This window comes from Streptomyces sp. NPDC051555 (assembly GCF_044454405.1).
Classification (GTDB): Bacteria; Actinomycetota; Actinomycetes; order Streptomycetales; family Streptomycetaceae; genus Streptomyces.
This window is the reverse complement of record NZ_JBITDP010000002.1, coordinates 421522-533473: the sequence shown is the minus strand read 5'-3', so window position 1 is coordinate 533473 and position 111952 is coordinate 421522. Positions and strand designations below refer to the sequence as shown.

Below are 111952 nucleotides of genomic sequence, written 5' to 3'. Positions count from 1 at the left end.
TCGTAGAGGGAGATCCGGCGACAGCATTGATCAGGGCCTCGGCCGGGGCCGAGGCCCTGGTGGTGGGCAGCAGAGGCAGGGGTGGGCTCTTGAGCCTGCTATTGGGATCGGTCAGTCGGCATTGCGCCGTGCACGCCGGATGCCCGGTGGTCGTAGTCCGCCCTGGTGTGACCGAGGACGACGAAGTCGGTGCGCGCGTGGGCGAAGAGCCCGTAACTCCGGCAGCCTGAGGCGGGTGGAGGTCAGGGCCGCCGTGCTCTGCCGGTCGCGGTTGGTTCGCACGGTGGAGCTCAGCGCACGGCGCCCAGGAAGGCCTTGGTCCTCTCGTGTGCGGGGGTCTCGAAGAGCTGTTCCGGTGGGCCGGACTCCAGGACGCGGCCGTGGTCGAACATGAGGACCCGGTCCGATACGTCGCGGGCGAAGCCCATCTCGTGGGTGACGCAGAGCATGGTGATGTCGGTGGTGCGCGCGATGTCGCGCAGCACGTCGAGAACGCCGACCACCAGCTCCGGGTCCAGGGCGGAGGTCACCTCGTCGAGCAGCAGCACGTCCGGCCGCATGGCCAGGGCCCGGGCGATGGCGACCCGCTGCTGCTGTCCTCCGGAGAGCCGTGTCGGGTGCGCGTCCCGTTTGTCGTCGAGGCCGACGAGGTCCAGGAGTTCTCGTGCCCGCTCCGCGGCCTCCTCCTTACTCAGGCCCAGTACGTGGACGGGACCCTCCATCACGTTCTCCAGCACCTTCATGTGCGGGAAGAGGTTGAACTGCTGGAAGATCATTCCGATACGGCGGCGCGGCCCGGCGAGGTACTTCTCGTCCGCGGGCACCAGGCCGCCTCCATGACGGTCCGGCATGTGGGAGAAAGGGCTCCCGTCCACGTGGATGGTTCCCTCGTTGACCCGCTCCAGGGTCATCAGCAGCCGCAGGATGGTGGTCTTGCCGGAGCCGCTGGGCCCGATCAAGGTGACCTTCTCGCCTCGGGCGACCCCGAGGTCGAGTCCGTCGAGCACGGTCTGGTCGCCGAAGCGTTTGACGACGCCCTCGAAGCGGACCATCGCGGTCTCCGTGAGCCGTGTCTCACTGGGCAAGGCGATTCTCCAGTCGTCTCATGAGTGCGGAGGTGGGGTAACCGGCGAGGAGGAAGACGAAGGCAGCCAGCGTGAAGGCTTCGAGGTAGGCGAAGTGGACGCTGCCGTACTCGTTCGCCCGGTGGACCATCTCCTGGACGGCGATCACCGACAAGTACGGGGTTTCCTTGAACATGGAGATCACGTAATTGCCCAGGGCGGGCAGCACGTTGCGCACCGCCTGCGGGAGCACCACCGCCCGCCACACCCGTCGGCGCGGCAGGGAGAGCGCGGTGCAGGCTTCCCACTGGCCCTCGGGGACGGCGTCGATTCCCGCCCGGTACACCTCGCAGGTGTACGTCGCGTAGTGGACGCCGAGCACGACGATGCCGAGGGCCAGCGCGTCCAGGCCGGGAACGAGCACCCAGGCGGCGAACAACTGGATCATCACCGGGGTGGACCGCACGAAGTCCGCGGCCAGGCGCAGGGGGAGGGTGACCCAGCGTGTCGGCGTGCGCAACAGTACGGCCATCAACAGGCCCAGCACCAACGCGACGGCGGAGCCAAGCGCGGTCGCGAGCAGGGTGATGCCGAAGCCGTCCAGGACCACGGGCAGCCCCTCGCGGGCCGTCTCCCAGGACCACATCAGGAGCCCCCCGCGTCCTGACCCAGCCGGGTCTTCGCCGCGGACTCCGCCGCCTTCATGAAGGAGTTGATCCCTGCGGCGATGGCGTAGTAGATGACCAGGATGGCGAGGTAGGCCTGGGCCGTGCTGCCGGTGAGCGACCTCAGCTGATCCATCTCGAAGGTGAGGTCGGCGATCGTGATCAGGGACAGCAGGGGAGTTGCTTTCAGGAGCTGGACGAGGAGGTTGCCGAACGGCGGGATCATCTGCACCCAGGCCTGGGGCAGGACGACCCGGGTCATGCGCTTTCGCGGACTCATCCCGAGCGCGAGCGACGCCTCCCACTGAGCGCGGGGGACCGCGTCGATCGCCCCGCGTACGACCTCGGAGCCGTAGGCGCCGAAGTTCAGGCCGAAGGCTACGACGGCGCAGGCCATGGGCTCCAGCCGGAACCCGAGGACGGGAAGGGCGAAGAACAGCCAGAACAACTGCACGTACAGGGACGTGCCCCGGAAGAACTCCACGGTGAACCGGGCCGGTCCCCGCAGGAGCAGCCGGGGCGAGCGCGTCATGAGCCCGAAGCCGAAAGCCACGATCAGCGCCACGGCCGCACTGAGCGCGGTGGCCAGGAGCGTGACCGCGATCCCTTGGCCGACGCTGGGCAGCGAACGGGTGAGTTCGTCGAAGAAGTGGGTCATGTGAGGGCTCGTCACGCGGCGCAGAGGTCGGTGGTCCGCAGCGTGGTGGGCGGAACCTCCCGTTCGGTGAACCCGTACTTCCCGATCAGTGTGACGTAGTGGCCCGGATCGCCGGTGATCTTCGCCAGTTCCTGGTTGAACGCGTCGCGCAGGGCCGTGGCACCCGGCCGGAAGACCGCGCCCCCGGGGCTGTACTGCGGTTTCCCGTTCAGGAGCGGAACGAACGGATCCAGTACGTCCACCAGGGCGCCGGTGTTCGTCTTGGCCAGCCAGCGCAGCGAGATGCCGGTCAGCGCGAAGGCGTCTATCCGCCCGGCCACCAGGGCGTCGAGCCCGTCCTGCTGCTTGGCGAGCGACTTGACCGATGAATCGGCGACGCCGGCCCCCTTCGCGTAAGTCGCCTCGACGGCGGCGGTCAGCACGCCCACGGTGATGTCCGCGGCGGCCACCGACTTCAGGTCGCTCAGGCCCTTGGGGTTGCCCTTGGGGACCATGAGCGCCGTGGGGGAGACGAACTCGGGCTCGGAGAAGGCGACTTTGGCGCAGCGCTCGGGAGTGATCGCCATGCCTGCGCTGACGACGTCGAAGCGGTCGGCCAGCAGTCCGGGGATCAGCGCTCCGAAGTCCGTCAGGGTAGGGCGCATGTCGCCGACGCCGAGGGCCGAGAAGATCTCCCGGTGCAGGGTGGGCGCCTCGCCCGCAAGCTGGTTGCCGTCCTTGAACCCGTAGGGTGCCTCGCCCGCGAATCCGATACGGACGTATCCCTGTCGACGCAGTTTCGCCAGTAGTTCGCCGTCGTCGGCGGGAGCTCCGGTGCCGACCTGGGTGCGGCTGCAGGCGGTGACCAGACCCGGCGCCAGGACAGCGCCCCCGAGCATTGCCGTTCGGGTGAGGAACCCTCTTCGGGGGAGGGCCTTGTGCTGGGGCATCTCGTTCCTTTCGGTGGCCGGGCGGGGAGGGAGGGATCGGCCGGGTCCGGCGCGGCGGGACGGACCCGGCCGATCGGACGCGTCAACGCAGGGGCGTGAAGTCCTGCGAGGCGATGTAGGACGGGCGGCGCACTGGGGCGGCGAAGGGCTTCACGGGGCGGTTCTCCACGCTGTTGAACACGAGGAAGACGTTGCTGCGCGGGAAGGGCGTGATGTTGTCGCCCGAGCCGTGCATCGCGTTGCAGTCGAACCAGGTGGCGGATCCGGCCTTGCCTGTGAAGAGCTTGATGCCGCAGGCCGAGGCGAACCTGGTCAGGGCATCGTCGGAGGGCGTACCGGCGTCCTGCATCTGGAGGGACTTCTTGTAGTTGTCCCTCGGGGTCGCACCTGCGCAGCCGAGGAAGCTCCGGTGGGAGCCAGGCATGATCATCAGGCCGCCGTTCGTGGCGAAGTTCTCCGTGAGGGCGATGGACACCGAGACGGTTCGCATGTGCGGCAGGCCGTCCTCGGCGTGCCAGGTCTCGAAGTCGGAATGCCAGTAGAAGCCGCTGGCGCCGAAACCAGGCTTGACGTTGATCCGGGACTGGTGGACGTACACCTCGGAGCCCAAGATCTGCCGGGCCCGGCCGACGACACGCGGATCGGCTGCGAGAGCGGCGAAGACCTCGCTGATCCGGTGGACCTCGAATACGGAGCGGACTTCCCGGGACTTCGGTTCCACCACGGACCGATCGTCCGCCAGCGTGGAGGGATCGCAGAGCAGCCGGTTCATCTCGGCCCGGTAGACGTCCACTTCGTCGGGCGTGATGAGGTGGTCGACCGGGAGGAAGCCGTCGCGGTCGTAGCTCTCCAGCTCGTGGGCCCACATAGGTCCGGGAGTACCGGGCGGGGACCAGACGACCGGGTCCTTGCGGCCGATGAGCACCTCCTCGGAACCCCTGGTCGGATACAGGTCGTTCGCGGTGCGGGTGGATGTACGGGTCATGGTGGTCCCTGCCTCTCCTCTCTTTGCGTTCAGCTGTGCTCGGGCTCGGTGAGCAGCGGGTACACGCCGTTCTCGTCGTGGTCCTCCCGGCCGGTCACGGGCGGGTTGAAGACGCACAGACAGCGGAACTCCCTGAGCACGCGCAGGGTGTGCCGCTCGTGGCCGTCGAGGAGGTACATGGTTCCCGGCGTGATGGTGTAGGTCCGGCCCGTCTCCTCGTCGGTGAGTTCGGCTTCCCCCTCCGTGCAGACCACCGCTTCCACGTGGTTCGCGTACCACATGGATGTCTCGGTGCCGGCGTACAGAACGGTCTCGTGCAGGGAGAACCCGACGCGTTCCTTGGCCAGGACGATGCGTTTGCTCTCCCAGGTCCCCGTCGCCGCCTTCACATGGCGGTCGGTTCCCTCGATGTCCCGGAACGATCGGACGATCATGGTGCTGCCCTTCGTGGCGTGTCTGGCGTGCTGGCGTGCTGGTGTGGCGATCAGGCGGTTTCGCGAACGGAGCGGGCCAGGATGGCCAGGCCCTCGTCGAGTTCGTCCGGGGTGATGGTGAGCGACGGCAGCAGCTTCACGACCTCGCCCTCCGGACCGGAGGTCTCGACGAGGAGCCCGTGCTCGAACGCCTTGCGGCAGACCGCCTCGGCGCGCTCCTTGTGGGTGAACTCGATGCCCCACACCATCCCCCGGCCGCGGTACGTCGCCCCCAGCCGGCCGTGTTCGGCGCACAGGTCGCGCAGGGCGCTCTCGACGCGTCCGCCCTGGACCAGGGTCCGCTCACGCAGGGCGCCGTCGCTCCAGTACGTCTCCAGGGCCGCGGTCGCGGTGACGAAGGCCGGGTTGTTGCCGCGGAAGGTACCGTTGTGCTCGCCCGGCTCCCAGATGTCCAGTTCGCGCTTGAACAGGCACAGGGCCATGGGCAGTCCGTAGCCGCTGATGGACTTCGACAGCGTGACGATGTCGGGCGTGATGCCCGCCTCCTCGAAGGAGAAGAACTCGCCGGTCCGGCCGCAGCCCATCTGTACGTCGTCGACGATCAGCAGCATGTCGCGGCGACGGCACAGGTCCGCCAGGGCGCGCAGCCATTCCGCGCGAGCCACGTTGACGCCGCCCTCGCCCTGGACCGTCTCGACGATGACCGCGGCGGGGTGGTTGAGGCCGGAGCCCTGGTCTTCCAGCAGCCGCTCGAACCAGAGGAAGTCGGGAGTCCTGCCGCCGAGGTAGTTGTCGAAGGGCATGGGGGTGGTGTGGACCAGGGGGATGCCGGCCCCCGCCCGCTTGAAGGCGTTGCCCGTCACGGCGAGGGAGCCGAGCGACATGCCGTGGAAGGCGTTGGTGAAGGACACGACCGCCTCGCGGCCCTTGGCCTTGCGAGCGAGTTTGAGGGCCGCCTCGACGGCGTTGGTGCCGGTGGGCCCCGGGAACATGACCTTGTAGGGGAGTGCGCGCGGTGCGAGCACGGTGGACTGGAAGGTTTCCAGGAAGGCGCGCTTGGCGGTCGTGGACATGTCCAGCGCGTGGGTGATCCCATCCCGCTCCAGGTAGTCGAGCAGGGCGCGTTTGAAGACGGGGTTGTTGTGCCCGTAGTTCAGGGATCCGGCACCGGCGAAGAAGTCCAGGTAGCCGCGGCCGTTCTCGTCGTACAGCCGGCTTCCCTTGGCGCGTTCGAAGACGACGGGCCAGGCGCGGCAGTAACTGCGCACCTCTGATTCCACGGTCTCGAAGACGGACGGGACCGGTGCGGTGATGGTCAAGGCGTTCTCCAGTGGGTGTTCGGTGTGTGGTGTTCGAGGTACGGGTGCCGGGGGCGCGCCCGGCCGACCGGGGAGCGGGTCAGAAGATGAGCGGTCCGATCCGGTGGAGGACTTCCGGGTGGTGCCCGTCCTCGGGGAACTCGTCTGCGCGGAACAGCACTTCGCGGGCGACGGTGGCGCCGTGCCGTTCCGCGTACGAAGCGAACAGCCGCTCCGACGCGTGGTTCCCGGGGGAGATGGTGGTTTCCAGGGAACTCAGTCCGTGCTCTGCGGCCACGCGGGCACAGAGGCCGTCGAGCAGGGCCCCCGCGATCCCGAGTCCGCGGACCGATTCGTCGACTGCGATCTGCCAGACGAGCAGGGTGCCGGGTGCTTCGGGCCGGAGGTACCCGCTGACGAATCCGATGGCCCGCCCGGAGGAATCACGGGCTACCGCGGACGTGCCGGCGAAGTCACGGCACCAGAGGAGGTAGCTGTAGGACGAGTTGAGGTCGAGCGTCCTGGAGTCGCGCGCCAGGCGCCACAGCAGGGGGCCGTCCCCCGGGCTGGGCCGGTCGATGCGCACTGTCGAGGCGGTTGGAGCGGAAGGGAGGTGCTTTCGGTAATGGGCCAGTTCTGCATGGGCGGTCATGCGGGCCGAAGTTACCCAGCACCGGAGTAAATCGCATGGGGCTGGGGGGTTGTGGCAGGTGCGTCGGTTGCGGTATGGGAAGTGGTCCGCCTGAGGGAGGCAAGCATGGTCGATGCGAACCTTTTGCGCCGAAGAATCCGCATATTTTATCCACACCTCTCCATTTATAACGAGAAAGTAACATCTTTGCTCTGTGCCAAATTTGCGACTTGAACGTTATGGCTTCGCCGGGTGACCGGGGGTTTCGTCTGCGGCTGCGGGGTTATGGATGCCGCCGACTGTCCGGATGCTGAGCGGGCCGGCTGGCGCCTTGACATCATTTGCATAATGCAAAAATGATGGAACTGCGGATGTCGACGAAGCGCGGGGCAGATCACACTGACCGAGGGCCTACCTTCAGTGGGCCGGGCGGCCGGGCCAGGTGGCCCGGATTCGCCGCGGTGCGGGAGGCACAGTGGGGCCTGGCGGCGCTGGCCGTTCTCGTGGGCGTGGGGTCGGGTCTGGGCTCCATCGCGTTCCGCTGGCTGATCAAGTCGTTCACCTGGCTGTTCACGGGGCACGAGGACTACGCGGGTGCGGGACACGCCGCGAACCCGTACGTGCCGTGGCTCGGTCCCTTCTTCGTCCTGCTCACCCCGGTCGTCGGGGGTCTGCTGTACGGGCCGCTGGTCGACCGGTTCGCCAAGGAGGCCCGGGGGCACGGCGTGCCCGAGGTCATGCTCGCCGTTGCCCAGCGCGGAGGCCGGATCAATCCCAATGTCTCCGTGGTCAAGGGCCTCGCCTCGGCCCTTACGATCGGCTCGGGCGGGTCCGTCGGCCGTGAGGGGCCCATCGTCCAGATCGGATCCGCACTCGGCTCCACCCTCGGCCGCCTGGCCAAGGTGGGTGAGGGACGGATGAAGCTCCTCGTCGCCTGCGGAGCCGCCGGGGGCATCGCGGCCACCTTCAACGCTCCACTGGCCGGTGTCTTCTTCGCCATGGAGCTGATCCTGCGGGACTTCGCCATCGAGGCGTTCGGCGCCCTGGTCCTGTCCAGCGTCTCGGCGAGCATCGTCGGGCGCGCGGCCTTCGGGGACGTGGCCTTCCTCAGGCTGCCGGCCTTCCACGTCGAGCACCTCGCGCAGTACGCGCTCTTCGCCCTCCTCGGGATCGTGGCGGGAGCGGTCGGCGTAGGGTTCACCCGCATCCTGTACGCGATCGAGGACGCCTGCGACTGGGCCTGGCGCGGACCGGAGTGGCTGCGGCCGGCCGTCGGCGGAATCCTCCTCGGCGTGCTCCTGCTGGCGCTTCCGGAGATGTACGGCGTCGGCTACCCGGTGTTGGAGAACGCGGTGGCGGGCGGTTACACCGCGTCGTTCCTTCTGCTCCTGCTGGTGGGCAAGATCTTCGCCACCAGCCTGACCATCGGGATCGGCGGCTCGGGCGGGGTCTTCGCGCCCAGCCTGTTCATGGGGGCCATGCTGGGCTCGGCCTACGGCGCGGTCCTCCAGACACTGGCGCCCGGGACGGCCGGAAACACGGGCGCCTACGCGCTGGTCGGTATGGGGGCCGTGTTCGCCGGTGCGTCCCGCGCCCCCATCACGGCCGTGGTCATCCTCTTCGAGCTCACCGGCGAGTATTCGATCATCCTGCCGTTGATGCTCGCCATCGTCCTCGCGACCCTGACCGGCAAGCTGTTGTCGCACGACACGATCTACACCCTCAAGCTACGGCGGCGGGGGATCGACCTCGACGCCCCCGCACCGGACGCACCACTGGGCGGCCAGCCGCTCACCGAGGTGATGGAGAAGGCCCCGGAACCGCTTCTCTCGACGTGCGGCCTGGCCGCCGCGGCCGAGTTCCTGTCCCTGTCGTCCCACGGAGTCCTGCCCGTGACGGACGCCGAGGGTAGGTTCCGCGGGACCCTCACGGCCCGCGCCGTCGCCGAAGTGCTCGCCGAGTCCCCCGATACTTCGGCCGGAGTGCCGCGGACCGCTGCGGACCTGGTCGAAGAACCGCACCCGCTTACGTCGGACATGAGCCTCGGTGCAGCCCTGCACGTCCTTGCTCCGTCCCCCGGGACGGGGCTTCCAGTCCTCGACCCCCAGGACGGACTGCTGGTCGGGTGGCTGACCCACCAGAGCGCTTTGCGTGCCCTGCACCCCGATCCGCCGAGCGGAAGCGGGGCGGGTCAAGGTGAGGGTGGGCACAGGCGGTAGAAAGGGGTATGACCGATTCCCCGCGAGCCGAGAATTCCCCCTTCGGCGTGGACGACGCGAACGACGTGGACGACGTGACCCGGGCCCTCCTGACGGCCTCCCGGCTCCTCGTGGCGGTCTCCGCCCGCTCGCTGGCGGCTGCCGAAGACAAAGTCACGCTGGCTCAGTTCCGGATGCTGGTCGTGCTGGCCACCAGGGGCGCGGCGAAGCTGGTGGTGCTCGCCGAAGCCCTGGGGGTCAATCCGTCGACGGCGATGCGGATGGTCGACCGCCTGATCGCGGTCGGGCTGGCCGACCGGCGGCCCAACCCCGAGAATCGCCGAGAGACGATACTGACCGTGACACCGGGCGGCCTGCGGCTCGTGGAAGAGGTAACGGCCCGGCGCAGGACCGAGATCGCGGCCATCGCCGCGCGCATCGAACCCGGCCAGCGGGCCGCGCTTGTCGGAGCGCTCACCGCGTTCAACGCCGCCGGGGGAGAGCCCCTGGTGTCCGATGTGGAAGGACAGCTCTTCCCGTTGGGATGGAGCGACCCGTCACCGCGGCGAAACCAGGAAGAGGCGTAGCGAAGGCGGCCTCAGCGGCGCCCGAACGTAACCGCGGCAAGGCCGGCGGTCAGGGCGAAGCCGAGGAAGATGCCCGCAGGCCACAGCCCCGATCCCGAGAGGCGGCTGAGGAGAGCGAGCATGACGCCGGTGACCGCGACGGCCGTGGTCGCCAGCCGGCCTGCCTGCCGCCGTGGACGTGAGCGTCGGCGCTCACCGGCCCTGAGGTCGGTGACGGCGCCACGAAAGGCCAGTGCGGCCACCACGAGGGCGGCGCAGAGCAGTGCCACTCCCATTACAGTTCACCTACCCCGTCGTCGTCCCCGGGCGCTCCCGCCGTGTACCCAGAAGCAAGTGGGGCACCGACGTTAACAGGTGGTGGCAGGGCCTGATCGTGCCCCTCGTCGGGAAGGACATCGGGCTGGAGGTTTGGAATTGTCCGTCCCGGCAAGATGCTGACAGAGGGGGTTCTTTTCGAACCCGTGAGCCGAGGCGACGGACGATGACCACGACGGTGTTCGCCATGATGGGCGCCCACCCCGCAAGGGCAGATGGGTCTCGGACAGAAAAGCTGGCCCACTGCGTCGAAGCATGTCTGGTGTGCGCGCAGGCGTGTACGGCCTGCGCCGACTCCTGTCTCGCGGAGGGGGACGCGGAGGAACTGACCGCTTGCGTCACGGTTGCCCTGGACTGTGCCGACGTGTGCGCGGCCACGGCCAGGGTCCTTTCCCGGCGGACCGCGTCCGATGCGGCGCTCATGCGGAGCCTGCTCCAGGCCTGCACGACGGCCTGCTCGTGCTGCGCGGACCGTTGCGCCGCGCAGGCGAAGGAGCACCGGCACTGCCTCATCTGTGCCGAGAAGTGCCGCGACTCCCAGCATGCCTGCACGGAGATCTTCGCCGTGCTGGTGTGAGGCGTCCGTGTCCGCGATCAGGAACCGGGAGGTTAGCGTCTCGTGCAGTTGTGGTTCTGGATCTCGCTCGTGCTGATCGTCTTGGCGTTCGTCGCCGTGACGGCCCTGCTCGGACAGGCGCGCCGCAGACGCGCCGGGCCAAGGCGTTCAGACCGGGGGCGCTGACGCGTTCGCCAACCGCTCAGGGACGTCGTCGGCCGACTGTCGGCAGCGCAACAACAGCATGGCCGCGTCGTCGTGCAGAGGGCCGCCGACGTAGGCCACGACGTCCTCGCGCAACGCATCGAGTGCGTGCTGGGGATCGGGGTCCGCCAGAAGTCCGGTCCGCTCTCCCAGGGGGTAGAAGGCACCGTGCGCGTTCCGGGCTTCCGAGACGCCGTCCGTGTAGAGGAGCAGCTGGTCCCCAGGGCCGAAGTCGACGCTGTAGGGCTCGGGGCAGTCGGAGGCACCCCATACCAGGCCGAGGGGCGGAGTGTGCTGCGGAGGTTCCGGGAAGACCACGTGATGTGAGGGCCGTACGAGCATCGCGGGCGCATGACCGTAATTGAGGAAGACGACACCGCCCGCTTCGGTGATTTCGGCCAGCAACGCGGTCACGAACTTCTCTCCGTCGCCCTCACCCTCCAGGGTGCGTTGGACCGCACGCTCCACCCGTGCGCCAACGCCGGTGAGCCGCGGTTCGTCATGTGCGGCTTCCCGGAACGCGCCGAGGACGGTGGCCGCGGTCTCGACCGCCTCCAGTCCCTTGCCCTGGACGTCACCGATGATCACCCGGACACCGCCGGGTACGGGAACCACCTCGTACAGGTCTCCGCCGATCCGCGCCTCCGCCACCGCCGAGGTGTACGAGACCGCGGCGCGCAGGTGCCCGGCGCTGCGCGGCACCGGCCGCAGCAGGACCCGCTGGGCCACCTCGGCGATCGTACGGACGCTCGCCAGCTCACGTTCCTGACGTCCGCGCACCACCGCGGCGGCGACCCCCGCGACCGTCACCCCGGCGACAGCCGCCAGTGCGGTATAGCCGCGCCGATTCTCGAACAGGCCGTCGTAGAGGCCCAACGAGCAGCACAGTGCCATGGCCACAGCGCCTATGGCGGCTGTCCGGCGCCAGCTCCCCGCCAAGCCCGCGAAGGCAGGCCCGAGCGAGACCAAGGGCAGCAGGCCGACGCCCGGTCCCGCGGTGACGTCCGCCACCGCGACAACGGCCATCACCACGAAGGGGATCGCGAGCAGCGCTGGTTTGCCGGGGACGCCCCCGGAACTACGGAGATCCACGTCGTACTCCCGGGTCCTTGTCAGCGCGGCGGAAAGCGGCACTCGTCCATGTCGATCGACGCGTACGCGGCTGTTGATCCGCGCCCCGTCACGTGTCACGTTTAGACTATGCAAAAGTTTGCCAAGCGAATCACCTTGTCGTGTCACTGTTACGTACCCGCTGGGTTCGTCGTCATGACAGGGGAGTGGGGAGTCACGTGGTGAAGCGGCGCGGACGCTCGCGGCCCGAGCCGCCCACGGGCTGGCGCCGGACCGTGGCCCGGCTTCCGATCGGCCTCTACCGCATAGGGCTCGGGCCCGTCTTCGGCGCGAGGATGCTCCTTCTCCGGCACACCGGACGTCTGTCCGGGCGGACCCGCGCCGTATGTCTGGAAGTGGTGGCCCACGATCCGGTTCGTGGTAGCTGGACGGTGGCCTCGGGATTCGGGACCGGTGCCCAGTGGTACAGGAACCTGAGCCACATCCCGAAGGTCACGATCCAGGTGGGACGGACGTTCCACGCTGTCAACGCACACTTCCTCACCGCCGAGGAAGGCGGCGAGGTGATGGCCGCCAGCGCGGCCCGGCATCCGAGGGCCGCACGTGCCCTGTGCCGCTACCTCGGTCTGGACGTTCCCGCGCGCGGGGCGGAAGGCTTCCGGGAGGTGGGCCGGCGGATTCCCTTCGTCCGCCTCGACGAGGTGCCTCCCCGCCGTCGGGGCTGAGGGGTCAGCGCTCCACGGTGCCCGAGCCCAGCATGACCAGACCGGTGGTGAGGAGGGCCATGCCGATCGTCAGTTCCGGGAAACCGCGGGCGCCCAGGGCGTACATGACGCCGGCGACCACGGTGAAGGCGGTACCGACCCAGACGGCGGAGACGGCCATGCGGAACTCGGTGGCGTGCCGCTTGAGGCAGGCGAGGGTTTTGGTGTCCGGCATGGGATCAGCTCTCGGTCCGGGGAGGAGTGGCGCCCCGGGCGGCCCAGTGCGACCGGACGAGGCAGGCCACGGCCGCGAGGCTGAACAGCGGTCCCGCTCCGGTGCAGAGCGTCACGACGGTCGCCGACGCGTCCAGCATGCGGGGGAGCGCGTTGAGGAATACCAGTGCGTACAGGCAGAGGAACGCCCATGCGTACGGGAGAGCGGTCGCGCGGTCGGGGAGCCGCGGCGGCGTCCAGCCGACGAAGATCGCAATCGGCAGGGGTAGCAGGAACAGAGTCGCGGCGAGCATGGCGAGGGCGTGGAACGCCGGGTTTCCGTTCATTCGTGCCTTTCTGGGTGCCGCCCAGCGTAGACCGTGGCAGTCCATGTCGTGAATGCCGGAGTCCGGCAGGGATACGGAGATCAGGTTTCTGTCAGGGACCCGTTAAAAACTCGTAAGGAGCATATAAAGTAGCCCTTGGTGTGCCGGGAAGCCTGGTCGGCGAACAGGGGATGACTCTCTTCGTAGATCGGGGCTCGAAGCCATGGTGCTCGTCGTTGTTTTCGGTATCGCACTGCTCGTCGCCGTACTGCTGTCCGGGCTCGCAGCCCGTACGGTGCTGTCGACTTCGCTCCTCTTCCTCCTGGGCGGGGCGTTGGTCAGCGACGGTTTCCTCGGGCTCATCCACATCACATCCGACAGTGAGATCGTGGGTGTGACGGCGGACCTGGCATTGTTCGCGGTGCTGTTCACGGACGGCATGCACGTCGCGTTCCCGGTGCTGCGCCGGAACTGGAAGAACCCGGCGCGGGCGCTGGGCCTGGGGATGCCGCTGGCGATGGCCGGCATGGCACTGATCACGCACTACCTCGTCGGGCTGGACTGGACGACCTCCTTCTTGGTGGGGGCCGTGCTGGCTCCCACCGACCCCGTGTTCGCCTCGGCGATCGTCGGGCGCAAAGAGGTCCCCGCGAAGCTGCGTCAGCTGCTCAACGTGGAGAGCGGCATCAACGACGGCCTCGCACTGCCCGTCGTGCTGATCCTCATCGCCGCCGCCGGACCCACCTCCGGGCAGGTGCAGTCGTCGGTCGGAGAGATCGCGCTCGAACTCGCCCTGGGCCTGGTCCTCGGGACCTGCCTGCCGCTCGCGGTCGCGGGACTGGTGCGGCTGCGTCTCCTCGGCGCCGAACCGAAGCTCCAGCCCCTGTTGCCCCTGGCGACCGGGATCATCCTCTACGCCGCGTGCCACCTCACCCACGCCAACCCGTACCTGGCCGCGTTCTCCGCCGGCGCGGTGCTCGCCTCGGTCTCGCCCGAGGCGAAGAAGGCCTTCGAGCCCCTCGGTGAAGCGCTGGCGGAACTCGCGAAATTCGCGGCCCTCCTGGTCTTCGGCGCCCTGCTGACTCCGGCCCTGTTCGGGGACCTGCCGGTGGGCGGCTACGTGGCGGTCGTCCTTGCCATCGTGCTGATCAGGCCGGCCTCGCTCCTCGTCTCGCTGCTGGGGGCGCAGATCGAGCGGCGCGAGAAGCTGGTGGCCGCCTGGTTCGGCCCGAAGGGATTCGCTTCCGTGGTCTACGGGCTCCTCGTGCTCCAGGCCGGGATTCCGCAGGGCGAGGCGGCGTACACCCTGATCGCCGTCTGCATCGCCTTCTCGATCATCGCCCACAGCAGCACCGATGTGCCCATCGCCCGTCTGTTCCACGTCGACGACCTCGCGGGCATCCCGTCGGACGATGACGACCAGGACCAGCCCCGCACCCCTGCCCCGATTGACACACCCGATCAGGAGAAACACCGTGCCAGCCCGTGATCTCGCCGAGCCCTACCCGCATGTGACCACCGACGATCCCGCCGTCGACGCGGTACGGCTGCTGGCGGAGCAGAACCTGCCCGCCCTCCTGGTGCTCGACACCGATGGAGTGCCGTACGCCGTCGTCCCCGGATCCCAGCTGGTCAGGCAGCTGGTACCCGAGTACGTGATGGAGGACCCCCTGCTCGCCGCCGTGATCGACGAGCGGCACGCCGACACCGTGGCCGAGGAGCTGGAAGGCCGGACGGTCGCGGAGTGGCTGCCGCGCCGGACCTTCAAGCCCCCTTACGTCGGCCCGGACGCGGGAGTGCTCCAGATCGCCGCCGTCATGGCCCGTGCGCATGTCCCGCTCGTCGCGGTCATCGAGCGGGCCGGTGGTGCGGGCCGGGAGCGCCTCGTCGGCGTCGTGACGGTTGCGGCCCTGATGAGGCACTTCCTCGCGGCGGGGGGAACGGCGTGAGCGACTGGCACAGCTGGGCCGCGATCGCCGTGTTCGCCGGCGCCTACGCGCTGATCATCAGCGAGAAGGTGCACCGCGTCGCCGCGGCTCTGGGCGGGGCCGGGTTGATGCTGGCGATCGGCGCCACCGACGACGGGGCGGCGTTCCACTCCGATGAGACGGGCATCGACTGGAACGTCATCTTCCTCCTCATGGGCATGATGATGATCGTCGGAGTGCTCCGGCGGACCGGTCTCTTCGAGTACCTGGCGATCTGGTCGGTGAAGAAGGCGAAGGCCCGGCCGTTCCGGGTGATGGCGATGCTGATCGTCATCACGGCGGTGGCCTCGGCGCTGCTCGACAACGTCACCACCGTGCTCCTCGTGGCACCCGTGACGCTCCTGGTCTGCGACCGGCTTCGGTTGTCCCCCGTGCCCTTCTTGATCGCCGAGGTACTGGCCTCGAACATCGGGGGCACGGCCACGCTCGTCGGTGACCCGCCCAACATCATCATCGCCAGCCGGGCCGGGCTCAGCTTCAACGACTTCCTGGTCCATCTCGCTCCGCTGTGCGTGGTGCTGGTGGCTGTCCTTGTGCTGATGTGCCGGGTGATGTTCGCGAAGCACTTCGTCTACGACGAGAAGCGTGCCGCCGAGCTGATGGCACTGCGTGAGCGCGAGGCGATCACCGAGCCCAAGCTCCTCGCCCAGGGCCTCGGCGTCCTCGGGCTCGTCGTCGCCGGCTTCGTACTGCACCCGGTCCTGCACTACGAGCCGAGCGTCGTCGCACTCCTCGGCGCCGGACTGCTCATCGCGATCTCGAAGGTCGAGACCGGTGAGGTGCTCGGTGAGGTGGAGTGGCCCACGCTGGCCTTCTTCGCGGGCCTGTTCGTGATGGTCGGCGCGCTCATCGAGACCGGCGTCATCGGGGACCTGGCGGGCTCCCTCGCGGACGCGATCGGCGGCAATGAACTCGGCGGCTCCATGCTGTTGCTGGGCGGTTCCGCGGTCCTCTCGGGGATCGTCGACAACATCCCCTACGTGGCGACCATGGCGCCGATCACCAGCCAGCTCGTCGGCGACATGGGCGGCGATCCAGACCACGTGATGTGGTGGGCCCTCGCGCTGGGCGCCGACCTCGGTGGCAACGCCACCGCCATCGGAGCCTCCGCCAACGTCGTCGTCCTCGGCATCGCCGAGCGCAACCGCCATCCCATCAGCTTCTGGGAGTTCACCAAGTACGGTCTCGTCGTCACCGTGGTCACGGTGGCGGTTTCCGCCGTCTACCTGTGGCTGCGCTACTTCGCCCTCGCGTAGTTCAGTCCGAGATTCCCGGCCAGCCGAGCAGACGGGCACCGATCACCGCGGTCTGCAATGTGTAGCGGTTCACCGGATCCGCCGGGTCGGCCGCGGTGAGGGTGTGGATGCGTTCCAGGCGGTACGTGAGTGCCCGGACGCTCAGCGACAGCTTGCGGGCCGCCTCCGTGGCCACGCACCCACTGTCGAAGTAGGCGGTGAGCGTGTCGATGAGGGGCTGGGCGCCGCCGCGTGCCGTGGTGAGGGGACCCAGGGTGCTCTCCACCAGATCGGACATCGCCTGACGGTCGCGGGTGAGGACCGGGTAGACGAGCAGATCGACGGCGTGCAGTACGGGCCCGTCGAGCCCCATGCGCTCGGCGATGTCGAGGGCGCCGAGTGCTTCCTCGTAGGAGTGGACGACTCCGCCCGCTCCGGGGTGGGAACGCCCGATGGCGACCCGACCGCCGTCGGTGGCGGCGTACGCCTGCTTGGCGAAGAAGGCGAGGACGTCCGGCTGGTCCCCGGGGGCCACGCAGATCAGCCGGCCGTCCTTGGTGGTCAGCAGGATCTGCCGACCGGGAAAGCGGGTCAGGACCGCCGTCTCGATGCCCCGGGCCACCCGGTAGCCGTCGCCGTACGGCTCCGGCCCGGCGGCGACGGCCACGGCGTGGGCCTGGGACAAGCGGAGCCCGAAGCGCTCGGCCCGCTCCGCGAGGCGGCCCAGATCACTCCCGCCGTACAGCAGGTCGTCCACGAACTCGCGGCGGGCTGCCTCCTCTTGGCGGACCGCCTGCTGTTGAGCGCGTTCGTACCCCTCGACGAAGGCGTCCACGGCCTGTTCGAGCACCGACAGCAGGGGGCCGGGGGAGGAGGGTGTGGGCCGTACGGTCTGCGCCGCCGCCAGATGGTCCCGTATCAGGCCGTGCAACGGGAGCCCGGCTTCCGCGGCCCGCTCTCCCTCAGCCTGACGTGACTCGAGCTCGTCGCGGCTCAGTCTGCGGCCGGTGGCACAGGCCGCGGCGACGATGTCGGCGTAGCCCGCCAGATGATCCGCTGTTGCCGCTCGGTCGGTCACGCACTTCCCCCAGTCCTGATGCGCTCATGACGCCTTCTTGACGCGGCCACCAGGGTGCCACGGGCCGGAGACGGCTCCGTCATCGGCATCAGAGACGCGTAAAGATTGCCGGTCACCGGCAGTGCGCGCCGACGGGTGGGAGCGGGAAGATCAGTGCACGGGGGAACGCGGTACCGCCCGGATGCCGAGCCATGGAAATGGGGGGGGCGGCATCCGGGTGGTACCGGATCACACGGCCGTCAGGGCGGCCGCGCCGAAGGAGACGTCGAAGCGGTCGCACCAGATGGCGACGCTGGAGTAGTCCGTGAGGTTCACCGAGGGCGGGACGGCGTAGTTCTGGTCGCCCTGGTTACCCTTGAGCTTGCCGAGACTGACGTACTTGCCGTCGTCGAACACCCGCCAGCCGGAGACTCCGTCCTTCACCGGGGCGTCAGTGATCCACACGCGCAGGTCGGGCCCGTTGCTGGTGTCCAGGTCCTCCAGGCGGAGGGTGTGCGAGCCGTCGGGGAGCCGTATCAGCTTCGCTGTTCCCGTCGTGGTGTGCTCGTGGCTGATGAAGGTGCCCTCCGCGACGGTCTTCGGTTCCGCCGGTGCGGGGGAGGGGGCGCCGGGCGGAGTGCCGGGAGCGCCTGGCGGCACCGGGACCGTGGCGGGCAGGGCCTCGTGGACGCTGTCGTCCTGCCAGAGCTTCCAGGGCTGGAACCAGTACAGTCCGCCGCCCAAGAACAGAACGGCCGAGAGCAGGATCCCGGCGACGATCCTGCGGGGCCGCTTCGTCTCTTCCACTGCCACTCTCTCTCCACCCGGGTTCGTTTCCCGCAATTCAACGGGAATCGCGGGCCCGGGCGTGAGCCCAGCCCGGTGACGAAAGCCTTACGTCGGGCGCGCGCGGAGGTCAGTGCTGCCGGGAGAAGAGCCAGACCGTGACCGTCACTGCCAACGCGAGCGCACCGAGGGCGAACAGCGGAAGGGCGGGGCCTGGGTTCAGGTACAGGGCCGTGCCGGAGGCGGTCAGGATCGCGCCGAAGACGACGAGGGGTGACACCCGCCCGGTCGAAGGGGTTCGGCGCATGGAGCGTCTCCTGGCAGGGAGGAACGAGTGGTGGACCCAGGTTCCCATACGGTGGGGCGGGGGCGCACGACCCCCGCCCCCCGGTTCATGTCACAGGGTGCGAAGTTTGGTGCTGAACACCTGGCCGGCGATCTTGTCGCCGAGGGCGAGTCCGTCGGTGGCGTCCCACGGGAAGTGGACGCCGAGCCAGATGCGGCTGTCGGCGTCCTCCTTGGCGGCGGCGCTGAAGCTGGTGAAGTGGCGGGTCTTGATCGTGGCGCGGGGTTCGTCGGTGGTGAGGTCGAACGAGATGTTGTCGCTGCCGAAGTAGCGCTTCATGACGCCGGCCCAGGCGGCGCCGAAGGAGGCGTGACCAGAGACGTAGGCGGGGAAGCACGGGTTGACGTTCACGCCGTCGTTGTTCTTCAGGAGAGGCTTCCAGTGGGGGTCGAGGCCGCCCTCACGGATCGCGGAGACGGGCCGCCACAGGTCCATCGGGGTGGCGAACTTGGCGTCGCGGACGGCTATCCCGGTGTCGGCGAGGGCGAGCGAGACGAGAGCGAAGAGACGGGCGTTGGCGTAAACGCCCAGGCCGCGGGCCTTGGACACCTCACGGGTGGCCTGGAGCATCTGGCCCGGGGGCTTGTAGGTGCCGTCGTTGTCGTTGGCCCAGAACCAGGCGGCCGCCAGCTGGTCGGGGGTCCGGGTGACCGTGGGCGTGGCCGCGGTGGGCTGATCGGCTCCCGCGCGGCGGACGGCGTCGACCTGCCGCTTGTACTCGTCGCTGGCGAGGAGGTTCTCGTAGGTGCCGTACTGGGTGAGGGTGGTGGGGCGGAACTGGGAGCCCGAGGTCAGGGAGAAGGGCTTGACCTGGCCCCAGAACGGGTTGATGGCGTCGCTGTCCTCGTCGCACTTCGCGTCGACCATGTCGGGGTAGCTAGTCGCCCGCCAGGCACCGGGCTTGTCGTCGGGGGAGTAGACCTGCGGATTGACGGAGCCGTCGCCGCTGCGGGCGTCCGTCATCTGCTTGACCATGGTGCCCACGACCGAGACGTCGACCAGGTCGAAGTCTGTGGGCTTGGTGCCGAAGCGCTCGGTGAAGCGGGAGTCGAGGTAGGTGGTCTGGTCCTGGTAGGTGGTGCCGGTCTGCTGGTTGCCGTAGAGGTTGAGCAGGATGTTGTAGGCGGTGCGGCCGATGACCCGTTCCTCCTCGTCGGGTCCCTCCAGCCAGCCCGAGTAGTTCGCCGCGTGGATGTAGGCCTCCGAGGTCATCCTCCCCTTCCACTTGAGCTGGTAGGAGGACTCGGCGTCGTAGATCGCGGCGTTCATCATGGCCGCGGCCCGGGCCATGGGGACCGGCCCGCCGCCCACTCGCCTGAACACGTTCTGGAGGACGTCGTTCCAGTAGTGCACCGGGTCGGCGATCGACTGGGCCGGGATTGCGGCGTGCGCCGGCTGAGGTGCGGCGGCGAGTACGGATCCGGTCGCTGCCAGGACGACGGCGGCTGCGCGCTGCCGGATGGCGGTACGGACTCTTCTGCTGTGGGTGTTCGTGGGCATGGCTGACTCCCCCTGGTCACGGACATGTCGATCACCACGAGCGGTGGCCGCGTGATCATGACGGACCCCGACGCCGCGAGGATTGGACAAATGCGCCGTCGGCGCGGAATGGCCGGTCCCGCCCACCACGACGACGAGAACCGGACCGTCCGCGAATCGCCTATGTCAGCTCTTCGTGCGGCTTCGCAGGCGGCCTTGGGCGGCGCGACGGGACAGGCGTCGTTGCTCCCGCTGCGCCCACCGCCGGACGCGTTCCGGGTCGAGTGGGACGCCGTGGCCCACATGGAGCGTCCTGGGGTTGAGAGCGAGCATCCGGCGCAGGCTGGTGAGGTTGCCGAGGGGGTCGTCGTGGAAGGGCGGGTTCGCGGGTTTGCCGGGGATGAGGCCGATGAAGGAGTTGGCCACGAGATCACCCGCCACGAGGTCTCCGTCGTCGGTCAGGACCGAGACGGAGCCCGCGGTGTGGCCGGGGGTGGCCATGATGCGGGCCGCGAGTCCGAAGTCGGCCAGGTCGGTGTCACCGTCGATCACGATCTCGGGTGCGAAGGGGTCTGCCGGGACGTGCAGCTTCCGGTTCCGGTTCATCACCCGGCCCATGGGACCGGTCGGGAAGTGGGGCATGCGGGCCCGGCCGGTGCGGAAGGGCTCGAGGTCGGCGACGTGGCCCGCGACCGGTGCCCCGGTGAGGTGGCGCAGCTCCGCGGCCGAGCCGAAGTGGTCGATGTGGCCGTGGGTGATGACGATCAGCGCGAGGTCGGAGGGGTCGACTCCGTGGTCGCGGATCCGGTCGTGGATGGTTCGCCCGCTGCCGGGCGTTCCGGCGTCGACGAGGACCGGGCGTCGGCCGAGCAGCAGGTAGGCGTTGACCGCGTGCTTGCCGAGGACCGGTATGGGAATGATCTTCGTGCCGGGCATGGGGGCCTTTCGTATGCGGGCCAGGTGTGTGGGCCGGCGTGGGTCGGCGTGGGCATGCGTGGGCATGCCTCGGCGTCCGCCGGTTGGCGTGCTGGAACACGGAAGGGGCAAGTGGGGGGTCAGCGGAAGCGGCGGCGGTATGCGGCAGGAGTGGTTCCCAGGTGCCGCTGGAAGCACCGGTGGAGTGTCTGGAGGGAACGGAGCCCGCTGGCGGCCGCGATCTGCGGCAGCCCGGCGTCGCTCTCCTCCAAGAGCCGGCGGGCGGCCTCCAGCCGGGCGGATTCGACGTACGCCGCCGGCGTGGTGCCCGTGCGCTGGGCGAAGAGTCGGGAGAAGTGGCGGGTGCTGAGGCTGACGCGCGCGGCGAGTGCCTCCGCGGTGAGATCCGCGTCGGGGTGTTCGGCGATCCACTGGCGGAGTTCGCCGATGCGGTCGTCGGTGGGTGCCTGGACGGAGAGCGGCACGCTGAACTGGCTCTGGCCCCCGGAGCGTTTGACGTACATGACCATCATGCGTGCGGTGGCGAGCGCGACGGCCTGACCGCGGTCCTCGGCCACCATCGCCAGCGCCATGTCCATCCCCGAAGTGATCCCGGCACAGGTCCACACCGAACCGGATCGGACGAAGATCGGGTCGGGATCCACGCGGACCTCGGGATGGGCTGCGGCCAGTTGCGCCGCCGTGAGCCAGTGGGTGGTGGCGGAGCGTCCGTCCAGCAGGCCCGCCGCGGCCAGCACGTGTGCGCCGGCGCACACCGACCCGGTACGCCCCGCCCGCGGCGCCGCCGTACGCAGCCAGTCCGTGACCACCGGATCGACGACGGCCCGGACACCCACCCCCTCGGCGTGAACGACCGCTCCGGACACCAGCAGGGTGTCCACCCGGCCCGTCACCTCGTCGAGGCGGAGGTCGGCAAGGAGCCGGACACCACTGGAGGTGCGCACGGGACCGCCGTCCGCCGTAGCGATCTGCACGGTGTATCCGCGGTGCTGCGCTTCGGCCACCCGGGACGCGACCGAGAACACTTCGGCGGGCCCCGTGACGTCCAAGAGTTCCACGCCGGGAAAGGCGACGATGACGACACGGTGGGCTGCGGGCATGTACCGATCTTCGTGCCCGCGTCCCGGTGTCCGCGATGACGAGCTTGTCTCAGATCCGGCCATCGTGGCGGCCGCCGCCCGTCGGCACGCCTCGCCCGAGGAGTTCGGCCAGTCCACGGCGGGTGGCGGCCAGCACGACGCGGTCCTCCGGTGCGAGGACGTACCCCGGGTTCAGCTCCCAGGTCAGCCCCGACTGCCGCGAAGGTCCCTCCGTACGGGTCGAGGCCAGGTCCGGCCGACGCTCCGCTGGAGAGGTGGTGTCGAGTGCGAGGACCCGCCAGGCGCCCGGGCGGAAGGATTCGGCGATGGTGCGGCCCTCCAGATGGGGGTGCCCGGCCACGTCGACGGCGGCGAAGAGCAGGACGCGTCGCTCCACCGACATCGCCCCGAGCACCTGGCGGCCCATCATCGCCCCGGCGAAGGCCGGGGCCGAGAGGTGCGTCACGCTGCGGCTGCGGGTCAGGGCGGAGGGGTGGGCGGCCCGCAGGGTGCGGTAGACGGCGGTCGCGAAGTCGTCGTCGTACAAGCGCAGTACGGCCCGGAGGTCCGGTTTCACCGCGCGGGCGTACAGCGTGGCCTCCAGGTTCGTGACGTCGGAGCTGGTCAGCGCGAGCAGGGACTGCGCCCGGTCGATACGGGCGACCTCCAGTACCCCCTCGTCGGTCACGTCACCGATCACCACCGGTACGCGCAGTCCGCGAGCCAGAGCGAGCCCCCGCGCCTGCGGGTCCGACTCCACGCACACGACCGGGATCCCGAGCTCCCGCAGCCGCGCCAGTACCCTCGCGCCGATCTTGCCGAGACCCAGCAGGACCACGTGGCCCGACAACCCCCGCGGGGGCCGCCGCAGGACCGTCGCCGTACGGAAGGAGCCCAGCGCCTCCAGCGCGGCGGCTACCAGGACCGGCAGCAGCAGAAGGCCCACGAACCCGGCCAGGATCTGCAGCACCTGACGCTGCGCCGGGTCGCCTACCGCAGGGTCGTTGATCGCGAAGATGTCGAGCAGGGTGATGTAGGCGGCGTGCAGGGGGTGGTCACCGGTGGTCGCCCACGACGCCAGCGCCAGCGCGGCGACAGCGGCCACCATGCCGAAGAGGGACCATCGCAGCCGCCGCGAGAACAAGGAGGCCACGGGCAGCGCTCCGGTGCCCAGCCGCTGTCGCGACCGGCCCGTTTCCGCACGCGCGATCATTTCGAGGGCGACGATGCCACGCCCTGTCGCCGCAGCCACTGCCCTGTCGTCCGGCAGCAGCTGGGGACCGCGGTCCCCACTGGACTCCGCTCCCTCCGCACCCGCCGGGTCGCTGGTCGTCGCGGACAAGAGGGCCAGGGTGCACAGCCCCGGATCGGCCACCTCGCCCCTCCCCGGAGGCGTACGTTCCACCGCCCGCAGGAGCAGTCCGTCGGCCTGTACCACCTTGCTGGTGCCCGCCACGGCGCTGGCCGCAAGGGCGGGCGCGACCGTGTCGGCGTCCGACAGCACGGTCGTCGAGGAGTCCAGCTCTCGTAGGTCGATGCCCGGCTCGGCCACCACCGCGGCCTGGTCCAGGAGGTCTTCCAGGTGCTGGCCGAGCTTGCGGTTGTAGAGGCGGATCACCAGCCGCAGCCTCGGGTTGAGCCGACGCGCTACAAGAGCTGCCCGTACGTTGGTGTCGTCGTCCTCGTAGACCAGTGCCAGCGCGGCGGCACCTGCCACCCCAGCTGCGGTCAGTACCTCCTCGTCGGGCTCCGCCGCCTCCAGGACCCGCAGCTCTCGCACGGCCGACTGCCCGCCGATCGGGCTCCGCGGCCGCATAAGCGCGCCACCCAGCAGGCCGCGCCCTGGCACACCAGTGACGCGGCCCACGCTGGGCTGGGCGTCGCGGCCCGCAGGCGCCACGAGCGTCACCCGCTCCTTGTAGACATCTTGCAGCTCGGCAGCCAGGCGGCGGGCCAGTCCGTCATCACCGCACACCACCATCCGCCCATCGGAGCCGTGCTGTTGAGGCTGCGCTGATATCGAAGACACCGCCCTAGGATGCCCTGATCAGAACCCCTGTCCAGTCCGTGTCGACCGCTGGTTCCCGTACTCCTCGGAGAGGCGCCGTTCGAGGGATTCGTGGTCCGGAAGTCCGCCGTCCAGACCCTGGACATGATCGGCGGCGCCAGCGTCGGTGTGATCGTTGCGGTCCTCGACCTGACGACCACTCCTGCTCTACAGGGAGCGGGGGTCTCAGGGGGACGAACCCGCCCAATGGGAGCTAAGACGTTGGGGGATGCTCCATTCGGCAGCCGTCAACAGGTGAGCCCGAGGCGCGGCCGCAGCCGGGTGCACCGACCCTTCGTGAATCCGTTCAATCCAGCACCCCGAGGACGGTATCCGCGGCACTGGACGAAGGCGGGCCCACCCCGGGCTGGGAGTTCGCGGATCTGCTCGGCGGACGCGGGCACGCACCGCTCGCCGGTTGCCGAACAGTCCCCGGCGCGGGCGCCCCACGCCCATCCGGTGCTGCACCAGACACGCGGGTGCTTCCCCCGAAGTGGCTGCTGCTTTCGCGGTCAGGACCGCTCCGATGCTTGCCACGGCAGATGAACCAGTACGTGGTCCAGGCCCATCAACGAATTTGGCTGTGACACTCGGCAGGGCGCGGTGCGTCGGGAAACCCGTGCTGACAATACTTCCGCTACTTGCTCATGGCGAAGCGCATGAGGGCGTGCTCGTCGCCCTGCTTGATCTTTCCTGTCTCGTTGATCACCTGGAGTTTCCAGCCCGCGCCATCCCTGGTCGCTTTCGCCACGGCGCAGCCGTTGTCGGTGGTGAGCAGGCTCGGCCAGATGTCGGCGACCTGCTGAGTGCTGCCGCCCGTCGCGTCGTAGACCTTGAAGCTGATGTTCCGGGCGTTCTGGAAGGCGCTTCGCTTCTTGTACGCGGCGGCGAGGAACACGATGGAGGTGATGTTGGACGGCACCTGGTCGAGTGCGACGGTCACCGTCTCGTCGTCGCCATCGCCGTGCCCGGTCTGGTTGTCTCCGCTGTGGACCAACGCGCCGTTGCCGAGCGGGTCCAGGGAGTCAAGGCCGGCCAGTCGCACCGGCTCTGCCCCCGCCATCGCGATGGCGATCAGGTCGAGGTCTGTGCCGGTCTTCTGGCGGATCTTTCCCAGCAACCCGCCGCTGCTTCCGACGGTGGGGTCCCAGGACACCCCGATGGACAGGTGGGTTACCCCGTCCAGATCAGCCGGGCCGTCTTCCTTCTTGAGCGTGATCATGCTCGATCCTCTTGTCCGTCTAGGGGCTGTGACACGTGAAGTGTGCCTTGTACCCCTTATCGCTCCTTCCACCAGGTCCGGCATCTGCGGCTACGCCTGCAGAGCTGACTGGCCGATCACACTCCGATGACGCACGGTCAAGGTGAGCTGTCACAGAAGTGCGCTACGAGGTGACAGCTCTCACCGAAGTCAGTTGTCCCGCCTCAGCCGATCTGCTCCTGGTCCCAATTGGTCTCGTTCGGTTCGCTCGACTTCTCAGCCAATCTGGTCTGCAGGGACACCCCGTCTCCGGTCAAGGATGCGATGACCTGTTCTCGGATACCCCCTCCCGGCGCGCGGCTAGTTGCCTAGAGTGCTGCTCATGACACAGATTGTGGTCCTTCCTCACCCCACCTACTGTCCTGATGGGGTGGTCATCGAGGTCTCCCGCGGGCAAAGCATCTGCGACGCGTTGTTGGATCACGACATCGATATCGAGCACGCCTGCGAGAAGTCGGGCGCCTGCACCACTTGCCATGTGGTGGTGCGTGAGGGTTTCGCCTCGCTGGGCGAGCTCGACGACAAGGAAGAGGACCTGCTCGACATGGCCTGGGGGCTGGAGGCGAAGTCGCGGCTCTCGTGCCAGGCCGTGATCGGTGCGGAGGACCTGGTGGTCGAGATCCCCAAGTACACGATCAATCATGCCTCGGAGAATCACCCCATGTAGTCAGTTGCGCCTTGGTCCGTCCGTCTCGACCACCGCAGCGGCTCCGCCCGGACGCCCTCGCTCGGTATCCAGGAGACCTTCGGCGCCCAACTGGCACTGCCGAATGCCAGGGTTGGTACCGCCCAGATCCGCTCCGCCGGACCAGACCCACTGAGACGGCTGACCGTCCACGCCCGTAGGACCAGGTCGGCTGAGAATTCCGACACCTTGACGTCTCAGCCGATCTGGTCGCCGCAGTTCACAGCCTCGCTCACAGCCCACATCGTTTGAGACGGGACAGCCAGTCGCTGTGCCATCCAACTCGGTCGACTGGGGATTCATGTTCCAACCTAGTCGCCGCACGTCAGCCAGCTGTCGACCCTGGTCAGAAGATCTGGTGGCCTGGGATTTGAAGCCGCAGGTTCAGCCTCGGCCGGACCTGCAATCCTCCCTGCGGGACCGGCCGCCGTGCGGGGTCTCCTAGCTTTCGACCGTCAGGTCGAGCGGCTCCGAACCGATCTGCGCACCAGCGCTCCGAGTGACCGTATAAGAGACCTGTACCGACTGCCCGAGATTGGACGCGATGACCTCGGACGGCACAGAGAACTGGAGTGCTTTGCCCGCTCGCTGGCTTGTCACCACCTGCTCGTCCTGGTGAATACCGCCGTCCCATTGCAAGACGACCACGTCACCGGCCGCCATCTCGGTGTACGGGTTGATCATGACGGTGACGCCCGCTCCCGCCTCCGGCGTCAGCACGTCCTGGTCCGCCTCGTTCACCACTGGCTGCGGCAACGTCTCGTCGGTGTTGCTCATGGTTGCTCCCCTCGGTCGGATCGGCGGGGGCCATACAGCCCCCTGCTGATCTTCTCGGGTTCCCTACAGGGCCACCAGACCGCATGCCTCAGGACCCGTCCGGGTGGCCGCTGCGTCCGCCACCCCGGCTGGCCGTGGGTCAGAGGCGCTTGGCGTTGCGCAGTGTGGTGGCGTAGTAGCCGTTGCCGTCGAGGCGGGAGGCGCTGCCCTTGTCGCCGATGGTGCGGCCGACACGTCGTTGCCGAGGTACATGCCGGTGTGGTCCAGGCGCTCGCCGGTGCGCTTGTCGAGCTTGAAGAACACCAGGTCGCCCGGGTACAGGACGCCGATCGAGGTCGGCCGGTTCTTCGCCGTGACGCCCTTGAGCGGAAGGACGTCCACCCTGGTCGTCGAGCGGGCCATGGCGTCGGCGGTACGGGCTGCCGCGAACAGCCGCTTGCCGTAGAGGATGACGAACTTCTGCGTGATGAGCGTCAGCGTGTACGTCAGGGCGGTGATGCCAAGGGCGGGGGTCGCCCGCTGCAGACCCCCGATGAGGGTGAGGGCGAGCGGGGTGATCATGCCGCCGGGGGAGAGGTTCGTGGTCAGGTAGCGCATGAGGGAGAACAGCAGGCCCAGGGGGATGCCGATCGTGGCTATCTCGGGAGTGAGGACTACGGGGATCAACGCGGCTCTCCTGGGTAGTGCTGCTGTGGGTCGTGCTACTGGGGGCGGCCCGACCAGGGCTGTTCCTGCTGAGGCTGCGGTGTCCCGTTTCCGTATGGGGCCGCCGGGTGCTGAGGCTGCTCGGCGTAGGGCTGCGGGTACTGGCCCTGTGGGTACTGTGTCTGCGGGTACGGCTGCTGGCGTACGTCATGCCTCGGCACGAGCGGCTGCGTGTACCGCGCGTGGATGTTGCCGATGGTCACCAGCGAGGAGCCGTCGCCGAGGTGGCCGCGTAGCTCGTGTATGAACTCTTCGCCACCGGGCTGGTCGACGGACCGCGAGCGCCACTCGGCGGGGATCGCGTAGATGCCGCTCTTGGTCGAATTGACATCGCGCCGGGGAGGCGACTGCGGTCACCCGAACGCCTCCGGTCCCCGTCCCTGGTCGCCCGTCTGATGCACTCGGCAGGCGGCTTCCGGCAAGCCGACCTAACGTCGGCCGAGACCGCACCAGGAAAACCGAAGGAGCACCGCAGACCGCGTCGTCCGCTGCACAGGCGGCGCGCCTTCCGTCCGCCCGAGCGCCTCCGGCGGACGGTCCACGGAGGGCAGGAGCAGCTGTGAACACCGCGGCTTCGATGCGGACCAGGGGCTCTGAGCCCTGGCAGCGGGGACCGTACGCCGATGCGCTCTGCGCGGCGGAGAGTGGTCTCACGCTGCGGGACGGCGAGGGCTGGTGCATGCCCCTGGACGTCCGCCGTTGGTGCGCGAAGGCGGACGCCGTGGACCGGGGCGTCGTGGATCGCTGCGCGGGCCGGGTTCTGGACATCGGGTGTGGGGCCGGGCGCCTCGTCGAAGAGCTCTCCCGGCGGGGGCATCGAGTGCTGGGGATCGACGTGTGTCCGACCGCCGTCATCTCCACCGTCTGCCGGGGCGGCAGGGCGGTGAGCCGGTCGGTGTTCGAGCTGCTCCCCGACGAGGGCAGCTGGGACACCGCGCTCCTGGTGGATGGGAACATCGGCATCGGCGGGGATCCGCGGCGTCTGTTGGAACGCGTCCGCGGTCTGGTCCGCTTCCGGGGACTCCTGATCGCGGAAACCTCTCCCGCCGACATCGACGAACGGCGTCGGGTGCGGATCCATGCCGGGCAGACGGCGTCGAGCCCGGTCTTCGCCTGGGCGACCGTCGGCTCACGGGCCCTGGTCCTGCACGGCAGAAGATCGGGCTGGACACCCGTCGAGCAGTGGACTGAGCCGTCACCGACGGGCGAGCGTCACTTCGTCGCCTTGCGGGCACGTGCCTGAGCCCGGACCTCCTTGCGCGCGGGCCGCAGGCGCAGCCAGGTCCGTACGCACAGGACGAGCGCCGAGGCGAGGAACGAGCCTGCGGTGATGAGGAGCCAGCGGACGAGGAAGCCGTCGGCGGACAGGGCGGTGGCGGCGGTGTAGTGGCCGCCCTGCTGCAGAATCAGCGGCCACCAGACGAGGAACAGGACGCCCGAGATGAAGGCCGGGACGCGGAGGTAGTTCACGCCGGGACGCGGCACGTTCTCTGCCGCGCGGGTCCGGCCGTGGAAGAGGAACTGGGCGGCGCGGTCGGTGAGCGAGTAGGCGGGGAGCAACACCAGGTCGTGGAGGAGGGCCGCTCCGACGAACCAGATCGCCACGCCCATGGTGTCGCCCTTGAGGAGGCGGATACCGGCGTAGAGGGCCAGGGCGAAGCAGGCCAGGGTGAGCAGGAGGTGGAGCGGGGAGGCGCCGTAACGGCGGCGGAAGGCTGCGGCCGCCGACTTGGTGGAGAGGGTCATGCGGGCTCTCCGAAGGTGAGGCGGGTGACCCATTTGGTGTTGTGGACGCCCGGGGCCGCCGGGACGATCACGCGGGCCGGGTAGCCGTGGTCCGGTGACAAGTCGGCCCCGTTCACGCGCACGGCGAGGAGCGAGCGGTCATCGCGGGTCTGGTTGGGAGCGAGGACCACGGAGGAGAACGACCCGCCGCGCTGCACGGACTCGACCAGCACCTGAGGCGTGTCGGTACCGAGTCCGACGAGGGCGGCGAGGTCGGTCAGCCGTACCCCGGACCACTGCTGATCAGGGGTGGACCAGCCCTCCACGCAAGCGATCGGCAACGCCGCCTCCCGCTGCTCCATCGCCAGCAGCATCTCCCGGGTCAGCACCTCCTGACGGCCACCGCCGCGTACGGTCAGCCGCCACGCGGGTCCGATGTCGCTGGGACGGATTCCGCTGGACGCGGCGGTCTTGTTGATCTGGAAGCCGTTGGGGCCCGTACCCGGATCGCGGCCGTGGGGAGCCAGCAGAGCGGTCTTGCGCCACCAGCCGCCGACGCTCTGGCCGGCCGTCACCACCAACAGGGCCAACGCCCCGGCGCCCACCATCGCGACCGCTCCACGCCGTGAGATCGTCGGAGCCGCCGGCCCCGGGGAGACCAGTCCGGCGGCCTCCTCCGAGTCGGGTGCGGGCTGGAATCCCCGGCCGGCCCGCACCGCGCGGATGGCGCGCGGCAGCCGGAAGGCGACGTGGACGACGAAGGCGGCCATGAACACCCAGGCACCGTAGAAGTGCAGGGTGTAGAAGGAGCCGGGGAAGAGGTAGTCCAGTTGGATGTTCAAGATCCCGGTGGCGAACGTAAACCCGGCCCCACCCACCAGCAACAGCAGTGACAGACGCTCCAGGGCGTGGGCGGCCGAGCGGAGCGGCGGCCACTCGAACAGCTTCGGGATCACCGACCACAGCTTGGCCAGGAGGACGGGGACGAGGACCACGCCGAGGACGGTGTGGACGCCCTGGGTGAGGCGGTACAGCCAATACGGGGACGTCGGCCAGGTGAACAGGTAGAACCCGAGCCAGCCCTTGCCGGGTGTCTGGTCGTTGCGTGGGGCGAGGTCCGGATTGTAGGCGGCGTAGGACAGCAGGCCCGTCACGAACAGCACGATGACCCCGACCAGCAGCACCAGACCGAACACGCCCGTCAGCCACGGCCCCCGCAGCGGACTGCGCCAGAACCCGGGGCGGGCCGGGCCCAGCGGCGGACCCGCCGCCCGCACCCGGCCGACCACGTCCCGCACCCGCTCGGCGACCGGCGTACGCGGGGGCATCGCGGGCCTCGTGGAGGCGGACGGCCCCTCAGGCACGCCATCCGGCAGGTCGCTCTGGCCTCTTGCATCCATCCGGCACTTCTCCCTGCGCATCCGGCCCATCCAGCATGAGCGTCCGGGAGAACATCCCGCGCCCACGCCCTTCACCAGACCCATGACACGCGGCGCCATCCTTACGGCTCCTCACAAGTTGCCGTGGGCGCGACTCGGAAGCCGGGATTCACATGCCGAGAGCGGCGCGGGAGCGGGCCGTGTTGCTCGTCCTGATCGACTACGAGCTGCCGCAGGAGGTACCGGCACGAGTCAGCCCGACGACCTGGAGCGTGTGGACGAAGCGTTCGGCCAGATGCACGACCGTGGCCACCCCTTCGAGGGAACGGGCCGGTGAAGGCCAAACCACCCTGTGTGCCACGACGAAGAGAGGGCGCGGGCCCGGTCTCGGGGTCGCCGGCGCGTACGCGCCGCTGAACCAGCAGTGGAGAGCCCCATGTCCCGTGTTCTGAAGAGTGCAGTCCTCGCGCTCGCCGTCGGCATGACCGTGATGGGCGGAGCGGCCGTCGCCTCCGCCGACGCCGGGGCATCCGGTGCGGCAATCGGCTCCCCGGGGGTGCTGTCGGGGAATCTGATCCAGATTCCGATCCACATCCCGGTCAACGCGTGCGGCAACAGCGTCAGCGTGATCGGCCTGCTCAACCCCGCCTTCGGCAACACCTGCATCAACAGCTGAAGGCCCTGGCCCAGGTTCGTCCCGGCCCGCGGCATGTCCGGCCGGGACGAACGTCGCTGTTCCACTCCTGTCGGTGAAGATGATGAGGGCTCCGGCGGCTTCGATCGCGTGGACGAGCCACCCGATCACGTCCCGCACCGTGGACTCGGACAGCAGTTCTCCTGGCAGTGACATGCGACCCGTCTACCCGCCCCGCGGCCGTCATGCCTGTGCGCCACGCGGTTGCGCAGGTGGGAGCAGCCAGGCGAGGCCAGTGGGACACGAGCGCGGGGCGGCCCCAGTCAGGAGAAGCGTGGGACGCATGTGGGATCTGGGACGGAAACCGCCCCAGCTGCCGGACGTAGCCTCTCACACAGCCCGTACGCGGTCGAAGACCCTTCCGGAAACAATCTTGACCCGCCCGCTGTTGCAGTGGGGCAGGGTCGAGAAGGGGGAGGTGTCGGGCCTGAAGCTGTTCAACACGAAAAGCGGCGTGACGGAGGTTACGCCGCGTTTGGCCGAGGCCGAGGCGGATGTCCAAGATCTCGTCGAGGCGCACATGGAGACGATGCTCGGGGTCCGGTTCCTGGCGAGCGAGTACAGCACCGGTCCGGTGCACGGCGGTCGGATCGACTCGGTGGGCATCGACGAGAACGGCGCACCGGTGATCGTCGAGTACAAGCGCGGCACCGATGCGGGCGTGTTCTCTGAACTCGCACGATGTGGCTGGGCAAAGCCGTCGGCCGAGCCCGTCGGTCCCGGCGGCGTCGAAGCCGCGGCTTTGGCACCTTCAGCACCCTGTGAAGACGGGGCCCCACGTAAGAAGGATCCCGCTGGACTCAGCTAGAGAGATCCACCTCGGGTCGGCCGGCTGCTTCTCCAGCACCAGAACGGGGCGTATCTGGCCGTAAGTCCGCGCGAGTTGGAGCTGGTGGGCATAGTCGAGGACTTGGCCGATCCCGAGACGGATCTGCTGATCTTCGCTCGCACCGGTCAAGCTCTTGACTTCAGCGATGAAGACCTCCTGACCGCGCGACCAGCCCGCGTCGAATCGCGGAGCATTGCGGGCGTGTCCGCGTACTTCGATTTGCTGGGCGGCCAGGTGCTTGATGAGCGCGGCGATGGTCGCCTCGTGCGCCTCCGTGCCCTTGTCGAGGTGGGCAAGGTCGATCGTCAGAGGGCCAGGGGTATGTTGGCCGACTCTGTGGCGTTGAAGCGGGCCTCCCAGGATCCCATCTCCGGTCTGGGGAAGGACGAGGACGTGATCGTCGTGGCCTTGTGTCTGCTGCAGTTCTCTGCAGCGTGCAGGGTATCCACCGATCAAGTCTGCGAAGCCATTACCATCCACGACACAGATGTGGTGTCCTCGATCGCGCCAATCCGCCGCGCTCACCAACTTTTGACTGTACTCCCGGTGCGTGTCGGTCACAGCCTGGCTTGCGAGATCGCCGTGGACGAAGACGGTGATCTTGCGCGAGAAGTCCGGCTTCCAGTCCGCTCCCAGCTGTTGGGCGATCTCCCGGCAGCGCTTTCGGATCGTCCATTCGCCATCTATGAGTACTTTGCCGGTGAAGCAGAGCGTCTGCCCGCCAAGCGAGTGAACCCATCCATCGCAGAGTTCGCCGTTCATGAGACCCCCTTCATGTCCTGACGCATCTTGCCGCACGGCGCCATCCCGGCTTGCGTGGACCCTGACGCTACTCAAGCGGACGATGTCCTGCTGACGAGTTGGCTCGTGGGCATGCCGAGGTCGACGCTGCTGCTGGCAGGGCGCCGGTCGAGTTGGGCGAGTTTCCCTTCCGTTCCGGCAAGGCTCACCTGCAGTCCTTCCACCTCGCCGAGCCATCCTTCGCGTTCGGCCTCGGTGATGCGGGCGAGGAGGTTGTCGCGGATTTCAACGAGCCGATCGCGTTGGGTGGGGTCGGGCCAGAGCATCGGACAGCGGACACAGGCGTGTTCGTGAATGCAGGGGGTGCCGAACGCGCGGCCGCAGGCGCCGATGGAAACCTTGCGCCGCTCGAAATGGCCCAGGAATTCCTGCCATTCATCATCGGTGGGGACGCGGTATTCCTCGCTCGGGCGGAGGGATCGGCGGCGGGCCAGGAAGGCCATGTGCGCCTGGATCGCTTCTTCGGGGTAGACGGCCTTGTAGCCGAGAGTCACGTTGATGTCCTGGTGGCCTGCGATCACCTGGGCGATGTGTGGTGGCAGTCCGTTGAGGATGGCGTCGGTGATGAACAGGCGGCGGAAATCGTGCGGTGTGTAGCGCAGTGGGTCGCCGGCGGTATCGGTCAGGCCCGTGGCGACGAGGGCCTGGTCCAGCATTGTGCGGACGGTCTCGTCGGTGAATGCGCGGTCCTCGCCGGAGATGCGTCGTTGAAAGAGCAACGGGGCTGGCGCCTGCCACTCGCATTCGCGGCGGTCGTAGGAACGGACCAGGGGAACGGCCCCGGTGCTGTCTCGGGCTCGGCAGATGATCGCGCTCAGGACGTCAGCGAGCTCGGGGCTGACCAGCAGCAGCCGCTCGGTATCGGTCTTGGACGGCACGATTTGCAGAAGGGGGACGAGTTCACCGGTGGTGGGCAGCCGGTATTGGACCAGGCTGTGGTGGCTGAGTTCGAGCAGTTCCTCGATGCGGATGCCGGTGGCCCGCAGGACCTCGATCGCGGCCCAGGTCCAGAAGGCCCTCTCGTCCTCAAGCCCCAGATCTCGGCGTTTGCCGGTGTCCGGGTCCTCGGCCCAGATCCGGCCGGCCGTTCCGTGCGGAACCACGGCGCGTACGAGTTGCTGACCGGCAGCGGTGAACACCTCGCCGGGGCTGGTGTGCCGGGCGGAGTCCAGTACCGCGGCAGCGTCCCTGCGACGCTGGTCGACCGAGCGGATAAGGATCGGCAGGACCGGCAGGCGCTCGCGGGTGCGGGCGTCCATCCTCGCCTTGCGTCGGCGTTGTAGTTTGCGGTGCTCCAACTCGTCAGCCCTCACCGGGCTCGGTGCCACCCACGGGCCCCAGCGGCCGGGCTCTTCCAGGGCCCACTGAGCGATATCGAGGTAGAAGGCCCGCACTTGGGTGAGCGTGTCACGGTGATTGAGCCTCTCGACCTTTGCGCTCGTGCGCCGGCCGTCGGGACCGGTGACGGTCTTGTCCTTGGTGCGAATCCTCTGCTTCCACTGCCCGATGACGTCCGGGGCGAGGCTGAGGCTGTCGGCATCGGGGTGGTGATGCTCGATGTCCTGCCAGAAACACTTGCCGAGGTGGTAGGAGAGGGACCTCAGACTGTTGTAGTCCAGCGCGGACTGGCGTTCCCGCAGATAGTCCACCAGCAGGTCACGGACGGGACGGCAGATCAGTCCGTAGCGGTCGATCAGCTCCTCCGGGCTCCGCTGTCCCAGGTTACGGACCGCACGCAGATTCTGCGGGGCGCCCTCCCCGAGGGCCCCGAACTGGTGCAGCAGGCGGTAGAACACCTCAGTCCCCGCCATCGCCCGCTTGAGCACCACGGCTTGGATCTCAAGGAGTTCCAGGACATCGCCGACGGTGATATCGGCCAGTCTGCCGCCCTTCGCCGCGAGGATCAGGGCGCTGCGGCAGAGCGTCGTGCTGACTGCGCCCGGCCGCACGCCCTGGGCTTGAGAGCCCAACTCGCGCAGGCGCTCAAATCCGCGCGGATCACGGCTGTGCGCCATGGAGCGGACCAGCACTCCTTGGCGGCTGGCGCCGGCGGCCAGCCAGTCCACCGACGGCCGCAGCAACTCAGCGCTGATCACCGTCGTCAGGGCCCGGCCCACCACCGGCATGCGCCAGGCCGCCTTCAGGCCGCGCTCGTGCAGCCACTGCTTGATCACCGGCCGCCAGGCGGCGCCGGCCTGCTCGATGCCGCTGGCCTGCCACCGTTCCTGCCAGGTCTGTCCTGGCTGGTCTTCCAGCCAGTCCAGCACCATGACGATGCCGTGCTTGTGGTGCAGTTCGCTGCCGGCGTTCTTCAGCGTGTAAGGCGGACGGGACAGCAATCGGGCCACCTCGGCGCGCGAGCGCTCGGTGCCCGGCCAGCTGTCAGGAACGGTCCGGGCGGGGAAGCGCTGCTGGGCGGCCATTGCGCGGTTGCGCCCAGGTGAAACCCCGTGAACCAGGGCGCGGTCGGCGCGTGCCGACAAGGTGCTGGTCACCGGGCACCGGCTCCGAACAGCACATCGAGGCTCTCCGGCCGGTAGTCGGCTGCGGGAGGTGGTGCGATGCGGGAGGCTGCCTGCCGCGTCTGTTCGGAGTGGTGGGCCAGCAGCCGCCGGATCACCACCTCCTTGCGGGGCGTGAGGTAAAGCTGTGTCGTGGTCAACTGGGCGTGACCAAGGACGAATTGGACATCGGTGAGGGGCAGGCTGGGATCCTCGGCCATGCGGTAGGCGGCGGTGTGCCGCAGCGCATGCAGCGTCGCGGACGTGCGGGCCTTGGTGTTCGCCCGTTCGAACATGCGGTGAACCGCGTGGTAGGTCAGCGGTCTCGATGGTGAGCGCAGAGTCCACCACACCGGGAGGCGCTGCCCGCGTGGGATCGCATCGTCCATCTCCAGCTGGTAAAGCCGCAGCCAGACGAACGCATCGGTCGAGGCAGGGAGTTCCTGGACTTCGCGGGTGCCCTTGCGGACCACCGAGATCAGCTGGCGTCCTGGATCGACGCCCGCCTGCCATGTGCTGAGCAGTTCGCTGGCCCGGGCGCCGGTCGAGACGTAGAAGGCGACCAGCGCCCGGTCCCGGTGGGACGGGAGCCGGGCGAAGATCTCGTTGAACTCCTCATCAGGCACGCTGCGGGGCACCCGCTTGGGCACCCTCGGCCGGTAGAGACCGGTGCGTTCGTTGCGGGGCGGATCCATCGGGTTGCGGTGGGCGTGAGCCCGCCGACCGCGACGCGTCCGATCCAGCGGGAACGGGTTGAGGAGCGGCCCGGTGCCGATGTCGCGGTGGAAGTCGTAGAAGCTCCGCAGCACTGTCTCGCTGTGCGCTCGTACCGACGGTGCGTACGGCTTCCCGCCCGCAGCCCATCGGCCCGCCTCGCTCGGGCGCCGCCAGTGCGAACGCCTCGGCTGGCCGGCGATCTGAAGCCAGCGGGAGAAGTCCCTCGCCTCGAGCCGACTCGCCCGATCCCACGACACCTCGACAGCCCACAAGAAGCGGAACCAGCGCAGCAGATCCATCCCGTAGGAACGGGCCGTCGTCGCTGAACGACCGGCTCCCTGTAGATCCCGTAGGAAGGCGCCCGCTCCCTCGACCGGTTGTCCGGCTGGGTCGATGAGCCGGTAGGGATCCCACGGATCATCCATGGCCACCAGCTCTCCGACCAGGGGTACGGACAGGGCTGACAGGTCTCTTGATGCCTCCATGGCCGACTCAACGACGCCCCCACCACAAGGTCACTGACCTGCGGAAACTCCGTCAGTAGTTCAGTCAACAGGTCATCAACCAGGGCCTGTTCTACATGGCCTGGCTGGTCGACCACCGGGACGCCTTCAGGCACCTGGTCCGCGATCGGCTCGGAGTTCACGCCGCGGGCCAGGTGCTCTGGAGCGCACCGAGACTGATCTGCGTCGCCGGCGACTTCACCCGCTACGACATCCACGCCGTACGCGAGCACCGGCACGCGATCGACCTGGTCCGCTACCGCTACTTCGGCAGCGAGCACGTCGGCCTTGAGACGGTGGCCTCCTTCGCCGGCCGTGCCGCAGCGCCGAAAGCCGGGAGTGGGACCCGGGGCAAGGCGAAGGCACAGCGAACCGCGGTGGGGGCCGAGGTCATGGCGGAGCTGGCCGCGGCGGTCGACGAGGTGCTGCTCGGGCTTGGCGAGGATCTCACCAAGGTCTCGAACCAGACCTACACGGCCTATCGGCGGATGCAGAACTACGCCTGCCTGGTCCCGCCGAAGAAGGCCAAGCTGCTGGTCTACTTGAAGGCCGACCTGGCGACGGTCGACCTCGTGCCCGGCTTCGCACGGGATGTGACGGGGCTCGGCCACCACGGTACCGGCGCCCTGGAGCTGACGCTCCAGACCGAGCGGGACCTGGAGCGCGCCGCCGACTACTTCCGGCAGAGCTACGCGCTGGCGTGACAGCCCGGTGTCCAGGGCCGGGCCGGGGACCCCGGAGGGGCTCGGTGCGGGATGGCCGACTGGGTTCGTGACGGTGCCTCTCGACGGTGTGGGCATGGATGGCGGTGGATTTCCAATGATCCGGCGATTCCCCGGTTTGGCTGACCGGGGATCCGCTGCTATCTTCCGCCGGGCCTAGCGGCTGGAACGGGCTGGGGAGTCCACCTCGTGATACTTCGGGCACGCTATGGTCTGGTCAGAGGCCCCGCGTCATCCCCCGTACGCGGGGCCTCCCTCAGCGTCACCCAACCGTGGGCTGTGAGGTAGAGGCTGACCGTCGGCGGTCAGCGTTCGTGGTGGGGGAGGTCGTCTTCGCGGATGGCGAGGTAGGTCTCCGCTGTCGCGGCTTCGAGGAGGCCGGGGTCTTCGCCGAGGTCGAGACGCGGGTCGTTCTGGGTATGCAGCAGTTCTCGCCAGGGGCGGCTTCTGCCGTCCTCGAAGGCGGCGCGGACGCGGGGCTCGATCCGTGCACGCTTTTCCTCTTGCTGTTCCCGGAAGACCCTGCGCTGCGTGTGGCGCCGGTGCTCCTCGGCTTCCTCGCTGGCGGGCTCGTCGGCCCGAACGTCTTCGGCCCGCATGCCCGGGGTGCGCTCGGCGATCAGCTGGTCCTCGCGGTGGAGCTGGGCGCAGGCGGCGAAGAGCTGCCGGGACATGCCCAGGCGCAATTCGGTTCCGGGGACGCGGTAGGTCAGGAAGTCGTCGAGGCCGAGGGCCTGGGCGTATTCCCGGCGGCCGGGCTGGGCGTCGTCGGCGAATTCGGCACGGACATCGCCGCGCAGGGCGTGAGCGTCCAGGTCGCGTTCCAGGGGCGTGGTGACACCGTGGGCGCTTCGGCGACGGTTCGTGCGGTCGGTGGGCAGGGCCACGGTCTTGAGCCGGGAGGGCTGGGCGCCGCTGAGCGCGAGGTATACCAGCATCTGGGCGCGTGCTGTGCCCATGAGGGCGTCGTCGTTGTCGCCGAGGTGGTCTTCTGGGGAGCCCGGCGGCTGGGGCCATGTGGGGCCGGCGGCGGGGTGGAGCGGTTCCTTGCCGGGGTGGTGGTCGTGGTCGACTGTGAGGAACAGGTCGCCTTGGGGCTGGACGCTGGCTCCGACGAGGATCCGTCGGTGGGCGTATTCGTGGAGGACCTTGGTGCCGCCTTGAAGCTGCTTCCAGCCTTCCCAGAGGCGGGGGCTGCGGACGTTGCCTCCCTTGGCCTCGATCATCCAGTACAGGTTCTCGGCCTCGTGCAGGCCCCACAGGTCCGGCAGCTTCGCGGACGGGCTGACGAACTTGTCCCGGAGGGCGGGGACGGGGCCGCCGTCCTCGATGTGCAGGGTCTGGCCCAGCCCCATCAGCGAGCGGGTCGCCCACTCGGCCATCGTCATGCCCAGGCGGTAGCCGAGGGCGTTCTTCGCGGAGCGCTCGGTGCCGTACTCGTAGACCGGGTTCACGGTCAGACGGCGGCCCTTGCTGCCCGGCAGGGGGTGCTTGGCATCGACGCTGTGGGTGCCAAGGTAGGCGTACAGGGGGGCCACGCGAGCGACGAGTTCGCTCCCGGCCAGCTGGGGCAGCCGCAGCAGGTTGGGGGTGATGTCCCGGCCCACCTCGGTGGCGGCCTTGAGGATCTCCCGCCAGGTGGTGGTGGGCAGGTACCAGCCGTTCTTCGCCGGGAACGCGGCGGGCGCCGGCCAGGGAGCAGGCTTCGCGGTGCGCCACTGCTTGAACGGCCGTGCCGCCGGGCTGTCGCGGAACAGCACGGGTATGTCCACACTGCCGGTGTACAGGAGGGGCGGGACATCGGCGAAGGGAGAAGGGATCACCGGCTCACTCTGCCACCCGCCGGGGACACTCCCGCGCCCCGGGCCTGTCGAGCCCAGGCTGTATCCCCGGCTTGGTAGGGAGTTCAGCGCCTGGGCGCGGTCCGGGCCGCTGGTGCCGGGGGGCGGGCCGCGGCGGCCTGTGTCGGTAGGCGGGGTGCGGTTGCGGCGGTGTGCCGGGGCTGCCGGTAGGCCTGGGTGTGTGCGAGTTCGAAGGCGATGTCCTGGATGAGCGCTGTGGGCGCGTGCGTGGAGAGGTGGATGGCCCAGGTGGGGTTGTCGGCGGTGTTGCCGCCCCAGACGGTCCAGGCCGGCAGGACGCTTCCCTGCTTGACGAGGGTGTCGAAGCGCAGGCCTGCCGCGATATCGGTGGTGGGGGCCGTCCAGTCGATCAGCCGGACTCCGACCTTGAGTGGCCAGCCTTCGTCTCCCAGGGGGCGGGACGCTTCGGAGAGGTCTTCGTTCTTGACCGGGGTCTGGGGGCCCTGCCCCCAGCTGTCTTCGGTACTGAGACTGTCGAGGAGTACGCGCATGATCTCTACGGGGGTGGTGGGGGTGGCGGTGGCGTGCCAGAGGCGCTCACCAACGGGGGATTCGTAGGCGGCGATCGTCCAGGCGTTATCGCCGTGGCGTGATTCATGGAGGAACTCGACGCGCAGGGTCAGGGACTCGTGGCTGGCGATGGTGGTCTCGTCATGAGGCCGCCACTTGCCCCATTCCTCGTATTTGGTGAAGAAGTGGACCAGGAGGGCCTCATGGTCGCCAGGGCTGGCGGCGTACGCAGGCACCTGCCGCGACAGCTCCTCGGCAGCGACGCTCTTCGGCGTTGCCGTCGGCGCGGTGGAGGGCGGTGTTGGGGCGAAGACCTCGGCGGCTGCTTGCTCGATGTCGGTGAGGGGGGCTGGTCCGGGGCGCACCGTGATGGGTTGGCGGGTGAAGTCGGCTATGGCTTCAGCCGCTGAGTCGAAGATCATCGTCTCTTGGCGGAGGTAGTCCTCACCGTGGAGGTGAACGCTCTTACCGTCGCGGTAGGTGCCCACTGCGACGGTGGTCCAGCCGTCGTTGGCGTGGTAGCGGACGATCAGGCGGCCGGTGGCGATGTCGTCGTGGATCCGCTGGGCTTCGGCGCTGACCTCGCGGATCTCCTCCCGGCTCAACCAGGTCATCGGGTAGTTGCCGTACGTCCACTCGGTGTCGATCTCCTCTTGGAGCGCGGTGTCGATCTCCACGCTGACGCCCTCGTCACGGAGGGCTCGGGCGGCCTTGTCGGCGTAGTGGGGTTCGTCGTAGTCGATGCGGGCCAGGCCCATGGTCTGGTCGTCGATCTGGCGGAACCCGGCCAGGAAGAGGGTGGCGCGGGCGAGGTAGGGGCTGGGCCCGGTGATGGTGGCGGTCACGGCGCTGCTGTGGTCGGGGTGCAGGGCGAGGCGGACGTGGGTGGCGGTTTCGGGTTCGGACAACGTGTGCTCTCGGGGGTCGCGGACCCGGCTCGGTTTGGTGCCGGCCGGGCCCTGGGGCGGAGGTGTCATCGGGTCGCGCGGGTGGTCGGGGCCGCGGTGCGTGGGGGTCCCGCACGTGAGGTGGCCGTGGTGCGCGGGCCGGGGGCCGGCGGCTTGGCGGGGATGGTGCGCTGCCAGCGGGCTCGTAGGGCGGTGAGGTCGGCCAGGGCGCGGCGACCGCCGGTGAGGAACTGGTACGGGGTGTTGGCGGGATCGTTGGTGAACGCGATCACGCGGATGGCCGCGGTGTGCGCTTGGGCGAGCAGTGCGCGCTGCAGGATCAGTTGGCCCCAGTGCTCGGGCGGCCCGGCCGGTGTCGCGACGAGCTGCATCAGCTCTGCGGGGGTCACGTCCTGGATGACGAGCCCGCGGTGCTGTGCCTCCCACAGCACGGTGACCGGGTCGACGGGATCGCCCCGGTGGGCCAGGGCCCACACGCAGTGGAACAGCGCCGCGTGCAGGGGCAGGGTGAAGTCGCCGGGTTGTAGCCACCGCATCCGTGCCACCTCGGTGGGGTGCGCGGTCGCGGAGGCTAGCAGCATCCGCTCCTCGTCGAGTGCTTCCTCGCTCGTGTCCCTGGGTGCCGGGTCGGGCAGGGGGGTGCGGGGCAGGGATCCGGGGTGCGGGGTGAACTGGCCGGCAATCTCGTCCAGCACGGCGGCGAGGGCGTCCGCCTGGCGGAGAACGGCGGCGGCCGGGTTGGGCAGGCCGGGATCGGTGGCCGCCTGGGCCAGCTGCTGGGCGTGCCGGTGCAGGGTGCGGCGGGCGTGATCGGCTCGCACCATCCGTGCGTACGCTGCCGCGTGCGCCGGTGCCGGGCAGGACTGGACCAGGTGATGGAGGTGGGGAACCGTCAGGCCGGGAGCCTCGGGTCGCGCCACGTCCAGGAGGGCGTTCAACCAGAGGGGGCTGGCGGTGTGCTCGGCGGGTGCCGGGGGCGGTGTGCCGCGCATGGCGGTGAACAGGACTTGGTGGCTGTGGCCGGCGAAGTGCTCGGGCAGGAGAGCGCCGATGGTCTTCAGGCGGTGCGGTTCGAGGAGCAGAGCGCCGAGGAGGGCCTGCTCGGCGTAGTGGACGGGGGGCGGGGGCGGGATCTCGTCCAGTGCGAAATCGTCCTGCGCTTCTGTCGGTTGGGGCATCAGGCCGCCAGAGTGAAGTCGTTGCGGCTGAGAGTCTTGCCGAGGTGGGGGGCGAGGAGGTGGGCGGCCAGGCGGGGCGGGACGGCGTTGCCGATTTGCGAGAACGCCTGCCCCTTGTTGCCCTGCCAGGGGTAGTCGGCAGGGAAGGACTGCAGGACCCCGGCCTCCACCGCGGTGATCCGGATCGGATCCGGTGCCGCGCTGCCCGGGGCGGAGGCGCTGGCGGGCTCGGCGACCCACATGCACTCGTTGGCGCGGTGGCCAAAGAACAGCGTCCCGGCCGGCTCGTCGGTCCGCCGGACGGTCGCGTTGGACTGGTTGTTGCTCCGCAGAGACCAGGCCCACCGCTGCTCCGCGGCCGGGTCGCCGAGCGCGTGGCCGCTGGCGGGATGGTGCTTCCAGGCACCGCGGTCACGGGCGTCGGTGAGCGTCTTGCGGGCCCCCGAGGGGAAGGGTTCAGGGCCGCCGCCGGGACCCCCTCCGGCGCACACGGTCGGCACGGGCCTGTCGGTGGCGCCCCAGCCGAGCGCCTCGGCCATGGACACCCACCGTTCGCGGCCGGGTCCGAACAGGCTCTCGGGCTCCGGCAGACGCGCGTGGGTGGGCTCCGGCGGAGCGGCGGTCCGGACCCGGGAGGCGAGCAGGATCGCCCGCCTCCTGGTCTGGGGGACCCCGAAGTCGGCGGAGTTGATAATGCCCGTCCACACGCTGAAGCCCCAGGAGCGCAGGATCGCGGCGTACTGCTGCCACAGGGGAAGGACGTCGGGGACTTCCTCCATCGCGATCCACTCCGGCTCGCCGGCCTGGTGGAGGGCGTGGAGGTAGCGCATCGGCTCGGCGGCCAGAAGGGAGCGCGGGTCCCGGCAGGCGGCCAGGAGTCTCTCGCGAGTGTCGTGCCCCACGGCGAGGTCGGCGACGGCCTGATGGACGAGCGGCTGGTCCAGCAGGCCCAGGCGCTTGCCGGCCATCGACCATGCCTGGCAGGGAGGGGAAGCGATGAACCCCTTCACCCGCCCGGCGAAGATTCGCGCCGGGTACATCGCGACGTCGGTGCGTATCGTCAACTGGCCAGCCGCGGCGCGCGTCTTGCAGGCCCACTCGTCCCATTCCAGGCCCACGTCCCGTACGCCGAGAACGGTCAGGGCGTGGCTCCAGCCGCCCGGTCCGGCGAACAGGTCAACGACGAGGTCCCTCATGCCGTCAGGCCGAAGTCGTCGCGGACCGGCTGGGGCTCCTCGCCCCGGCAGGCCCAGGGCGAGCAGCCGTCCACCACCCCGGCCTCCAGGTCCGCGGCGTCCGGAGCGTCGCTCTCCTGCTGGACAGCCGCCCACTCCGCGGCGGTGACATGGTCGATCGGAGCCTCGGAAAGCGGGACTCGGGAGCGGTGCAGATAAGCCTGACCGAGAAGCCGGTTCCCGGACGCATTCGCGCGCGCGTTGCCCTGCCGGATCGCCGCATCAAATTCGACAACATCAGCCCAATCGTCCGGAGAGGAATCCCTGATAGCGCGCCACTGCACATTGCCGTGGAACGGGCATGTTATTGAGAATTGAGACAGTGTGGTGACCTTTCTTGTGATGGGTGTGAGGCTCTTCGGGATCGATCGAAGAGGGGGCTGGCGGCCTTGCGAGCCGGGAGCCGCCCGGGGTGGGTCTTGCGCGGCCGGACAGGCGCTGACCTGGGGAAACGGTCCTGCTGTTCGCAGGGGTGGTTCAGCGCGTACAGATGGCCCCATTTCCGTCCCCGACCCGCTTCGGGGATGTACCTCTTGGGCCGCGGGGCTCGCCCACGAGCCGTCACCGCAGCTTCGGTGACGAAGCGTCGTCCATGCCTGGCTTTCGGAGGATGATCGTGCGTCTGTTCCCTGCTGTCTCAGCTCTTGTTCTTGCGGGTGCCCTGGCCCTGGGCGCGGCACCGGCCCAGGCCGGCGGTTCCGCTGTTCACGCCCCGGCTGTCACCCAGCCTGGCGCCCAGGCAGCTGACAGTGTTCTCCTCGCCCCGTGGCAGAGCGCCCACGTCCGGCTCAGCGCACAGACCCAGTCCTGGCTCAGTAGCAACGGCGTCATTTTCACGGCGATCGCTCCGTTCGTCCTGGACTCGGACGGCCTCGGGTTCACCGTGCCGAGTGGGGAGACGAGCGGTGACGAAGCTGCTCTCCCGGGCGGTTTCGGGCTTTCGAAGGGCGGCACCAGCCTTGACTTCGCTTCGAGCGCGTTCAAGGTCCTGCTGAGGGCGAACTGGAATGCCGACAACGTCAACGTCAACGGCAGCAGTGTGGGCACCAATGTGCTGATCGCGCGCTCGACCGCGGCGGAGCTCCTCGCTCACCGCACCCTGGGCCCGAACGGCCTGCGGGTCACTGGCGCACTTCCCCTCCACGTCAGTGACTCCCTGGAAAGCCTGACTCAGGAACAGCTCGACACTTCCCCGGTGGCAGGCGATGTCTTCTTCACCCTGACGCCGACGTACGCCAACTGACCCTGCGGGTGCGGCGGCTACTGTCGTCGCACCCGCACCCGGGGTGCTCTCCACAGGGCCCGGCCAAGGGGCCCGGCCTGGCCGATTCCTGTTTCATGCCTGTTGTTGCCGGGTGCGTGCCTGGGCGGTGTCGGTCAGCTGGGTAAGAGGGATGAAGGCGCTGGTGGTGCCGAGTTCCTTGGGGGTTGGGCCGGCGGGGGTGGGGATATCGGCGAGTCGCAGGGTGAGGGCCGCGATGGCGTCTCGGTCGCCTTCGAGGGCTTCGCGTTCGTCGTCGGTCAGGTCGACTTGTTCGAGCATCTTGTTGATGCCGTCCTTGACCGCGAGGAGCTGGCCCTTGGTGGATTCCTTGGGGACGTAGAAGGGGCAGCGGGCGCAGGCCATGCGGTGGGGGCATTTGGCGAAGAAGTCGTAGCTGCAGTAGCCGTCGCCGAGGTCGTAGTACTTCCAGGGCTGTTCGCCTCCGGCGGCTGCTCCGGTGAGGATGCTGTCGCGGTCGATGAGGACCTCGATGGTGCGAACGTTGCGGGCGAAGTAGTCGGCCTTCTTGTAGGCAGCGGTCAGGGTCCGCTGGAGGATCTTGGCGTAGTAGCGGGTGCTGGCCGGATGCTTGTGGCCGAGCCACTGCTGCAGGTCGCCCAGGGTGAGTGGGTCGCGGGCGTTGAGAAGTTGGGTGGCGATGGTGCTGCGGGCCCGGTGGCTGGTGAGGGCGCCGCGGGAGTCTTCCGCGGGGACGCCGGCCTTCTGGCAGAGGGCCGGGATGATGTTCTCGTTGAGGTAGGCGTTGCCGACGAGCTGGCCGCGGTGGCAGAAGAGGTGCTGGCGCGGCAGGCCGGTTTTCCGGTCGGCGAGGTCGGGCTGGGGCGGCCGGACCAGCTTCCAGGCGTCGATGAGTTCGCCGACCAGCGGGTCGACGGGCTTGGCGAAGGGGAGGCTGGTCTTGTTCTGCGGGATGTGGAGCAGGCAGATCGGGTAGGTCTCGCCGGTCCGCTGGTCGGTGCCTTCGTCCCAGGTGATGCAGTCGAGGTCGAGGCGGCGCAGTTCGTCCATGCGGCAGCCGGCGAAGAGCCAGACGCCGACCATGGCCCGGAGCATCTCGATCGGGTAGTAGGTGGCCTGCCAGCCCGCGGCACGGGCGCGCGGGGTGCCGTAGGGCTTGAGGTCTTCGCTGTTCAGGGTCAGCCCGGCGGCCATGAGCTTGGCCCACGTCGCGTCGTCGATGATCCGGGGGTTGGGGCCCATGAGCGCGCGGAGCGACAGCGGCATGCTCATCACCTGGCGCGGGTCGAACCTCGGTTTGATCCACTCCCATTCGATGAGGTCGCTGAAGAAGCTGCGGACGCTGTCGATCCGGTTGGCTTTCCCGCTGGGGCTCAGCGGCTGGCCGTAGCGGGTGCGGTTGCGGCTGTGTCCGGCCCACTGTCCGACGACCGCGGTCATCGTGTCGGCGATGTATTCGGCGGCGATGTCACGGGTCCACTGCTCGGGTGCGACGGCTTCCGGGTGCTTCTCCGCCGCCCAGCGGCCGGCGATGAGGATCGCCGAGAGCATCGACCGTTTCGTTCCGCGCTCGTGGGTGACCAGCTTCATCCACCGCAGAGCGGGCTCCCGCCACTCGGGTGGGACCGTGGCGAGGGCCGCGGCTTCCGGTCCGGCCTTGTCCTGGTTGGTGCGCAGGGGTGAGGCGATGATGCCCTTGTCGGCCAGGACCCGGGAGATCTTGAACAGTCCGCGGCGCCGGCCCTTGGCATCCGTGGCCCGGTAGTGCTCCAGCAGGTCCTGCAGGAGCGGTTCGCGCAGGTCCTCCAGGTGCGGGCTGTTGTTGCTCAGCAGCACGTCGATGGTGGTGTTGCGGACCTGCCAGGGCAGCAGGTGGGTGGAGTTGCGCCAGGCGGTGAGGGTCGCCTCGATCGACTCGACCGCGGGCTGGATGGCCTGGGGGCCGAAGACGAGGTCGGCGAACCGGGCCAGGCTGGTGAGGCCGGTGGTGCCGTGAAGGCGGTGGTGGCCGCCGAGCTGATGGCCCAGGGCCACGAGGTGGAACCGGAACTCGCGTGCATCCGCTGCGGCCTCGGCCCAGGTCCCCTCGTCCCAGGTCCAGTACGGCCTCTGCCTGCGGTGGACCTCCTTCAGCAGGCGAAAACGCGTCGAGCTGGCCTTCTTTGGATCCCACTCCGCGGTGACCTTGTCGATCGGGATGATCAGGCGGGCGAGGTCGCCCGCCGGCCCGGCGTGCATCGCTGTCAGCGGGGCTATGTGCTCCAGTGCGGACACTTCATTCGGAATCAGGTCTGGCAGCAGGTGCCGGGTCAACGGGTGGGCGGGGGTGAGGTTCACGGTGTCTCCAGAAGCTGGGCGAGGAGTCGCTCGCGGTCGGCGTGGAGGGTGGTGTTGGCGCGGTGGAGGCGCGCGGCGAGTTCGCGGCCGGAGAGGTGGATGTAGCGCATGGTCGTGGCCAGGTCGCGATGACCGGCGTACTGGGCGATCTGGTCGATGGTCCAGTCGGCGCGGGCCAGGTCCGTCAGCCGCAGGTGCCGGAAGGTGTGCGTGGACAGGCGGCTGACGCCGGATGTGCGGCTCAGGCGTTCGACGATCTTCGACCAGCTCGACGCTCCCAGCGGACCGCCGGGATTCCGGTTCGACGTCGAGCGCAGCAGCGGGCCGCCGAGCCGGCCGAACGAACTGCGGCGTTCGCCCAGGTAGGCCATGAACAACTGGCCGGACGCCGCCCCGTAGGCGACTTCCCGAGACCGCTTGGACTTGGTCGTCTCGGCCCTCAGCCGGATCAGGCTGTAGGCGGGATCGAAGTCCTCCCCGGCCAGCTGGACGAGTTCCTCGCGCCGCAGAGCGCCGTCGTAGGCGAGCGAGAGCATCAGCCGGTTCCGCAGGGGCTCGGCCCTGGCCGCTTCCAGGATCCGCTGCCAATCGGCCTCGGCCGGTATCCACGGCGCCTGCTCAACGCGTCGCACCAGGCCCCGCTTGGGGCGGCGCCCGCTCCTGCCCGCTTGACCGCGGCGGACCGGGTTCCGTTCCCGCAGCCCGTCCTCCACCATGAACTCGTAGAAGGAGCGGACCGCCACGATCCGCTGCTGCACCGTCGCGTTCGCCAGCCCCGGACTCGCTCGGCTGGCACCCTTCCCGCGCGGCCGGCCAGGTGGCCGCTCCAGCATCTCCCCGATCCACGCCGCCACCGTGTCCGCTTTCGCGTACAGCGGTTCCGTACCCTCTGCGGCGCAGAACCGCAGGTGGTCCTCGACCGCGCGGCCGTACGCGTCGATCGTGTTCGGTGCCCGACCGATGTTCGCCATGAACTGCAACCACCGGCGGGCCTCTTGATCCATTGCCAGGTTGGGGAACTTGCCCCAAGGGACTTCGACCATGACTCCAAGCTAGGCCCGGTCGATTCCACATAAGGCATCCGAGGCAGCTCGACTTGGGGGTGTCGGCGAGGCCCAGTGATGTCAGGTAGCGGACGCAGTCTGCCCTTGACCAATTCATCTCGATGAGAGGGTGCCGGTTGTGCATGTACTGGACGTCGGCGTCCTTGGCCCGGTGGAATTCGTCGGTGCTGATGCCGACCCACTGCTCGACGAAAGCACCCTTGGGAACCCTGGAATGGTAGGGGTGGCCGAGTATTTCGCGAACCTTCTTCTTGATCGGCTTTATTTTATATTCCCCGGTGCACTGGCGCCGGGACATCCCGTTCCCGCCGTCCTGGTTGAGGATGTAGAGCGGCATGGATGCGAAGCGGTAGTTCGGGTCGAGGGCGTCTGCGCGGATGTTTCCCGAGGTGACTCGGAGAATGGGAATTCCGGCCGGGGCGGCGACTTCCCGTTCGAGGCGGTCGAGGTGCTCGTACACCTTCTTCGGCTCCCAACCGGTATCGGCGAAGATCGCCGCATCGACGCGGGGAAGAATCCCTTTCGCGGACAGGCAGCGCAGGACGGAGCTTTGGACGCCGGCGCCCAGCGAAAGGATGCGCTTGGCGGGTCTGTTGGCCTTGGCGGGAGATCCCGGCGAGGTGGCGGCGGACGGTGTCCGGCGGGTTGTGGAGGCGGTGGGGATAGTGGGTCCTTGCGGGTGACGGTGCACGTCCCGGGCGGGAGGGCGTGCGGCGGGGACAGGGAGGGGCGGTCAGCGGGTTGGGGCTGGTGCCGCGATGACGCGGGTGGTTGGCACCGGAGCTGTGGTCAGCGCGGGGGTGTGGGGGGCGCGTCCGAGCTGGGCGGCGACGGCTGCCGCGCCGCTGAAAGTGAGGCGGACGCGGTCCTGGGGAGGGCCGCCGTCGAACGCCGGCGGAGCGGAGGCGGGTTCACGTGCGGTCAGGCCCTGGTGTTCCAGGGCGAGCACGGTGGCGATGTGCACGGGACGGGCTTGGCTGTGGACGTGTTCGCGGCCTCCACTGCGGTCGATCGCGAGGTGACCGCGGGCGGCGGTGTACAGCGCCGTCCGCTCGACTGGGGTGAGGTGGACTGCGGTGGTGTCGGGGCTGTTGCGGTGCATCTCCAGGGCGAGGGTGGTCGCTGCCTCCAGTGCCGCAGCGGGGCCCAGTGCCGTGAAGTCTTGCGCGAGCGCTATCTGCCGGTTGATCTCCTGGATCCCGTGTGCCTGTTCCGGCCCCGTTACCGGGGCGTCGAGAAGGTCCTTGGCCTCGGCGAGGTGACGGGCTGCTCCGGCGGTCAGGTAGGCGAGTTGATCTCAATGGATCGGGTGGGCCCGGCGGGGACGGCTGGCACGCTGGAGTGGGAACGTTGGTGCGAGGGCTGCCGCCCGTGGGGAGGGTCAGCGCGTGCACGAGACCTCCTCCCGGACGGTTGAGTACTTGGGCGCAGGGCGCTCGCGGAGGTAGAGACCGGGACCGTGGGGACCGTGGAGCCGGTACCGAAGGAGACCGGACGAGATGAAGGGCCGGGCCGCGCGGCGTACTCGTGCCGCCTCGACCCCGAGGTCCAGCGCTATGAGCCCATGAGGAAGAGCCTGACCGGGCCGGTAGGCCAGTGCCGTCTCCTCGATCCGGTCTGCGATGGCCACATCGTCGGGGTGCGGCTGCCCCGCCGGGACCACGATCAGCGTTGCCCCGGCGATGGCAAGGTCACCGCGCTGTTCGAGCACGCCGAGCGCGGCTGCGGCCAGCGATTGCGAAAGACCCAGATGGGAGCCGAGGGCCCGGGCCGCCTGCGCTCTCGATGCGCTCTGCGGCACGGTCACCGGGGTCTTGCGCAGGTGCCGGCGTAACGCGAGGACGGCGACGGCCAGGCGTCTCAGACGGGCCGGAGAGTCCTTGGAGACAGGATCTCGATGTCCACCAGTCACGCGGGTCGGGAAGGTGAGGTCGGTGTCGTTCACAGTCGGCCCGGTCCCGCCGTGTCGCCCGCTGCACGAGCGAGGTAGTCGCTGGTCTGCATGGCCAGGGGCACAAGTCCGATGTCGGCCCGCAGGCGCTCCGCGGCTTCAACGTTCCTGATCGGGTACGGGCGCAGCGTGCGGGGGTTGACCTGGGTGCCGTAGGTCTGGGGTACGGACATGGTCACGGCGCAGACGTCGACGACGTGGGCGAAGAGCGTCTCCGGGAGCTCGCCGCTGTCGACGGCCGGCTTCATCAAGTCGCGGCACTGGAGTAGGAAGGCGGGCTCCTGGCAGGTCAGCAGGATCCGTACGGCGTGGACGGCGGCCTCGTCGCCCACGAGACCGGCCGTCGGCCACCCGTGTGCGGCCACGATCTCCTTGAGGCGGTCGGCATTGGTCTGCCGGACCAGGTGCAGTTCCTTCTCCCGATGCTTCGAGGGGATCCGCCAGGCAATCAGCTGGGCACGGCGCTCAGAACGCCCCATCTCCGTCAACTGGTGCGTGACTGCGGCCAGGACGTCGGTGAGCGAGGTCGGGTAAAGGGTCATGCCGCACCGGCCAGGGTGGGGAGCGGGCGCTGCGGGGCGATGATCCGACCGTCGGGCAGCAGTCCACCGGTGTCGTCGAAGGTCAGCAAGCCGTTGCACCGGCGGCCCCACCCCTGTGAGACGGCCTGGGTTACGAGCTGGGCCTGGTCCCGGTCCGCGGAGTCGGCGTCCGGACAGCGGGGGTTGTGCTGGCACATGGGCAGTCCTTGGTCACGGGGCGCGGCGCGCGCCGAAGTCAGTGTTCGAGTGGTCTGGTGAGGGTGTCCGGCGTCTATGGGGTGTCGCCGACGAGGTCGAAGATCTCTTCCGCACAGGCGGCGAGGAGGCGCAGGTAGCCCAGCTCGGTGCGGGCGGGTGCCTGGATGTGGAGCAACCGGTGGGCGCGGAGGAGGACGTCGTCCATCGCGGTCTCGTTCGCTCGCCCCGACTCCACCGCCTTTCGGTGGATCGCCCGTAGGCGCGATCCGCAGCGGCCGAGGGTGTGTAGGACTTCCTGGAGTTCCAGGATCAGAGCCGGGACCTCGTGGGCAGCGGGAGCGGATGGTCCAGTCACCCGGTTGAGGGTGTCCCAAGTTTGGGCGGCTTCGGACAGCGCGGTCAGTTCCCGGGCGCACGCGAGGCCGTTGACGAGAAGGAGGAAGTCCTCCGGTGGACTCGGCCGTGCAAAGGTGGAGACGGACACGACGACTCCTCGGGGAAACGAACGGGATCTCGGGATGGGCCCGTGCAGGCCCGGGGGCGAGGGGCTAGCCGGTGAGCGTGCTGGCCATGGCGGTCCGCAGGAGTGGCATGAGGCAGCGGCCATCGCTCAAAGTGATGGGTCTCGGCTCGTCGAGTGCCCAGGGCCAGGTGTCCCAGTGCGAGCCACCCGCGGGCGGGAGCGTGATGCGGCCACACGGACCGGACTCCACACGGACGCCGGCCACTCCGATCAGGGGAGCAGCGGTGCCCAGTGCGACGAGCAGCACCTTCTCGCCTGTCCCGTACGCGAGGGAGGGTACGGGAGCGGGGTCCGGGCCACGCCGATCGGCCAGGACCAAGAGGTCCGACCCAAGGGCGGCGGGCACGATCACTGCGTCGAACGCGGAGCAGGCCGTCTGCAGTTCGAGACAATCAGGGGTTTCCTGTACGAGTGCGAGGGCGCGGTGGGCGGAGACGATGTCGCTCCCCACGATCAGCGGCCAGGCCAGGACGTCCTCGTAGGCGGACATCAGGGCTGGGACATTCCGGCTGATTGGGGGCCAGCGAGAAGCCCGAAGCAGGGTCATGGTGCGTCTCCTCCAACTGCTGCTGGTGCGTCGACCTGGTTTGGGGCCGCGTGGGGGAAGCCGGTCGGCATCGGGAAGCGGGGGGTGCCCAGGGCGCGGAGGCACACCCGGTTCCCGGTGAAGGCGGCGCGCGCGTGGAGCCATCGGGAGTTGTCGATCAGGTAGCCCTGGCCCGCTTCGAGGGTGAGCCGCACTTGTACGGCGTCGATGGCCTGTCTGAGCTGGGGGAGGTACCCCCTGACGAGGGGGCTGAATGCGGCAAGGGAGTCTTGCCGTAGCCGGATCGAAGCTCGTTGGCCGGGGTGTCTGGTGAAGACCTGTGACGGGTGGCCCCCGCCGTCTCCGTAGAAGGCGGTGTTGGGGAGGGCGAATGCCTCCAGGGCCGCGGGGAAGTGTTTGGCGAGGTACCCGTGGATAGCTTGGCCGTCGGTCAGGATCACGTCGCCGCCGGTGGTTGCCGGGCGGTGGCACACCAAGAGCATCAGCCGCGGCGGACTGGGCTCGCTGGACCGCTCGGTATGAGTCAGGAGTTCACCGTTGCCCAGTCCGCCCAGGCCCGGCTGCAGGGACCGGTGGCCGATGTCCCGGATGGTGGTGAGTTCGTCCGAGTCGCTGTCGCGATGGGCTGCCAACCTCATCACGCGCTGCGCGAAGGCGAGTACAGCAGTGCGAGTCGTCAGGCCCTCGATGGTGGCCAGGCCCTGGCTCTGGAGCCGGGAGGCTATGCCACGGGTCTGCTCCGGAAGAGGTCGGGTCATGCGGTGTGCATCGAACAGGCTGAGCGTCGGCATCGACGTGCTCCTCGTGCGGTGGGCGGTGCGTCCAGGGTCGGGACAGGCGGCCAGATACGTAAAGCGACAGGTTGTCGACTCGGACATACCCGACAGGCTGAGTCGCGGCCGCGAGCGCGGTGCTACGTTCCGAAGGACAACCCCGCCACCACTTCTCCGGGACGGTCGATGTACAAGCCCTCGCTGTGGCCCGTATCCGTTAAGGGCGTTGCTCTCGACTCGAAGGACCGGGTACTGCTGCTCAAAAACGAAAGGTCCGAGTGGGAACTCCCGGGAGGCCGCTTGGAGATTGGAGCTCAAGGAGGTGGTTCGGCACCCGCGGACGACAGCCCCGCCAAGGCTCTGGAACGTGAGATCGCAGAAGAGACCGGCTGGGATGTCACCGCCGGCGTCGAGCTGACTGGCGGCACCTGGATCTACGAGCCGCTCCCCGGCCGTCGCGTCCTGATCGTCACCTATGGCTGCACGGTCCTGACCCCAGACCGTGACCCGGCCCTGAGTCACGAACACAAGGAGATCGGCCTGTTCCACCGCTCCGAAGTCGACGCCTTGAACATGCCCGCCGGCTACAAGCAGTCGATCACTGCCTGGTACGGACATCCGCAGAGGTAACCCGCCATGGACACCCCGCAGAAGACTGGCGAGTCCCCGCGACGATCGCCCCGGCTTGTCTCCTGGCATTGGGCGACGCCTGAAGCCCAGGCCATCCTCGCCACCCGGAACCTGTCCGCGATCCTGAGGTACCACCGGCGTGTCCACGGTGACAGCCAGACCCAGACCGGTGAACTCCTCGGCTACGACAAGACGTACGTCTCCGCCCTGGAACTCGGGAAACGGCACCTGCACGACGTAGGCAGTCTGCGCCATGTCGCCGAACGCCTCTCGCTGCCCCCGCACGTGCTCGGCGTCACCGACCCCGCCGACGCGGACCACCGCGCGATGCTCCAGTTCGGCCAGTCCACTGTCCGTCTCGCCGAGATCGCCCGCCAGTCCGGGCACGCCACCGAAGCCGTCGCGGAACTCTGGCCGCTCGTCGCCCGGCTCGAAGCCCGAGCCCGCGACGGGAACACCGAACGAGAGGTCCTGCGTCTCCTCGCCCACGCCCGCCTGGGTCTGGGCACGGCTCTCGGCAACGTGCTGCCGGAGGAGCGCCTCGCCACCGCCGCCCACTGGACAGCGCAGAGCCTGGACGTCGTGCGCATCTTCGACGATCCGGTGCTCACAACCACGGCTCTCCGCATGCACGGAAACGAGCTGCGAAAGTCGGGCCTGGTCGGCGCTGCCGTCCACCGCCTTGTTCATGCCGCGGCGGTCGCCCCGAACCTGACCGAGCGCGCGGCCGTCCTGCCGCTCCTTGCCCGAGCCGCCGGATCCCTCGGCAACCAGGCCCTCTTCGACCGCACGATCGCGGAGGCACACCAGCTCCTTGACGAGGTGGACCACACGAGCCTCGTCAACCCCACGGCCCTCTACGAGATCCATCTGCGGGGCCTCATCGCCACCGGCAGGACAGACGACGCGATACGACGTGCCGAAATCGCCGCTCCTACCTCGACCATCTCGATTGCGCCCCAGTGGCGCGTCATCGAGCTCATCACCACCGGCCGTGTCCGACTCCTGGCCGGAGACCAGCGCGGCGCCACCGAACTGCTCGTGGGCGCCGTACGTGAAGCGCGCGCCCAACGCCTCCCACACCAGCTCCAGCGCGCCCTGCGCGCCGCTGGCGATGCTCTCCCCGATGCCCGTGAATCCGCAGAACAGGCACTGGCCCAACTGCGCACGGAGATGGCCGCATAGAGAAGTCGAGCCACGGTGGCCTTGGGGTCCACCGGTCGCACGGTTCGAAGGATCTCTTCTGCACATCGAGCGACCCCTCCATTCCGTGGATTGGGCTTCTGAGCCCATGTGACTCAGGCGGTAGGTAAGAATCGCCACGGCCTACGTGGGCCTCAACCGGCGTACCCGCCGGATCCGGCGCATGCGGCGACAGATTTTGCGAATCCCACGGATTCTCCGGCGCATCCGCCGGAGAATCGGGGGATCCCCGAGGTGCTGCTGGGCAGCGCCCTCTGATCGGAGCCCACGTGACGACACCCGCGCCTCCTCACCGGCCAAGTTGCGCGCGCGCTATCCGTGTCCGCGAGGAGAAGGTCAGCCGGTCCCATCACGACATCGCCGACCTGATCCACCAGCACTGCGGAGTCTCGCGTCTCCGGGCCTACCGCCTGACCCTCGGCAAGACGCTGGCCGTCGCTGGTCGAGAGGTCCGCGCCCTGGCTCTAGACCACGACCCCGAAGGACCACGAGTCGAAGGCGACCAGTTGAGCTCCTGGGAAACTGGCGGCCGCGAACCACGAAGGGCCGTCGTCTCCGTGCTGTGCGCGTACTACGGTGCCACGCCACGCGCCCTCGGTCTTTCCGGCGAGCCGCCGTCCGCCGGCCCCACCGAGGAGGCACTGCTCCCAGTACCTGCCGTTGCGAGCCCCTCGTCACTGGCAGACCGCGTTGATGCCGCACGACGGTCGACGAACTCGGCCCTCGCGGCGGGCACGGTCGCGGGCGGGCAGATCGACCTCCTGGACGAGCGACTCCTACTCCTCCGGAGGCAGTACCTGTACACGCCTCCAGAAGCCATGCTGACGCAGCTACTGGAGGAGCTCGACGATGTCGAGGCACTGGTGCGAGAACGGCAGACAACCTCCGTACACGTCCGCCTGACCGAGATGACCGCCCTCTTGGCCACGCTGATCGCCGACTCCCTCATGAAACTCGGAGACCTGCGCCGCAGTGGCGTCTGGTACGAGACCGCCCGATTCGCCGCGGAAGAGAGCGGCAACTTGGACCTACGCGCGCGCGTCCGGGCGCAGGCCGCGATGCTGCCGTACTACTACGGCCCTCTCGACACCGCCATCACGCTCGCCCGAGAGGCAAGACTCCTGACCCGGGGCCGGCCGACCGCAACAGCAGCATTCGCCACGATGGCGGAGGCGAGGGCACTGGCCCAGATCGGCGGCGGCGCCCAAGCTGAGCTTCGGCTCCGAGAAGCGGCGTCGATCTACGAGCGCCTTGCCACCGGGGCCGATGACGACGCTTTCGCCTTTCCCCGGCGCCGGTACCTGCTCTACCTCAGCGGCACGTACACCGCCCTGGGCCGAAGCGCTGCCGCGATGAAGACCCAAAGCGAAGCCATCGCCCTCTACCCGGTCATGACGGGGATTGACCCAACCCTCCTGCGGCTGGAGACAGCCATCTGCCTGGCCAGAGACCGCAGCGGGACCGAGGCCTGTCAGTTGGCCACAGCCGTCTTTCTCCAGGTTCCAGAAGAGCACCGGACCTCCATCATCAGCGCGCGAGCACGCGGCGTCATCGAGAGTCTGCCAGGGCCGAACGGGAGGACGCGTGCGGCCATGGAGCTGCGTGAACTTCTGGCTAGCCCCAGCGGACCGAAGTGACAGCTGGGCCTATCGTCAGACAGATTGACCCCATGACTGCACTGCCGACAGCACCCGGCGGCTACACCGAAGCGGACATGCGAAGCATCCTGCACCAGGCTTGCGCGACGGTCGGCCTGGACGCCGAGGGCGCCCGTGTCCTCCGAGGGCACACGAATGCCGTCCTGCGCCTATCCCGCCATCCCGTCGTTGCCAAGATCGCCCGAATCGGCACCGCGCCCGAAGCCGTCGAGCGTACGGTGTGTTTCACTCGCTGGCTGATGGACACAGGGTTCCCCACAGTGTCTCTTCTCGAATGCGACCAGCCGGTCCTCGTCGACCGGCAGCACTCGGTGACGTTCTGGGACTACCTGCCCCAGTTGGGAGCCTCCGTGGCCGCGGAGCAACTGGCCAAACCGCTCCAGATGCTCCACACCCTCGACCTTCCCCCTTTCGACCTCCCGGAGCACGACAACGTACGCGCGATCCGGCGATCCATCTCGGCCACCACGACGCTGCCGCCCGCCGATCTCCGTTTCCTGTCCTCCCGCGTTGATCAGCTTGAGGAGGCCCTCGGCGAGGTCGTCTTCGAGTGCCAGCCGAGCGTCATCCAAGGGGACCCGCAGCACCGCAACGCCCTCCACGCGGCCGGCGGATCGGTGGTTCTGTGCGACTGGGACACGGTGGCGATCGGACAACCTGAATGGGACCTCGTCACGGTCGAGGTCCACTCACGCCGATTCGGGTACGGCAGGCCGCACTACGACGATTTCGCCGCAGCGTACGGATTCGACGTGACGAAGTGGTCAGGCTATGCAACGCTCCGTGACCTCCGAGAGCTCCGCATGATTACGACCAACGCGCGGAAGAGCGGTCACACGCCCGGCAGCATCGACGAAGTCGAGCGGCGGGTCCGCGCCCTCAGGCGAGGCGAGGCGGACCTCGGGTGGCGGATCCTGTGACGGAACACGGGCTTGATGCATGAGCTACCCGAGCTTGGAACGATGCTAAGAGCTCGTAACAGGATCTTGCTGAAGTGGTCGGGTCGGCCGTGACCGGTGTGACGATTCGACCGTTCGGGAGTGTGTGAGTACTCGCCGGTGGATCGTGGACGATGACTTGTGGTTGCTGATCGAGCCGTTGCTGCCGCCTTGGCCGGAGCGGTCGCCAGGGCCGCGGCCGGTGCCGGACCGGCTGTGCCTGCAGGGGATCCTGTACGTGCTCTGCAACGACATCGCCTGGCAACTGCTCCCGCTGGAGCTGGGGTTCGGCTCCGGGCAGACCTGCTGGCGCAGGCTGGAGCGATGGCAGCAGGCCGGGGTCTTCGACCAGCTCCACCGCGTCCTGCTCGCCGAGCTGAATGCGGCCGGCGAGCTCGATTGGTCCCGGGCCTGTGTGGATGGCTCCCACAACCGCGCGAAAAAGGGGGCGCCGACACCGGTCCGTCGCCGGTCGACCGGCGGAAAACAGGCAGCAAACACCACCTGATCTGCGACGGACGCGGCACTCCACTCAAGGTCATCACCACCGCGGCCAACGTTAACGACGTCACCCAGACCCTCGCCCTGGTCGACGGCATTCCGCCCGTCGCGGGCAGGCCCGGCCGGCCCCGCCGGCGCCCCGAAGCCCTGCTCGGAGACAAGGGCTACGACTCGAACCCGAACCGGGAAGAACTGCGGAAACGCCGGATCCTGCCCGTGATCTCCCGCAAGGGATGTCCGAACATCAAGGACATGGGCAAGCTCCGCTACGTCGTGGAGCAAACCTTCGCCCTGCTCCACCAGTTCAAACGACTCGCCACCCGATGGGAACGCCGCACCGAACTCCACGACGCCTTCGTCTCCCTTGCCTGCAGCCTCATCTGCTGGCGCCGGCTGAAGAAGGCTCGCTCATGATCCTGTTACGAGCTCTAAGCCTTGGCGCCCCTGCGCCACTCGACTAGCTAGCCCGCTCCCAAACTTGATACCGGTCAGTGTGGAGCCGACACGCAGTACCTTCCATGCCAGGGCGAAATCCGCAGGCCGGCCGGTGCCCGTCGACCGTCCGGGAAATGGCTGGACTCGGTGACCTCGTACAGAGCCGAGGTGCCCCGGACGTGTCGGGCCTGGTGGCTCGTGCTCAGAAGCTCCGCCCAAGAGGTGGCGGAAGTAACAGCAGGCTGATCGCTTGGGATTCCCAAGGAGCCCTCGGGTCCAACGCCGGGGATGCTCCTCCAGATAGCCGCGGACCTGTGGATCGCCTCGACCCACCAGGACGGAGCCCTCGGGCCCACGGGTATTGGTCGGGACAGCTGCAGCGGCGGGCGTCGATTCGAGGCCGTTCTCCGAGAGAGCAGGTTGGCGGCTCGGAGGTGGGCCACATCGCACGTCTTGCTGCGGGGCTGCAGTGCCGAATGCGTGGCGTCCCGGTGGCTGCGAGTCCCGCTCGCGGCCTTGGTGGAGGCGAGCGCATCGCGTGCCGAGGCGGGCCGTCCGTGTGCTATTTCGCCGATAGACGCAGCTGGCCCAGTGACTGGTCCCCAGTCGATTCTTCGGTCCGCATGAGCTGGCTTTCCTGTCGTGCACGGGTTGGGTTGAAATTGGATTCGCTCACGGCAGACGCTAATCGTGCCCAGATGACTGGCACCTTCCCTTCGGGCATGTCAACGTACAACACCCCGTAAGACCCCATCTCCACAAGGTCGCATGAAATCCGTGATGTTCCTGTCGCCTCGTGGCGCGGCGACTCAGCTGCCGATCCAAGGAAGCGCCCTGACGAAGCCCTTTTTGCTTACATTTGCTCTAACCTCCCCACTCCTCTTCGTGCTCGGATCCGCATCCGCGGTGATCGGCCAACATCGCCACGATCATCTCTCCGTCGCCACGGCTCTATGCCTGTGCGTGTCCTTGGCGGGCCTCATCGGTTGGGAACTCAGCGAAGTCGGTTATCGACGCGACCCAGCCGTGTTTCTCCATATCGCCGCCTACCCCCGAGTGACGCCGGAGCAGATCGCCCGGGCCTTGGGGATCGCCGACAAGGTCGTGGCGGCCAGCCTGGTCCGCCTGGTGGAGGGCGGTGCCCTCGTCCGCGTGGGCGAGAGCACCTCCGCGGAGGGTAACTACAGGCTGGCTAGCTGTCATCGGCCAGCCCGTTCTGCTGCACCGAAAGCGATGTATAGCCGATGATCCCCGGTCAGCCAAACCGGGGATTCTCCGGACCATTGAAGTAGTTCGCAGGCTGTGCTTGGCGGTGGAGCCGCGCGGACGCAGTGGGGTAAGCCGTGTGGACCCTGAGGGTCGATCGGTGGACCGCCTCCTGCTGCCCCGATCCACGCTGCTGGCCTGATGAGCCGGCCCCGAGCGCATCTTGCAAGGAATACCCCGTGTGCCGATCCGCGATACGCCATGCCCTGATTCCACCCCCCCGATCCGAGTCGATGGACAGGCGTCGGCGCAGTACAGCACACGAGGGGAGGGACATCTCTGACCGTTGGATGTGCTGGCCGGTCGCGGTACCTGGCTGTGTGCGTTTGCGGAGAGTGGACCGGAGGGCCATCCACGAAGTTGTATACGGCGGAGATGCGTAAGAGGCACCGCACCGCGCAGGCCTGACCTGCAGTTTGCGGTGGTGGAGCGCGGGCGACGCCATTTCGGCGGGATCGATGAGGCGGGGCGAGTATCACGCGATCCGTGAATTCGGAAATCCCGGATCCTCCGGATCATTGGATCTGTTCGCAGCGGCTGTGCTTGGCGGTGGAGCTGCGCGGATGGAGATCGGCGGCTAACAGGCACAGAAGTGCCGGCAGCAGGGCTGTAGTCACGACCGAACTGTTGCCCGGAGGTCGTAGTGCAGACAGCTCTCTCGTGGGGTTTCCATCTGTCGCTCCAGCCCTCACAAGGAATAATTCACGAGCCGATCTGCGATATCGAATGCCCTTTTCCAGGATCCGCGAGGTGCCCGGGTAGAGACAGTCCTACCCATGTCACTCCACATGGAGGCGCGCGGTCGCTGGGTACGTCCGCCGGTGTCGGCAGCGGGCAAGCGCGAATTGCCGGACAAGCTCATGGTCGGTGAGGTCAGCGACGACTTGAGAGTCGCGAAGTCCAGCTTCTTCGACTGGTACCCAAAGGGGAGCACCTTGGCGGTCATTCAGTGAGTCGCCGTGAACGCGGAGAGCGGCCACGTCCCGACTCCGAGTTCCATGGACCGATACCGCTGTGGGCTTGATCGAGATCGTCACCACTTCAATCCCCAACACGTTCTCTGAGAAGAAGGAAGTCCAGCATTGGCCCGTCCCCCTGCGCTCAAACTCGCCGAGGTGCTTGCGGAGATCCGTATGAGTCCTTCCGCGTTCTATCGACTGCGTGCTCGCGACCAGGCGCCGCGCATGATCAAGCTGCCGAACGGTGAACTTCGCTGTCGTCGTGTCGACCTGGATGCCTGGTGGGATGCGTGTGAGAAGGACACTCCGAATTGGCGATGAGCTACAACGTCCGGTTTTGGGACATACGCGAACGGCCCGAGCGCCGGAAGCCGTTCATGGTCCGTTGGACAGTCAGCGGTCGCGAGAAGTCCGAGTCCTTCATGACCAAGGGGCTTGCGGATAGCCGGCACGCGAAGCTGATGACAGCGGCTCGCGATGGCGAGCCGTTCGACGAGCAGACTGGTCTGCCGGCTTCGGAGCTGCGGGCGATCAAGCTGCGCACCACGTGGTACGACCTGGCCCATGAGTACATCGACCAGCGTTGGGACCGAACCCCTGGGAACACCCGCCGTACGCTGGCGGATGCCCTCGCCACGATTACGCCTGCCTTTGTAGACCGCGGGGTTGCCTTCTCTGAACCGCGGGTGCTTCGCCGGGCGCTGTACTCGTGGGCATTCAACAAGAGGGAATGGGAGGAGGAGCCGTGCGGGGAGTGGCAGTCAGCCATCGACTGGATGAAGAAGAACTCGCTTCCTCTCAGTGCGCTGACAGAGGCCGACGTGCTGCGTCGGGGTTTGGACGCCATGGCCCGCAAAGTGGACGGCAAGGCTGCCGCGGCCTCGACCACGCGGCGCAAGCGGGCAGCGGTCAGTGAGGTGCTGGGAACCGCGGTTGAGAGGGGCTACTTCGCCCAGAACCCGCTTGCCGGGGTCAGGTGGTCCCCTCCGCCGGTCGATGATGAAGTCGACCCGGCATCTGTTCCGAATCCCAACCAGGTGGCCCAGCTGCTCGCCGCGGTGGCCGCGGGTCGGGGGAGAGGGCCACACGTCGAAGCCTTCTTCGGCTGCCTGTACTACGCGGCGATGCGACCGGGGGAGGCCATCCACCTTCAGCGGTCCCAGTGCCATCTCCCAAAGATGGGCTGGGGGATGCTCAACCTGACAGGTGGAGTCGTTGCATCGGGAAAGGCATGGACTGACAGCGGGGAGGTGCACGAGATCCACTCCCTGAAACGTCGTGCTGCCACCGCGACGCGCGCTGTCCCCATTCCTCCGGCGTTCGTGCGGATACTCCGCAGGCACATCGACCGGTTCGGAGTGGCTCCGGACGGTCGGCTCTTTCGCAACGCGGCGGGGAACTATCTCGATGCTGCCGCCTATGGCGTGACATGGAAGCGGGCGCGTGAGTACGTCCTGACCCCGAACGAGCTCTCCACACGTCTTGCGAAGCGGCCGTACGACCTCAGGCATGCGGGGATCTCGTTCTGGCTCCACTCTGGCGTCGATCCGGCCGAGTGCGCGCGGCGTGCCGGGCAGAGCATCGAGGTTCTCTTCCGCCACTACGCCAAGTTCCTCGCCGGAGTCCAGGAGCACTCCAACCTGCTCATCGAGCAGTCCATGAAGGAGTGGGACAAGCGCGCTGGTGAGGCTCCCGAAGAGGGTTGATCACCGGATTCTGGTCCGCGACTGGTCCGGAACCGCTGGTCAGGGATGGGATACCAGTGGGATGAACTGGGATAGGGCACACAATCCGGGCTGCATTGCGGTGGGCTGACAAGGAAGGCGCCTGACATGGGAAACCCCAGGTCAGGCGCCCTTTTTCGCGCCTCTAGAAGAAGCCCTGCTTGTTCGGAGAGTAGGACACCAGCAGATTCTTCGTCTGCTGGTAGTGGTCCAGCATCATCTTGTGGGTCTCGCGGCCCACGCCCGACTGCTTGTAGCCGCCGAAGGCCGCGTGGGCGGGGTACGCGTGGTAGGAGTTCTGCCAGACACGGCCCGCCTGGATCGCCCGGCCCGCGCGGTAGGCGGTGTTCACGTCGCGCGTCCACACGCCGGCGCCCAGGCCGTAGGGGGTGTCGTTGGCGATCCGGATCGCGTCCTCGAAGTCCTGGAAGGAGGTCACCGACACCACCGGGCCGAAGATCTCCTCCTGGAAGACCCGCATGCGGTTGTTGCCCTCGAAGATGGTCGGCTGTACGTAGTACCCACCGGCCAATTCCCCGCCCGGCTCGATGCGCTGACCGCCCGTCAGGATCTTCGCGCCCTCCTGCTGCCCGATCTCCAGGTAGGACAGGACCTTCTTGAGCTGCTCCTCCGAGGCCTGGGCGCCGATCATCGTGTCCGTGTCCAACGGGTGCCCGGGGACGATCAGTTCGGTCCGGGCGATGGCCGCGTCCAGGAAGTCCGCGTAGCGGCCGCGCTCGATGAGGGCGCGCGACGGGCACGTGCACACTTCGCCCTGGTTGAGGGCGAACATCGCGAAGCCCTCCAGCGCCTTGTCGCGCAGCTCGTCGTCGACGGTCCAGATGTCGTCGAAGAAGATGTTCGGGCTCTTGCCGCCCAGCTCCAGCGAGACCGGCTTCAGGTTCTCGGCCGCGTACCGCATGATCAGGCGGCCCGTGGAGGTCTCGCCGGTGAAGGCGATCTTCGCCACGCGCGGGCTGGAGGCGAGCGGTTTGCCGGCCTCCTCGCCGAAGCCGTTCACGATGTTGACCACGCCCGGCGGCAGCAGGTCCGCGACCAGGCTCAGCCAGTAGTGCACCGAAGCCGGGGTCTGCTCCGCGGGCTTGAGTACCACCGTGTTCCCCGCGGCCAGGGCCGGCGCCAGCTTCCACACCGCCATCAGGATGGGGAAGTTCCACGGGATGATCTGGGCGATCACGCCGAGCGGCTCGTGGAAGTGGTAGGCCACCGTGTCGTCGTCGAGCTCGCTGAGCGTGCCCTCCTGGGCCCGTACCGCACCAGCGAAGTACCGGAAGTGGTCGATGGCCAGCGGAATGTCCGCCGCCAGGGTCTCGCGCACCGGTTTGCCGTTCTCCCAGGTCTCCGCGACCGCCAGCGCCTGGAGGTTCTGCTCCATCCGGTCCGCGATGCGCAGCAGGACCAGGGAGCGGTCGGCGGGGGAGGTGCGGCCCCAGGCTGGCGCCGCCGCGTGCGCCGCGTCCAGCGCCCGCTCCACGTCGGCCGCCGTACCGCGCGCGACCTCGGTGAAAGGCTGCCCGTTGACCGGGGACGGGTTGGCGAAGTACTGGCCGAGCGCCGGCTCGACGTACTCGCCGCCGATGAAGTGGTCGTAGCGGGACGCGTACGACATGAGCGCCCCCTCGGTACCGGGCGCAGCGTAGCGAGCCATGGACGTCCTCCCCTTTGTCGGGCGCCGTACCGGACCGGACGGCGCTCGGGAGGAGGCTAGGAGCGCGCAGGTTGCGGATACGTTGCGCCCGCGCCCGCGCCGGTGCGGGACGGTCGGGGAACCGGGCGTACGCCGCCCAGCTCGGCGTCGAGCGCGCGCAGCCGGGCCAGCGCCACCGGGCGCCCCTCCCGCGGCAGCGCGGCGGCCAGTGCCCGCCACGCCGCCGGATCGTCCTCGCCCCACGGGCTGCACACCCAGTCGGCCAGCAGTCCCGCATCCGCGCGGGCGATCACCGCCGCCCGCGCCTGGTCCTCGATCCGGCGCCGCAGCCGAACGATGCCGGGCGCCCGTGAACCGGGCAGCAGGGGGCCCGGGTACCCGCCGAGGGCGGCGGAAACGGCTCCCGAGGCCAGCAGCCGGATCGCGGTGGTGAAGTCCGCCTCCAGTGGCGAGGCCGTCCGGTACGGGCGCGACAGCAGGGCGCGCGGACCCAGGAGGGAGCGCAGCCGCGACATTTCGGCGCGCAGGGTCACCGGCGCGACCCGCTCGTCCTCGTACAGGGCGATCGACAGCTCCTCGCCCGACAGCCCCTCGGGGTGATGGGCCAGCAGCGCCACGATCTCGCTGTGCCGGTGCCCCAGCCGCACCGTGCGCCCACCGGTCATCAGCAGCGCCTCGTCCCGCCCCAGCGCGGTCAAGGAGTCCGCGGCGCCGGCCCCGTACGCCGAGGTCGGGGGAGTCGCGGGGTACGCCGTGCCCGTCACGCGGGCCACCGTGCCCGTCGCCGAGGCCACCGCACCCGCCGCACCCGCGGCATCCCCCGGATCGAGCAGCGCGAGCTGCGCCTCGGCGGCCCGGGCCACCGCCTGTACGAACGCCAGTGAATGCGGGTGCGCGAGCCCGTCGCCGCCCGTGATGTCCACCGCGCCCAACAGCCGCCCGGTCCGGGGATGCCGCACCGGCGCCGCCGCGCACGTCCAGGGGTGCACGTGCCTGCTGAAGTGCTCCGCCCCGAAGACCTGCACCGGTTCCCCGACGGCCACCGCCGTCCCCGGGGCGTTCGTCCCCATCGCCGACTCCGACCAGCGCGCACCGGGTACGAACCCCAGCCCGCGCGCCCGGTCCAAGGTCGCGCTCTCGCCCTCGACCCACAGCAGCGTCCCCCGGGCGTCGCACACCGCCAACAGGTGGGCCCCGTGCGCCGCGAACGCCCCCACCAGCTCGCGGAACACCGGCATCACCCGCGCCAGTGGATGCACCTCCCGGTAGGCGCGCAGCTCCGGCTCCGCCAGCTCGACCCGGGCCGTGCACTCCGGGCTGACCCGGGCCCGCGCGCAGCGCCGCCAGGACTTCGCGATCACCGCCCGCACCGGCGCCTCGACCCGCCCGTCCACCGTGAACGCCTCGTGCGCGCGCCGCAGTTCCCGACCCCGCTCGACCGGATCGGCCCCGCCCGGCAACGCGACCGAAGGATCGCCCATGTGTCAGCCTCCCGGGATGTGGCGGTACCTGGCGCCCCATCGTCGTACCGGCCCCCACCTCCGGCAAGCCGTACGTCGGCCAGTCCCCGGGGCCCCGGCCGGTTCAGGAATCCTGCGCGGCGTCCCCGGGGCCGGGTACGGCCAGTGCCGACGCGGGATCGCGGGCCGGGGGGCCCGCCGGCAGCCAGCGGCCGGCCTCCTTGCGGTACGGCCACCACAACCCCTCGCGTCCCAGCCGCAATTGGCGATCCGGATACGCGGTCGGGGTCCAGCGGGCCCGGACCCGCCGGAGCACCGGTGCCTCCTCGTCCGGCCAGGCCGCGGCCAGCGCGGCCCTGGCCCGCCCCAGGGCCGCCCGGTCCGGGGCCCAGTCCTCCTCCAGCACCGCGAGCGCCGGGGCCCCGCCGAAGCCCCAGGCCCGCACCGCGAGGTCCAGGGCCGCCCGGTCGCGCCCCGAAGCCGCCGCCAGGCGGGCCCGTACCCGTACCGGCGCCCCCTCGGACGCGGCCAGTCGCACCGCGTCCTGATCGAGGGTGAGTGCCGCAGGTGCGGGAGCGGCCCCGGGGGACAGGGCCCGGGCCAGCATCCGGTGGGCCTCGACGGCCGTCGCCTGTGCGATGAACTCCACCGCGTCCAGGTCGAGTTCGGGCTCCTCCTCGCCCTCGGACTGGGGCGGATGGCCGGGCGCCGCCGGCAGTCGCGGAAGCGGTGGCAGCGGTGCGACGGCGCCGCGCGCGGCGAACACCTGCGCCGCGGGCGCGCCCGTGACCGCACACCCGCCCTCCTGCGCACCCGGGCCGGCGGCCGCCGCCGCGCTGCGGCGTTCCAGGGCGTCCAGCACGGCGCGCTCGCCCCGCCCGCGCAGCAGCAGGAGCACGAAGGGGTCCTGGTCGAGCAGCCGCGCCACCTGGTAGGCGAGCGCCGCGGTGTGCGGGCAGTGGTCCCACTCGCCGCAGTCGCAGTCGGGGTCCAGACCGCCGATCCCCGGCAGCAGTTCGACCCCGGCGGCCGCGGCGTCCTCGGCCAGCTCGGGCGGCACCTCCCGCTCCAACAGCGCCGCGATGTGCCCCGACTCGGCGGCCGCCAGGTCCAGTACGCGGCCCCAGTCCGCCTCCCCGAACTCCTGGAGCAGTAGGTCCGTGCGGTGCGCCGTGCCGTCGCGGTCCCGGACCACCGCGGTCAGCCGCCCCGGGCGCACCGACACCGCGCCGACCGCGCCGGACCTGGCCAACCGGCGCCCCTGGCGCAGCTGTTCGCCGTCGAGCGCGCTGTCCTCCAGCGCGCGCAGCCAGGCCCGGCCCCACCAGGTCCCGGCGAAGCCGCGCCCGGTTCCCGAGGGAGGCAGGGCGGGGAAGGTCCGCTCGTACCCGTACGCGAGGTCCTCGTCGTACGGGGGGTCCTCGCCGTGGGCGCCGTGCTCGTCGTACTCGTGGGTGCTCACGCGCGCTCCTTCCGGTCGGTGGCGGCGCTGTCGTCCGGGCCGCGCAGCGCGACGAGGGCCGCCAGGTCGGCATCGCTCAGCTCGGTGAAGGCCGCTTCGCCCGCTCCCAGTACCGCGTCCGCCAAAGCCTTCTTGCGGGACAGGAGTTGACCGATGCGGTCCTCGACGGTGCCTTCGGCGATGATCCGGTGGACCTGGACGGGCTGGGTCTGGCCGATGCGGTAGGCGCGGTCGGTGGCCTGTTCCTCGACGGCGGGGTTCCACCAGCGGTCGTAGTGGACGACGTGTCCGGCGCGGGTGAGGTTGAGGCCGGTGCCCGCGGCCTTGAGCGACAGCAGGAACACCGGGACCTCGCCGTCCTGGAAGCGGTCCACGAGCTCCTCGCGGCGGGCCACCGGGGTCCCGCCGTGCAGCAGTTGGGCCGGGATCCCGCGGGCCGCCAGATGCCGCTCCAGGATCCGGGCCATGGCCACGTACTGGGTGAAGACCAGCACCGAACCGCCCTCGGACACGATCGTGTCCAACAGCTCGTCCAGCAGATCCAACTTCCCGGACCGTCCACCGCCCTCCTTGAGGTACTGGGCGGGGTGGTTGCAGATCTGCTTGAGCGAGGTGAGCAGCTTGACCACCAGCCCGCGCCGCTCCATTCCGTCCGCCGCCGCGATCGCCGCGAGGGTCTCGCGCACGACCGCCTCGTAGAGGCCCGCCTGCTCGGCGCTCAGCGTGACCGCGTGGTCGGTCTCGGTCTTGGGCGGCAGCTCCGGGGCGATCCCGGGATCCGATTTCCTGCGCCGCAGCAGGAACGGCCGTACCAGGGAGGCCAGTCGGTCGGCGGCCAGCGGATCACGGCCCGATTCGACATCCTCGCCGAAGCGCGCGCGGAAGGTGCCGAGCCGCCCCAGCAGGCCGGGGGTGGTCCAGTTGAGCACGGCCCACAGGTCGGTGAGGTTGTTCTCCACCGGTGTTCCGGTGAGCGCCACCCGGGCCGGAGCCCCGATCGTGCGCAGCGCCTTCGCCGTCGCCGAGTGCGGGTTCTTGACGTGCTGCGCCTCGTCGGCCACCACCATCCCCCAGTCGGCGGAGGCGAGTTCGGGAGCGGCGGCCCGCATGGTGGCGTAGGTGGTGAGGACGAAGGAGCCGCCGGCGGGGCCGTCCAGACTGCGCCGGGCGCCGTGGAAGCGGTGTACGGGCGTCCCCGGGGCGAACCGTTCGATCTCGCGCTGCCAGTTGCCCAGCAGCGAGGCCGGGCAGACGACCAGGGTCGCCCCGGCCGTCCCCGGATCCCGCTGCCGGTGCAGGTGCAGGGCGATGAGGGTGATGGTCTTGCCGAGGCCCATGTCGTCGGCCAGGCAGCCGCCGAGGCCGAGCTCGGTCATCCGGACCAGCCAACGCAGCCCGCGCAGCTGGTAGTCGCGCAGGGTCGCCCGCAGCTCCGGCGGAGCTGTGACGACTTGGGCGTCGGGGGAGCCGGGCGCGCCCGGGTGCTCCGGATCCGCGGAGAGCAGCGCGCGCAGCCGCTCCAGCGAGCCGGTCGCGGTCACGTCGACCCGCCGCCCGTCCAGTTCCGTCGATCCGGTGAGTACGGCGATCAGCGCGTCCAGCGGCGCGACGGCGCGCTCCTGCCGGGCGCGGGCCCGGGCCCGGCGCGCCTCGGCCGGGTCGATCAGGACCCATTGGTCCCGCAGCCGGACCAGCGGCCGCTTCGCCTCGGCGAGCCGGTCCAGCTCCTCGGCGGTGAGGTCGCCGTGGCCGCCGAGCGAGTGCCGCCAGGCCAAGGAGAGCGGTGCCGCCCCGGACAGCGGCCCGGTGAGCGCGGCACCGGAGCCGGAGTCGATGACCGCGCGCGGGTCGAGGGTCCGCGCGAGTCCGCGCGGCCAGTGCACCTGGACCCCGTCGGCCGCCAGCGCGGTGGCCGCGGGACCGAGCAGCTCGGCGACCTCCTCGTCGGCGAGCGGCACGGCATCCGGCACGGCCGCGGTGAGCAGCGGGGCCAGCGGGGGCCAGGCCCTGGCCGCGCGGCGCAGCGCCCGGAGCGCGTCCCGCCGGGCGCGGGGAGGGAACCCGGTAGCCGCCGGGCCGGCGCCCGACCAGACGTCGGCGGCATCGGCCACGAGCGCGGCGCCACCGAGACCGTGCATCTGGAGGACGGCCCGACAGCCGGGCCCGGCACCGGGCTCGGCATCGGGAGCGCTGGTGGGGTCGCCGGTGGGACCGCCGGCGGGACGGGTCGGGCGGTCCGGGGAAGCGGTCAGCTCGACGCGGAGGGAGATCCGTACCGCCGCGTCGTGCGCGGCGGCGATCTCGTCGGCCCAGGGGCGCAGCTCGGGATGCCGCTCCGCGGCGGGTGCGGCGAAGACCGGGCCGGCCGTCGCGGCCGCGGCGGCGGGGGACCGGGGGAGGGTGTCGGCGACCGCGTCGAGGAAGACGCGCAGCAACGGTTCGGGCGCGGGCAGCAGCAACGGCCCGGTGGTGGTCAGGGGGACGCAGTGGGCCTCGGGCGGCATCGCGGCGGCCAACTCCCGCACGCGGTCGTGGTCGCCCTGGTCGAGCGGGCCGATCCGCCAGGCGTCGTACGCGGCGGTGGTCAGCCCGGGCAGGAGCAGCCCGTCGGCCAGGAAGCGCAGGGCGAGCAGCCCGGCGGCGCCCCAGAAGGCGGCTGCTGCGGAGGCAGTCGTTCCGGAGGCGGGGGCTCCGGAGGTGGCGGCTCCGGAGGCGGCGACGGCGAGGCGGGCCCGGACGAGGAGGGGCAGGGCGTCGGCCACCGGCAGCACGAGCGCGGTGACCGTGACCGCGGCCGGTTCCGGACCGTCGGCGACGACGACGCTGAGGGTTTCGAGCGACCAGGGCGGCCAGGGGGATCCGGGAGGCCCGGCAGGCCCGGCAGGCGCCGGAGCCCCAAGAGGTCCAGGAGATCCGATTGGCCGGATGGCGTCGGTCAGCTCTCCGTCCCGGCTCCAGAAGGCGATCCTGCCGTGGCGGGCGGGACCGGCGGGATCGGTGGGAAGGAAGACGGCTGAACAGCGGATGAGGACGGAAATGTCGGGCTGCACGCGTTCCTCAAACTTGACTACCGGGTTCAAGGTCGCCGAGAGTACCCCAGCCGTCACGCGGAGAACCCACTGTCCGGCCGTGACCCGGATCACGTCACCTGGTGTGTCCGGTGGCCGGGAACGAGCGGTCGGGAACGAGTGGTCGGGCGGTCGCGTTACAGAGGAAGAAGCAGTCGGAGCACGCGAGGAGAGGGGTCCCCGATGTCGACGAGCGGAAAGGTCGCCGCGGCCGGAGTGGCGGCAGCGATCATCTTGTTCTTCACGGTCGGATTCTGGGTGGGTCTGCTGGTCCTGATCGGGGTACCGGCCGCCGCCTACCTGATGCTCGATCCCTCCCAGCGGCGCCGACTGCGCGGCGTGTCGAAGAACAGAAGGCAAATAGGGCGCTGACAGCGTCCGAGGGGGGAAGTGCCTGATGGGTACCGGCCTGGTCACGGCGGTCAACAGCAATGACGTGTACTCGTTCACCAAGCCCACGCGGGAGAGCATCACGCTCCTGGTGGGTCTCGGTGTCGAAGGGGACGTGCACGCGGGGGTCACCGTCAAGCACCGCTCCCGGGTCGCCCAGGACCCGACGCAGCCCAACCTCCGGCAGGTCCACCTGATCCACCGCGAGCTCTTCGACGAGGTCGCGCAGGAGGGCTTCGAGGTCGCAGCGGGTCAGCTCGGGGAGAACGTGACCACCGAGGGCATAGACCTGCTCGGCCTGCCGACCGGTGCGCTGCTGTGCTTCGGTGAGGGAGCGGTCGTCGAGGTCACGGGTCTGCGCAACCCGTGCCTCCAGATCGACGCGTTCCAGCAGGGCCTGCTCAAGCAGGTGGTGGGCCGGGACGAGACGGGTCGGGTGGTGCGCAAGGCGGGCGTCATGGGCGTGGTCCGCGAGGGCGGCACGATCCGCCCGGGCGACGCCATCAGCGTCACCCTGCCGCCGCGGCCGCACGTCGCGCTCGAACGGGTCTGACGCGCGGGCCGCTGAGGCCCCCGGCGCCCGGGTCGACCCGCGCCGTCGCCGGCGCCGACCCGCGCCCGCGTCCACCCGCACCCGCACCCGTTCACGCCCGCGCCCGTCCGCTCACACCGGCCGGACCGCGACCCCGTCCAGAGCCGCCAGGAGTCCGGGCAGGTCCGCGTCGCCGTCCCGGGGTACCGGGATGACCTCGCTCGGGCCCTCGTCCAGCAGGACGAAGGCGATGTCGTCGGTGCGGGCCACCAGCGACCACCCGGGCCCGTCCACCCGCAGGGTCCTGGCGCCCTCGCCGGCGAAGGCGGACCGCACCCGCCCCGGCGGTGGCGGCGCGGTGGTGTAGGCCCGTGCCTGCTCCAGCACCCGGGCCAGCCCCGGGTGCTCGACGGGCTGACCGCCGCCGTCGGAGTCGAACCGCTCGCGCCACTCGGCCCACTGGCGGGCGATCTGGTCCGCGCCCATCCGCCGCTGGACCGGCCCCCAGCTCTCGGCGGAGGGCGGAGCCAGCGGTACCCGCCCCGTGCCGTCCGCGCCCTGCTCGGGATCGTGCGGCTCGGGGATGCCGGGCGCGGCGACGGACAGGGCCAGGGGCCAGCCCGCCAGGGAGACCACGATGCTGCGCTCGTCGGGCGAGAGGTCGTACTCCATCCCGCAGTCCCAGGAGGCGATGGCCGTCGCCACGAGCGCGACGTCGTCGACGACCACCGTCCAGCGGGCGCCGTCCTCGTCCTGGCCGAGCACCAGCCCGTACCCGTCCCCGGCGGCGGGCACGCCGAGCAACGAGCAGGCCTCCGGGTAGTCGTCTCCCAGGATGCTCGGGAACTGGGCCGGGGTCAGCAATACGGCGGACAGCACGTACAGCGAACCGTCGCCCTCCTCGTCGGACACGTACCCTCCTGGTGGCTCATCTGTCGGCGCACCCTAACCAGCGAGTAACCCCCTAGTCGAGAGCGGGAGTGCACCGATTTCCAAGGCAGCTGCCCGCACGTAGAGTTGGGAGCCCGCCACAGAAAGGGACGCCCGGTGCAGCGTTACGACCGGCTGAAAGAGATCCTCGGGCTCGATCCGGAGCGGGATTTCCTGGCCATCTACCGACTCACCGCCACCTACGAGTTCCCCTGGGACTTCGCCAGAGCGCTGGAGCTGGCCCTCCACCGGACGTACGCCGTCCCCAGCATCGGCGGGCTGCTCGCCGAGACCGGCGAGTTCACCGGCCGCGCCCAGAAGCGCTACGACGACACCGCGCTGCTCCTCGACGCGGTGCTGGAGCACGGTTTCGACAGCGACACCGGGCGCGCCGCGATCCGGCGCGTGAACCGGATGCACGGCGGCTACACCATCTCCAACGAGGACATGCGCTACGTCTTGTGCACCTTCGTGGTGATTCCGAAACGCTGGCTGGACGTCTACGGCTGGCGCGCGCTGACCCACCACGAACAGCGGGCGTGCGCGCGGTACTACGCCACCCTCGGGCAGCACCTGGGCATCACGGACGTCCCGGACTCCTTCGAGGAGTTCGAAGCCACGCTGAACGCGTACGAGGAAGCCCACTTCGGCTGGCACGAGGGCGGTCGCGCGGTCGCCGACGCCACCCTCGACCTGATGGCCTCCTGGTACCCGGCCCCGCTCGCCCCGCTGGTGCGCGGCGCGGGCCGGGCCCTCCTCGACGAGCCGCTGCTGCGCGCGTTCCGCTACGAGCCGCCGCACCCCCGCGTGCGCGGGCTGGTCCAGGGCGCGCTGCGGCTGCGCGGGCGCGCGGTCCGCCTGCTGCCGCCCCGCGCGCAGCCGCACTACGCCCGGCAGAACCCCGAGATCAAGGGGTACCCCGGGGGCTACGACGTGGGGGAGCTGGGCACCTTCCCGACGTCCGGTGCCGGCGGCTGCCCGGTTCCGCACCCCCGCCGACCCCAGGGGGCCGACGCGCCGCCCCCCGCCTGAGGGGTGCCCGCCCGGGTGGCGCCGGGGGAGGAGGGTGACCTCAGGGGCGGCGGACCGCCACGGCCAGGAAGCGGGCGTCCTCATCGGCGTACGAGACCAGGTCCCACCCGGAACCGGCGAGCAGCGGGCCGAGGTTGTGCTCGGCCCGCATGTCCCCGGGGGTGAGCTCCCGGCCCTGGCGGGTGGCCAGGGCCGACCGGCCGATCGGGTGGAACAGGGCGAGGCGCCCGCCGGGGCGCACCACGCGTGCGAGTTCGCGCAGGTTGGCCTCGGGGTCGGGCAGGTGGGCGATCAGCCCGGACGCGAACACCGCGTCGAGTCCGCCGTCGCGCAGTGGCAGCCGGGCCACGTCCGCCAGCAGCAGCGCACCCGCCGCCGCCCGCCCGGCCCGCACCGCCGCGGCGAGCATCTGCGGGGTGAGGTCGGCGCCGAGCACCGTCCCCGAGGGGCCGACGGCGGAGCGCAGTTCGGTCAGGGCCCGCCCCGTCCCGCAGCCCGCGTCGAGCACCCGGTCGCCGGGTCGCAGGTCGAATTCGGCCACGGCGGCGGCGAAGGCGGGACCGTCCCCGGGGAACTTCCGGTCCCAGTCGGCCGCTCGCGCCCCGAAGAACTCCTGTACGTGCGTGTGGTCTTCGCTCATGCGCCAATGATCCCCCACCTGCCGCTGCGTGCGGACAGTGCGCAGGATGGCACCCGGTGTGATCGAAGATGAACGCCTGTCTGTCATATTCCAGCAGTTCCAGCGTCTTTCGAAATGCTCCCCCTGTTCGTGGGCTCACCCGGACTAGCGTCCCGTGGCCATGGGACACCTCGACCACGCGGCCTACGGTTGGCTGACACCCGTACTGTCGTATGTGATGGCATGCATCGGCTCGGCCCTCGGGCTGCGCTGCACCGTCCAGGCGCTCGCCGCCACCGGACGCTCCCGCCGCAACTGGCTCCTCACCGCGGCGTCGGCGATCGCCACCGGCATCTGGACGATGCACTTCGTCGCGATGCTCGGTTTCGGCGTCACGGGCACCGAGATCCACTTCAACGTGCCGCTGACCCTGCTCAGCCTGGTCGGCGCCCTCCTCGTCGTAGGGGCCGGGGTCTTCGCCGTCGGTTACGGCCGGGATCGCGGCCGCTCGCTCGTGCTCGGCGGCCTCACCACCGGCCTGGGCGTCGCGAGCATGCACTACCTCGGCATGGCAGCGCTGCGCATGCACGGACACGTCTCGTACGACCCGTTGGTCGTCGGCCTCTCCGTCGCGATCGCGGTCGTCGCGGCCACCGCAGCCCTCTGGGCGGCGGTCAACATCAAGTCCCCGGTGGCCGTGGCCGTCGCCTCACTGGTGATGGGGGCCGCCGTCAGCAGCATGCACTACACGGGGATGCTCGCCGTCTCCGTCCAGGTCACCCCCTCGGACGCGCCCCTGCCCGGGGCCCCGCTGATGCAGTTCGTCTTCCCCCTCGCCGTCGGCCTCGGCTCGTACCTGTTCATCACCTCGGCGTTCGTCGCCCTCTCCCCGACCGCCGACGAGCGCGCCGCGTCGGCCTCCGCGCAGAGCCTGGGGGCCCACGTCGCCGCCCACTGATCCCGCCGAGCCCGACCGCACGTAACGCACGCCCCGCACGTAACGCACGCACCGCATCGGAACGAGGACCCCCATGCGCACACCCCGCAGAAAACCGGACGCAGCGGCGCCGCGGCACCCCGCGCCCCCGGCGCGCGGCCGCCGGGCGCACGCCGGGCCTCCGGCCGACGAGCCCCACCCCGGCCCCCCGGACGCACCGCCCACGGCAACGGCCCGGGGCCGGTCGACCGGCCCGGGGCGGGCGTACGCCCCCGGCGCCCGTTCACCCCTGGCGAGACCCGGGGACGCGCCCGCGACGCGCCCCGGAGGCGCGCCCGGGCCGTCCGCCGCCCCCGACGCCTTCGCCGTGGGCCCTGCCTTCCCGCCCGGAACCTCGGCCGGAGCCCCCGCGGGCGGCGGCCCCGGGCCCACCACCTACGGACACGGCAGCTCCGGATTCGCCGCAACCGCAACCGCGGCGGCCGCGAGCGGCGGGGCCCCCGACGCCCGCCGCGGGCTGTGGTCCATGCGCTCCTCCGGGACGGTCCGCGCGAAGGTCGTCTCCCTCCTGATGGTCCCGGTGGTCTCACTGCTCGCCCTGTGGGCCTTCGCGACGGTCAGCACCGCCCAGGACGTCGCCCGCATCGGCCGCGCCCAGCAGGTCGACGACCGGATACGCACCCCCGTCGACCGCGCGGTCGCGGCGCTCCAGGCCGAGCGGGTCACCGCGGTCCGCTTCCTCGCGGACCCGGCCGCTGCCGCCGAGCAGGGGGCGGCCCTGCTGGAACAGGGCCGCCGCACCGGTGCCGCCATCGACGGACTCCGCCTCGGCGACGCGCACACCGTCGCCGACTCGGGCGGCTACCCGGCCGAACTCGCGGGCCGGATGCGCACCTTCGTGGCGGCTGCCGATGCGCTCGCGACCACCCGCCGCGAGGTCACGGACCGCAAGGCCACCCCCGACGCGGCCTACGCGGCCTACACCCGGGTCGTCGACTCCGCCCTCGCCGTCGAGGGCGCGCTCAGCGGCGGCCAGGACGCGGAGCTGGGCGTCGACGCCCGCGTCCTGCTGGAGCTCGGGCGGGCCGCCGAGCTGCTCGCCCGGGAGGACGCGCTGTTCGCCGTACCGGGGCCGCGCAGTGCGGAAACGCTTCGCCAGCTGACCGGCGCGATCGAGACCCGCCGGATCCTCACCGACAGCGCCGCCCAGGACCTGCCCGCGGCCCAGCGGACCGCTTGGCGGGCGGTGGCCAAGAGCGCCGTCTACGCCGACCTCACCGCGGCCGAGGACCGGGCCCTGGCCGCCGGGACCGGACGCGACGCGCACGACCCGCCCGCCGGTTGGGCGCCCGCGTACGCCGGCGTGACCAGCTCGATGCGCGCCGTCGCGAGCGCCGCGCACGACGCCTCCACCGACCGGACCGCGCCCCTGGCCCAGGGTCTGGTCAGCCCCTCCGGCGCCGCCGTCCTCCTCGGCCTGGCCGCCGTGGCCGTCTCCCTCGTCATCTCCGTACGCATCGGGCGCGGACTCGTCGTCGAGCTGGTGTCGCTGCGCAACGGCGCCCTGGAGATCGCCCACCGCAAACTCCCGCACGCCATGGACCGGTTGCGCGCCGGTCAGGACATCGACGTCCTCGCGGAAGCCCCGCCGGGACACCCCGCCGAGGACGAGATAGCACAGGTCGGGGAGGCCCTGTCCACCGTCCACCGGGCCGCGCTGAGCGCCGCCGTGGAGCGGGCCGAACTCGCGAGCGGGGTCTCCGGCGTGTTCGTGAACCTGGCCCGGCGCAGTCAGGTCCTGGTCCACAAGCAACTCACGCTGCTCGACTCGATGGAACGGCGCACCGACGATCCGGGGGAGCTGGGTGACCTCTTCCGACTCGACCACCTGACGACCCGGATGCGGCGGCACGCGGAGAGCCTGATCATCCTGTCGGGGGCGGCCCCGGGGCGCGCCTGGCGGATGCCGGTCCCGCTGACCAACGTCGTGCGGGCCGCCGTCTCCGAGATCGAGGACTATCCGCGGATCGAGGTCCGCGGGCTCGCGGAGGCGGGCGTCGTCGGCGGCGCCGTCGCCGACCTCACGCACCTGCTGGCCGAACTGATCGAGAACGCCGCCCAGTTCTCCCCTCCGCACACCAAGGTCCGGGTCAGCGGGGAGCCCGTGGGCGCCGGGTACGTGCTGGAGATCGAGGACCGCGGGCTCGGCATGGGCCGCGAGTCCCTCGCCGACGCCAACCGGCGCATCGAACAGTCCGAAGCGCTCGACCTCTTCGACAGCGACCGGCTCGGGCTCTTCGTGGTCAGCCGCCTCTCGGCGCGCCACGGGGTCAGGGTCCAGCTGCGGACCTCGCCCTACGGCGGTACCACCGCCGTCGTCCTGCTGCCCAACGCGCTTCTCCAGGGCGCGCTCACCGCGGGCGACGACGAGCGGAGGGATGGCGCGACGGACGACGCCGCAGCAGCACCGGCCGTGGCATCGACGGACCGACCGGCCCCCGGACCCGTTCCCTCACCAGCTGCCCGGCCGGCCGTCGAATCGACCCCTGCGTTGGCCGGGCCGGGCACATCGGGTGCACCGGTCGCCGCGGAGGCTGCGGACCGCTCAAGCCTTCCGGCGCCGTCCCCGGCGTTCTCGGCCCTCTCCGCCCCCCAGGCGGCGCCCCCGAAGACCCCGGCCGCCGAGGAACGGGCCCGCCCCGCGGTCCGCGCCGTACGGGAGGACCCGCGCGGGATCGCGGCGGCGCCCCGGACCCCCGTGGAGCGGGACCCGCGCCCCGCGCCGGTGGCCAGCCTGCGGCTCCGCGGCTCCGCGGGCCCGGCGCCCCACCTCGCGGCGGCGCCGCCCCGGCGCGAGCCCGAACCCGAGCCGGTACTGGCCGGGGTGACCGAACTGCCCCGCAGGGTCCGCCAGGCCAGCCTCGTCCCCCAGCTGCGCGAAGCCCCCGACCGGAAGAACGCGTCCGCCCCCCGGACCCCGCAGGACGCGCCGGGGCGCAGCCCCGAGGAGGCCCGCGACCGCATGGCGGCCTACCGCGACGGATGGGCCCGCGGCACCCGAGACGTCACCCCCACCGACAACGAAGGAGCAGAGTGATGATCGAACACCAGCGGATCGACATCGAGGGCGTCCGCCGGTCCGGCGAGCTGGACTGGTTGCTGGACGACCTCGTGGTCAGGGTCCGGGAGGTCCGGCACGTGGTCGTCCTGTCCAACGACGGCCTGGCAGTGGGCGCTTCCAGTGCGCTGGGCCGGGAGGACGCCGAGCACCTGGCAGCCGTGGCCTCCGGCTTCCACAGTCTGGCCAAGGGCGCGGGGCGGCATTTCCACGCCGGGGGCGTGCGCCAGACGATGGTGGAGATGGACGAGGGGTTCCTCTTCGTCGCGGCGGCCGGGGACGGCTCCTGCCTGGCCGTGCTCAGCGGTGCGGGCGCCGACATCGGATTGATCGCCTACGAGATGGCCCGGCTGGTGAAACGGGTCGGCGAACACCTCTACACCCCGTCCCGGTTCGCGGCGCACCCCCCGGCCGCGGGTTGAGGGCGGCGGCCGAAACGGTGAACGGCCACTGGTACGACGCCGACGCGGGCCCGCTGGTCCGCCCGTACGCCATGACGGGCGGGCGCACCAAGCCCGGTCCGCACGGGGTGCGCTTCGACCTGATCGCGCTGGTGGTCGTCGAACCGGGAGCCGCGGACGCGGCGGAGGAATCGCTGCTCGGACCGGAACACCGCGCCCTGCTCGGACTTTGCCGCTCGGAGACCCAGTCGGTCGCGGAGCTCGCCGCCGACGCGGACCTGCCGGTCGGCGTGGTCCGGGTGTTGCTCGGGGACCTGCTGGAGGCGGGCCACGTCCGGGTGAGCAGGCCCGTACCGCCCGCCCGGTTGCCGGACGAGCGGATCCTGCGCGAGGTCATCGAAGGCCTGCGGGCGTTGTGACGGAGCGGTGCGGGACCGGCGGCGACGGGACGGGCGGCGCCGCGACACACGCTTCGATACGCGCGGTGCGAGAGCACGGTTCGAGACGGACGGTACGAGACGGATGGGACGACAATGATGGGACAGCACGTCCAGGGGCCGGAAGCGGCAGCGGAGGAGGAACTGGCTCCGCTCGCCCTGAAGATACTCGTGGCCGGCGGCTTCGGGGTCGGCAAGACCACGCTGGTGGGCGCCGTCAGCGAGATCCGTCCGCTACGGACCGAGGAACTGCTCAGCGAGGCAGGCGAGTTGGTCGACGACACGGGCGGGGTGGACCAGAAGACCACGACCACGGTGGCCATGGACTTCGGCCGGATCACCATCCGGGAGGGCCTGTCGCTGTACCTGTTCGGGACGCCCGGGCAGGACCGTTTCTGGTTCCTGTGGGACGAGTTGTCGCAGGGCGCGCTGGGGGCGGTGGTGCTCGCCGACACCCGGCGGCTACAGGACTGCTTCCCGGCGGTCGACTACTTCGAGCACCGGGGCATCCCCTTCGTGGTGGCCGTCAACTGCTTCTCGGGCGCCCGGGGTTACGGCGCGCACGAGGTCTCGCGGGCGCTCGACCTGGAGTCGGGCACTCCCGTGGTGCTGTGCGACGCGCGGGACAAGGACTCGGGGAAGGAAGTGTTGATCAGGCTGGTCGAGTACGCCGGGCGGATGCACACCGCCCGGCTCCTCGACGCGGTCGAGCCGCAGGCGGACTCCGTGTGAGGGCCGGGCCTGCGCGGGGGCCTCAGTCGGTGATGCCCACTGCCGAGATCACCTTGTCGATCCGGACCCGGACGAGGAGTTCGCCCGGGACGGCGTTGCGGCGGCCGAAGGCCGCGGCCCGCTCCTCGCCCATGTAGCGCCCGCCGATCCGGGTGGCCCACAAGAGCGTGTCGTCCATGTCCTCGGTGATCGTGGCCCGTCCTTGCAGGACGACGTAGGAGAACGGCGGCCGGTCGTCGTCCACGCAGAGGGCGACGCGGCCGTCGCGGACCAGATTGCGCCCCTTGACGGTGTCCTTACCGGTGTTGAAAACGAAGGAATCGCCGTCGAGTACGAACCAAATGGGAGCGATGTGGGGGCTTCCGTCCTCCCGGACGGTCGACAGCTTTCCGGTGCGGGTGGAGTGCGAGACGAACCCGCGCCATTCCTCTTGAGTCATCTTCTGTGCCATGGAGACATCCTCCTTGCCGGAAAGCCGCTGGTGGGCAAGGCTTGCGGGACGACTATGCGGGGGTGGGCGCGGCCGGGCCGGCCGGGTCGACGTGGAGGGGCGGAAAATGGCACTGGACAAGCAGCTCGACTGGCTGCTGGACGACCTGACGCGCAGGGTCCAGCAGGTCCGGCACGCGGTGGTGCTCTCCAACGACGGGCTGGTGACGAGCGCGAGCGCGGGCCTGGCGCGGGAGGACGCGGAGCACCTGGCGGCGGTCGCGGCCGGACTGCAGAGCCTCGCGAAGGGCTCCGGGCGACACTTCCGGGCCGGTGAGGTGCGCCAGACGGTGATCGAGTACGACGAGGGCGTGCTGTTGGTGATGGCGGCGGGAGCGGGCAGTTCACTGTGCGTGCTGACCGCGACCGAGGCGGACTACGTGCAGGTCGCGTACGAGATGACGCTGCTGGTCAACCGGGTGGGCGAGCACCTGGGCGTCACCGAGCGGCGCATCACCGGCGGATAGGCGGCCTAGCAGGGGAGTTATCCACAGGGCTCGCGGGCTTCCGTCGCTCTGCGTTACGGTCTTCACACAGGGTAATCGAGCTGTGTGGGGGAGGACCGTGATGGAGGTCAGGAGCAGGGACGTGACGGCGGGGTCGGGGCCCGTCGGGGTGGCAGAGGTGGTCGGCGGAGCCCGGGCCGCCGAGGAGCTGGGGCTGCGGCGGGGCGAGCTCGCCCGGGCCGTGCAGCTGGGGATGGTGCGGGCCGGGCCGTGCGCGTCGAGCGGGGCCGCGCGGTTCGCGCGCGGCGAGCTGGACCGGGTCAGGAGGGCCGCCGGGTTCCCGGACGCCCTGCGCGAGCGGGTGCGGACGGTGGGCGCGGCGGAGGCGGCCGGGTCGATGGGGATGAGCCCGGGTCGGTTCACCCGGCTCGCGCGCTGCGGGCGGGTCACACCGGTCGGCTACCGGATCAACCGCTACCGGGCCGTCGTCTGGCTCTACCTCGCCGCCGAGCTGGCCGAGTTCACCGTGAGGGAGCCGGCGCTGTTGCGCGGGAGCGCGCCCCCGGAGGACAGGGCACTGGTCGAGGCCCGGGCCGATCTGAGGCCCCGGCGGTGGCGCGGCCGACACGTGGGGCTGCTGCTGGGACGCACCGCGGATCCGTGGGAGCGGGCGGCGGTCCTGGCCTCCGTGCTGCCGGAGGCGGAGCTGGAGCAGGCGGTGCCCGACCGGGCCGAGCGGATCCTGCTCGCCGGGCTCGCCCCGCCCCCGCCCTACGGTCACCCGCAGGTCCCGGCCGCGGCGGCCGTCGCGACCGCCCTGCTGCGGGCGGAGCCCCCGGACGAGCTGCGCTGGTACCGGACCAGCCTGGAGTTCGCGCTCGCCGGCGCCAGGGATCAGTCGAAGACGACGGGGGAGAGGGGGCCGACGTAGACCCAGGCGCCGCCCTCGCGGGAGAAGGTGCTGTGTTCGAGCAGCGAGCCGGAGTGCCCGCCCTCGCGGTAGTGCGCCCGGAACTCCACCGTGCCCTCGGTCTCGAACATCCCGCCGCGCTCGGTACCCAGGATCTCCAGGCGCTCCCAGCGCTGGCCGGGATCCAGATCGAGCCGCCCCGGGCGGGTCGAGGGGTGCCAGGAGCGGAGCAGGTAGGCGGTGTCCCCGACGGCGAAGGCGCTGAAGCGGGACCGCATCAGCAGCTCCGCGGTGGGCGCCTGCCGCTCGCCGGAGTGGAAGCGTCCGCAGCAGTCCGGGTAGGCGGCGGGCAGCCCGCAGGGGCAGGGGAGGACCGGGGTCGGCATGGGCGCGCTCAGCTCTTCGGTGACAGGTCGGACGGGGCGGACGGGGCAGGTGGGGCGGAGCGTTCGGGGCCTTCCGAGGATGCGGAGCTTCCCGAGGCCTCCGACGGCGCGGTGAGTGAGGCAGGTCGGCTCGGCTTCGGCGGCCGGGCGGGGTAGGGGCGGAACAGGCCCTCCTGTACGACGGAGACCAGCAGCCTGCCCTCCACGTCGTAGATCCGGCCGCGGGCCAGCCCCCGGCCCCCGTGGGCGATGGGGGACTCCTGGTCGTAGAGGAACCACTCGTCCGCGCGGAAGGGACGGTGGAACCACATGGCGTGGTCCAGGCTCGCCATGTCGAAACCGCGCATCCCCCACAACGGCTCCACCGGGATGCGCACGGCGTCGAGGAGGGTCATGTCACTGGCGTAGGTCAGGGCGCAGGTGTGCACGAGCGGGTCGTCGCCCAGCGGGCCGACCGCGCGCATCCACACGGCGCTGCGCGGATCGGCGTCCTTGAGGTCCTCGGGGGTCCAGCGGAGCCGGTCCACGTACCGGATGTCGAAGGGCTGACGACGGGCCATCCGCTCCAGCGCCTCGGGCAGCGCCCCCAGGTGTTCGCGGATCTCGTCCGCGACCTTCGGCAGCGTGTCGGGGTGCGGGAAGTCCAGACGAGGAGGCAGCTGGTGCTCGATGCTGCCGTCCTCCGGCTGATGGAAGGAGGCGGTGAGGTTGAAGATGGTCCTGCCCTGCTGGACCGCGGTGACGCGTCGGGTGGTGAAGGAGCGCCCGTCACGCACCCGCTCCACCTGGTACACGATCGGCACCCCGGGGATCCCGGGGCGCAGGAAGTACGCGTGCAGCGAGTGGACCGGGCGGCCGCCCTCGGTGGTGCGGCCCGCCGCCACCAACGCCTGGCCGGCCACCTGGCCGCCGAAGACCCGCTGGAGGGACTCCTCGGGACTGCGGCCGCGGAAGATGTTGACCTCGATCTGCTCCAGGTCGAGCAGGTCGACCAGTCTCTCGGCGGGGTTCGTCATCAGGGGTTCTCCACTGAGGTCGGGGGCGGCGGTGCCGGTGGTGTCGAGGGCGCCGGACGGAGGTGTGGCCGGCGCCGTCCCGGACGGGACGGAGGCGGACCGGACGGGTGCGGGAGGGTCAGAGCTCGCCGACGGCGGTGACCCGGACGACCGCCCGGCCCTCCTCGTCGGAGGCCGCGAGGTCGACCTCGGCGCTGATGCCCCATCCGTGGTCGCCATTGGGGTCGGCGAAGGCCTGGCGGACGCGCCACAGGCCGTGCTCCGCGTCCTCCTCGATCATCAGCAGCTTGGGGCCGCGCGCGTCCGGACCGGTGCCGAGGTCGTCGTACTCGTCCCAGTAGGCGTCCATCGCATCACCCCAGGCATCGGCGTTCCAGCCGGACTCGGAGTCCAGTTCGCCCAGCGCGTGGAGGTTGTCCAGGGCGGCCAGCTCCACCCGACGGAACATGGCGTTGCGGACGAGGACCCGGAAGGCGCGGGCGTTCGCCGTGACCGGCTTGACCTGGTCGGCCTTCTCCTGTGCCTGTTCCGCCGTCTCCACCTCGGGGTTCGCCAGCTGCTCCCACTCGTCGAGCAGGCTGGAGTCGACCTGGCGGACCAGCTCGCCGAGCCAGGCGATGAGGTCCTGGAGGTCCTCGGACTTGAGGTCGTCCGGGATGGTGTGGTCGAGCGCCTTGTAGGCGCCGGCCAGGTAGCGCAGCACGATGCCCTCGGTTCGGGCCAGCTCGTAGTAGGAGGTGAACTCGGTGAAGGTCATCGCGCGCTCGTACATGTCGCGGATGATCGACTTCGGGGAGACCGGGTGGTCGCGGACCCACGGGTGGCTCTTGCTGTACACGTCGTAGGCGTGCAGGAGCAGCTCTTCGAGCGGCTTGGGATAGGTGACGTCCTGGAGGCGCTCCATCCGCTCCTCGTACTCGATCCCGTCGGCCTTCATCGCGCCCACGGCGATGCCGCGCTCCTTGTTCTGCTGCGCGGCGAGGATCTGGCGCGGGTCGTCCAGCGTGGACTCCACGACCGAGACCATGTCCAGCGCGTAGGAGGGGGACTCCGGGTCCAGCAGGTCGAAGGAGGCCAGCGCGAAGGTGGACAGCGGCTGGTTCAGCGCGAAGTCCTGCTGGAGGTCGACGGTGAGCCGGATGGTGCGGCCCTCCGCGTCGGGAGCGTCGAGCTTCTCGACCACGCCGCCGTCCAGCAGGGAGCGGTAGATCGCGATGGCCCGGCGGATGTGGCGCAGCTGGTTCTTGCGCGGCTCGTGGTTGTCCTCCAGGAGGTGGCGCATGGCCTGGAAGGCGTCGCCGGGGCGGGCGATGACCGACAGCAGCATGATGTTGGTGACCTTGAAGCGCGAGGTCAGCGGCTCCGGGTCGGCGCCGATCAGCTTCTCGAACGTGGTGTCGGACCAGGCGACGAAGCCCTCGGGGGCCTTCTTGCGGACCACCTTGCGGCGCTTCTTCGGGTCGTCGCCGGCCTTCGCCAGGGCCTTCTCGTTCTCGATCACGTGCTCGGGCGCCTGGGCGACCACGTACCCCGCGGTGTCGAAGCCCGCCCGTCCGGCCCGACCGGCGATCTGGTGGAACTCGCGCGCCCGCAGCGTGCGCACCCGGTTGCCGTCGTACTTGGTGAGCGCGGTGAAGAGCACGGTGCGGATCGGGACGTTCACGCCGACGCCGAGCGTGTCGGTGCCGCAGATGACCTTGAGCAGACCCGCCTGGGCCAGCTTCTCGACCAGCCGCCGGTACTTCGGCAGCATGCCCGCGTGGTGCACGCCGATGCCGTGGCGGACGTAGCGCGAGAGGTTCTGGCCGAACTTGGTGGTGAAGCGGAAGTGGCCGATCAGCTCGGCGATCTTGTCCTTCTCCTCACGCGTGCACATGTTGATGCTCATCAGCGACTGCGCCCGCTCGACCGCCTGGGCCTGGGTGAAGTGCACGATGTACACGGGTGCCTGCCGGGTCTCCAGCAGCTCGGTGATGGTGTCGGTGATCGGCGTGGTGACGTACTCGTACGACAGCGGGACGGGCCGGGTCGCGGAGCGGACCAACGAGGTCGGGCGCCCGGTGCGCCGGGTCAGGTCCTCCTCGAACCGCTTCATGTCACCGAGGGTGGCCGACATCAGAATGAACTGTGCCTGCGGGAGCTCCAAGAGCGGGATCTGCCAGGCCCAGCCACGGTCCGGTTCGGCGTAGAAGTGGAACTCGTCCATCACGACCTGGCCGATGTCGGCGTTCTTGCCGTCGCGCAGCGCGATGGAGGCCAGTACCTCGGCGGTGCAGCAGATCACCGGGGCGTCCGAATTGACCGAGGCGTCGCCGGTCAGCATGCCGACGTTCTCGGTGCCGAAGAGCTTGCACAGGTCGAAGAACTTCTCCGACACCAGGGCCTTGATCGGCGCGGTGTAGAAGGTGACCTTGTCCTGGGCCAGTGCGGTGAAGTGCGCTCCGGCGGCCACCAGGCTCTTCCCGGAGCCGGTCGGCGTGGAGAGGATCACGTTCGCGCCCGAGACGACCTCGATCAGGGCCTCCTCCTGCGCCGGGTACAGGGTGATGCCCTGGTCCTCCGCCCACGAGGAGAAAGCCTCGAAGAGGGCGTCGGGGTCGGCGTTCGGCGGGAGCTGATCAATGAGGGTCACACCCCCCATCTTGCCTGGCTTCCCGCCGGATGAGGGAACCGGCGGCGGGAAAGAAGATCATCGACGGTACGCTGTGCCGTCGACCGGGTCCGAACGAAACCGTCAACTGGGCCCGACCTCCACACCACTGGGGCGGGAACGACATGATGGGTCCGGCGCACTCACTCTCCGGGGCAGCGGCCTGGCTGGGGGTGGGCGCGGCGACCGCGGCCGCCGGCTACCCCATGCCCTGGCCGGTCCTCGTCGTCGGGGCGCTCATCTGCGCGGGCGCTGCCCTGGCCCCCGACCTCGACCACAAGTCGGCGACGATCTCGCGCGCCTTCGGGCCGCTGTCCCGCGGCCTGTGCGAGGTGGTCGACAAGATCTCCTACGCTGTCTACAAGGCCACCCGCGCCCCGCGCGACGCCCGCCGGACCGGCGGCCACCGCACCCTCACCCACACCTGGCTGTGGGCCGTCCTGATCGGTGGCGGAGCTTCGGCCCTGGCGGTCACCACGGACCGCTGGGGCGTCCTGGCCCTGCTCTTCGTCCACCTCGTGCTCGCCGTCGAGGGTCTGCTCTGGCGGGCCGCCCGGATGTCCAGCGACGTACTCGTCTGGCTCCTCGGCGCCACCAGTGCCTGGATACTGGCCGGTGTGCTGGACCAGCCCGGCAACGGCGCGAACTGGCTGTTCACCGGTCCCGGCCAGGAGTACCTGTGGCTCGGCCTGCCGATCGTGCTCGGCGCCCTGGTCCACGACATCGGGGACGCCCTGACCGTGTCGGGCTGCCCCGTCCTGTGGCCCATCCCGATCGCCGGCAAGCGCTGGTACCCGATCGGCCCGCCGAAGATGATGCGCTTCCGCGCGGGCAGCTGGGTCGAGCTGAAGGTCCTCATGCCGGTGTTCATGCTGCTCGGCGGCGTCGGCGGCGCAGCGGCGCTCGGCTTCATCTAGGGCGATCAGGGCGATGCCGAGTTGCTCCGGCGAGGGCCTGAATCAAGGGCGGCGGGGTGGCTGCTCCGATGGATGGTCGGACCCACCGGCGTCGCTATCCGGATATGAGGGGACGGTATTCAGCCATGGACGATTGGTTTTCGCAGTCAGGTAGTGGAGCGCGATTCGATTGGGGGCCCGTCGGCGCGCAGCGGCTCGCGGCGGGCGTCGCGTGTGTGGTGGTCGTCGACGTGTTGTCGTTCACGACCTCGGTGACGGTGGCCGTGGAGTCCGGGACGCGAGTCTTCCCCTATGCCTGGCGTGACGAGTCCGCGTCGAGGTTCGCCGATGAGATGGGGGCACGGTTGGCCGTCGGTCGGCGGACGGCCACGCCGGCGTTCCCGTGGTCGCTGTCCCCGGCGGCGCTGCGGAGTGCCCCGTTCACCCCGCGCCTGGTCCTGCCCTCTCCCAACGGTTCCGCGATCGCCGCCGCGGCCGGGGAGGCGTTGGTGATCGCCGGTTGCCTGCGCAATGCGTCGGCGGTGGGCCGTTGGCTCGCCCGTCAGGGCTTCGGAACCGTCGACCGCCCGGTCGCCGTGATCGCATCGGGCGAGCGATGGCCCGACGGCACTCTGCGCCCCGCGCTGGAGGATCTGCTCGGCGCCGGAGCGGTCCTCGCGACCCTACGGAAGCACAGTGGCGGCCCGCTGTCGCCCGAAGCGGCCGCCGCGGCCGACTGCTTCGAGGCGACGCCGGATGTCGTGATCGCGGTCACCAGCAGCGCATCCGGTCGAGAGCTCACGGGCGGAGGCTTCGCCGGGGACGTGGACATCGCCACCGAAGTGGACGCCTGCGACATCGTCCCGATCCTGACCGACGGAGCGTTCACGGCAGGTGGGTGACCGCCCCCCGCCGGGGTGGCTCTGGCCGTGGCTGCCGGACGGGCCGACGCCACCACCCGCGCCCCCGGCCGGACATGCCGACCGGTCGGACAGTCTCACGGTGAGTCCCAGCCAATGCGGCCGCATCCCGGCGTCGAACTCCTTTACGGGTGGGTAACGTCGGTTGGGGCGAAGCCCGCTGGCGCGGGTCGAGAACGGGGGAACCGTGAGCGGGATAGTGGTCTACCTGCCGCAAGGGAACGACGGCGTGGGCGAGGAGCCTTTCGGCGACGCAGTGACATTACGGCTCGGGCCAGGTGAAACGGCCCGGTTCGGGCGGGGGTCCACGACGACGCCGGTGGAACTGCGGCTCGTCGACCCGGCGATCTCCCGGTTGGCGGGGGAGATCCGGGTGACCGAAGACCACTGGCAGCTCAGCAACCACAGTGCCCACCAGAGCTATCTGGTGGAGAACCCCGAAGGGGCGGGGGAGTACCTCCGGGTGCCGCCGCGCCGGGCCGGGGCGCCCATTCCCTTCGAGTTCTCGCGGGTGGTGCTGCCCACGCGCGGCGACTCCACCGTCTCCTTCCAGGTGTTCGCGCCCGACCACGTCTACCTGGACCCGGACGTCATGCGAGCCGCGGCGGGTCGCGGCGGTCCCGGGGGGAGCCGTACCGTCAACGCCTACTCCCTGGACGAGACGGCCACCTATTTCCTCGTCCTGGTCGCGCTCTGCGAACCGCGCCTGCGGGACGAGTCGCCGGTCGCGGTGCCGACCACTCCCGAGATCGTCGAGCGACTCAAAGGACACGCCGCCTGCGCACTGTTGACGGCGCGTGCGGTCAGCTCCCACATCGACTACCTCGCCGAGGAGAAGATGCGGATCAGCGCCCCGGCGGAGTGCGATCCCCGCCGCAGCACACGGCGCAACGGCAAGCGGGAGACGCTCGTCGGACTCGCCCTGCGGTTCGGGCTCGTCCGGGAGGAGCACCTCGCGCTGTTGCCGCCCCGCTTCCCGGCCGGCACGCGCAAGCGGGAGACGGTGCGATGACCCCCGCAGGGCGTCCCGCGGCGGGCGCGGGAGCGGACCGAGATGGCCGGCGGGCCGGAGGAGCAGACGGTGCACGGCACGGCCGACACAGCGGGAAGTGAGTGCGCGCGGCCCCTTCCGCGCGGATACCGCGTCGGCGCCTGGGAGGTCGTCGAGCCGATCGCGGCAGGCGGCTGGGCCACGGTCTACGCGGGACGCCCCGTCGACGGCGCCCCCCGCGCCCGGGCGTCCGCCGACGGTCCGGTGCGCGACGCGGTTCCGGACACCGGCCCGGGTCCCGACACCGGCCCGGGTCCCGATGTGGATCCCGCCCCCGCCGACGTCGCGCTCAAGTTCCTGCCGACCGCCGGACTCTCCCCGCGCCAGGCCCGGTCGGTCGCGGAGGCCGCGCGTCGCGAGGTCGAGCTGTGCAGCCGTTCCCGCCACCCGCGCCTGATCAGGCTCCTGGACTCCGTCGTGCTCAGCGACCCGGACCAGCCGTTCCTGGACGGCGCGATCGTCCTGGTCATGGAACGGGCCCGGTGCAGCCTGCGCGACCTGTTGGCCGAGCCGGTGAGCGAGGCGGAGGGGTCCAGACTGATCGAGGAGGTCTGCGAGGGCCTCGCCCACCTGCACCGCACCGGGTGGGTGCACGGCGACCTCAAACCGGACAACGTCCTGATCATGGACGACGGTTCGGCCAAGCTCGCGGACTTCGGCATCGCCACGGAACTGACCGGCATCGAAGGCACCCACGGGTACGCACCCCCGATGGGCACTTTCGACTACCTCCCGCCCGAACGCTGGAAGGCCCCGCTCGGCGAGCGCGGGGTGGAGGTCCGCCCGAGCGCCGACATCTGGGCGCTGGGCATCGTGATCCACGAGGTGTTCGCCGCCGGAGCCTCGCCCTTCCCCGGCGCCACCCCGATGGCGCGCGGCGCCGTGGCGCAGGAGTACGCCGACGGACGGGCACCGTTGCGGCTGGACACCGCGGTGCCGCCGTTCTGGCGCGCGCTCGCGACCGACTGCCTGGCTCCGAACCACGTCACGCGCGCCCCCCACACCGCCGGCAGCCTGCACACCCGCATCGCGGCCCGCACGGCGTCCGACCGCGCGGCGTCCGACCGCACCGGGGCCGCACGCCCCGCCGCGCGGCGGCGCGGCCGGGCCCTCGCCGCCCTCGCGGCCGTCGCCGTGTGCGGGGCGCTCGCCGCGGGCTGGGCGTACGCCGTGCGGGGCGATGGCGGATCCGCGCCGCCCGGGGCGAACGGGAACTCGGCGAGCGGCCGGATGACCGAAGCGTCGTACCCGGTCGTGGTGTTCAACGCCGAGCACAGCTGCCTGGCCCGGACGGACCGGGACGCACAGTGCAGCCTCGGCCTGGCGATCGACCCCCTGCGGCCGTACACCACCGACAACGTCGTGGCGACCCGGGTGTGGCACGGCGACGTCCTCGACGCCGACTGCCAACTCCCCGACGGGATGCCCATCATCGACGAGTCGGGCACGCGCTCGACCCAGTGGTACCACGTCCACCTCCCTCCCGGATCGGCCCGCCCCGACGCCTGGCTGCCCGCCGTACGCACCGAGGGCAGCCCCCCGCTGCCGACGTGCCCGGCGCCACCGACCGGCACCGGGAACCAGAGGTAGCGGACACCACCGCGCGCTGTCACTCCGGAGCGTTCCGGATGCGGTCCCGCCCTGCCCCGCCCGTACGTTGTGGCCCGTCGGTCCGCGGACCGCACCCCCCACACGGAGGCCGACGCAAGGCGAACCGCAGCGAAGGAGCAGGCTGGTGCGTGGCGAGGCGGTACGACGTACGAGATCGAGAACAGTGGTCCTCCTGGTCATGACGGCCGTGTCCGCCCTGTGCGCCCCGGCCCGGGCACAGGGAGTCCAGCGGGTGCCCGGCCCCCTCGGCCACACCGCGACCGCCGAAATGTTCTGCGACATCCCGGCGCAGCGGGACATCGCGGTGACGCGCAAGGTCTACGAGGTCGGTCAGCGCATGAACGTCTCCGACAAGGTGATGCTCGCAGGCTTCGAGACCGGATGGGTCGAGTCCCGCATGAACAACCTCGATTGCGGGGACCGGGACTCGCTCGGCGTCTTCCAGCAGCGGCCCTCGCAGGGGTGGGGCTCGCGGGAGCAGATCCTCGACGTCGACTACGCGGCGGGCACGTTCTTCGAGGTGGCCCTCCAGATGGAGCCCGGCATGGAGGGCAGCACCCCCGGCCAACTCGCGCAGGCCGTCCAGCGCTCCGCCTATCCGGACCGGTACGACGCGGTGGAGGGAGCCGCCCGGGCGCAGCGGGACGAGGCCTTCCAGCCGTACGGCGCGATCGGGGCGAAGTACGAGGGCCTGGGCGGCCACGGCGGCCCCCTCGGCCGGCCGGTCCGCGCCGAGGAGGCGGCCATGATGGGCGCCCGCTTCCAGGGCTTCCAGAACGGGATCGTCCTCTGGCACCCGGACGAGGCCCACGCGATCTACGGGGACATCCTGGCCAAGTTCTGGGCGACGGACGCGGAGCGGGCCTGGGGGTTCCCCACGATGGACGAGGCGGACGCCGCGCAGGCACCAGACGGAACCCGCGGCCGTTACCAGTTCTTCGAGCGGGGGTTGTTCATGTGGACGAGGCGGGCGGCAAGGCCCAGCGCTTCCAGAAGGTCACCATCCACTGGAACCCCGCCCGGGGCACCTGGACCACCACCAACTGACGACCATCCATTCGCTTCGTGATCAGGAGATCATGGTGAACGAGCAGCACCGGCCCACCCGCAGGAACCTCCTCAAGACCGTCGGCGGGCTCTCCGCGGCGATGGCCCTCGGCGCCGGGGGCGTCCTCGCCTCCGCCACGTCGGCCGCGGCGGTCGGCGACGCGGGCGGCCTGCACATCGTGGACCGCGGCGAGGGCGACCCCCGCATGTGGTACTACCGGTTCCAGACCGACGCGATCGGCTGGCAGCCGGCCGTCAACGTCCTGCTGCCGGACGACTACCACTGGAGCGGGCGCACCTACCCCGTCCTCTACCTGTTCCACGGCGGCGGCACCGACCAGGACTTCATCACCTTCGACCGCCTCCGCATCCGCGAACTGACCCAGGGCAAGCCGATCATCGTCGTGATGCCCGACGGCGGGCACGCGGGCTGGTACTCCAACGCCGTCACCTCCAACGTCGGCCCCCGCAACTGGGAGACCTTCCACATCGGGCAGCTGATCCCCTGGGTCGAGGCCAACTTCCGGACCTTCGCCGAATACGACGGTCGCGCCGTCTCCGGTTTCTCGATGGGCGGCTTCGGCGCCCTGAAGTACGCGGCCAAGTACTGGGGCCACTTCGCCTCGGTGAGTTCCCACTCCGGCCCCGCCAGCCTGCGCCGCGACAGCGGAGCCGTCGTGCACTGGGCGAACGCCTCCTCGGGCGTCCTGGACCTCGGCGGCGGCACGGTCTACGGCGTTCCGTGGGACCAGGCCAGGGTCACCGCCGACAACCCGATGGAACGCATCGAGAGCTACCGCAACAAGCGGGTCTTCCTCGTCGCGGGCACCAGCCCCGACCGGACGAACGCCTTCGACACCTTCAACGAGACCCAGGTGCTCGCCGGACAACGGGAGTTCCGCGGCGCCCTCGACCGGGTCGGGATCGCGCACGAGTCGCACGAGGAGCCCGGCGGCCACTTCGTCCGCGACTACATGTTGACCCGGGACCTCGACGGCATCATCGACCGGCTCCGCAAGGCGTGAACGAACGTGCCCCGTACCGTCCCCCTCGAAGGGACGGTACGGGGCACGCGCTCACGGGGCGGACCCTCCTGCTCAGCCGTGCCAGGAGCGCCACAGCGCCGCGTACGCGCCGTCCGCCGCGACCAGTTCGTCGTGGGACCCCAGCTCGCTGATCCGGCCGGCCTCGACCACCGCGATCACGTCCGCGTCGTGCGCCGTGTGCAGCCGGTGGGCGATGGCCACGACCGTACGGCCCTCCAGCACCCGGGCCAGCGAGCGCTCCAGGTGCCGGGCCGCCCGCGGATCCAGCAGCGAGGTCGCCTCGTCCAGCACCAGCGTGTGCGGATCGGCCAACACCAGCCGGGCCAGCGCGATCTGCTGCGCCTGCGCCGGGGTGAGCGCCGCGGCGCCGGAACCGACCTCGGTGTCCAGCCCGTCCTCCAGCGCCCTGGCCCACTCGTCCGCGTCCACCGCGCCCAGCGCGGCCCACAACTCCGCGTCCTCGGCGCCCGACCGGGCGAGGCGCAGGTTGTCGCGCAGGCTTCCCACGAACACGTGGTGTTCCTGGTTGACCAGCGCCACGTGCGCGCGCACCCGCTCCGCGGGCATCTGCGACAGCTCGGCCCCGCCGAGCGTGACCTCGCCCGAGCGCGGCGCGTAGATGCCCGCCAGCAGCCTGCCCAGCGTGGACTTGCCCGCTCCCGAGGGCCCGACCAGCGCCATCCGGGTCCCCGGCGGCACCGACAGGGACACCTGGTGCAGTACGTCCACCCCCTCGCGGTAGCCGAACCGGACCGAGTCGGCCCGTACGTCGCGCCCGTCGGGCACCACCTGCTCGTCGCCCGCGTCGGGCTCGATCTCGCGCACCCCGACCAGCCGGGCCAGGGAGACCTGGGCGATCTGGAGTTCGTCGTACCAGCGCAGGATCAGCCCGATCGGGTCGACCATCATCTGGGCCAGCAGCGCGCCGGTGGTCATCTGACCCACCGACATCCACCCCTGGAGGACGCAGTAGCCGCCGATCAGCAGCACCGAGCCGAGGATCGTCACGTACGTGACGTTGATGACCGGGAAGAGGACCGACCGGAGGAACAGCGTGTAGCGCTCCCAGGCCGTCCATTCCTTGATGCGCTGCTCGGACAGGGCGATCCGGCGCCCGCCCAGGCGGTGCGCCTCGACCGTGCGGCCCGCGTCCACCGTCTCGGTGAGCACCGCGGCGACCGCCGCGTAGCCCGCCGACTCCGACCGGTACGCGGAGGGCGCCCGTTTGAAGTACCACCGGCAGCCGAACACCAGGACCGGCAGGGCCACCAGGGCGGCCAGCGCCAGCGGCGGCGCGGTCACGGCGAGGGCCCCGAAGAGCAGCCCCGCCCACACCACGCCGATGGCCAGCTGGGGCACCGCCTCGCGCATCGCGTTGGCGAGCCGGTCGATGTCCGTGGTGATCCGGGACAGCAGGTCACCGGTGCCCGCGCGCTCCAGTACGCCCGGCGGCAGGCCCACCGAACGGACCAGGAAGTCCTCGCGCAGATCCGCCAGCATCTCCTCGCCGAGCACGGCCCCGCGCAGCCGGACCGTCCGGACGAAGAGCGTCTGGACGAGCAGGGCCAGCGCGAACAGCAGCGCGACGCGCCCCAGGTGCAGTTCGCGCGCCCCCGCCGCGAGATCGTCCACCACCTGACCGAGCAGGTAGGGGCCGACCATGGACGAGATCACCGCGACCGCGTTGACCGTGACCAGGAGGACGAAAGCCCGTCGGTGCCGCCGCAGCAGCCCGCGCACATAGCCCCGAACCGTCGCCGACGTGCCCACCGGAAGGGTGGCGACGGTCTCGGGGGCGGCCGGATCGTACTCCGGCGCCACCACGCCGATCATGCTGATTCCTCGATCTCTGTGAGTTCCCGCAATGTGTCGAGCCCCTCGACCGCGTCGAGCAGCTGTTCCTCGTCCGTCTCGCGCGTGACGACCGCGCGGTAGCGCGGCTCGTCCTGCAGCAGTTCACGGTGCGTACCGACCGCCGAGACCGTGCCGCCGTCGACCAGGACGACCCGGTCGGCGCGGTCCAGCAGCAGCGGCGACGAGGCCAGGACCACCGTGGTGCGCCCCGCGCGCAGCGCCGCGACGCCGCCCGCGATCCGGGCCTCGGTGTGGGAGTCGACCGCGGAGGTCGGCTCGTCCAGCACCAGCACGTCCGGGTCGGTGACCAGCGAGCGCGCCAGCGCGAGCCGCTGGCGCTGGCCGCCCGACAGCGAGCGTCCGCGCTCGGTGATCCGCGCGTCCATCGGGTCGTCCACGCCGTCGGGCGCGGACTGCGTCAGCGCGTCCAGCACGTCCGCGCACTGGGCGGCCGCCAGGGCCTCCGCGGCCCCGACCGCGCCGGAGGCCGGTACGTCGAGCAGGTCGCGCAGCGTGCCGGAGAGCAGCACCGGGTCCTTGTCCTGGACGAGCACCAGCGTGCGCGCCGTGTCCAGCTCCAGTTCGTCGAGCGCGACCCCGCCCAGCAGCACGGAAGGGCTGCCGACGGCGTCGGCGGGATGCCCGCCGAGGCGCTCCGCCAGCCGTCCCGCCAGGTCCGGGTCCCCGCAGACCACCGCGGTGAACAGGCCGGCGGGGGCCAACAGCCCGGTCTCCGGGTCGTAGAGGTCCCCTCCGGGAGCCGGCGCGGCGGGCGGCTGAGCGTCTGCTGCCTCCGCCTCCGCCTCCGCCTTCGCGGCCGCCGGCTCCGTCGGTGTGTCGGCCGGGGTGCCCGGCTCCGTGTCGGGGGCGGGTTCGGTCCCGGGGTCCGTACGGGTCAGCGACAGCACCCGGGCGGCCCGCTTGGCCGACGGCCGCGAGAAGGAGTACGCCATGGCGATCTCCTCGAAGTGCCGCAGCGGGTAGAGCATCAGCGCCACCGCGCTGAACACGGCGACGAGTTCGCCCACCGTGATCCGCCCGTCGAGGACGAGCTCGGCGCCGTACCAGACCACGGTGATGAGGAGCAGGCCCGGCAGCAGGACCTGGATCGCAGAGATCAGCGCCCACATCCGAGCGCTGCGCACGGCGGCCTTGCGGACCTCCTGCGACGCTTCGCGGTAGCGGCCGAGGAAGAGTTCCTCGCCGCCGATGCCGCGCAGCACGCGCAGCCCGGCCACGGTGTCGGAGGCCAGTTCGGTGGCCCTGCCCGCCTTCTCGCGCTGGACGTCCGCGCGTTGGGTGGCGTGCGGCAGCAACGGCAGCACGGCCACGGCCAGTACGGGAACCCCGATCGCCACGACCACGCCGAGCGCGGGCGCGTAGAGGACCAGGCCCACGCAGATCACGACGACGGCGAAGGCGGCGGCGAGGAAGCGGGAGACCGCCTCGACGAACCAACCGATCTTCTCGACGTCGCCCGTGGACACCGCCACCACCTCGCCGGCCGCGACGCGTCGGCTGAGGGCGGCGCCCAACTCGGCGGTCTTGCGGGCGAGGAGCTGCTGGACGCGGGCGGCGGCGGTGATCCAGTTGGTCACGGCCGTCCGGTGCAGCATCGTGTCACCGAGCGAGATGGCGATCCCGAGCAGCAGGATGAGCCCGCCGACCAGGATCAACCGGGTTCCGTCGCGGTCCACGACCGCCTCGACACCGAGCCCGACGGCGAAGGGCAGGCCCGCGATCCCGCAGTGGTGCATCAGCCCCCAGCACAGGCTCTTGAACTGCCCGCCCAGCTGATTGCGCCCCAGCCACAGCAGGAACCGGGGCCCGGATCGCGCGTCGGGTACCCCTGGGTCCGGATACGGAAGATCGCTGATCTGCATGACGCCCCATGACTCGGTAGTGGTTCAAACCGTGCAAGGTTCGCCTTTGAACAGCATGCGGGGCAATCGATTTTCCGTTGTTCCGACGAGAACCGGCCATGGTCGTCCGGGGATCGGAGACCGTTCGAGGGGCGCTCTCAGGGGCGGGTGGCCCGCTCCAGTTCGAGGAGCGCCGAGTAGTAGGAGTGCCCGGTGGCCCGGTCCATGCCCACCTCGCACATGCGGTTCGCGGACAGGTGCACGTCGTAGGACCGCGCCGCGACCTCCGCCGCCTCGCGCGCCGTCGCGGCGTCCGTCAGCTCGGGGTGCAGCATGCCGCGGTCCCCGGCGAAGGCGCAGCATCCCGCGTCGTCCGGCACGACCACCTCCCGGGCGCAGGCCTCGGCCACCGCCCGCAGGTGGGCCTCGTCACCCAGATGGCGCATCGAGCAGGTCGGATGCAGCACCGCCGAACCGACCGTGCGCAGCACCTCCAGATGCGGCAGCAGATCCTCGGCCGCCCAGACGACGGAGTCGACGACCGTGAGTTCGGCGTGGAGCTCGCGGTTGTCCGCGCTCAGGTACGGGACCACCTCGTGCGCGATGCCCAGGGTGCAGGAGGAGGCGTCGACGACCAGCGGCAGCCGCCCGCCCGCGGTCCAGCCCCAGGCGGCCTCCACGATGCGGTTGGCCATCAGCCGGTTTCCGGCGTCGTAGCCCTTGGAATGCCAGATCGTCGCGCAGCAGGTCCCGGTGACGTCCCCGGGGATCCACACGGGCTTGCCCGCCCGCTCGGACAGGGCGACCACCGCCTCGGGCAGCGACGGGCCGCCCCCGGCGCCCCCGGCGCCCCCGGCGTCGTGACCGCGGTCGGCGCCCGGGCCTCCGAAGATCCGGTTGACGCAGGCCGGGTAGTAGACGGCCGAGGCGCCGACCCGCCGGGTGACGGGCAGGGCGCGGGCGGCGGCGCCCGGGATCTGGGGCAGCCACTGCGGGACCAGGTCCGGCCGTACGGCCTTGCGCGCGACCCCCGTGACCAGCCGCAACGGACCGTCCCCGACCCGGTCGGTGATCCGGTCGGCCGCGGCGACCGCGAGCCGGGCCGCCGTCTCCACGGCCCCGAACCGCTTCGCGACGAGCGCGGCCGTCCGTTCCTCGCGCGGGCTGTGCCTGCGGTGGCGGAAGTCCTTCATCAGGGCGCCGGTGTCGATGCCGACCGGACAGGCGAGTTTGCAGGTGGAATCGCCCGCACAGGTGTCCACCGCGTCGTAGCCGTAGGAGGCGAGCAGCCCGTCCAGCACGGGGGAGCCGGGCTGCTGGCGCATCATCTCGCGGCGCAGCACGATCCGCTGCCGCGGGGTGGTCGTCAGGTCCTTGCTGGGGCAGGTCGGCTCGCAGAACCCGCACTCGATGCAGGGGTCGGCGACGGCCTCCACCCGCGGGATGGTCTTGAGCCCGCGCAGGTGGGCCCGCGGATCGCGGTCGAGCAGGATCCGCGGCGCGAGCACGGCGTCGGGGTCGACGACCTGCTTGGTGCGCCACATCAGCTCGGTGGCCGCCGCGCCCCATTCCAGTTCGAGGAAGGGGGCCATGTTGCGTCCCGTGGAGTGTTCGGCCTTCAGCGAGCCGTCGAAGCGCTCGACGGTCAGCCGGCAGAAGGCGTCCATGAAGGCCCCGTACCGCTCGACGTCGGCGGGCAGCGCGGCGTCGAAGGCCAGCAGGAAGTGCAGGTTGCCGTGGGCCGCGTGACCGGCGACGGCGGCGTCGAAACCGTGCTCCGCCTGGAGTTCCAGCAGCGCCGCGCAGGCCTCGGCGAGGCGGGAGGGCGGGACGGCGAAGTCCTCGGTGATCAGGGTGGTGCCCGCGGCGCGGGCCCCGCCGACGGCGGTGACGAAGGCCTTGCGGGCCTTCCAGTAGCCGGCGATGGTCGCGGCGTCGGTGGTGAAGGCGTTGGTCACCGAGGCCACCGGCGCGACCAGCTCCAGCCCCGCGACCACCTCGGCCGCCCGCCGTTCATAGACCTCCCGGCCCGAGGCGTCCGGCGCCCGGAACTCCACGAGCAGGGCGGTCGTGTCCTTGGGCAGCGCCGCCCAGTCGGCGGGTACGCCCGCCACGCTGACCGAGGCGCGCAGCGTGTTGCCGTCCATCAGCTCGACCGCGATCGCGCCCGCCGCGTTGAAGAGCGCAACGGCTGCCGCGGCGGCGGGCAGCGAGGGGAAGAAGAGCAGACCGCTGTACAGCTCGCGGTCCAGCGGCAGGGTGTCGAAGACCAGCTCGGAGAGGAAACCGAGGGTGCCTTCGGAACCGACCATCAGCCCGCGCAGGATCTCCACCGGGGTGGTCCCGTCGAGGTAGGCGTCCAGCCGGTAGCCGGTGGTGTTCTTGATCTCGTACTTGGCGCGGATCCGGGCGGTCAGCCGGTGATCGGCCTCGATCTCCCGCTTGATCTCCATCAGCGCGCGGCACAGCGCGGGTTCGGCGCGCGCCAGCTCCTCGTCGGCCAGCGGGTCCGCGGTGTCCACGACGGTGCCGCCCGGCAGCACGAAGGTGAGCGAGGACAGGGTGCGGTACGAGTTCCGCGTGGTCCCCGCGGTCATGCCCGAGGCGTTGTTCGCGACCACCCCGCCGAGCGTGCAGGCGATCGCGCTGGCCGGGTCGGGGCCGAGCACCCGGCCGTGCCGGGCGAGCGCGGCGTTGGCGCGCAGCACGGTGGTCCCGGGGCGGATCCGGGCGCGCAGCCCGTCCTCCAGCACCTCGACGCCCGCCCAGTGGCGGCGCACGTCGACCAGGATGTCCTCGCCCTGGGACTGGCCGTTGAGCGAGGTCCCGGCGGCCCGGAAGACCACCTCGCGCTGTTTGCCGTGGGCGTAGGACAGCACGGTCGAGACGTCGTCGATGTCCTCGGCGATCACGACGACCTGCGGCACGAAGCGGTAGGGGGAGGCGTCCGAGGCGTAGCGGACCAGGTCGGAGACCTGCCACAGCACCTTGTCGGAGCCCAGCAGCGCGATCAACTCGGAGCGCAGCGGCTCGGGCGTGCCGGCCGCCAGTCGCTCGGGCACCCGGTCGGGGGCCGGACCGCTGACGGTGCGCGGGCGCAGGGCCCCCGGCTTCGGCTCCAGCAGCGGCATGGGTGCCCCCTGGGCTAGGCGCTCCGCGTCAGCAGCCGCGCTCCGCCCGCCCGTCGGCCGGTACGTCGGCCGGTCTGTCGGCCAGGGCGTTGAGCAGGCCGCCGAGCAGTTCGCGCTGATCGGTGGTCAACGGAGCCAGGATCTCCTCTGCGGCGCCCGTTCGCGCGTTGCGCAGCCTGCGCAGCGTGGCGCGGCCGGTCTCGGTCAGCTCGATCCGGATGACCCGGCGATTGGCGGTGTCCGGCACCCGGCGCACGCACGCGGCCGCCTCCAGACCGTCGACGAGGGTGGTCACCGCGCGGGGCACGACCTCCAGCCGGGCGGCCAGATCCGCCATTCGGGGAGGTTCCGCTTCGGAGTAGTGGGCGACCGTGCGCAGCAGGCGGGACTGGGCGGGGGTGATCCCGAGGGGCTCCAGATGGCGTTTCTGGATGCGGTGCAGCCGACGGGTCAGGCGCAGCAGCTGCTCGGCGAGGACGCCGTCCGAACTGTCTGGGCTGTCGGTCTCGGAAGCGGTGCTCATACTGGGAAGGGTATCAGGACCAAATTCATTGTGAGTATAGGTAACAATGACCTATGCTCAGTGGAGTCTCGTCAGGACTGTCCTGCCGGGAGCCGTCAAAGGAGGCCCATGCGCCCCGAAGGAAAAGAACCGAAATGGACGCCATCGAAGGAAGCCCTCGACCCCAGTGGCCCCGCCCCCGCCGACCAGCCGCGTGAGCTGCGTCGGATCGCCCGCCTGTTCCGCCCCTACCGGGGTCGGCTCGGCGTCGTGGGCGTGCTGGTCGGCGCCTCGTCGCTGGTCGGCGTCGCCTCGCCGTTCCTGCTGAAGGAGATCCTGGACGTCGCGATCCCCCAGGGGCGTACGGGACTGCTCAGCCTGCTCGCGCTCGGCATGATCCTCACCGCGGTCGTGACCAGCGTCTTCGGCGTGCTCCAGACCCTGATCTCCACCACGGTCGGCCAGCGCGTCATGCACGACCTGCGCACCGCCGTCTACGCACAACTCCAGCGGATGCCACTGGCGTTCTTCACCCGGACCCGCACCGGTGAGGTGCAGTCCCGCATAGCCAACGACATCGGCGGCATGCAGGCCACCGTCACCTCGACGGCGACCTCCCTCGTCTCCAACCTGACGGCCGTGGTCGCCTCGGTCGTCGCGATGCTCGCCCTCGACTGGCGGCTCACCCTCGTCTCGCTGCTCCTGCTGCCGATATTCGTGTGGATCAGCCGTCGGGTCGGCCGCGAGCGCAAGCGGATCACCACCCAGCGCCAGAAGCAGATGGCGGCCATGGCCGCCACGGTCACCGAATCGCTGTCGGTCAGCGGCATCCTGCTGGGCCGCACCATGGGCCGGGCCGACTCGCTGACGCGGTCGTTCTCCGAGGAATCGGAGAAGCTCGTCGGACTGGAGGTCCGCTCCAGCATGGCCGGGCGCTGGCGGATGTCGACCATCGGCATCGTGATGGCCGCGATGCCCGCGATGATCTACTGGGCGGCGGGCGTCGCCCTCCAGTCCGGGGCCCCTTCGCTCTCCGTCGGCACGCTCGTTGCCTTCGTCACCCTCCAGCAGGGGCTGTTCCGGCCCGCTGTGAGCCTGCTGTCGACCGGGGTGCAGATCCAGACCTCGCTGGCCCTCTTCGCCCGCGTCTTCGAATACCTCGACCTGCCGGTGGACATCACCGAGCGCGAGGACGCCGTCCGCCTGGAGCAGGCCAAGGGCGAGATCCGGCTGGAGGGCGTCGACTTCGCCTACGACGCCAAGCATGGCCCCACCCTGACGGGCATCGACATCACGGTCCCGGCGGGCGGCTCCCTCGCCGTGGTCGGCCCGACCGGTTCGGGGAAGAGCACGCTGAGCTACCTGGTGCCCCGGTTGTACGACGTGACGGGCGGCCGGGTCGCCCTCGACGGCATCGACGTCCGCGACCTGGACTTCGACTCCCTGGCCCGCTCGATCGGCGTGGTCAGCCAGGAGACGTACCTCTTCCACGCCTCGGTGGCCGACAACCTCCGCTTCGCCAAGCCGGACGCCACGGACGAGGAGATAGCCCAGGCGGCCAAGGCGGCCCAGATCCACGACCACATCGAGTCCCTGCCCGACGGGTACGACACCCTGGTCGGCGAGCGCGGCTACCGGTTCTCCGGCGGCGAGAAGCAGCGCCTCGCCATCGCCCGCACCATCCTGCGCGACCCGCCGGTACTGATCCTCGACGAGGCCACCAGCGCCCTCGACACGCGCACCGAACACGCCGTGCAGAAGGCCATCGACGCCCTCTCCGAAGGTCGCACCACCATCACCATCGCGCACCGGTTGTCCACCGTCCGCGATGCCGACCAGATCGTGGTCCTCGACGGCGGGACGATCGCCGAACGGGGTACGCACGAGGAGCTGTTGGAGGCTGATGGGCGGTATGCGGCCCTGGTGCGCAGGGACAGCGAGTTGGTTCCGGCCGAGGTGGCGGTGAGGACGCCGACCGTCGCCGTGGCCGTGTGATCGTATGACCGCCACACGGTCGGGATGCCCGAATTGCGGCAGTCTGCGGGTTAGCGTTTCTGCATGCCTCAAGAGCACCGGCCGCCGAAGCGACCCGGGACCCGCGTCACCCGCCGGGGCCGACTGGCGATCTTCATCGGTCTGCTGGTGGCGACCGGGGCGGTGGTCGTGGTCCCCCTCCTGCCGGACAAGGGCGCGGAGAAGCCCCCGCAACTGCGCCGACTCGTGATCCCCGAAGGGTGGCGAGCAACGCAGGTGTACGCGGCGGTCGACCGTGAGCTGAAGCTTCCCGCGGGCTCGGCCAAGACGGCGATCGCCCGAGCGGGACTGGAGCTGCCCGCCGAGGCCAAGGGCAATCCGGAGGGCTTCCTCTTCCCGGCGACGTACCCGCTCTCCCGAGAGACCACTCCGGCCGGGCTCCTCGCGTACATGGTGCAGACGGCCAATCAGAAGCTGGCCGCCAAGCCGGTCGCCGCCGGAGCCAAGGCCCAGGGCATGACCCCCTACCAGACGGCCACGCTGGCCAGCATCATCCAGGCGGAAGCCGACACCCCGGCCGACATGGGCAAGGTCGCGCGGGTCGTCCACAACCGGCTCGCCAAATCGATGCCGCTACAGATGGACTCGACGATCAACTACGCGTTGAACCGCTCCACCGTGGACACCGCACTGCGCGACACCCGGATCGACAGCCCCTTCAACACCTACGAGCGCCAGGGCCTGCCACCGACCCCGATCGACAGCCCGGGCGCGACCGCCATGGCGGCCGCGGTCGCACCCACGCCGGGCGACTGGCTGTTCTTCGTCACCGTGAAGCCGGGGGACACCCGCTTCTCCGCGACCTACGAGGAACACAAGCGCCACGTGGCGGAGTTCAACAAGCACCGCGCGGCCGCCCGCAAGGCGTAGCGGGCGTCCGGCGTGCACCCCGCTACCCCGCGGCGCCCGCCGGGACGGGCGGGGCGAGGAGGCGGCGGAGTGCGCGGGCGGCGGCGCCGCCCGCGCGGTTGGCGCCGATGGTGCTGGCCGAGGGGCCGTAGCCGACCAGGTGCACCCGGGGGTCCCGGACCGCCCTGGTCCCGTCCACGCGGATGCCGCCGCCCGGCTCGCGCAGGTGCAAGGGGGCCAGGTGGTCGATCGCGGCCCGGAAGCCGGTGGCCCACAGGATCACGTCGGCGTCCACGCGCCGGCCGTCGTCCCAGGCCACGCCCGAGGGGGTGATCCGGTCGAACACCGGCAGGCGGTCCAGGACGCCCGAGGCCAGCCCGGCGCGCACCGCCTCGTTCAGCGGCAGCCCCGTCACGCTGACCACGCTCTGCGGGGGCAGTCCCCGGCGGACCCGCTCGTCCACCAGCGCCACCGCGGCCCGTCCCTCGGCCTCGCCGAAGGATCCGTCCCGGAACACCGGGGGCCGCCGGGTCACCCAGGTGGTCTCCGCGGCGACCCCGGCGATCTCCAGCAGGTGTTGGACCCCGGACGTGCCGCCGCCGACGACGATCACCCGTGCGCCGGCGAACTCCTCGGGTCCCGGGTAGTTCGCGGTGTGCAGCTGGCGGCCCCGGAAGGTCTCCTGCCCCGGGTAGCGCGGCCAGAACGGCCGGTCCCAGGTCCCCGTGGCGTTGATCAGTGCCCGCGCCGACCAGGTCCCGGCGGTGGATTCCACCAGCAGCCGCCCGGCCTCCCCCTCGCGCACCGCCGTCACGTCCACGGGGCGCCGTACGCGCAGCCCGAAGCGCTCCTCGTACGCGGCGAAGTACTCCCCGATCACCTCGGACGACGGGCGCCCCGGATCGGCGCCGACCAGCTCCATCCCCGGCAGCGCGTACATGCCGTGGACCTTCCCGTAGGTCAGCGAGGGCCAGCGGAACTGCCAGGCGCCGCCCGGTCGGGGCGTGTGGTCCAGCACCACGTGCTCCAGTCCCGCCCGCCCCAGGTGGTACGCGCTGGACAGCCCCGCCTGTCCGGCGCCGATGACCACCACGTCCACATCGCTCACGAAATCGTTCACGGTTGTACCAACTGGGTGCGGCCCCGAGATCTTCCCGCCCGGGGCCCGGACCGTCAGACAGCCCTAGCCTCCGTGTGCCCGCAGGACCGCCGGCACCGGCCCCGTCGGCTGGAGGGTGAGGCCGGGGAAGACCCCGGCCCGCCGGCCCCCGGTGTCCAGGTGGAACCGCCGGCCCAGCACCGCCAGCACCAACGCCGCCTCGACCAGTGCGAAGCGGGCCCCTAGGCAGGCCCGCGGGCCGCCGCCGAAGGGGAACCAGGCCCGTTCCGCCACCGCCGGCACGGCTCCCGCGTCCCACCGCTCCGGGCGGAAGGTCGTCGGCTCCGGGAACCAGCGCGGATCCCGGTGCACGGACCACGGGCTCGTCCACACCAGCGTCCCGGCGGGCACCTCGCGCCCGCCGATGGTCGCGCCGTGCGTGGCCACCGCGGAGATCAGCCAGATCGGCGGATAGATCCGCAGGGCCTCCTTCACGACCTGCTGCGTCCACACCAGCCGTGGGTAGTCGTCGTAGGTCGGCAGCCGCCCGCCGAGCACCCGGTCCAGCTCCTCGGTGAGCCGGGCGCGCGCCCGCGGCGCCTCGGCCAGTAGCTGCCAGGCCCAGGTCAAGGTGGTCGAGGTGGTCTCGTGGCCGCCGATGTACAGGGTGATCGACTCGTCCCGCAGCTCCGTGCGCGAGAGCGGCCCGCCGTGCTCGTCGCGGGCCGCGAGCAGCCGGCTGAGCAGGTCGTCGCGCTCCTCGCCCGCCGCCGAGGCCGCCTCGTGCTCCCGTACGACGTGCTCGATCTCCCGGTCGAGGACGCGCACGGCCGCCCGCATCCGGCGCCGCCCCGGCGTGCGGACCCAGGGCGGCAGGAACAGCGTCAACCCGCGGAACTCCGCGCCCAGTTCCCGCTGGGCCGTGGCCATGGCCGCGCTGATGGGGGCCTCGCGGCCCTCGGCGTCGCCACCGAACAGGGTCCGCACCGCGATCCGTTGGGTCAGCCCGGCCATCTCCCGGTGCACGTCGATCCGCTGGCCCTCCCGCCAGCCGCCGGCCAGCGCATCCGCGCACTCCACCATCGTGGCGGCGTACGCACGGACCTGGCGCGGTCGGACGGCGGGCTGCACCAGCGCACGCTTGCGGCGCCAGTCCTCACCGGTGGCCACCACCACGCCGTTGCCCAGCAACTGCCGGAAGGCCCAGCCCAGTTCCGAGGGCTTGAAGGTGCCCTCGACGGCTCCCAGCAGTTCGGCGGCGTGCTCGGGTCGGGAGACCAGGACGTTGCGCTGCGGCCCCAGCGCCCAGGGCACCCAGTCGCCGTACTCGTCGCGCAAGGACTCGAAGAAGGCCAGCGGATCGCGGGCGAACGCGGGAAGGTTCCCGAGCAGGGGCCACCGGCGCGGTCCGCGCTCGGCTCCCACGGGCGGCAGGGTGGCGGTCACGCAGGCATGGTGGCAGCGCCCCCGCCAAGGCACCAGAGCCGCACCGCCCCGTCTCCCGCGGGGTGCGGCTCAGGCTGCGCGGCGGGCGCTCAGCCAGTCGTACGCCGCGTCCGCGGTGAATTGCGCCTGCCCGGCCCGGAAGAGCAGTCCCGCCGTCGCGAAGGCCGGGTCGTCGGCGCTCTCCGCCACGTACGGGATCGCCACGCAGGCCATCCCGGCGGCGTGCGCGGCCTCGGCTCCCGGGGCGGCGTCCTCCATCACCACGCAGTCGGCCGGTCGTGCCCCCAGCCGCCGCGCCGCTTCCAGGAAGACGTCCGGCGCGGGCTTGCCGTGCGGGACCTCCTCGGCGGAGACCACGGTCGTCAGCAGGGCGTCCAGCCCGGTCCCGGCGAGCACGGCGTCGATCGCCTCGCGCGAGGACCCGGAGGCCACCGCCATCGGGACCCCCTCGCCGTGCAGTCGCTCCACGAACTTCCGCATCTGGGGGAAGGCGTCGGTCCGGGCCCGGGCCAGCTCCAGGTAGCTCGCGTTCTGCTCGGCGAGCAGCTGCTCGACGGGGGCCCGCAGGGCGTACCGCTCGCGCAGGATCTCCAGCGTCTCCAGGGTGCCGATACCGATGAAGCGCGCGTGGTCCTCCCACGTGAAATCGGCGACGCCGTGCCGCTCCAGGGTGAGGCGGCCGGACTCGTAGTAGTTCGGCTCGCTGTCCACGAGGGTGCCGTCGAGATCGAATATGACGGAAATCATCCGTTGTGCCCGTCCTGCCGGTTGCGTGCGTGTCCCGTCCATCCTGTCAGGGTTTGCGAGCAGACCGGCCCACGGACTCGACGAGGGGGAGCAGCCGGTGCGCGACCCGCTCGCGCAGCGCCACCTCGGTGCGGGTGCGGACCACGCCCGGCAGCCGGATCAGCCCCTGGATCACGTCTTCCAGGTGCGCGTTGTCCCGGGCCGCCACCCGGGTCAGCAGGTCGCCGCCACCGGTGATCGAGAAGGCCTCGATGATCTCCGGCACGGCGGCCAGCGCTTCGCCCACCTCGTCCAGGTGCCCCTGCGTGACCTCGATGTGCACGAACGCCAGCACCGGGTGCCCGAGCGCCGCGGGGGACAGCACCGGACCCGTGCCCGTGATCACCCCGGTCCGCTCCAGCCGGTCGAGGCGGGCCTGGAGGGTGCCGCGTGCCACGCCGAGGCGGCGCGCGTACTCGCGCAGGCTGGTGCGCGGCTCCTCGATCAGCAGCCGCAGGATCCGGGTGTCCAGCTCGTCCACGGCCATGGGTCCGGGGGCCTTCCGTCGGGCGTCGCGATGGCTCCCGGACTGTACCAACGGCTCGTGCGACGACCGCCCAGGCCGCCGGGCGGCCCGCCGGAGCCGCCGCCCGTCCGCCCCGCCCGTCCGCGCCGCCCGTCCCCTCAGCGCCGCCCGCGCGGTGGCCGGGGGAAGAATCCGCTGGTCCGCTCCAGGTACTCCGCGTACCCCGGACGCCCCGCCATGTGCCGCTCCAGCAGTGCCTTGCCGCTGCCGGCCGTGAGCAGGTACGACATGACCAGCGGCGCCACGACCGTCGCCGCGGCCGCGCCGGGGGAGTCGCAGACGATCAGGAAGAGGCCCCACCACACGCAGAAGTCCCCGAAGTAGTTCGGGTGCCGGGTCCAGGACCACAGGCCCCGGTCCATGATCCGGCCCCGGTTCGCCGGGTCCGCCTTGAACCGGGCCAACTGGTGGTCGCCGACCGCCTCGAAGGTGATCCCGAGCAGCCACAGCGCGCTCCCGACCGCCGCGAGCGGCCCCACCGGGCTCGTCACGTACTGCCCCGCCTGCACCGGCAGCGACACCAGCCACACCAGGGCCGCCTGGAGCAGGTAGACCATGCGCAGCGCGTACAGGTTCCGCCCGTGCGAGCCCGCCGCCCCCGCCCGGGCCAGCATGCGCTCGTACCGCGGGTCCTCGCCGTGGCCGCGCCCGCGCGCGGCGATGTGCCCGGCCAGCCGCAGCCCCCACACCACGGTGAGCAGGGTCAACAGCAGCCTGCGCCCGCCGTCCCCGTGCCCGGTGGAAGCGGCGTACGAGGCCAGCGCGACCGCGGCGAAGGCCGCGCCCCACGCCACGTCCACCCCGCGGTGCCGCCCGAGGCGCACCCCCAGCGCGAAGGCGACCAGCAGCACGGCGAGGGCCGCGCCCGCCGTCACCGGCAGGCCGGTCGCGAAGGCCGCCCATTCCATCAGCGGCCTCCGTCCCGCTCGGCCAGCACGATCTGGTGCACGTCCAGGTACCCGGAGGCGAACCCGGCCTCCGAATAGGCGAGGTAGAAGGTCCACATCCGGCGGAAGGCCGCGTCGAAGCCCAGCGCGCCGACCCGCTCGGAGCGCTCGCCGAAGCGCTCCCGCCACAACCGGAGCGTCTGCGCGTAGTGCGCGCCGTACCCCTCGCACCGCTCCACCCGCAGCCGCGTGTGCGCCCGCGCGAGGTCCTCCACCGCCCGCACCGACGGCAGCATCCCGCCGGGGAAGATGTACTTCTGGATCCAGGTGTAGGTGGTGCGGGTGGCCAGCATCCGGTCGTGCGGCATGGTGATCGCCTGGAGCGCCACCCGCCCGCCCGGCGCGAGCAGCCGGTCCAGCGCGGCGAAGTACGTCGGCCAGTACTCGACGCCCACGGCCTCGATCATCTCGACGCTCACGATCGCGTCGTAGCTCCCCCGCGCCTCGCGGTAGTCGCACAGCCGCACCTCGGCCCGCGCGGTCAGACCCGCGGCCGCGATGCGCCGCTCGGCGAGCTCCTTCTGCTCCCGGGAGAGGGTGAGCGAGACGACCTGGGCGCCGCGCTCGGCGGCCCGGATCGCCAGTTCGCCCCAACCGGTGCCGATCTCCAGCAGCCGGGTGCCCGGACCGACCCCGGCCCGGTCGAGCAACATGTCGATCTTCCGGCGCTGGGCCGCGGCCAGCCCCGACCAGTCGGCGGGCAGCGCGCCGAACACGGCCGAGGAGTAGGTCATGGTGGGGTCCAGGAACTCGGCGAAGAGCTCGTTGGACAGGTCGTAGTGGCGCCGGATGTTGCTCCGGGCGCCGCCCGGGGTGTTGCGGTCGGCGTCGGGGTGACGGGCGGCCCACAGGCCCCGCAACCGTTGCAAGGACGGCGGGATCAGCGACGCGACGTTCCCCGCGAGGACGGTCAGCACCGCCACCGGGTCCGGCGCGTCCCACTCCCCGGCCTGGTAGGACTCGCCGAAGCCGATCAGGCCGCCGGTGGCGACCCGGCGTACGAACGCCTGCGGATCCCGCACCGAGAGCTCCGGGCCGCCCCGCCCCAAGGCCCGGGCGGCGGCGCCCTCCGGGGCCAGCCGGACGGTCAGCGGCAGCCGGTCCAGGGCCCGCCGGATCAGCAGCCCGCCGACTGCGGCCCGCACGCGCGAGCACCGGGGCACCGGCGGGGCGGCGGGGACGACCGGGGCGCCGTCCGGGGCGGGCGCGGTCGCGGGCGGGGCCGGGCTCGTGGTCGCCGTCGGGCTCGTGGTCGTGACCGTGGTGGACGTCGTGCGCGTGCTCACTTCACACCCTCCTGGGGGACGTGCGGGGGACGGGGCTGGACGGGCACCCCGCGCAGCCACAGCCGGATGCCGTGGAAGCGGATGCCGAGCGAGACGGCGGCGGTGGGCCAGGGGCGGCGCAGCGCCGCGCGCAGCACCCCGCCCGGGTCGGCGGGCCGGCGCGCACCGCGGACGGTCGCGGTCAGCCGGGTGCCGGCCCCGGTATCGAGGCGGACGGTCAGGACGAGGCGCTCACCCGGCACCGGCAGCCGCATCCGGTAGTCACCGGAGACCGGCAGGAAGGGCGAGACGTAGAACTCCTTGCGGGCGTGCCCGGCGCCGGTGGCCGCTTCGGGTCCCAACAGGTAGCAGTGCCGACCGCCGTAGGTGTTGTGCACCTCGGCGACCACGTGGCGCAGCTCGCCGTCCGGGCCGTGGCACCAGAAGACAGACAGCGGATTGAAGACGTGCCCGAAGACCCGGGCGTGCGCGAGCATCAGCACCCGCCCGCCCGCGGGCCGCGCGCCCTGCGCGGCGAGGAACCGGTCCAGCCCCGCCCGGATCGACGGCAGGTCCCCGCCGAAGTGGTCCCGCGCGTCGAACCGGGCCAGCGCGCGCAGCGCCCGGGGCAGCCGCGGCAGCCGGTCGAGGTCCACCAGCCACAGCGAGGTGCGCTGGTGCAGCGCGTACGGGCGGGGCCCCGAGCGCACGTGGGTGATCACCGACGGGTACAGCGCGGGCTCGACGCCGTCCACGGCGGGCGCGGGCGCCGGTACGGGGGCGGGTGCGGGGTGGGCCGCACGGATCGGGGCCGTCACCACTCCACCCCCAGCGCGGCGGCCGCCGCGGCCCCCGAACGGCAGCCGTCCTCGTGGAACCCCCAGCCGTGGTAGGCCCCGGCGAAGGCCGTCACCGGCCCCGACAGCCCGGGCAGGCGCTGCTGCGCGGCCACCGATTCCGGCGTGTAGAGCGGGTGCGCGTAGTCCATCTCGGCCAGGACCAGCTCCGGCCGCACCCGGCCGTCGGCGTTCAGCGTGACGACGTAGGACTCGGGCCCGTCCAGCCCCTGGAGCCGGTTCATGTCGTAGCTCACCCGGACCCGCGCGTCGCCCGGCCGGCAGCCCGAGAGCCGGAAGTTCCAACAGGCCCGGGCGCGCGGGCCGCTCGGCAGCACGGACGCGTCGGTGTGCAGCACGGTCCGGTTGCGGGAGTACGCGAACGCCCCGAGCGTCGCGCGTTCGGCCGGCGTGGGATCGGCCAGCAGGGCGAGGGCGCGGTCCGCGTGGACGGCGACCACCACCGAGTCGTACGTCGCCCAGGTGCCGTCGTCGAGGGTGACCCGCACCCCCTGCGCGCCGCGGGCCAGCGCCCGCACCGGAGTCGAGGTCCGCACCGCCGCCGTGCCCAGCGCGTCGCGCACCAGGCGCACGTACCGGGCCGAACCGCCGCTCACGGTCCGCCAGTTCGGTGAGCCGCCGAGCGACAGCATGCCGTGGTGGTCCAGGAAGCGGAACAGGTACCGGGCCGGGTAGCGCAGCGCGGTGTGCTCCGGACAGGACCACACGCAGGACACCAGCGGGATGGCGAAGTGGGCGCTGAAGTAGGCGCCGAAGCGGTGCCGGCGCAGGAACTCGCCGAGCGTCGGATCGTCGCCCGGCGGGGCCGCCAGCAGTTGGCGCGCGCGCCGGTGGAACGCCGGAACCCGCGCCAGCATCCCCAGGTACGCCGGGTCCACGGCATTGCGCGGCCGGGCGAACAGACCGCTCGGCCCGCGGGCCCCCGCGTACTCCAGCCCGCACCCCTCGCAGTGCACGGACATGCTCATGCTGGTGCTCCGGGTGGCCACCCCCAGCTCGCCGAAGAGCCGCAGCAGCTGCGGGTAGGTACGGTCGTTGTGCACGATGAAGCCCGAGTCCACGGACCGGACCACCCCGTCGGACCCCTTGACCTCGTGGGTGTGCGCGTGCCCGCCGAGCCGGTCGTCGGCCTCGTAGAGGGTCACGTCGTGGGCGCGCGCGAGCACGTACGCCGCGGTCAGCCCGGACACGCCCCCGCCGATCACCGCCGTGTGCGGTCGCCCCTGTCCTCGCTGCGTCATCGTGCTCCCTCGCCGTCGGTGGTCGCGGCCCCGGTGGTCGGCCGACGCGGGCCGGACGCCCCCGTACCCGTACTTCGGAGCCGGAGCCGTTTCGGATGCCCCGGCATTCGGCCCCATCCGGGACCGCGCCGCATCCGTCCTCCCCGCCCGCCGCGAAGCACCATGAGAAGGTCCGGTCGACAGCGGATCGGCAGTCCCGAAGGGAGAGAGCGATGGTCGACCACGCGACCACCACCGGCGGGCTGTCCTGCCTGGTCACCGGCGCCACCGGATACATCGGCGGCCGTCTGGTGCCCCAGCTCCTGGACGCGGGGCACCGGGTCCGCTGCATGGCCCGCTCGCCCGAACGGCTGCGCGACCATCCCTGGGCCGGCCGCGCCGAGGTGGTGCGCGGGGACGTCACCGACGCGGACTCGGTGGCCGCCGCCCTGCGGGGGATCGACGTCGCCTACTACCTCGTGCACGCGCTGGGCACCGGCCCCGGTTTCGAGGAGCGGGACCGCTCCGCCGCCCGGATCTTCGCCGCCCGGGCCCGCGCGGCCGGGGTCCGGCGGATCGTCTACCTCGGCGGCCTGACCCCGGCCGGGGTCCCGCCGCGCGAGCTGTCCCCGCACCTGCGCTCACGGGCCGAGGTCGGCGACGTCCTCCTCGGCTCGGGCGTGCCGACCACCGTGCTGCGCGCCGCGGTCATCATCGGCTCCGGTTCGGCGTCCTTCGAGATGCTGCGCTACCTCACCGAGCGGCTCCCGGTGATGGTCACCCCGAGTTGGGTCGGCACCCGGATCCAGCCGATCGCGGTGCGCGACGTGCTGCGCTACCTCGTCGGCTCCGCCACCATGCCCGCCGACGTCAGCCGCGCCTTCGACATCGGCGGGCCGGACGTGGTCACCTACGAGCAGATGATGCGGCGCTACGCCGTCGTCGCGGGTCTGCCGCACCGGCTGATCCTGCGCGTCCCGATGCTCACCCCGCGCCTGTCCAGCCACTGGATCGGCCTGGTCACGCCCGTGCCACGGGCGCTGGCCCGGCCGCTGGCCGAGTCCCTGCGCCACGAGGTGGTCTGCGACGAGCACGACATCGCGCGCTACGTCCCCGATCCGCCCGGCACCCCGATCGGCTTCGACCTGGCCCTGACACTGGCCCTGCGCCGGGTGCGCGAGGCGGACGTCAGCACCCGCTGGTCCTCGGCCTCCCTCCCCGGCGCCCCCAGCGACCCGCTGCCCACCGACCCGGACTGGGCCGGCGGCAGCCTCTACACCGACTGCCGGGAGCGGGAGGTGGACGCCTCGCCGCAGGCGCTGTGGCGGGTGGTGGAGGGGATCGGCGGGGAGAACGGCTGGTACTCCTTCCCGCTGGCCTGGGCGGTACGGGGCTGGCTCGACCGGCTCGTCGGCGGGGCCGGGATCCGGCGCGGCCGGCGCGACGCGGCCCGGCTGCGGGTGGGGGACTCCCTCGACTTCTGGCGGGTCGAGGAGATCGAACCGGGGCGACTGCTGCGGCTGCGCGCCGAGATGCGGCTGCCGGGGCTCGCCTGGCTGGAGCTGTACGTCGAGGAGGACGGCCGGGGCCCGGGCGCGGCGGGCGGGCACCCCGGTGCCCGGTTCCGCCAGCGCGCCCTGTTCCACCCGCGCGGGCTCCTCGGGCACCTCTACTGGTGGAGCGTGTCCCCCTTCCACGCGGTGGTCTTCGGCGGCATGGCCCGCAACATCGCCCGCGCGGCGGCCTCGCTCCCCGCCCGCCCCGCGGCCCCGGTCCCCCCGGACGCATCCGAAGGGACCGGCGGGGCCGAAGTACCGCACGACAGTCGCCCCCCATCCTGACGCGGAGCCCGTCCATGAACGTCGCGGTCGTCCTCTACACCTCCGACCTGCGCCTGCACGACCATCCGCCGATGCGGGCCGCGCTCTCCTCCTCCGCCGAGGTGGTGCCGCTGTTCGTCCGGGACCGGGGCATCGAGGCGACCGGATTCACCGCCCCCAACCGGCTCGCCTTCCTCGCCGACTGCCTGGTCGCCCTCGACGCCGGACTGCGCGAGCGCGGCGGTCGCCTCGTCGTGCGCTCCGGGGACGTGGTCGACCAGGTGTGCGCGGTGGTCCGCGAGGCCGATGCGGACGAGGTCCACATGGCGGCCGGGGTCAGCGCCTACGCCCACGGCCGGGAGGAGCGGCTGCGCGCCGCGCTCGAGGGCGAGGGGCGGCGGCTCTACGTGCACGACGCGGTGGTGACGGCGCTCGCCCCCGGCGCCGTGACGCCGGCGGGCTCGGACCACTTCGCGGTCTTCACCCCCTACTTCCGCCGCTGGTCCGATCAGCCCCCGCAGCCCCTCGCGCGCGCCCCGCGCGCGATCCGGGTGCCCGAGGGGGTGGGCTCGGAGCCGCTGCCCGAACGGTCCGCGGTGCGCGGCACCTCGCCCGGCCTGGCCCGCGGCGGCGAGGACGAGGCCCGGTCCAGGTTCGCCGCCTGGCTGCGCGACGGCGTGGCGCGCTACGAGGACGTGCACGACGACATGGCGGGCGACGCCACCTCCCGGCTCTCCCCCCACCTGCACTTCGGCACCCTCTCGCCCGCGGAGTGCGTCCACCGGGCGCGGGCGGCGGGCGGCCCCGGCGCGGAGGCGCTCGTGCGGCAGCTGTGCTGGCGGGACTTCCACCACCAGGTGCTCGCCGCCCGCCCGGCCGTCGCGCACGCGGACTACCGGGTCCGGTACGACCGCTGGCGCACCGACGCGGCGGCCGCCGAGGAGGTCGAGGCCTGGAAGGAGGGCCGCACCGGCTACCCGGTCGTCGACGCGGCCATGCGCCAGCTGCGGCACGAGGGCTGGATGCACAACCGGGGCCGGCTGCTCGCCGCGAGCTTCCTCGCCAAGACGCTCTACGTCGACTGGCGGACCGGCGCCCGGCACTTCCTGGACCTGCTCGTCGACGGGGACCTCGCGAACAACCAGCTCAACTGGCAGTGGGTGGCCGGGACCGGCACCGACACCCGGCCCAACCGGGTCCTCAACCCCGTCCGACAGGCCCGGC

104 protein-coding genes and 4 pseudogenes (2 of these 108 running past the window's edge) are annotated in these 111952 nt (G+C 70.9%); 45 read left to right on the top strand and 63 right to left on the bottom strand.

Features of this window, described 5'->3' with window-relative positions:
* Window positions 1-230: the end of a universal stress protein gene (locus ACIBEA_RS06865; RefSeq protein WP_399258749.1), read on the top strand. The gene continues 271 nt to the left of window position 1, outside the view; only the last 230 of its 501 coding nucleotides appear in the window; its start codon lies off the left edge, out of view; it ends in the stop codon at window positions 228-230.
* Between the two features lie 60 nt (window positions 231-290).
* Here the strand turns inward: ACIBEA_RS06865 and ehuA are convergent, their stop codons facing one another.
* The 8 genes from ehuA to ectA form a co-directional block, all read right to left on the bottom strand.
* On the bottom strand, window positions 291-1052 hold the full coding sequence (gene ehuA, locus ACIBEA_RS06860) for an ectoine/hydroxyectoine ABC transporter ATP-binding protein EhuA (protein WP_399259053.1): 762 nt from the start codon (window positions 1050-1052) through the stop codon (window positions 291-293).
* 22 nt (window positions 1053-1074) lie between these two features.
* Window positions 1075-1710: an ectoine/hydroxyectoine ABC transporter permease subunit EhuD gene (gene ehuD / locus ACIBEA_RS06855; RefSeq protein ID WP_399258747.1), complete on the bottom strand. Its 636-nt coding sequence runs from the start codon at window positions 1708-1710 to the stop codon at window positions 1075-1077.
* Complete coding sequence (gene ehuC / locus ACIBEA_RS06850) at window positions 1710-2387, bottom strand: ectoine/hydroxyectoine ABC transporter permease subunit EhuC (RefSeq protein ID WP_399258744.1); 678 nt, start codon at window positions 2385-2387, stop codon at window positions 1710-1712. The genes ehuD and ehuC overlap by 1 nt, the downstream gene beginning before the upstream one ends.
* A gap of 11 nt (window positions 2388-2398) precedes the next feature.
* The gene (gene ehuB, locus ACIBEA_RS06845; RefSeq protein ID WP_399258742.1) at window positions 2399-3316 is read right to left on the bottom strand and encodes an ectoine/hydroxyectoine ABC transporter substrate-binding protein EhuB; all 918 of its coding nucleotides are present in this window, start codon (window positions 3314-3316) and stop codon (window positions 2399-2401) included.
* Between the two features lie 82 nt (window positions 3317-3398).
* On the bottom strand, window positions 3399-4301 hold the full coding sequence (thpD, locus tag ACIBEA_RS06840; protein WP_399258740.1) for an ectoine hydroxylase: 903 nt from the start codon (window positions 4299-4301) through the stop codon (window positions 3399-3401).
* Window positions 4302-4330: 29 nt separating this feature from the next.
* Complete coding sequence (locus ACIBEA_RS06835; RefSeq protein WP_399258738.1) at window positions 4331-4735, bottom strand: ectoine synthase; 405 nt, start codon at window positions 4733-4735, stop codon at window positions 4331-4333.
* Window positions 4736-4785: 50 nt separating this feature from the next.
* The gene (ectB, locus tag ACIBEA_RS06830) at window positions 4786-6054 is read right to left on the bottom strand and encodes a diaminobutyrate--2-oxoglutarate transaminase (protein ID WP_399258736.1); all 1269 of its coding nucleotides are present in this window, start codon (window positions 6052-6054) and stop codon (window positions 4786-4788) included.
* 79 nt (window positions 6055-6133) lie between these two features.
* Window positions 6134-6685 (bottom strand): diaminobutyrate acetyltransferase, encoded by a 552-nt coding sequence (gene ectA, locus ACIBEA_RS06825; RefSeq protein WP_399258734.1) that lies wholly within the window; start codon window positions 6683-6685, stop codon window positions 6134-6136.
* Between the two features lie 350 nt (window positions 6686-7035).
* On the opposite strand from ectA, the gene ACIBEA_RS06820 reads away from it, so the two are divergent.
* Window positions 7036-8883, top strand: a complete 1848-nt coding sequence (locus tag ACIBEA_RS06820; RefSeq protein ID WP_399258732.1) for a chloride channel protein — start codon at window positions 7036-7038, stop codon at window positions 8881-8883.
* An 8-nt stretch (window positions 8884-8891) separates the two neighbouring features.
* Entirely contained in the window at window positions 8892-9449 is a 558-nt protein-coding gene (locus tag ACIBEA_RS06815; protein ID WP_399258730.1) for a MarR family winged helix-turn-helix transcriptional regulator, read from the top strand.
* A gap of 11 nt (window positions 9450-9460) precedes the next feature.
* Here the strand turns inward: ACIBEA_RS06815 and ACIBEA_RS06810 are convergent, their stop codons facing one another.
* The gene (locus tag ACIBEA_RS06810; protein WP_399258727.1) at window positions 9461-9724 is read right to left on the bottom strand and encodes a hypothetical protein; all 264 of its coding nucleotides are present in this window, start codon (window positions 9722-9724) and stop codon (window positions 9461-9463) included.
* Between the two features lie 206 nt (window positions 9725-9930).
* Between ACIBEA_RS06810 and ACIBEA_RS06805 the strand changes: the two genes are divergently transcribed.
* On the top strand, window positions 9931-10341 hold the full coding sequence (locus ACIBEA_RS06805) for a four-helix bundle copper-binding protein (RefSeq protein WP_399258725.1): 411 nt from the start codon (window positions 9931-9933) through the stop codon (window positions 10339-10341).
* Window positions 10342-10488: 147 nt separating this feature from the next.
* On the opposite strand, the gene ACIBEA_RS06800 is transcribed toward ACIBEA_RS06805, so the two are convergent.
* Window positions 10489-11550: a PP2C family protein-serine/threonine phosphatase gene (locus tag ACIBEA_RS06800; protein WP_399259052.1), complete on the bottom strand. Its 1062-nt coding sequence runs from the start codon at window positions 11548-11550 to the stop codon at window positions 10489-10491.
* Window positions 11551-11816: 266 nt separating this feature from the next.
* On the opposite strand from ACIBEA_RS06800, the gene ACIBEA_RS06795 reads away from it, so the two are divergent.
* Window positions 11817-12320, top strand: coding sequence for a nitroreductase family deazaflavin-dependent oxidoreductase (locus ACIBEA_RS06795; protein WP_399258723.1), 504 nt, complete (start codon window positions 11817-11819; stop codon window positions 12318-12320).
* 4 nt (window positions 12321-12324) lie between these two features.
* Here the strand turns inward: ACIBEA_RS06795 and ACIBEA_RS06790 are convergent, their stop codons facing one another.
* Together ACIBEA_RS06790 and ACIBEA_RS06785 are read right to left on the bottom strand one after the other, a co-directional pair.
* A complete protein-coding gene (locus tag ACIBEA_RS06790) occupies window positions 12325-12534 on the bottom strand; it encodes a hypothetical protein (RefSeq protein ID WP_399258721.1) in 210 nt (69 codons plus the stop codon).
* Window positions 12535-12538: 4 nt separating this feature from the next.
* On the bottom strand, window positions 12539-12859 hold the full coding sequence (locus ACIBEA_RS06785) for a hypothetical protein (RefSeq protein WP_399258719.1): 321 nt from the start codon (window positions 12857-12859) through the stop codon (window positions 12539-12541).
* A gap of 202 nt (window positions 12860-13061) precedes the next feature.
* Here ACIBEA_RS06785 and ACIBEA_RS06780 point away from each other — a divergent pair, with 202 nt between their 5' ends.
* Genes ACIBEA_RS06780 through ACIBEA_RS06770 form a run of 3 tightly spaced genes read left to right on the top strand, consistent with a single transcriptional unit; the run spans window position 13062 to window position 16082 of the window.
* Window positions 13062-14327, top strand: coding sequence for a cation:proton antiporter (locus ACIBEA_RS06780; protein ID WP_399258717.1), 1266 nt, complete (start codon window positions 13062-13064; stop codon window positions 14325-14327).
* The gene (locus ACIBEA_RS06775) at window positions 14314-14787 is read left to right on the top strand and encodes a CBS domain-containing protein (RefSeq protein ID WP_399258715.1); all 474 of its coding nucleotides are present in this window, start codon (window positions 14314-14316) and stop codon (window positions 14785-14787) included. Before ACIBEA_RS06780 ends, ACIBEA_RS06775 begins: the two co-directional genes overlap by 14 nt.
* The gene (locus ACIBEA_RS06770) at window positions 14784-16082 is read left to right on the top strand and encodes an SLC13 family permease (protein WP_399258713.1); all 1299 of its coding nucleotides are present in this window, start codon (window positions 14784-14786) and stop codon (window positions 16080-16082) included. Before ACIBEA_RS06775 ends, ACIBEA_RS06770 begins: the two co-directional genes overlap by 4 nt.
* 1 nt (window position 16083) lies before the next feature.
* Here the strand turns inward: ACIBEA_RS06770 and ACIBEA_RS06765 are convergent, their stop codons facing one another.
* The 8 genes from ACIBEA_RS06765 to ACIBEA_RS06730 all read right to left on the bottom strand — a co-directional run bounded on the left by ACIBEA_RS06765 (window position 16084) and on the right by ACIBEA_RS06730 (window position 25013).
* A complete protein-coding gene (locus ACIBEA_RS06765; protein ID WP_399258711.1) occupies window positions 16084-17139 on the bottom strand; it encodes a PucR family transcriptional regulator in 1056 nt (351 codons plus the stop codon).
* 228 nt (window positions 17140-17367) lie between these two features.
* Entirely contained in the window at window positions 17368-17925 is a 558-nt protein-coding gene (locus ACIBEA_RS06760) for a DM13 domain-containing protein (RefSeq protein WP_399259051.1), read from the bottom strand.
* Window positions 17926-18034: 109 nt separating this feature from the next.
* Window positions 18035-18211, bottom strand: coding sequence for a hypothetical protein (locus tag ACIBEA_RS06755; RefSeq protein ID WP_399258709.1), 177 nt, complete (start codon window positions 18209-18211; stop codon window positions 18035-18037).
* Window positions 18212-18301: 90 nt separating this feature from the next.
* Window positions 18302-19750: a vanadium-dependent haloperoxidase gene (locus tag ACIBEA_RS06750; RefSeq protein WP_399258707.1), complete on the bottom strand. Its 1449-nt coding sequence runs from the start codon at window positions 19748-19750 to the stop codon at window positions 18302-18304.
* Window positions 19751-19915: 165 nt separating this feature from the next.
* Complete coding sequence (locus tag ACIBEA_RS06745) at window positions 19916-20665, bottom strand: MBL fold metallo-hydrolase (protein WP_399258705.1); 750 nt, start codon at window positions 20663-20665, stop codon at window positions 19916-19918.
* 119 nt (window positions 20666-20784) lie between these two features.
* Complete coding sequence (locus ACIBEA_RS06740) at window positions 20785-21765, bottom strand: GlxA family transcriptional regulator (RefSeq protein WP_399258702.1); 981 nt, start codon at window positions 21763-21765, stop codon at window positions 20785-20787.
* Window positions 21766-21814: 49 nt separating this feature from the next.
* Window positions 21815-23725 (bottom strand): potassium channel family protein, encoded by a 1911-nt coding sequence (locus ACIBEA_RS06735; protein ID WP_399259050.1) that lies wholly within the window; start codon window positions 23723-23725, stop codon window positions 21815-21817.
* 703 nt (window positions 23726-24428) lie between these two features.
* The gene (locus ACIBEA_RS06730) at window positions 24429-25013 is read right to left on the bottom strand and encodes a TerD family protein (RefSeq protein ID WP_399258700.1); all 585 of its coding nucleotides are present in this window, start codon (window positions 25011-25013) and stop codon (window positions 24429-24431) included.
* Between the two features lie 361 nt (window positions 25014-25374).
* Here ACIBEA_RS06730 and fdx point away from each other — a divergent pair, with 361 nt between their 5' ends.
* The gene (gene fdx / locus ACIBEA_RS06725) at window positions 25375-25719 is read left to right on the top strand and encodes an ISC system 2Fe-2S type ferredoxin (RefSeq protein WP_399258698.1); all 345 of its coding nucleotides are present in this window, start codon (window positions 25375-25377) and stop codon (window positions 25717-25719) included.
* Window positions 25720-26178: 459 nt separating this feature from the next.
* Here fdx and ACIBEA_RS06720 read toward each other — a convergent pair whose 3' ends face one another.
* The gene (locus ACIBEA_RS06720) at window positions 26179-26514 is read right to left on the bottom strand and encodes a hypothetical protein (protein ID WP_399258696.1); all 336 of its coding nucleotides are present in this window, start codon (window positions 26512-26514) and stop codon (window positions 26179-26181) included.
* 139 nt (window positions 26515-26653) lie between these two features.
* Window positions 26654-27075, bottom strand: a pseudogene (locus ACIBEA_RS06715) (hypothetical protein).
* Window positions 27076-27287: 212 nt separating this feature from the next.
* On the opposite strand from ACIBEA_RS06715, the gene ACIBEA_RS06710 reads away from it, so the two are divergent.
* Together ACIBEA_RS06710 and ACIBEA_RS06705 are read left to right on the top strand one after the other, a co-directional pair.
* A complete protein-coding gene (locus ACIBEA_RS06710; RefSeq protein ID WP_399258694.1) occupies window positions 27288-27455 on the top strand; it encodes a hypothetical protein in 168 nt (55 codons plus the stop codon).
* Window positions 27456-27778: 323 nt separating this feature from the next.
* On the top strand, window positions 27779-28462 hold the full coding sequence (locus tag ACIBEA_RS06705) for a class I SAM-dependent methyltransferase (protein ID WP_399258692.1): 684 nt from the start codon (window positions 27779-27781) through the stop codon (window positions 28460-28462).
* Here the strand turns inward: ACIBEA_RS06705 and ACIBEA_RS06700 are convergent.
* Both ACIBEA_RS06700 and ACIBEA_RS06695 read right to left on the bottom strand, forming a co-directional pair.
* Window positions 28432-28965, bottom strand: a complete 534-nt coding sequence (locus ACIBEA_RS06700) for a hypothetical protein (RefSeq protein WP_399258690.1) — start codon at window positions 28963-28965, stop codon at window positions 28432-28434. The genes ACIBEA_RS06705 and ACIBEA_RS06700 overlap by 31 nt on opposite strands.
* Entirely contained in the window at window positions 28962-30272 is a 1311-nt protein-coding gene (locus ACIBEA_RS06695; RefSeq protein WP_399258688.1) for a molybdopterin-dependent oxidoreductase, read from the bottom strand. Before ACIBEA_RS06695 ends, ACIBEA_RS06700 begins: the two co-directional genes overlap by 4 nt.
* A gap of 487 nt (window positions 30273-30759) precedes the next feature.
* Here ACIBEA_RS06695 and ACIBEA_RS06690 point away from each other — a divergent pair, with 487 nt between their 5' ends.
* The 3 genes and pseudogenes from ACIBEA_RS06690 (at window position 30760) to ACIBEA_RS06680 (ending at window position 32629) form a co-directional block, all read left to right on the top strand.
* Window positions 30760-30999 carry a chaplin gene (locus tag ACIBEA_RS06690; RefSeq protein WP_399258686.1) on the top strand — a complete coding sequence of 80 codons (240 nt, stop codon included), beginning with the start codon at window positions 30760-30762 and terminating at the stop codon, window positions 30997-30999.
* A 436-nt stretch (window positions 31000-31435) separates the two neighbouring features.
* Window positions 31436-31690: pseudogene (locus tag ACIBEA_RS06685) on the top strand (transporter); the annotation flags it as partial.
* A gap of 237 nt (window positions 31691-31927) precedes the next feature.
* Window positions 31928-32629, top strand: a complete 702-nt coding sequence (locus ACIBEA_RS06680) for a hypothetical protein (protein WP_399258684.1) — start codon at window positions 31928-31930, stop codon at window positions 32627-32629.
* Window positions 32630-32679: 50 nt separating this feature from the next.
* On the opposite strand, the gene ACIBEA_RS06675 is transcribed toward ACIBEA_RS06680, so the two are convergent.
* Both ACIBEA_RS06675 and ACIBEA_RS06670 read right to left on the bottom strand, forming a co-directional pair.
* Complete coding sequence (locus ACIBEA_RS06675; protein ID WP_399258682.1) at window positions 32680-35142, bottom strand: tyrosine-type recombinase/integrase; 2463 nt, start codon at window positions 35140-35142, stop codon at window positions 32680-32682.
* Window positions 35139-36290 (bottom strand): tyrosine-type recombinase/integrase, encoded by a 1152-nt coding sequence (locus ACIBEA_RS06670; protein ID WP_399259049.1) that lies wholly within the window; start codon window positions 36288-36290, stop codon window positions 35139-35141. Before ACIBEA_RS06670 ends, ACIBEA_RS06675 begins: the two co-directional genes overlap by 4 nt.
* Before the next feature lie 155 nt (window positions 36291-36445).
* On the opposite strand from ACIBEA_RS06670, the gene ACIBEA_RS06665 reads away from it, so the two are divergent.
* The gene (locus ACIBEA_RS06665; RefSeq protein ID WP_399258680.1) at window positions 36446-37072 is read left to right on the top strand and encodes a DUF5655 domain-containing protein; all 627 of its coding nucleotides are present in this window, start codon (window positions 36446-36448) and stop codon (window positions 37070-37072) included.
* Between the two features lie 323 nt (window positions 37073-37395).
* Here ACIBEA_RS06665 and ACIBEA_RS06660 read toward each other — a convergent pair whose 3' ends face one another.
* The 5 genes and pseudogenes from ACIBEA_RS06660 to ACIBEA_RS06640 form a co-directional block, all read right to left on the bottom strand.
* Window positions 37396-38913, bottom strand: coding sequence for a gamma-glutamyltransferase (locus ACIBEA_RS06660; RefSeq protein WP_399258678.1), 1518 nt, complete (start codon window positions 38911-38913; stop codon window positions 37396-37398).
* An 83-nt stretch (window positions 38914-38996) separates the two neighbouring features.
* A complete protein-coding gene (locus ACIBEA_RS06655) occupies window positions 38997-40370 on the bottom strand; it encodes a DUF317 domain-containing protein (RefSeq protein WP_399258676.1) in 1374 nt (457 codons plus the stop codon).
* Between the two features lie 65 nt (window positions 40371-40435).
* Window positions 40436-41548, bottom strand: a complete 1113-nt coding sequence (locus ACIBEA_RS06650; RefSeq protein WP_399258674.1) for a DnaB-like helicase N-terminal domain-containing protein — start codon at window positions 41546-41548, stop codon at window positions 40436-40438.
* Window positions 41548-42744: a DNA cytosine methyltransferase gene (locus ACIBEA_RS06645; RefSeq protein ID WP_399258672.1), complete on the bottom strand. Its 1197-nt coding sequence runs from the start codon at window positions 42742-42744 to the stop codon at window positions 41548-41550. Before ACIBEA_RS06645 ends, ACIBEA_RS06650 begins: the two co-directional genes overlap by 1 nt.
* Window positions 42741-43085, bottom strand: a pseudogene (locus ACIBEA_RS06640) (hypothetical protein); the annotation flags it as partial. The pseudogene ACIBEA_RS06640 and the gene ACIBEA_RS06645, both read right to left, overlap by 4 nt.
* Before the next feature lie 308 nt (window positions 43086-43393).
* Here ACIBEA_RS06640 and ACIBEA_RS06635 point away from each other — a divergent pair.
* Complete coding sequence (locus tag ACIBEA_RS06635; protein WP_399258670.1) at window positions 43394-44026, top strand: hypothetical protein; 633 nt, start codon at window positions 43394-43396, stop codon at window positions 44024-44026.
* A gap of 93 nt (window positions 44027-44119) precedes the next feature.
* On the opposite strand, the gene ACIBEA_RS06630 is transcribed toward ACIBEA_RS06635, so the two are convergent.
* The 10 genes and pseudogenes from ACIBEA_RS06630 to ACIBEA_RS06585 form a co-directional block, all read right to left on the bottom strand.
* Window positions 44120-46363, bottom strand: coding sequence for a tyrosine-type recombinase/integrase (locus ACIBEA_RS06630; RefSeq protein WP_399258668.1), 2244 nt, complete (start codon window positions 46361-46363; stop codon window positions 44120-44122).
* Window positions 46360-47406, bottom strand: coding sequence for a tyrosine-type recombinase/integrase (locus ACIBEA_RS06625; protein ID WP_399258666.1), 1047 nt, complete (start codon window positions 47404-47406; stop codon window positions 46360-46362). Before ACIBEA_RS06625 ends, ACIBEA_RS06630 begins: the two co-directional genes overlap by 4 nt.
* A 34-nt stretch (window positions 47407-47440) precedes the next feature.
* Window positions 47441-47968 (bottom strand): annotated as a pseudogene (locus ACIBEA_RS06620) (hypothetical protein); the annotation flags it as partial.
* 192 nt (window positions 47969-48160) lie between these two features.
* On the bottom strand, window positions 48161-48529 hold the full coding sequence (locus ACIBEA_RS06615; protein WP_399258664.1) for a hypothetical protein: 369 nt from the start codon (window positions 48527-48529) through the stop codon (window positions 48161-48163).
* Between the two features lie 279 nt (window positions 48530-48808).
* A complete protein-coding gene (locus ACIBEA_RS06610; RefSeq protein ID WP_399258662.1) occupies window positions 48809-49372 on the bottom strand; it encodes a hypothetical protein in 564 nt (187 codons plus the stop codon).
* Window positions 49369-49920, bottom strand: coding sequence for a DUF6624 domain-containing protein (locus ACIBEA_RS06605; RefSeq protein ID WP_399258660.1), 552 nt, complete (start codon window positions 49918-49920; stop codon window positions 49369-49371). The genes ACIBEA_RS06610 and ACIBEA_RS06605 overlap by 4 nt, the downstream gene beginning before the upstream one ends.
* On the bottom strand, window positions 49917-50117 hold the full coding sequence (locus ACIBEA_RS06600; protein WP_399258658.1) for a DUF5999 family protein: 201 nt from the start codon (window positions 50115-50117) through the stop codon (window positions 49917-49919). Before ACIBEA_RS06600 ends, ACIBEA_RS06605 begins: the two co-directional genes overlap by 4 nt.
* Window positions 50118-50191: 74 nt before the next feature.
* Window positions 50192-50602, bottom strand: coding sequence for a hypothetical protein (locus tag ACIBEA_RS06595; RefSeq protein ID WP_399258655.1), 411 nt, complete (start codon window positions 50600-50602; stop codon window positions 50192-50194).
* A gap of 64 nt (window positions 50603-50666) precedes the next feature.
* Window positions 50667-51131, bottom strand: coding sequence for a hypothetical protein (locus tag ACIBEA_RS06590; RefSeq protein ID WP_399258653.1), 465 nt, complete (start codon window positions 51129-51131; stop codon window positions 50667-50669).
* 53 nt (window positions 51132-51184) lie between these two features.
* A complete protein-coding gene (locus tag ACIBEA_RS06585) occupies window positions 51185-51979 on the bottom strand; it encodes a TauD/TfdA family dioxygenase (RefSeq protein ID WP_399258651.1) in 795 nt (264 codons plus the stop codon).
* A gap of 168 nt (window positions 51980-52147) precedes the next feature.
* On the opposite strand from ACIBEA_RS06585, the gene ACIBEA_RS06580 reads away from it, so the two are divergent.
* The 9 genes from ACIBEA_RS06580 (at window position 52148) to ACIBEA_RS06540 (ending at window position 61257) form a co-directional block, all read left to right on the top strand.
* On the top strand, window positions 52148-52591 hold the full coding sequence (locus tag ACIBEA_RS06580; protein ID WP_399258649.1) for an NUDIX domain-containing protein: 444 nt from the start codon (window positions 52148-52150) through the stop codon (window positions 52589-52591).
* A gap of 6 nt (window positions 52592-52597) precedes the next feature.
* Window positions 52598-53776, top strand: a complete 1179-nt coding sequence (locus tag ACIBEA_RS06575; protein WP_399258647.1) for an XRE family transcriptional regulator — start codon at window positions 52598-52600, stop codon at window positions 53774-53776.
* Window positions 53777-54063: 287 nt separating this feature from the next.
* The gene (locus ACIBEA_RS06570) at window positions 54064-55431 is read left to right on the top strand and encodes a helix-turn-helix domain-containing protein (RefSeq protein WP_399258645.1); all 1368 of its coding nucleotides are present in this window, start codon (window positions 54064-54066) and stop codon (window positions 55429-55431) included.
* A 32-nt stretch (window positions 55432-55463) separates the two neighbouring features.
* Window positions 55464-56372, top strand: coding sequence for a phosphotransferase family protein (locus ACIBEA_RS06565; protein ID WP_399258643.1), 909 nt, complete (start codon window positions 55464-55466; stop codon window positions 56370-56372).
* A 124-nt stretch (window positions 56373-56496) separates the two neighbouring features.
* Window positions 56497-57305, top strand: a protein-coding gene (locus ACIBEA_RS06560) for an IS5 family transposase (RefSeq protein WP_399258641.1) whose coding sequence is annotated in 2 segments (ribosomal slippage) — window positions 56497-56814 and window positions 56817-57305 — 807 coding nt in all. Because the reading frame shifts where the segments join, the coding sequence is not laid out codon by codon here.
* Between the two features lie 789 nt (window positions 57306-58094).
* The gene (locus tag ACIBEA_RS06555; protein WP_399258639.1) at window positions 58095-58574 is read left to right on the top strand and encodes a hypothetical protein; all 480 of its coding nucleotides are present in this window, start codon (window positions 58095-58097) and stop codon (window positions 58572-58574) included.
* 794 nt (window positions 58575-59368) lie between these two features.
* The gene (locus ACIBEA_RS06550; RefSeq protein WP_399258637.1) at window positions 59369-59545 is read left to right on the top strand and encodes a hypothetical protein; all 177 of its coding nucleotides are present in this window, start codon (window positions 59369-59371) and stop codon (window positions 59543-59545) included.
* A gap of 129 nt (window positions 59546-59674) precedes the next feature.
* Complete coding sequence (locus ACIBEA_RS06545) at window positions 59675-59872, top strand: helix-turn-helix transcriptional regulator (RefSeq protein ID WP_399258635.1); 198 nt, start codon at window positions 59675-59677, stop codon at window positions 59870-59872.
* Window positions 59869-61257, top strand: coding sequence for a tyrosine-type recombinase/integrase (locus tag ACIBEA_RS06540; protein ID WP_399258633.1), 1389 nt, complete (start codon window positions 59869-59871; stop codon window positions 61255-61257). The genes ACIBEA_RS06545 and ACIBEA_RS06540 overlap by 4 nt, the downstream gene beginning before the upstream one ends.
* 163 nt (window positions 61258-61420) lie before the next feature.
* Here the strand turns inward: ACIBEA_RS06540 and ACIBEA_RS06535 are convergent, their stop codons facing one another.
* From ACIBEA_RS06535 to ACIBEA_RS06520, 4 genes are all read right to left on the bottom strand, one after another.
* Window positions 61421-62944: an aldehyde dehydrogenase family protein gene (locus ACIBEA_RS06535; RefSeq protein ID WP_399258631.1), complete on the bottom strand. Its 1524-nt coding sequence runs from the start codon at window positions 62942-62944 to the stop codon at window positions 61421-61423.
* 56 nt (window positions 62945-63000) lie between these two features.
* Window positions 63001-64425, bottom strand: a complete 1425-nt coding sequence (locus ACIBEA_RS06530; protein WP_399258629.1) for a GAF domain-containing protein — start codon at window positions 64423-64425, stop codon at window positions 63001-63003.
* 103 nt (window positions 64426-64528) lie between these two features.
* Entirely contained in the window at window positions 64529-65866 is a 1338-nt protein-coding gene (locus ACIBEA_RS06525) for an SWF or SNF family helicase (RefSeq protein WP_399258627.1), read from the bottom strand.
* Window positions 65863-68916, bottom strand: a complete 3054-nt coding sequence (locus tag ACIBEA_RS06520) for a DEAD/DEAH box helicase (RefSeq protein WP_399258625.1) — start codon at window positions 68914-68916, stop codon at window positions 65863-65865. Before ACIBEA_RS06520 ends, ACIBEA_RS06525 begins: the two co-directional genes overlap by 4 nt.
* Before the next feature lie 201 nt (window positions 68917-69117).
* Between ACIBEA_RS06520 and ACIBEA_RS06515 the strand changes: the two genes are divergently transcribed.
* Entirely contained in the window at window positions 69118-69306 is a 189-nt protein-coding gene (locus tag ACIBEA_RS06515; RefSeq protein WP_399258623.1) for a hypothetical protein, read from the top strand.
* A gap of 25 nt (window positions 69307-69331) precedes the next feature.
* Window positions 69332-69877, top strand: a complete 546-nt coding sequence (locus ACIBEA_RS06510; protein ID WP_399258621.1) for an MOSC domain-containing protein — start codon at window positions 69332-69334, stop codon at window positions 69875-69877.
* Between the two features lie 111 nt (window positions 69878-69988).
* Here the strand turns inward: ACIBEA_RS06510 and ACIBEA_RS06505 are convergent, their stop codons facing one another.
* On the bottom strand, window positions 69989-70768 hold the full coding sequence (locus ACIBEA_RS06505; protein WP_399258619.1) for a hypothetical protein: 780 nt from the start codon (window positions 70766-70768) through the stop codon (window positions 69989-69991).
* A gap of 135 nt (window positions 70769-70903) precedes the next feature.
* Here ACIBEA_RS06505 and ACIBEA_RS06500 point away from each other — a divergent pair, with 135 nt between their 5' ends.
* A complete protein-coding gene (locus ACIBEA_RS06500; RefSeq protein WP_399258617.1) occupies window positions 70904-71818 on the top strand; it encodes an oxygenase MpaB family protein in 915 nt (304 codons plus the stop codon).
* Window positions 71819-71858: 40 nt separating this feature from the next.
* On the opposite strand, the gene ACIBEA_RS06495 is transcribed toward ACIBEA_RS06500, so the two are convergent.
* Window positions 71859-72458 (bottom strand): class I SAM-dependent methyltransferase, encoded by a 600-nt coding sequence (locus tag ACIBEA_RS06495; RefSeq protein WP_399258615.1) that lies wholly within the window; start codon window positions 72456-72458, stop codon window positions 71859-71861.
* A 160-nt stretch (window positions 72459-72618) separates the two neighbouring features.
* Here ACIBEA_RS06495 and ACIBEA_RS06490 point away from each other — a divergent pair, with 160 nt between their 5' ends.
* The 5 genes from ACIBEA_RS06490 to ACIBEA_RS06470 all read left to right on the top strand — a co-directional run bounded on the left by ACIBEA_RS06490 (window position 72619) and on the right by ACIBEA_RS06470 (window position 78062).
* Window positions 72619-73395, top strand: a complete 777-nt coding sequence (locus tag ACIBEA_RS06490) for an MHYT domain-containing protein (protein WP_399258613.1) — start codon at window positions 72619-72621, stop codon at window positions 73393-73395.
* 73 nt (window positions 73396-73468) lie between these two features.
* Entirely contained in the window at window positions 73469-76471 is a 3003-nt protein-coding gene (locus ACIBEA_RS06485; protein WP_399258611.1) for a nitrate- and nitrite sensing domain-containing protein, read from the top strand.
* Window positions 76471-76914 (top strand): roadblock/LC7 domain-containing protein, encoded by a 444-nt coding sequence (locus ACIBEA_RS06480; RefSeq protein ID WP_385778116.1) that lies wholly within the window; start codon window positions 76471-76473, stop codon window positions 76912-76914. Before ACIBEA_RS06485 ends, ACIBEA_RS06480 begins: the two co-directional genes overlap by 1 nt.
* A 17-nt stretch (window positions 76915-76931) precedes the next feature.
* Window positions 76932-77312: a DUF742 domain-containing protein gene (locus ACIBEA_RS06475; RefSeq protein ID WP_399258609.1), complete on the top strand. Its 381-nt coding sequence runs from the start codon at window positions 76932-76934 to the stop codon at window positions 77310-77312.
* Window positions 77313-77426: 114 nt separating this feature from the next.
* Entirely contained in the window at window positions 77427-78062 is a 636-nt protein-coding gene (locus ACIBEA_RS06470; RefSeq protein ID WP_399258608.1) for a GTP-binding protein, read from the top strand.
* Between the two features lie 22 nt (window positions 78063-78084).
* On the opposite strand, the gene ACIBEA_RS06465 is transcribed toward ACIBEA_RS06470, so the two are convergent.
* Window positions 78085-78513, bottom strand: a complete 429-nt coding sequence (locus ACIBEA_RS06465; protein ID WP_399258606.1) for a PPOX class F420-dependent oxidoreductase — start codon at window positions 78511-78513, stop codon at window positions 78085-78087.
* A gap of 106 nt (window positions 78514-78619) precedes the next feature.
* Here ACIBEA_RS06465 and ACIBEA_RS06460 point away from each other — a divergent pair, with 106 nt between their 5' ends.
* Both ACIBEA_RS06460 and ACIBEA_RS06455 read left to right on the top strand, forming a co-directional pair.
* Complete coding sequence (locus ACIBEA_RS06460; protein ID WP_354379350.1) at window positions 78620-79018, top strand: roadblock/LC7 domain-containing protein; 399 nt, start codon at window positions 78620-78622, stop codon at window positions 79016-79018.
* Window positions 79019-79139: 121 nt separating this feature from the next.
* Window positions 79140-79928, top strand: a complete 789-nt coding sequence (locus ACIBEA_RS06455) for a DUF6397 family protein (RefSeq protein ID WP_399258604.1) — start codon at window positions 79140-79142, stop codon at window positions 79926-79928.
* Here ACIBEA_RS06455 and ACIBEA_RS06450 read toward each other — a convergent pair.
* From ACIBEA_RS06450 to ACIBEA_RS06440, 3 genes are all read right to left on the bottom strand, one after another.
* The gene (locus ACIBEA_RS06450; RefSeq protein ID WP_399258602.1) at window positions 79892-80293 is read right to left on the bottom strand and encodes a YchJ family protein; all 402 of its coding nucleotides are present in this window, start codon (window positions 80291-80293) and stop codon (window positions 79892-79894) included. The two genes, ACIBEA_RS06455 and ACIBEA_RS06450, sit on opposite strands and share 37 nt — an antisense overlap.
* Window positions 80294-80301: 8 nt before the next feature.
* Window positions 80302-81309, bottom strand: a complete 1008-nt coding sequence (locus tag ACIBEA_RS06445) for an acyl-CoA thioesterase (RefSeq protein WP_399258600.1) — start codon at window positions 81307-81309, stop codon at window positions 80302-80304.
* Window positions 81310-81427: 118 nt separating this feature from the next.
* Window positions 81428-83941, bottom strand: a complete 2514-nt coding sequence (locus tag ACIBEA_RS06440; protein WP_399258598.1) for a DEAD/DEAH box helicase — start codon at window positions 83939-83941, stop codon at window positions 81428-81430.
* A 143-nt stretch (window positions 83942-84084) separates the two neighbouring features.
* Here ACIBEA_RS06440 and ACIBEA_RS06435 point away from each other — a divergent pair, with 143 nt between their 5' ends.
* From ACIBEA_RS06435 to ACIBEA_RS06410, 6 genes are all read left to right on the top strand, one after another.
* Window positions 84085-84876, top strand: coding sequence for a metal-dependent hydrolase (locus ACIBEA_RS06435; RefSeq protein WP_399258596.1), 792 nt, complete (start codon window positions 84085-84087; stop codon window positions 84874-84876).
* A 125-nt stretch (window positions 84877-85001) separates the two neighbouring features.
* Window positions 85002-85757 (top strand): 2-phosphosulfolactate phosphatase, encoded by a 756-nt coding sequence (locus ACIBEA_RS06430; protein WP_399258594.1) that lies wholly within the window; start codon window positions 85002-85004, stop codon window positions 85755-85757.
* A 205-nt stretch (window positions 85758-85962) separates the two neighbouring features.
* Complete coding sequence (locus ACIBEA_RS06425) at window positions 85963-86787, top strand: serine/threonine protein kinase (RefSeq protein ID WP_399258592.1); 825 nt, start codon at window positions 85963-85965, stop codon at window positions 86785-86787.
* Window positions 86788-86829: 42 nt separating this feature from the next.
* The gene (locus tag ACIBEA_RS06420) at window positions 86830-88416 is read left to right on the top strand and encodes a serine/threonine-protein kinase (RefSeq protein ID WP_399258590.1); all 1587 of its coding nucleotides are present in this window, start codon (window positions 86830-86832) and stop codon (window positions 88414-88416) included.
* 199 nt (window positions 88417-88615) lie between these two features.
* Window positions 88616-89506: an LGFP repeat-containing protein gene (locus ACIBEA_RS06415; protein WP_399258588.1), complete on the top strand. Its 891-nt coding sequence runs from the start codon at window positions 88616-88618 to the stop codon at window positions 89504-89506.
* A 10-nt stretch (window positions 89507-89516) separates the two neighbouring features.
* Window positions 89517-90509, top strand: coding sequence for an alpha/beta hydrolase (locus ACIBEA_RS06410; RefSeq protein ID WP_399258585.1), 993 nt, complete (start codon window positions 89517-89519; stop codon window positions 90507-90509).
* Window positions 90510-90581: 72 nt separating this feature from the next.
* Here ACIBEA_RS06410 and ACIBEA_RS06405 read toward each other — a convergent pair whose 3' ends face one another.
* The 4 genes from ACIBEA_RS06405 to ACIBEA_RS06390 form a co-directional block, all read right to left on the bottom strand.
* Window positions 90582-92363 (bottom strand): ABC transporter ATP-binding protein, encoded by a 1782-nt coding sequence (locus tag ACIBEA_RS06405; RefSeq protein ID WP_399258583.1) that lies wholly within the window; start codon window positions 92361-92363, stop codon window positions 90582-90584.
* A complete protein-coding gene (locus ACIBEA_RS06400) occupies window positions 92360-94267 on the bottom strand; it encodes an ABC transporter transmembrane domain-containing protein (protein ID WP_399258581.1) in 1908 nt (635 codons plus the stop codon). The genes ACIBEA_RS06405 and ACIBEA_RS06400 overlap by 4 nt, the downstream gene beginning before the upstream one ends.
* Before the next feature lie 137 nt (window positions 94268-94404).
* Complete coding sequence (locus tag ACIBEA_RS06395; protein WP_399258579.1) at window positions 94405-97377, bottom strand: FAD-binding and (Fe-S)-binding domain-containing protein; 2973 nt, start codon at window positions 97375-97377, stop codon at window positions 94405-94407.
* A gap of 28 nt (window positions 97378-97405) precedes the next feature.
* Window positions 97406-97900, bottom strand: a complete 495-nt coding sequence (locus ACIBEA_RS06390) for a MarR family winged helix-turn-helix transcriptional regulator (RefSeq protein ID WP_399258577.1) — start codon at window positions 97898-97900, stop codon at window positions 97406-97408.
* Window positions 97901-98008: 108 nt separating this feature from the next.
* On the opposite strand from ACIBEA_RS06390, the gene ACIBEA_RS06385 reads away from it, so the two are divergent.
* Window positions 98009-99874 (top strand): ABC transporter ATP-binding protein, encoded by a 1866-nt coding sequence (locus tag ACIBEA_RS06385; RefSeq protein ID WP_399258575.1) that lies wholly within the window; start codon window positions 98009-98011, stop codon window positions 99872-99874.
* 63 nt (window positions 99875-99937) lie between these two features.
* The gene (gene mltG, locus ACIBEA_RS06380) at window positions 99938-100783 is read left to right on the top strand and encodes an endolytic transglycosylase MltG (protein WP_399258573.1); all 846 of its coding nucleotides are present in this window, start codon (window positions 99938-99940) and stop codon (window positions 100781-100783) included.
* Between the two features lie 22 nt (window positions 100784-100805).
* Here the strand turns inward: mltG and ACIBEA_RS06375 are convergent, their stop codons facing one another.
* The 8 genes from ACIBEA_RS06375 to ACIBEA_RS06340 form a co-directional block, all read right to left on the bottom strand.
* Window positions 100806-101882: an FAD-dependent oxidoreductase gene (locus ACIBEA_RS06375; RefSeq protein WP_399258571.1), complete on the bottom strand. Its 1077-nt coding sequence runs from the start codon at window positions 101880-101882 to the stop codon at window positions 100806-100808.
* Between the two features lie 63 nt (window positions 101883-101945).
* Window positions 101946-103307, bottom strand: coding sequence for a cytochrome P450 (locus tag ACIBEA_RS06370; protein WP_399258569.1), 1362 nt, complete (start codon window positions 103305-103307; stop codon window positions 101946-101948).
* A 69-nt stretch (window positions 103308-103376) separates the two neighbouring features.
* Window positions 103377-104054, bottom strand: coding sequence for an HAD family hydrolase (locus tag ACIBEA_RS06365; RefSeq protein ID WP_399258567.1), 678 nt, complete (start codon window positions 104052-104054; stop codon window positions 103377-103379).
* A 46-nt stretch (window positions 104055-104100) separates the two neighbouring features.
* Window positions 104101-104580: an Lrp/AsnC family transcriptional regulator gene (locus ACIBEA_RS06360; RefSeq protein WP_354379367.1), complete on the bottom strand. Its 480-nt coding sequence runs from the start codon at window positions 104578-104580 to the stop codon at window positions 104101-104103.
* Window positions 104581-104717: 137 nt separating this feature from the next.
* Window positions 104718-105527 carry a DUF1295 domain-containing protein gene (locus tag ACIBEA_RS06355; RefSeq protein WP_399258564.1) on the bottom strand — a complete coding sequence of 270 codons (810 nt, stop codon included), beginning with the start codon at window positions 105525-105527 and terminating at the stop codon, window positions 104718-104720.
* The gene (locus ACIBEA_RS06350; RefSeq protein WP_399258561.1) at window positions 105527-106852 is read right to left on the bottom strand and encodes a class I SAM-dependent methyltransferase; all 1326 of its coding nucleotides are present in this window, start codon (window positions 106850-106852) and stop codon (window positions 105527-105529) included. The genes ACIBEA_RS06355 and ACIBEA_RS06350 overlap by 1 nt, the downstream gene beginning before the upstream one ends.
* Entirely contained in the window at window positions 106849-107649 is an 801-nt protein-coding gene (locus tag ACIBEA_RS06345; protein ID WP_399258559.1) for a DUF1365 domain-containing protein, read from the bottom strand. The genes ACIBEA_RS06350 and ACIBEA_RS06345 overlap by 4 nt, the downstream gene beginning before the upstream one ends.
* Complete coding sequence (locus tag ACIBEA_RS06340; RefSeq protein WP_399258557.1) at window positions 107646-108929, bottom strand: NAD(P)/FAD-dependent oxidoreductase; 1284 nt, start codon at window positions 108927-108929, stop codon at window positions 107646-107648. The genes ACIBEA_RS06345 and ACIBEA_RS06340 overlap by 4 nt, the downstream gene beginning before the upstream one ends.
* Before the next feature lie 212 nt (window positions 108930-109141).
* Here ACIBEA_RS06340 and ACIBEA_RS06335 point away from each other — a divergent pair, with 212 nt between their 5' ends.
* Entirely contained in the window at window positions 109142-110749 is a 1608-nt protein-coding gene (locus tag ACIBEA_RS06335; RefSeq protein WP_399258555.1) for an SDR family oxidoreductase, read from the top strand.
* 14 nt (window positions 110750-110763) lie between these two features.
* A protein-coding gene (locus tag ACIBEA_RS06330; RefSeq protein ID WP_399258553.1) for a cryptochrome/photolyase family protein crosses the window boundary here: on the top strand, window positions 110764-111952 show its 5' portion. It continues 185 nt past the right edge of the window; only the first 1189 of its 1374 coding nucleotides appear in the window; the start codon lies at window positions 110764-110766; its stop codon lies off the right edge, out of view.

Excerpts from the sequence above, each read along its gene's own strand:
- ACIBEA_RS06555 (WP_399258639.1), top strand. The coding sequence starts at position 58,095 with ATGAAATCCGTGATGTTCCTGTCGCCTCGTGGCGCGGCGACTCAGCTG.
- ACIBEA_RS06515 (WP_399258623.1), top strand. The coding sequence starts at position 69,118 with ATGTCGACGAGCGGAAAGGTCGCCGCGGCCGGAGTGGCGGCAGCGATC.
- ACIBEA_RS06820 (WP_399258732.1), top strand. The coding sequence starts at position 7,036 with ATGTCGACGAAGCGCGGGGCAGATCACACTGACCGAGGGCCTACCTTC.
- ehuA (WP_399259053.1), bottom strand. The coding sequence starts at position 1,052 with ATGGTCCGCTTCGAGGGCGTCGTCAAACGCTTCGGCGACCAGACCGTG.
- ACIBEA_RS06410 (WP_399258585.1), top strand. The coding sequence starts at position 89,517 with ATGGTGAACGAGCAGCACCGGCCCACCCGCAGGAACCTCCTCAAGACC.
- ACIBEA_RS06445 (WP_399258600.1), bottom strand. The coding sequence starts at position 81,309 with ATGACGAACCCCGCCGAGAGACTGGTCGACCTGCTCGACCTGGAGCAG.
- ACIBEA_RS06460 (WP_354379350.1), top strand. The coding sequence starts at position 78,620 with ATGGCACTGGACAAGCAGCTCGACTGGCTGCTGGACGACCTGACGCGC.
- ACIBEA_RS06750 (WP_399258707.1), bottom strand. The coding sequence starts at position 19,750 with ATGCCCACGAACACCCACAGCAGAAGAGTCCGTACCGCCATCCGGCAG.
- thpD (WP_399258740.1), bottom strand. The coding sequence starts at position 4,301 with ATGACCCGTACATCCACCCGCACCGCGAACGACCTGTATCCGACCAGG.
- ACIBEA_RS06400 (WP_399258581.1), bottom strand. The coding sequence starts at position 94,267 with ATGCAGATCAGCGATCTTCCGTATCCGGACCCAGGGGTACCCGACGCG.
- ACIBEA_RS06470 (WP_399258608.1), top strand. The coding sequence starts at position 77,427 with ATGATGGGACAGCACGTCCAGGGGCCGGAAGCGGCAGCGGAGGAGGAA.
- ACIBEA_RS06810 (WP_399258727.1), bottom strand. The coding sequence starts at position 9,724 with ATGGGAGTGGCACTGCTCTGCGCCGCCCTCGTGGTGGCCGCACTGGCC.
- ACIBEA_RS06735 (WP_399259050.1), bottom strand. The coding sequence starts at position 23,725 with ATGGTGGTGTGCGGTGATGACGGACTGGCCCGCCGCCTGGCTGCCGAG.
- ACIBEA_RS06755 (WP_399258709.1), bottom strand. The coding sequence starts at position 18,211 with ATGCGCCGAACCCCTTCGACCGGGCGGGTGTCACCCCTCGTCGTCTTC.
- ACIBEA_RS06355 (WP_399258564.1), bottom strand. The coding sequence starts at position 105,527 with ATGGAATGGGCGGCCTTCGCGACCGGCCTGCCGGTGACGGCGGGCGCG.
- ACIBEA_RS06615 (WP_399258664.1), bottom strand. The coding sequence starts at position 48,529 with ATGCACCGCAACAGCCCCGACACCACCGCAGTCCACCTCACCCCAGTC.
- ACIBEA_RS06535 (WP_399258631.1), bottom strand. The coding sequence starts at position 62,944 with ATGGCTCGCTACGCTGCGCCCGGTACCGAGGGGGCGCTCATGTCGTAC.
- ACIBEA_RS06650 (WP_399258674.1), bottom strand. The coding sequence starts at position 41,548 with ATGCCCCAACCGACAGAAGCGCAGGACGATTTCGCACTGGACGAGATC.
- ACIBEA_RS06790 (WP_399258721.1), bottom strand. The coding sequence starts at position 12,534 with ATGCCGGACACCAAAACCCTCGCCTGCCTCAAGCGGCACGCCACCGAG.
- ACIBEA_RS06635 (WP_399258670.1), top strand. The coding sequence starts at position 43,394 with ATGATCGTGCGTCTGTTCCCTGCTGTCTCAGCTCTTGTTCTTGCGGGT.
- ACIBEA_RS06365 (WP_399258567.1), bottom strand. The coding sequence starts at position 104,054 with ATGATTTCCGTCATATTCGATCTCGACGGCACCCTCGTGGACAGCGAG.
- ACIBEA_RS06565 (WP_399258643.1), top strand. The coding sequence starts at position 55,464 with ATGACTGCACTGCCGACAGCACCCGGCGGCTACACCGAAGCGGACATG.
- ACIBEA_RS06800 (WP_399259052.1), bottom strand. The coding sequence starts at position 11,550 with ATGGCCGTTGTCGCGGTGGCGGACGTCACCGCGGGACCGGGCGTCGGC.
- ACIBEA_RS06695 (WP_399258688.1), bottom strand. The coding sequence starts at position 30,272 with ATGCCCCCGCGTACGCCGGTCGCCGAGCGGGTGCGGGACGTGGTCGGC.
- ACIBEA_RS06390 (WP_399258577.1), bottom strand. The coding sequence starts at position 97,900 with ATGAGCACCGCTTCCGAGACCGACAGCCCAGACAGTTCGGACGGCGTC.
- ACIBEA_RS06835 (WP_399258738.1), bottom strand. The coding sequence starts at position 4,735 with ATGATCGTCCGATCGTTCCGGGACATCGAGGGAACCGACCGCCATGTG.
- ACIBEA_RS06605 (WP_399258660.1), bottom strand. The coding sequence starts at position 49,920 with ATGACCCTTTACCCGACCTCGCTCACCGACGTCCTGGCCGCAGTCACG.
- ACIBEA_RS06550 (WP_399258637.1), top strand. The coding sequence starts at position 59,369 with ATGTCACTCCACATGGAGGCGCGCGGTCGCTGGGTACGTCCGCCGGTG.
- ACIBEA_RS06780 (WP_399258717.1), top strand. The coding sequence starts at position 13,062 with ATGGTGCTCGTCGTTGTTTTCGGTATCGCACTGCTCGTCGCCGTACTG.
- ehuB (WP_399258742.1), bottom strand. The coding sequence starts at position 3,316 with ATGCCCCAGCACAAGGCCCTCCCCCGAAGAGGGTTCCTCACCCGAACG.
- ehuC (WP_399258744.1), bottom strand. The coding sequence starts at position 2,387 with ATGACCCACTTCTTCGACGAACTCACCCGTTCGCTGCCCAGCGTCGGC.
- ACIBEA_RS06420 (WP_399258590.1), top strand. The coding sequence starts at position 86,830 with ATGGCCGGCGGGCCGGAGGAGCAGACGGTGCACGGCACGGCCGACACA.
- ACIBEA_RS06385 (WP_399258575.1), top strand. The coding sequence starts at position 98,009 with ATGCGCCCCGAAGGAAAAGAACCGAAATGGACGCCATCGAAGGAAGCC.
- ACIBEA_RS06805 (WP_399258725.1), top strand. The coding sequence starts at position 9,931 with ATGACCACGACGGTGTTCGCCATGATGGGCGCCCACCCCGCAAGGGCA.
- ACIBEA_RS06405 (WP_399258583.1), bottom strand. The coding sequence starts at position 92,363 with ATGATCGGCGTGGTGGCGCCGGAGTACGATCCGGCCGCCCCCGAGACC.
- ACIBEA_RS06480 (WP_385778116.1), top strand. The coding sequence starts at position 76,471 with ATGATCGAACACCAGCGGATCGACATCGAGGGCGTCCGCCGGTCCGGC.
- ACIBEA_RS06700 (WP_399258690.1), bottom strand. The coding sequence starts at position 28,965 with ATGACCCTCTCCACCAAGTCGGCGGCCGCAGCCTTCCGCCGCCGTTAC.
- fdx (WP_399258698.1), top strand. The coding sequence starts at position 25,375 with ATGACACAGATTGTGGTCCTTCCTCACCCCACCTACTGTCCTGATGGG.
- ACIBEA_RS06540 (WP_399258633.1), top strand. The coding sequence starts at position 59,869 with ATGAGCTACAACGTCCGGTTTTGGGACATACGCGAACGGCCCGAGCGC.
- ACIBEA_RS06485 (WP_399258611.1), top strand. The coding sequence starts at position 73,469 with ATGCGCACACCCCGCAGAAAACCGGACGCAGCGGCGCCGCGGCACCCC.
- ACIBEA_RS06340 (WP_399258557.1), bottom strand. The coding sequence starts at position 108,929 with ATGACGCAGCGAGGACAGGGGCGACCGCACACGGCGGTGATCGGCGGG.
- ehuD (WP_399258747.1), bottom strand. The coding sequence starts at position 1,710 with ATGTGGTCCTGGGAGACGGCCCGCGAGGGGCTGCCCGTGGTCCTGGAC.
- ACIBEA_RS06430 (WP_399258594.1), top strand. The coding sequence starts at position 85,002 with ATGGACGATTGGTTTTCGCAGTCAGGTAGTGGAGCGCGATTCGATTGG.
- ACIBEA_RS06645 (WP_399258672.1), bottom strand. The coding sequence starts at position 42,744 with ATGAGGGACCTCGTCGTTGACCTGTTCGCCGGACCGGGCGGCTGGAGC.
- ACIBEA_RS06815 (WP_399258730.1), top strand. The coding sequence starts at position 8,892 with ATGACCGATTCCCCGCGAGCCGAGAATTCCCCCTTCGGCGTGGACGAC.
- ACIBEA_RS06670 (WP_399259049.1), bottom strand. The coding sequence starts at position 36,290 with ATGGATGATCCGTGGGATCCCTACCGGCTCATCGACCCAGCCGGACAA.
- ACIBEA_RS06465 (WP_399258606.1), bottom strand. The coding sequence starts at position 78,513 with ATGGCACAGAAGATGACTCAAGAGGAATGGCGCGGGTTCGTCTCGCAC.
- ACIBEA_RS06495 (WP_399258615.1), bottom strand. The coding sequence starts at position 72,458 with ATGAGCGAAGACCACACGCACGTACAGGAGTTCTTCGGGGCGCGAGCG.
- ACIBEA_RS06745 (WP_399258705.1), bottom strand. The coding sequence starts at position 20,665 with ATGCCCGGCACGAAGATCATTCCCATACCGGTCCTCGGCAAGCACGCG.
- ectA (WP_399258734.1), bottom strand. The coding sequence starts at position 6,685 with ATGACCGCCCATGCAGAACTGGCCCATTACCGAAAGCACCTCCCTTCC.
- ACIBEA_RS06720 (WP_399258696.1), bottom strand. The coding sequence starts at position 26,514 with ATGAGCAACACCGACGAGACGTTGCCGCAGCCAGTGGTGAACGAGGCG.
- ACIBEA_RS06625 (WP_399258666.1), bottom strand. The coding sequence starts at position 47,406 with ATGGTCGAAGTCCCTTGGGGCAAGTTCCCCAACCTGGCAATGGATCAA.
- ACIBEA_RS06575 (WP_399258647.1), top strand. The coding sequence starts at position 52,598 with ATGGACACCCCGCAGAAGACTGGCGAGTCCCCGCGACGATCGCCCCGG.
- mltG (WP_399258573.1), top strand. The coding sequence starts at position 99,938 with ATGCCTCAAGAGCACCGGCCGCCGAAGCGACCCGGGACCCGCGTCACC.
- ACIBEA_RS06415 (WP_399258588.1), top strand. The coding sequence starts at position 88,616 with ATGACGGCCGTGTCCGCCCTGTGCGCCCCGGCCCGGGCACAGGGAGTC.
- ACIBEA_RS06530 (WP_399258629.1), bottom strand. The coding sequence starts at position 64,425 with ATGGGCGATCCTTCGGTCGCGTTGCCGGGCGGGGCCGATCCGGTCGAG.
- ACIBEA_RS06585 (WP_399258651.1), bottom strand. The coding sequence starts at position 51,979 with ATGCCGACGCTCAGCCTGTTCGATGCACACCGCATGACCCGACCTCTT.
- ACIBEA_RS06590 (WP_399258653.1), bottom strand. The coding sequence starts at position 51,131 with ATGTCCGCCTACGAGGACGTCCTGGCCTGGCCGCTGATCGTGGGGAGC.
- ACIBEA_RS06690 (WP_399258686.1), top strand. The coding sequence starts at position 30,760 with ATGTCCCGTGTTCTGAAGAGTGCAGTCCTCGCGCTCGCCGTCGGCATG.
- ACIBEA_RS06335 (WP_399258555.1), top strand. The coding sequence starts at position 109,142 with ATGGTCGACCACGCGACCACCACCGGCGGGCTGTCCTGCCTGGTCACC.
- ACIBEA_RS06450 (WP_399258602.1), bottom strand. The coding sequence starts at position 80,293 with ATGCCGACCCCGGTCCTCCCCTGCCCCTGCGGGCTGCCCGCCGCCTAC.
- ACIBEA_RS06740 (WP_399258702.1), bottom strand. The coding sequence starts at position 21,765 with ATGCCCGCAGCCCACCGTGTCGTCATCGTCGCCTTTCCCGGCGTGGAA.
- ACIBEA_RS06490 (WP_399258613.1), top strand. The coding sequence starts at position 72,619 with ATGGGACACCTCGACCACGCGGCCTACGGTTGGCTGACACCCGTACTG.
- ACIBEA_RS06360 (WP_354379367.1), bottom strand. The coding sequence starts at position 104,580 with ATGGCCGTGGACGAGCTGGACACCCGGATCCTGCGGCTGCTGATCGAG.
- ACIBEA_RS06510 (WP_399258621.1), top strand. The coding sequence starts at position 69,332 with ATGGGTACCGGCCTGGTCACGGCGGTCAACAGCAATGACGTGTACTCG.
- ACIBEA_RS06580 (WP_399258649.1), top strand. The coding sequence starts at position 52,148 with ATGTACAAGCCCTCGCTGTGGCCCGTATCCGTTAAGGGCGTTGCTCTC.
- ACIBEA_RS06665 (WP_399258680.1), top strand. The coding sequence starts at position 36,446 with ATGGCCTGGCTGGTCGACCACCGGGACGCCTTCAGGCACCTGGTCCGC.
- ACIBEA_RS06600 (WP_399258658.1), bottom strand. The coding sequence starts at position 50,117 with ATGTGCCAGCACAACCCCCGCTGTCCGGACGCCGACTCCGCGGACCGG.
- ACIBEA_RS06785 (WP_399258719.1), bottom strand. The coding sequence starts at position 12,859 with ATGAACGGAAACCCGGCGTTCCACGCCCTCGCCATGCTCGCCGCGACT.
- ACIBEA_RS06435 (WP_399258596.1), top strand. The coding sequence starts at position 84,085 with ATGATGGGTCCGGCGCACTCACTCTCCGGGGCAGCGGCCTGGCTGGGG.
- ACIBEA_RS06395 (WP_399258579.1), bottom strand. The coding sequence starts at position 97,377 with ATGCCGCTGCTGGAGCCGAAGCCGGGGGCCCTGCGCCCGCGCACCGTC.
- ACIBEA_RS06730 (WP_399258700.1), bottom strand. The coding sequence starts at position 25,013 with ATGATCACGCTCAAGAAGGAAGACGGCCCGGCTGATCTGGACGGGGTA.